The organism is Algibacter luteus (genome assembly GCF_030344935.1).
Lineage (GTDB): Bacteria > Bacteroidota > Bacteroidia > Flavobacteriales > Flavobacteriaceae > Arenitalea > Arenitalea lutea.
This window is the reverse complement of record NZ_CP128313.1, coordinates 1,936,029-2,051,371: the sequence shown is the minus strand read 5'-3', so window position 1 is coordinate 2,051,371 and position 115,343 is coordinate 1,936,029. Positions and strand designations below refer to the sequence as shown.

At 32.9% G+C, this 115,343-nt stretch carries 101 protein-coding genes and 1 tRNA gene (2 of these 102 cut by a window edge); 41 read left to right on the top strand and 61 right to left on the bottom strand.

All coding sequences use genetic code 11. The features are described 5' to 3' along the window. Positions 1 to 386, bottom strand: partial view of an MlaE family ABC transporter permease gene (locus O5O44_RS08615; RefSeq protein ID WP_289193958.1) — the 5' portion only. It extends 385 nt beyond the left edge of the window; the window shows 386 of its 771 coding nt (coding positions 1-386); it begins with the start codon at positions 384 to 386; the stop codon falls past the left edge of the window. Between the two features lie 317 nt (positions 387 to 703). Between O5O44_RS08615 and O5O44_RS08610 the strand changes: the two genes are divergently transcribed. Further along, positions 704 to 1,303 (top strand): hypothetical protein, encoded by a 600-nt coding sequence (locus tag O5O44_RS08610; protein ID WP_143148109.1) that lies wholly within the window; start codon positions 704 to 706, stop codon positions 1,301 to 1,303. A 69-nt stretch (positions 1,304 to 1,372) separates the two neighbouring features. Here the strand turns inward: O5O44_RS08610 and O5O44_RS08605 are convergent, their stop codons facing one another. Both O5O44_RS08605 and O5O44_RS08600 read right to left on the bottom strand, forming a co-directional pair. Continuing rightward, positions 1,373 to 3,076, bottom strand: coding sequence for an ABC1 kinase family protein (locus tag O5O44_RS08605; RefSeq protein WP_019386443.1), 1,704 nt, complete (start codon positions 3,074 to 3,076; stop codon positions 1,373 to 1,375). A gap of 1 nt (position 3,077) precedes the next feature. After that, positions 3,078 to 3,449, bottom strand: coding sequence for a hypothetical protein (locus O5O44_RS08600; RefSeq protein ID WP_019386444.1), 372 nt, complete (start codon positions 3,447 to 3,449; stop codon positions 3,078 to 3,080). A gap of 128 nt (positions 3,450 to 3,577) precedes the next feature. Between O5O44_RS08600 and O5O44_RS08595 the strand changes: the two genes are divergently transcribed. From O5O44_RS08595 to dgoD, 6 genes are all read left to right on the top strand, one after another. Continuing rightward, a complete protein-coding gene (locus O5O44_RS08595; protein WP_162129525.1) occupies positions 3,578 to 3,985 on the top strand; it encodes a CBS domain-containing protein in 408 nt (135 codons plus the stop codon). Between the two features lie 104 nt (positions 3,986 to 4,089). After that, entirely contained in the window at positions 4,090 to 5,028 is a 939-nt protein-coding gene (locus tag O5O44_RS08590) for a L,D-transpeptidase (RefSeq protein WP_289193955.1), read from the top strand. A gap of 283 nt (positions 5,029 to 5,311) precedes the next feature. Further along, positions 5,312 to 5,998: a FadR/GntR family transcriptional regulator gene (locus O5O44_RS08585; protein WP_289193954.1), complete on the top strand. Its 687-nt coding sequence runs from the start codon at positions 5,312 to 5,314 to the stop codon at positions 5,996 to 5,998. Further along, positions 5,995 to 7,002 carry a sugar kinase gene (locus tag O5O44_RS08580; RefSeq protein WP_289193953.1) on the top strand — a complete coding sequence of 336 codons (1,008 nt, stop codon included), beginning with the start codon at positions 5,995 to 5,997 and terminating at the stop codon, positions 7,000 to 7,002. Before O5O44_RS08585 ends, O5O44_RS08580 begins: the two co-directional genes overlap by 4 nt. After that, the gene (locus O5O44_RS08575; RefSeq protein WP_289193952.1) at positions 6,999 to 7,649 is read left to right on the top strand and encodes a bifunctional 4-hydroxy-2-oxoglutarate aldolase/2-dehydro-3-deoxy-phosphogluconate aldolase; all 651 of its coding nucleotides are present in this window, start codon (positions 6,999 to 7,001) and stop codon (positions 7,647 to 7,649) included. Before O5O44_RS08580 ends, O5O44_RS08575 begins: the two co-directional genes overlap by 4 nt. After that, positions 7,637 to 8,794 carry a galactonate dehydratase gene (gene dgoD / locus O5O44_RS08570; RefSeq protein ID WP_019386450.1) on the top strand — a complete coding sequence of 386 codons (1,158 nt, stop codon included), beginning with the start codon at positions 7,637 to 7,639 and terminating at the stop codon, positions 8,792 to 8,794. The genes O5O44_RS08575 and dgoD overlap by 13 nt, the downstream gene beginning before the upstream one ends. 210 nt (positions 8,795 to 9,004) lie before the next feature. Here the strand turns inward: dgoD and O5O44_RS08565 are convergent. Both O5O44_RS08565 and O5O44_RS08560 read right to left on the bottom strand, forming a co-directional pair. Beyond that, positions 9,005 to 9,078, bottom strand: a tRNA-Arg gene (locus O5O44_RS08565). A gap of 79 nt (positions 9,079 to 9,157) precedes the next feature. Further along, the gene (locus tag O5O44_RS08560; protein ID WP_289193951.1) at positions 9,158 to 10,807 is read right to left on the bottom strand and encodes a solute:sodium symporter family transporter; all 1,650 of its coding nucleotides are present in this window, start codon (positions 10,805 to 10,807) and stop codon (positions 9,158 to 9,160) included. Between the two features lie 273 nt (positions 10,808 to 11,080). Between O5O44_RS08560 and O5O44_RS08555 the strand changes: the two genes are divergently transcribed. The 5 genes from O5O44_RS08555 to O5O44_RS08535 all read left to right on the top strand — a co-directional run bounded on the left by O5O44_RS08555 (position 11,081) and on the right by O5O44_RS08535 (position 15,360). Then, positions 11,081 to 11,965: an aldose 1-epimerase gene (locus O5O44_RS08555; RefSeq protein WP_289193949.1), complete on the top strand. Its 885-nt coding sequence runs from the start codon at positions 11,081 to 11,083 to the stop codon at positions 11,963 to 11,965. A 40-nt stretch (positions 11,966 to 12,005) separates the two neighbouring features. Further along, complete coding sequence (locus O5O44_RS08550; RefSeq protein WP_289193948.1) at positions 12,006 to 12,395, top strand: acyl-CoA thioesterase; 390 nt, start codon at positions 12,006 to 12,008, stop codon at positions 12,393 to 12,395. A gap of 66 nt (positions 12,396 to 12,461) precedes the next feature. Next, positions 12,462 to 14,027, top strand: coding sequence for a hypothetical protein (locus tag O5O44_RS08545; RefSeq protein ID WP_289193947.1), 1,566 nt, complete (start codon positions 12,462 to 12,464; stop codon positions 14,025 to 14,027). Between the two features lie 72 nt (positions 14,028 to 14,099). Further along, the gene (locus tag O5O44_RS08540; protein ID WP_289193946.1) at positions 14,100 to 14,552 is read left to right on the top strand and encodes a nuclear transport factor 2 family protein; all 453 of its coding nucleotides are present in this window, start codon (positions 14,100 to 14,102) and stop codon (positions 14,550 to 14,552) included. A gap of 37 nt (positions 14,553 to 14,589) precedes the next feature. Next, a complete protein-coding gene (locus O5O44_RS08535) occupies positions 14,590 to 15,360 on the top strand; it encodes an SOS response-associated peptidase (protein WP_289193945.1) in 771 nt (256 codons plus the stop codon). Positions 15,361 to 15,435: 75 nt separating this feature from the next. On the opposite strand, the gene glyA is transcribed toward O5O44_RS08535, so the two are convergent. Further along, positions 15,436 to 16,707, bottom strand: coding sequence for a serine hydroxymethyltransferase (gene glyA, locus O5O44_RS08530; protein WP_019386457.1), 1,272 nt, complete (start codon positions 16,705 to 16,707; stop codon positions 15,436 to 15,438). A gap of 203 nt (positions 16,708 to 16,910) precedes the next feature. Between glyA and fahA the strand changes: the two genes are divergently transcribed. Both fahA and O5O44_RS08520 read left to right on the top strand, forming a co-directional pair. Then, entirely contained in the window at positions 16,911 to 18,194 is a 1,284-nt protein-coding gene (gene fahA, locus O5O44_RS08525; protein ID WP_019386458.1) for a fumarylacetoacetase, read from the top strand. 125 nt (positions 18,195 to 18,319) lie between these two features. Then, on the top strand, positions 18,320 to 19,501 hold the full coding sequence (locus O5O44_RS08520; RefSeq protein ID WP_289193942.1) for a hypothetical protein: 1,182 nt from the start codon (positions 18,320 to 18,322) through the stop codon (positions 19,499 to 19,501). A 45-nt stretch (positions 19,502 to 19,546) separates the two neighbouring features. Here O5O44_RS08520 and O5O44_RS08515 read toward each other — a convergent pair whose 3' ends face one another. The 3 genes from O5O44_RS08515 to O5O44_RS08505 form a co-directional block, all read right to left on the bottom strand. Then, entirely contained in the window at positions 19,547 to 19,900 is a 354-nt protein-coding gene (locus O5O44_RS08515; protein WP_019386460.1) for a gamma-glutamylcyclotransferase family protein, read from the bottom strand. Positions 19,901 to 19,971: 71 nt separating this feature from the next. After that, complete coding sequence (ytxJ, locus tag O5O44_RS08510) at positions 19,972 to 20,361, bottom strand: bacillithiol system redox-active protein YtxJ (RefSeq protein ID WP_289193941.1); 390 nt, start codon at positions 20,359 to 20,361, stop codon at positions 19,972 to 19,974. 38 nt (positions 20,362 to 20,399) lie between these two features. After that, the gene (locus O5O44_RS08505) at positions 20,400 to 22,007 is read right to left on the bottom strand and encodes a glycoside hydrolase family 16 protein (protein ID WP_289193940.1); all 1,608 of its coding nucleotides are present in this window, start codon (positions 22,005 to 22,007) and stop codon (positions 20,400 to 20,402) included. Positions 22,008 to 22,224: 217 nt separating this feature from the next. Between O5O44_RS08505 and clpB the strand changes: the two genes are divergently transcribed. The 4 genes from clpB to deoD all read left to right on the top strand — a co-directional run bounded on the left by clpB (position 22,225) and on the right by deoD (position 27,607). Beyond that, entirely contained in the window at positions 22,225 to 24,831 is a 2,607-nt protein-coding gene (gene clpB / locus O5O44_RS08500; RefSeq protein ID WP_289193939.1) for an ATP-dependent chaperone ClpB, read from the top strand. A 405-nt stretch (positions 24,832 to 25,236) separates the two neighbouring features. Beyond that, positions 25,237 to 25,974, top strand: a complete 738-nt coding sequence (gene deoC, locus O5O44_RS08495) for a deoxyribose-phosphate aldolase (RefSeq protein ID WP_289193938.1) — start codon at positions 25,237 to 25,239, stop codon at positions 25,972 to 25,974. 254 nt (positions 25,975 to 26,228) lie between these two features. Continuing rightward, positions 26,229 to 26,894, top strand: coding sequence for a deoxyribose-phosphate aldolase (deoC, locus tag O5O44_RS08490; RefSeq protein WP_289193937.1), 666 nt, complete (start codon positions 26,229 to 26,231; stop codon positions 26,892 to 26,894). An 11-nt stretch (positions 26,895 to 26,905) separates the two neighbouring features. Continuing rightward, on the top strand, positions 26,906 to 27,607 hold the full coding sequence (deoD, locus tag O5O44_RS08485; protein WP_289193936.1) for a purine-nucleoside phosphorylase: 702 nt from the start codon (positions 26,906 to 26,908) through the stop codon (positions 27,605 to 27,607). Here the strand turns inward: deoD and O5O44_RS08480 are convergent. From O5O44_RS08480 to O5O44_RS08400, 17 genes are all read right to left on the bottom strand, one after another. Further along, positions 27,590 to 28,444 carry a 5-oxoprolinase subunit C family protein gene (locus O5O44_RS08480; protein ID WP_289193935.1) on the bottom strand — a complete coding sequence of 285 codons (855 nt, stop codon included), beginning with the start codon at positions 28,442 to 28,444 and terminating at the stop codon, positions 27,590 to 27,592. The genes deoD and O5O44_RS08480 overlap by 18 nt on opposite strands. After that, positions 28,437 to 29,171, bottom strand: coding sequence for a 5-oxoprolinase subunit PxpB (gene pxpB, locus O5O44_RS08475; protein WP_289193934.1), 735 nt, complete (start codon positions 29,169 to 29,171; stop codon positions 28,437 to 28,439). Before pxpB ends, O5O44_RS08480 begins: the two co-directional genes overlap by 8 nt. Positions 29,172 to 29,174: 3 nt before the next feature. Next, entirely contained in the window at positions 29,175 to 29,915 is a 741-nt protein-coding gene (gene pxpA, locus O5O44_RS08470) for a 5-oxoprolinase subunit PxpA (protein WP_289193933.1), read from the bottom strand. A 4-nt stretch (positions 29,916 to 29,919) separates the two neighbouring features. Further along, on the bottom strand, positions 29,920 to 31,041 hold the full coding sequence (locus tag O5O44_RS08465; protein ID WP_289193931.1) for a DUF2891 domain-containing protein: 1,122 nt from the start codon (positions 31,039 to 31,041) through the stop codon (positions 29,920 to 29,922). Positions 31,042 to 31,052: 11 nt separating this feature from the next. Then, positions 31,053 to 32,588, bottom strand: a complete 1,536-nt coding sequence (locus O5O44_RS08460; RefSeq protein WP_289193930.1) for a YifB family Mg chelatase-like AAA ATPase — start codon at positions 32,586 to 32,588, stop codon at positions 31,053 to 31,055. 197 nt (positions 32,589 to 32,785) lie between these two features. After that, positions 32,786 to 34,054, bottom strand: a complete 1,269-nt coding sequence (locus O5O44_RS08455) for an alginate export family protein (RefSeq protein WP_289193929.1) — start codon at positions 34,052 to 34,054, stop codon at positions 32,786 to 32,788. 130 nt (positions 34,055 to 34,184) lie between these two features. After that, complete coding sequence (locus tag O5O44_RS08450) at positions 34,185 to 35,015, bottom strand: ABC transporter ATP-binding protein (RefSeq protein ID WP_019386473.1); 831 nt, start codon at positions 35,013 to 35,015, stop codon at positions 34,185 to 34,187. A gap of 9 nt (positions 35,016 to 35,024) precedes the next feature. Continuing rightward, the gene (locus O5O44_RS08445; RefSeq protein ID WP_019386474.1) at positions 35,025 to 35,873 is read right to left on the bottom strand and encodes an ABC transporter ATP-binding protein; all 849 of its coding nucleotides are present in this window, start codon (positions 35,871 to 35,873) and stop codon (positions 35,025 to 35,027) included. 116 nt (positions 35,874 to 35,989) lie between these two features. Further along, complete coding sequence (locus tag O5O44_RS08440) at positions 35,990 to 37,096, bottom strand: ABC transporter permease (RefSeq protein WP_289193928.1); 1,107 nt, start codon at positions 37,094 to 37,096, stop codon at positions 35,990 to 35,992. A 23-nt stretch (positions 37,097 to 37,119) separates the two neighbouring features. Further along, a complete protein-coding gene (locus O5O44_RS08435) occupies positions 37,120 to 38,511 on the bottom strand; it encodes a CmpA/NrtA family ABC transporter substrate-binding protein (RefSeq protein ID WP_019386476.1) in 1,392 nt (463 codons plus the stop codon). Between the two features lie 257 nt (positions 38,512 to 38,768). After that, a complete protein-coding gene (locus O5O44_RS08430; RefSeq protein WP_050981752.1) occupies positions 38,769 to 39,518 on the bottom strand; it encodes a Crp/Fnr family transcriptional regulator in 750 nt (249 codons plus the stop codon). Positions 39,519 to 39,667: 149 nt separating this feature from the next. Continuing rightward, on the bottom strand, positions 39,668 to 40,885 hold the full coding sequence (gene dsrP, locus O5O44_RS08425; protein WP_289193927.1) for a sulfate reduction electron transfer complex DsrMKJOP subunit DsrP: 1,218 nt from the start codon (positions 40,883 to 40,885) through the stop codon (positions 39,668 to 39,670). 13 nt (positions 40,886 to 40,898) lie between these two features. After that, complete coding sequence (locus O5O44_RS08420) at positions 40,899 to 42,026, bottom strand: 4Fe-4S dicluster domain-containing protein (RefSeq protein WP_289193925.1); 1,128 nt, start codon at positions 42,024 to 42,026, stop codon at positions 40,899 to 40,901. A gap of 36 nt (positions 42,027 to 42,062) precedes the next feature. Further along, complete coding sequence (locus tag O5O44_RS08415; protein WP_289193924.1) at positions 42,063 to 42,635, bottom strand: cytochrome c3 family protein; 573 nt, start codon at positions 42,633 to 42,635, stop codon at positions 42,063 to 42,065. A gap of 40 nt (positions 42,636 to 42,675) precedes the next feature. Continuing rightward, a complete protein-coding gene (locus O5O44_RS08410; protein WP_289193923.1) occupies positions 42,676 to 43,374 on the bottom strand; it encodes a multiheme c-type cytochrome in 699 nt (232 codons plus the stop codon). Between the two features lie 3 nt (positions 43,375 to 43,377). Further along, complete coding sequence (locus tag O5O44_RS08405) at positions 43,378 to 45,705, bottom strand: molybdopterin-dependent oxidoreductase (RefSeq protein WP_289193922.1); 2,328 nt, start codon at positions 45,703 to 45,705, stop codon at positions 43,378 to 43,380. Between the two features lie 7 nt (positions 45,706 to 45,712). Further along, a complete protein-coding gene (locus O5O44_RS08400) occupies positions 45,713 to 45,949 on the bottom strand; it encodes a hypothetical protein (protein ID WP_289193921.1) in 237 nt (78 codons plus the stop codon). Between the two features lie 125 nt (positions 45,950 to 46,074). On the opposite strand from O5O44_RS08400, the gene O5O44_RS08395 reads away from it, so the two are divergent. From O5O44_RS08395 to O5O44_RS08345, 11 genes are all read left to right on the top strand, one after another. Next, on the top strand, positions 46,075 to 47,253 hold the full coding sequence (locus O5O44_RS08395) for a molybdopterin molybdotransferase MoeA (RefSeq protein ID WP_289193920.1): 1,179 nt from the start codon (positions 46,075 to 46,077) through the stop codon (positions 47,251 to 47,253). Positions 47,254 to 47,255: 2 nt separating this feature from the next. Then, entirely contained in the window at positions 47,256 to 47,594 is a 339-nt protein-coding gene (locus O5O44_RS08390) for a winged helix-turn-helix domain-containing protein (protein ID WP_019386485.1), read from the top strand. Continuing rightward, the gene (locus O5O44_RS08385; RefSeq protein ID WP_289193919.1) at positions 47,581 to 48,336 is read left to right on the top strand and encodes a sulfite exporter TauE/SafE family protein; all 756 of its coding nucleotides are present in this window, start codon (positions 47,581 to 47,583) and stop codon (positions 48,334 to 48,336) included. The genes O5O44_RS08390 and O5O44_RS08385 overlap by 14 nt, the downstream gene beginning before the upstream one ends. A 1-nt stretch (position 48,337) precedes the next feature. Next, entirely contained in the window at positions 48,338 to 48,922 is a 585-nt protein-coding gene (gene mobA, locus O5O44_RS08380; RefSeq protein ID WP_289193918.1) for a molybdenum cofactor guanylyltransferase, read from the top strand. After that, a complete protein-coding gene (locus tag O5O44_RS08375) occupies positions 48,906 to 49,139 on the top strand; it encodes a MoaD/ThiS family protein (RefSeq protein WP_289193917.1) in 234 nt (77 codons plus the stop codon). The genes mobA and O5O44_RS08375 overlap by 17 nt, the downstream gene beginning before the upstream one ends. 1 nt (position 49,140) lies before the next feature. Next, positions 49,141 to 50,220, top strand: a complete 1,080-nt coding sequence (gene moeB, locus O5O44_RS08370; protein WP_289193916.1) for a HesA/MoeB/ThiF family protein — start codon at positions 49,141 to 49,143, stop codon at positions 50,218 to 50,220. Positions 50,221 to 50,227: 7 nt separating this feature from the next. Beyond that, positions 50,228 to 50,674, top strand: a complete 447-nt coding sequence (locus O5O44_RS08365; protein ID WP_019386490.1) for a molybdenum cofactor biosynthesis protein MoaE — start codon at positions 50,228 to 50,230, stop codon at positions 50,672 to 50,674. A gap of 73 nt (positions 50,675 to 50,747) precedes the next feature. After that, positions 50,748 to 51,659: a bifunctional molybdenum cofactor biosynthesis protein MoaC/MoaB gene (moaCB, locus tag O5O44_RS08360; RefSeq protein ID WP_289193915.1), complete on the top strand. Its 912-nt coding sequence runs from the start codon at positions 50,748 to 50,750 to the stop codon at positions 51,657 to 51,659. Further along, positions 51,659 to 52,666 carry a GTP 3',8-cyclase MoaA gene (moaA, locus tag O5O44_RS08355; protein ID WP_289193914.1) on the top strand — a complete coding sequence of 336 codons (1,008 nt, stop codon included), beginning with the start codon at positions 51,659 to 51,661 and terminating at the stop codon, positions 52,664 to 52,666. Before moaCB ends, moaA begins: the two co-directional genes overlap by 1 nt. A gap of 98 nt (positions 52,667 to 52,764) precedes the next feature. Then, on the top strand, positions 52,765 to 55,671 hold the full coding sequence (locus O5O44_RS08350) for a PEP/pyruvate-binding domain-containing protein (protein ID WP_289193913.1): 2,907 nt from the start codon (positions 52,765 to 52,767) through the stop codon (positions 55,669 to 55,671). A 5-nt stretch (positions 55,672 to 55,676) separates the two neighbouring features. Further along, the gene (locus O5O44_RS08345) at positions 55,677 to 56,936 is read left to right on the top strand and encodes a serine hydrolase (protein WP_289193912.1); all 1,260 of its coding nucleotides are present in this window, start codon (positions 55,677 to 55,679) and stop codon (positions 56,934 to 56,936) included. Here the strand turns inward: O5O44_RS08345 and O5O44_RS08340 are convergent. From O5O44_RS08340 to O5O44_RS08315, 6 genes are all read right to left on the bottom strand, one after another. Then, on the bottom strand, positions 56,926 to 59,754 hold the full coding sequence (locus O5O44_RS08340; RefSeq protein ID WP_289193910.1) for an Npt1/Npt2 family nucleotide transporter: 2,829 nt from the start codon (positions 59,752 to 59,754) through the stop codon (positions 56,926 to 56,928). The two genes, O5O44_RS08345 and O5O44_RS08340, sit on opposite strands and share 11 nt — an antisense overlap. Before the next feature lie 149 nt (positions 59,755 to 59,903). Continuing rightward, a complete protein-coding gene (locus tag O5O44_RS08335; RefSeq protein ID WP_289193909.1) occupies positions 59,904 to 60,836 on the bottom strand; it encodes a serine hydrolase in 933 nt (310 codons plus the stop codon). 187 nt (positions 60,837 to 61,023) lie between these two features. Continuing rightward, the gene (locus tag O5O44_RS08330; RefSeq protein WP_289193908.1) at positions 61,024 to 61,710 is read right to left on the bottom strand and encodes a hypothetical protein; all 687 of its coding nucleotides are present in this window, start codon (positions 61,708 to 61,710) and stop codon (positions 61,024 to 61,026) included. Positions 61,711 to 61,874: 164 nt separating this feature from the next. Then, complete coding sequence (locus tag O5O44_RS08325; RefSeq protein ID WP_289193907.1) at positions 61,875 to 62,843, bottom strand: type I phosphomannose isomerase catalytic subunit; 969 nt, start codon at positions 62,841 to 62,843, stop codon at positions 61,875 to 61,877. Positions 62,844 to 62,858: 15 nt separating this feature from the next. Next, on the bottom strand, positions 62,859 to 63,347 hold the full coding sequence (locus tag O5O44_RS08320) for a glycosyltransferase (protein ID WP_289193906.1): 489 nt from the start codon (positions 63,345 to 63,347) through the stop codon (positions 62,859 to 62,861). Positions 63,348 to 63,375: 28 nt separating this feature from the next. Beyond that, positions 63,376 to 64,560 (bottom strand): response regulator, encoded by a 1,185-nt coding sequence (locus O5O44_RS08315; RefSeq protein ID WP_289193905.1) that lies wholly within the window; start codon positions 64,558 to 64,560, stop codon positions 63,376 to 63,378. A 192-nt stretch (positions 64,561 to 64,752) separates the two neighbouring features. Here O5O44_RS08315 and O5O44_RS08310 point away from each other — a divergent pair, with 192 nt between their 5' ends. From O5O44_RS08310 to O5O44_RS08300, 3 genes are read left to right on the top strand one after another with little or no spacing between them, the layout of a single operon-like run. Continuing rightward, complete coding sequence (locus O5O44_RS08310) at positions 64,753 to 67,842, top strand: hypothetical protein (protein WP_289193904.1); 3,090 nt, start codon at positions 64,753 to 64,755, stop codon at positions 67,840 to 67,842. Then, positions 67,842 to 69,059 carry a hypothetical protein gene (locus O5O44_RS08305; protein ID WP_289193903.1) on the top strand — a complete coding sequence of 406 codons (1,218 nt, stop codon included), beginning with the start codon at positions 67,842 to 67,844 and terminating at the stop codon, positions 69,057 to 69,059. The genes O5O44_RS08310 and O5O44_RS08305 overlap by 1 nt, the downstream gene beginning before the upstream one ends. Beyond that, positions 69,053 to 70,570: a glycoside hydrolase family 2 TIM barrel-domain containing protein gene (locus tag O5O44_RS08300; protein ID WP_289193902.1), complete on the top strand. Its 1,518-nt coding sequence runs from the start codon at positions 69,053 to 69,055 to the stop codon at positions 70,568 to 70,570. Before O5O44_RS08305 ends, O5O44_RS08300 begins: the two co-directional genes overlap by 7 nt. Here O5O44_RS08300 and O5O44_RS08295 read toward each other — a convergent pair. The 3 genes from O5O44_RS08295 to O5O44_RS08285 form a co-directional block, all read right to left on the bottom strand. Then, the gene (locus tag O5O44_RS08295) at positions 70,560 to 71,780 is read right to left on the bottom strand and encodes a glycosyltransferase (protein WP_289193901.1); all 1,221 of its coding nucleotides are present in this window, start codon (positions 71,778 to 71,780) and stop codon (positions 70,560 to 70,562) included. The genes O5O44_RS08300 and O5O44_RS08295 overlap by 11 nt on opposite strands. A gap of 107 nt (positions 71,781 to 71,887) precedes the next feature. Further along, positions 71,888 to 73,135 (bottom strand): oligosaccharide flippase family protein, encoded by a 1,248-nt coding sequence (locus O5O44_RS08290; RefSeq protein ID WP_019386505.1) that lies wholly within the window; start codon positions 73,133 to 73,135, stop codon positions 71,888 to 71,890. Positions 73,136 to 73,165: 30 nt separating this feature from the next. Next, positions 73,166 to 73,444, bottom strand: a complete 279-nt coding sequence (locus tag O5O44_RS08285; RefSeq protein ID WP_289193900.1) for an STAS domain-containing protein — start codon at positions 73,442 to 73,444, stop codon at positions 73,166 to 73,168. A 156-nt stretch (positions 73,445 to 73,600) separates the two neighbouring features. On the opposite strand from O5O44_RS08285, the gene O5O44_RS08280 reads away from it, so the two are divergent. Then, on the top strand, positions 73,601 to 75,658 hold the full coding sequence (locus tag O5O44_RS08280; RefSeq protein WP_289193899.1) for a tetratricopeptide repeat protein: 2,058 nt from the start codon (positions 73,601 to 73,603) through the stop codon (positions 75,656 to 75,658). A gap of 74 nt (positions 75,659 to 75,732) precedes the next feature. Here O5O44_RS08280 and O5O44_RS08275 read toward each other — a convergent pair whose 3' ends face one another. The 21 genes from O5O44_RS08275 to O5O44_RS08175 form a co-directional block, all read right to left on the bottom strand. Further along, complete coding sequence (locus O5O44_RS08275) at positions 75,733 to 76,176, bottom strand: hypothetical protein (protein WP_289193898.1); 444 nt, start codon at positions 76,174 to 76,176, stop codon at positions 75,733 to 75,735. 186 nt (positions 76,177 to 76,362) lie between these two features. Next, positions 76,363 to 78,951, bottom strand: coding sequence for a DUF6923 family protein (locus O5O44_RS08270; RefSeq protein ID WP_289193896.1), 2,589 nt, complete (start codon positions 78,949 to 78,951; stop codon positions 76,363 to 76,365). Positions 78,952 to 79,166: 215 nt separating this feature from the next. Then, positions 79,167 to 79,892 (bottom strand): LytR/AlgR family response regulator transcription factor, encoded by a 726-nt coding sequence (locus O5O44_RS08265; RefSeq protein ID WP_289193895.1) that lies wholly within the window; start codon positions 79,890 to 79,892, stop codon positions 79,167 to 79,169. A gap of 14 nt (positions 79,893 to 79,906) precedes the next feature. After that, complete coding sequence (locus O5O44_RS08260; protein ID WP_289193894.1) at positions 79,907 to 80,224, bottom strand: Hpt domain-containing protein; 318 nt, start codon at positions 80,222 to 80,224, stop codon at positions 79,907 to 79,909. 2 nt (positions 80,225 to 80,226) lie between these two features. Further along, entirely contained in the window at positions 80,227 to 81,276 is a 1,050-nt protein-coding gene (locus tag O5O44_RS08255) for a sensor histidine kinase (RefSeq protein WP_289193893.1), read from the bottom strand. Continuing rightward, complete coding sequence (locus O5O44_RS08250) at positions 81,276 to 82,409, bottom strand: FIST signal transduction protein (protein WP_289193892.1); 1,134 nt, start codon at positions 82,407 to 82,409, stop codon at positions 81,276 to 81,278. Before O5O44_RS08250 ends, O5O44_RS08255 begins: the two co-directional genes overlap by 1 nt. Before the next feature lie 4 nt (positions 82,410 to 82,413). After that, entirely contained in the window at positions 82,414 to 84,003 is a 1,590-nt protein-coding gene (locus O5O44_RS08245; RefSeq protein WP_289193891.1) for a PAS domain-containing sensor histidine kinase, read from the bottom strand. Continuing rightward, on the bottom strand, positions 84,003 to 84,542 hold the full coding sequence (locus O5O44_RS08240; RefSeq protein WP_289193889.1) for a heme NO-binding domain-containing protein: 540 nt from the start codon (positions 84,540 to 84,542) through the stop codon (positions 84,003 to 84,005). Before O5O44_RS08240 ends, O5O44_RS08245 begins: the two co-directional genes overlap by 1 nt. Next, positions 84,542 to 84,952 carry a response regulator gene (locus O5O44_RS08235; RefSeq protein ID WP_289193888.1) on the bottom strand — a complete coding sequence of 137 codons (411 nt, stop codon included), beginning with the start codon at positions 84,950 to 84,952 and terminating at the stop codon, positions 84,542 to 84,544. Before O5O44_RS08235 ends, O5O44_RS08240 begins: the two co-directional genes overlap by 1 nt. A gap of 144 nt (positions 84,953 to 85,096) precedes the next feature. Beyond that, a complete protein-coding gene (locus O5O44_RS08230) occupies positions 85,097 to 85,417 on the bottom strand; it encodes a hypothetical protein (protein WP_289193887.1) in 321 nt (106 codons plus the stop codon). Between the two features lie 122 nt (positions 85,418 to 85,539). Further along, positions 85,540 to 86,982, bottom strand: coding sequence for a rubredoxin (locus O5O44_RS08225; protein WP_289196442.1), 1,443 nt, complete (start codon positions 86,980 to 86,982; stop codon positions 85,540 to 85,542). Then, positions 86,982 to 90,503, bottom strand: coding sequence for a nitrate reductase (locus O5O44_RS08220; RefSeq protein WP_289193886.1), 3,522 nt, complete (start codon positions 90,501 to 90,503; stop codon positions 86,982 to 86,984). The genes O5O44_RS08225 and O5O44_RS08220 overlap by 1 nt, the downstream gene beginning before the upstream one ends. Before the next feature lie 125 nt (positions 90,504 to 90,628). Continuing rightward, positions 90,629 to 92,065: an MFS transporter gene (locus tag O5O44_RS08215; protein ID WP_026009932.1), complete on the bottom strand. Its 1,437-nt coding sequence runs from the start codon at positions 92,063 to 92,065 to the stop codon at positions 90,629 to 90,631. A gap of 312 nt (positions 92,066 to 92,377) precedes the next feature. Continuing rightward, on the bottom strand, positions 92,378 to 92,776 hold the full coding sequence (locus tag O5O44_RS08210) for a hypothetical protein (protein WP_289193885.1): 399 nt from the start codon (positions 92,774 to 92,776) through the stop codon (positions 92,378 to 92,380). Positions 92,777 to 92,865: 89 nt separating this feature from the next. Then, positions 92,866 to 93,534 (bottom strand): response regulator transcription factor, encoded by a 669-nt coding sequence (locus O5O44_RS08205; protein ID WP_289193883.1) that lies wholly within the window; start codon positions 93,532 to 93,534, stop codon positions 92,866 to 92,868. A 53-nt stretch (positions 93,535 to 93,587) separates the two neighbouring features. Further along, a complete protein-coding gene (locus tag O5O44_RS08200; protein WP_019386521.1) occupies positions 93,588 to 93,968 on the bottom strand; it encodes a RidA family protein in 381 nt (126 codons plus the stop codon). A gap of 7 nt (positions 93,969 to 93,975) precedes the next feature. Continuing rightward, on the bottom strand, positions 93,976 to 95,790 hold the full coding sequence (locus tag O5O44_RS08195) for a sensor histidine kinase (RefSeq protein ID WP_289193882.1): 1,815 nt from the start codon (positions 95,788 to 95,790) through the stop codon (positions 93,976 to 93,978). Between the two features lie 10 nt (positions 95,791 to 95,800). Beyond that, a complete protein-coding gene (locus tag O5O44_RS08190) occupies positions 95,801 to 96,385 on the bottom strand; it encodes a DUF4202 domain-containing protein (protein WP_019386523.1) in 585 nt (194 codons plus the stop codon). A gap of 23 nt (positions 96,386 to 96,408) precedes the next feature. Beyond that, positions 96,409 to 96,786 carry a nitrite reductase small subunit NirD gene (gene nirD / locus O5O44_RS08185; RefSeq protein WP_289193881.1) on the bottom strand — a complete coding sequence of 126 codons (378 nt, stop codon included), beginning with the start codon at positions 96,784 to 96,786 and terminating at the stop codon, positions 96,409 to 96,411. A gap of 128 nt (positions 96,787 to 96,914) precedes the next feature. Then, entirely contained in the window at positions 96,915 to 99,428 is a 2,514-nt protein-coding gene (gene nirB / locus O5O44_RS08180) for a nitrite reductase large subunit NirB (protein ID WP_289193880.1), read from the bottom strand. Positions 99,429 to 99,673: 245 nt separating this feature from the next. Next, positions 99,674 to 101,968 carry an FdhF/YdeP family oxidoreductase gene (locus O5O44_RS08175; protein ID WP_289193879.1) on the bottom strand — a complete coding sequence of 765 codons (2,295 nt, stop codon included), beginning with the start codon at positions 101,966 to 101,968 and terminating at the stop codon, positions 99,674 to 99,676. A 146-nt stretch (positions 101,969 to 102,114) separates the two neighbouring features. On the opposite strand from O5O44_RS08175, the gene O5O44_RS08170 reads away from it, so the two are divergent. Further along, positions 102,115 to 103,590, top strand: a complete 1,476-nt coding sequence (locus O5O44_RS08170) for an SLC13 family permease (protein WP_289193878.1) — start codon at positions 102,115 to 102,117, stop codon at positions 103,588 to 103,590. Between the two features lies 1 nt (position 103,591). Here O5O44_RS08170 and O5O44_RS08165 read toward each other — a convergent pair whose 3' ends face one another. The 3 genes from O5O44_RS08165 to tilS are packed head-to-tail and all read right to left on the bottom strand — an operon-like array spanning position 103,592 to position 107,522. Continuing rightward, positions 103,592 to 104,554, bottom strand: coding sequence for a YheT family hydrolase (locus tag O5O44_RS08165; protein WP_289193877.1), 963 nt, complete (start codon positions 104,552 to 104,554; stop codon positions 103,592 to 103,594). A 13-nt stretch (positions 104,555 to 104,567) separates the two neighbouring features. Continuing rightward, positions 104,568 to 106,202, bottom strand: a complete 1,635-nt coding sequence (ade, locus tag O5O44_RS08160) for an adenine deaminase (RefSeq protein WP_289193875.1) — start codon at positions 106,200 to 106,202, stop codon at positions 104,568 to 104,570. Positions 106,203 to 106,211: 9 nt separating this feature from the next. Further along, the gene (gene tilS / locus O5O44_RS08155; RefSeq protein ID WP_289193874.1) at positions 106,212 to 107,522 is read right to left on the bottom strand and encodes a tRNA lysidine(34) synthetase TilS; all 1,311 of its coding nucleotides are present in this window, start codon (positions 107,520 to 107,522) and stop codon (positions 106,212 to 106,214) included. 122 nt (positions 107,523 to 107,644) lie between these two features. Between tilS and O5O44_RS08150 the strand changes: the two genes are divergently transcribed. Continuing rightward, positions 107,645 to 108,337 carry a hypothetical protein gene (locus O5O44_RS08150; protein ID WP_289193873.1) on the top strand — a complete coding sequence of 231 codons (693 nt, stop codon included), beginning with the start codon at positions 107,645 to 107,647 and terminating at the stop codon, positions 108,335 to 108,337. Here the strand turns inward: O5O44_RS08150 and pabB are convergent. Continuing rightward, complete coding sequence (pabB, locus tag O5O44_RS08145; protein WP_289193872.1) at positions 108,334 to 109,638, bottom strand: aminodeoxychorismate synthase component I; 1,305 nt, start codon at positions 109,636 to 109,638, stop codon at positions 108,334 to 108,336. The genes O5O44_RS08150 and pabB overlap by 4 nt on opposite strands. Before the next feature lie 80 nt (positions 109,639 to 109,718). Between pabB and O5O44_RS08140 the strand changes: the two genes are divergently transcribed. Continuing rightward, positions 109,719 to 110,609 (top strand): aldose 1-epimerase family protein, encoded by an 891-nt coding sequence (locus O5O44_RS08140; protein ID WP_289193871.1) that lies wholly within the window; start codon positions 109,719 to 109,721, stop codon positions 110,607 to 110,609. A gap of 41 nt (positions 110,610 to 110,650) precedes the next feature. After that, positions 110,651 to 112,009, top strand: coding sequence for a DEAD/DEAH box helicase (locus O5O44_RS08135; protein ID WP_289193870.1), 1,359 nt, complete (start codon positions 110,651 to 110,653; stop codon positions 112,007 to 112,009). A gap of 124 nt (positions 112,010 to 112,133) precedes the next feature. Here O5O44_RS08135 and O5O44_RS08130 read toward each other — a convergent pair whose 3' ends face one another. Beyond that, the gene (locus O5O44_RS08130; RefSeq protein ID WP_289193869.1) at positions 112,134 to 112,526 is read right to left on the bottom strand and encodes a MotA/TolQ/ExbB proton channel family protein; all 393 of its coding nucleotides are present in this window, start codon (positions 112,524 to 112,526) and stop codon (positions 112,134 to 112,136) included. Between the two features lie 191 nt (positions 112,527 to 112,717). On the opposite strand from O5O44_RS08130, the gene O5O44_RS08125 reads away from it, so the two are divergent. From O5O44_RS08125 to O5O44_RS08110, 4 genes are all read left to right on the top strand, one after another. Continuing rightward, positions 112,718 to 113,770, top strand: a complete 1,053-nt coding sequence (locus tag O5O44_RS08125; RefSeq protein ID WP_289193868.1) for a sensor histidine kinase — start codon at positions 112,718 to 112,720, stop codon at positions 113,768 to 113,770. A 3-nt stretch (positions 113,771 to 113,773) separates the two neighbouring features. Next, a complete protein-coding gene (locus tag O5O44_RS08120; protein WP_289193867.1) occupies positions 113,774 to 114,490 on the top strand; it encodes a LytR/AlgR family response regulator transcription factor in 717 nt (238 codons plus the stop codon). Positions 114,491 to 114,671: 181 nt separating this feature from the next. After that, the gene (locus tag O5O44_RS08115) at positions 114,672 to 115,034 is read left to right on the top strand and encodes a coiled-coil domain-containing protein (protein WP_019386538.1); all 363 of its coding nucleotides are present in this window, start codon (positions 114,672 to 114,674) and stop codon (positions 115,032 to 115,034) included. Positions 115,035 to 115,048: 14 nt separating this feature from the next. Continuing rightward, positions 115,049 to 115,343, top strand: partial view of a cell envelope biogenesis protein OmpA gene (locus O5O44_RS08110; protein ID WP_289193865.1) — the beginning only. 524 nt of this gene lie beyond the right edge of the window; the window shows 295 of its 819 coding nt (coding positions 1-295); its start codon is at positions 115,049 to 115,051; its stop codon lies off the right edge, out of view.

Here is a 115,343-nt window from a genome sequence, read left to right as displayed (position 1 = left end):
GAAACCTCCATGGCATCAATTTGTTCGGTAACACGCATAGAACCTAATTCGGCTCCAATTCCCGAGGCGATACGTCCAGCAAATGTTAAAGCAATAATTACAGGTCCTATTTCTCTGATAATAGAAATACTTACCATAGACGGCATCCATGATTCTGCACCGAATTCTTCTAATGTTGGTCGCGTTTGTAAGGTTATAACCAAGCCAATAATAAAACCAGTAACACCAACTAATAAAAAAGATTTATTACCTATACTGTAGCAGAGTTTCAACAACTCATTAAACTCAAAAGGTTTTTTGAAAAGTTCTTTAAAAAACCTTCTAGCGAAGTATGTAAGTTCACCAATTTCTATGAAGAATGATTCTATTTGGATTGATTTCAGCATAAAAAAGGTTTTCAAATATTTAAAGTTATAATAACATTACTTCATATTAAATGACCAAAATCATGTAGTTACTGACGCATATCATTGTAAAAATCGATTGATTAGGTTATGCTAATATTTCGTATTGATTTTATAAGCACAGGAAACAAATTTTTACTTAAAAGTGAAACTATAAAACTCAAACCATCAATTCCACCCAATTAAACATAGTGTTTTATGCACTTTTTAAATCCTATAAAAGGTATCAAAACTGATTATTATCATTGCTTAAAATGAATTTAATTTAGATATTTAAAAACAACATAAATCTTATGGCCATGAAAAACAAGGAGATACATTTTGTAGATAAAGTTATTGATGCCCTTAGAAAATCGGCTACTGAGCTTGAGGAATTTCAAGTAAAAGCAGCTTTAGGAAAAGCTGAAGCGCAAGATAAATATGAAGATGTTAAAAAACAATTTAATCAATTTATTCATGACAGCGAATTCCAGGTTAAAGGGATTAAGGAAAAAATAGAAGAACTTCACACTAAATTTGATGAACTTAGAGTGCAACTAGCTTTGGGTAAAGCTGAAACGATTGACGTATTTAAAAAGCAAAAAAAGAAATTACTTGCTACGTTACATGATATTGAAGTTAAAATTAAAACGAATGAGACTTTAAATAGAATGTATGCACTTACGTTAATTGAAATTGAACAATTCAAAATTCAGTTAGAAATTTTAGAACAAAAATTCAAAAAAGAGAAGCCTGAAGCCAAAGCATCGTTTGAAAAAGGAAAAAAGGAGTTTAATTCCTTTATAGATAAGTTTCGAGGCAAGTATCAAAAGAAAAAAGAAGAGACCAAACTAGAACATTTTCAAAACGAAATTTCAGAAGCTTTTGATCATTTTAAAAAAGCGTTTTCTAAACCTTAAATTATTAATTTTATTAAAAAGGATGCACAATTAGAATTGTGCATTTTTTTTATTTTATAAGCACTTCATTTAATAATCATAATCCCCTTTTCTGATATTTGATAGCATACCAAACCCTAGAATTATTGCTAATGTAAAACTTGAAATGCCCAATAACGAAATACCTTTCCAAAGCGGCTGAATTTCAAATATGATGAATAATGATGCACCGACAATAAGAGCAACCATTATAAATGCCGTAATTAATTGTTTTGTTATGCGTTGAAGTGTATGTACCATGGGGTCGATGCCTTTATGTGTTAAGTCTACTTTTATTTGACCCGAGTTAATTTTACGAATGGCATTTTTTAAATCCTGAGGAAGCTCTTCCATATAATCGGTAAATTCAACTAATGAATTTGCTATTTTTTTACCCATTAATAATGGGTTGTATTTTCTTGTAGCACTTTTTTTAAGGTAAGGTTTAACAATCTCAAATTGTTCTAATTTAGGGTCTAATTTTTCGATAACGCCTTCAATAGTAACTAAGGATCGTGCGAAAAGGAAAAAATGAGTGGGAACCTTTAGGCCATGAGCGATGATGATATCTTTAAGTTCTAATAAAATTGTACTCATTTCATTTTCATGAACATCTCTAACATAATATTTTTCTACAAATTCATTGATATCAAACTCTAATTCTCGTCTATTTGTAATAGGTGCATTATTGGAAAGTTCTTGTAACGCTTTAATTATTTTTTTTACGTCTTTATTGGTAATAGCGATAAATAATTTTCCAAAAATTGAAATGTCTCTAGGAAGCATACTTCCCATCATACCAAAATCGAGATAACAAATATGATTATTTGGAAGTACCAATAAATTTCCAGGGTGCGGGTCTGCATGAAAGAACCCGTATTCAAAAATTTGTTTAAAGTAGCTTATTGACAACCTTCTTGCGATAACTGTAGTATCAATAGCTTTAGATTTAAGTTCTTCAATTTTATCTATTTTAATGCCCGAAACAAACTCTAAAGCCAATACTTTTGTTGTTGTAAATTCCGGGTATACTTTTGGTGCTTTTGCAAATTGATCTAAAGAATCATCATTCTTTAAATTATTGTAAAACCTTTGAACGTTAATAGATTCGTGAATAAAATCGAGTTCTTTTAAAATGGAAGCTTCAAAATTGCTAACCAACCCTACTGGATCAAAACTTTTTAAAGAGGGAATTCTTTTTTCCAAAACATTCGCAACGCGATACATCACTTTGATGTCCTCTATAATTACATCATAAATGCCTGCACGTTGTATTTTTAAAGCCACACGCTTTCCGGAATGCAATGTTACTTTATGCACTTGTGCCATGGATGCTGAAGCAAATGGTGTTGGTTCAAACCAAGCAAATAAGTTTTCTACCTTGTCTTTTAATTCCGTTTCAACCACGTTTCTAGCAATACTTTCAGACATTGGTGGTACATTGTCTTGCAATTTTTCTAGCTCAAAAGTCAATTCTAATGGTACTAAATCTGGTCTATTACTTAAGATTTGACCAAATTTTACAAAGGTTGGTCCCAACTCTTCGCAGACTAATCTCATTTTTGCCCATTTACCGTATTTAGATACACGCTTTTTAGTAGAGTTTGGGATAAATTTTTGAATAAAAGTGTAGTTTTTATTTTCTTCTAAATAATGTACCAAATCATCAAAACCATACTTCATCAGTACTCTAATAATTTGATTATATCTAGAGATAGATTTAAACCGTTTTATAATATCAGTTAAAACACCCATTTTATTTAGCTTCCAATTTGTTGAGTCTAGCTTCTAATAATGCAACTGTTGTGTCTAACTTCTCAATTTTTTCATTTAGCGCTTTAATTTCATCTAAATGAGCTACATTTATTTTTTTATAGAATTTAGCAACCAACTCCTCTATTTTTTCATACAATTCCTCTTTTAGCTCATGGGTTTTAAATATTATTTTATCCATAAACTCCATTTCGTTTCCATTTTCATCTAACTGCGCTTCGGCCATAGATTTATTAATATTTTCTTTACTTTTTTCTGAAAACTCGCTTATTTTATCTAAAAAATGAGTGTCTCTTGCTAAAACGTAAATGCTAGAACTTAGTGTAAGTAATTCCAATATGGTTTTAGTTTTCATAACCTTAGATTTAAGTTATACTAGTATTAAATATATTAACATTCAGCATGATTTTATATGATTTAAATCATGTTAAATAAGGCTTTAATATGATAACTTTAAGTTGTTTAAATTTAAATCCATTAAAAATGAAATCTGATTCAATAGTACATGTAATGACGAAGGATGTGATTTCTGTTACTCCAGAACAAAACCTTTTAGATGTTAAGCATATTTACGAGAAAAAGAAATGGCATCAACACATTCCTGTTTTAAAAAATGAGAAATTAGTTGGTATGGTTAGTTTAGTTGATTTCATGTATAATATTGCCGGAGCAGGAATTAATGACGACCACAAAGTTTATAAAGATTTAAAAGTTAAAGACATCATGACGCAAAAGCCTTTTTATTTAACTACAAAAGCTAACGTTGAGGATGTGGCCAAAGTGTTATCTACGCAACACTATCATGCTGTTCCAATTCTTGAGAATGATAAATTGGTTGGCATTGTTTCTACCGCTGATATTATAAATTATTACCTAAAAAAGGCTGTATAATATTACAAAAGTTACATACGTATTCTGATTGAAAAAAATAATTCAATTTTAGGCTATTGCAATTGTATTTCAATCCACTTTGTAAAATACATCAAAACAATAAAATGAATACAATTAAACTCATATTAAAACTAGCTTTAGTTTTAGCAATACCTATTTTTTTTGTAATAAACATATGTTATCCAAAAAACGATGATTGTTTCGTCATTTCATTTGCCAATAAACGTTTAACCACTAATTCACTTCCTTTAAAAATTCAAATTAAAAAGAATATTATAGTTGACAATTACTTTCCATTTATAGATTCTATCGTAACTAAATACGATTCAATAACCCCTTATAAATTAACAGAACATCTTTTAGTTAGAAATAATTACTGGATCATTGACACACTTCAAAACACCGACTATTACAGAAAGAAAGCAAAAGACTCTTTTGTATATAATCAACGAAAAATGATTGCCATACCTTCGGGCTCATTTATTACTATACCAGACTCTTTTAAGGCTACAAAACTTTTAAATGCATTTAAAAATACCACTATAGACATAAATATTCCAGAATTTAAACTTCGCATTTATGAAGATTCGTTAAAGCTTTATGAGTTTCCTATTCGCGTAGGAAGACACGAAAAAAAGTTCTTAGAAATGTCTGGTAGAATGGAAGATTTAAGAACAAAAACAGGAAAAGGAACCATTGTAAAACATATTAAAAATCCGAAATATGTGAATCCAGTAAATAACCATGAATACCTTGTTACGAAAAGGGATGATAATAAAGTAACCAAACTGCCTCTAATTCCCTTTTTGGAAACTGAATTAAATGGATTGAGATACGGACAATTAATACACCCAACAACAAACCCCATTACCTTAGGAAAAGCATATTCTAATGGATGTATAGGCACAAATGAAGCTGATGCTTGGGTGATTTACTATTATGCTCCCATAAATACCAAAATACAAATTAGATATGACTTGCAAGTAATTGATGAAAATAATGAATCCCAAGTTTTAAAAGATATTTACGGATATAGTAAATAATCGATTTTTAAAACGTTCCAATTGACCTTTTATTCCTAAAACTTTAAAAACAAAAAGCTTCACTGCATTATCTTCCGCTTGGAAATGGGAATTAGCTCTTAAGAAGTAGCGAATTAGGATATGACATTTATATAATAATTTGATAGAATCCCTCCTTTTATATATTCAGCATTAATTAGGTTGACAGATAACATTTATTATATTTGTATGATGTCTGATGTATAATAAATCTATTAAAATTATGTTTACTTCTTTAGGTCAAAACAAATCACTTACCCAGCAGGTGGAGTATGAATTAACCGAAGCTATACGGACCGGAAAATATCTTCCCGGAAGTAAAATACCTTCAGAAAACGAACTCTGCGAAGTATTCAATGTAAGTAGAACTTCCATTCGTGAAGCTGTAAAAAAAATGAGTGCACGTGGTATTGTTGATGTAAAAAGAGGCAGCGGTGTTTACGTCGCAGAAATAAGTTTAAAAAATGCTTCAGAAAATCTCAATCTGTTTTTTGAGCTATCTTCAGACAAAAATATCATCCTTCAAACTATTAATACTAGACTTATATTAGAACCTACTCTAGCATCACAAGCAGCAATTTACAGAAAAGACAGCCACTTAGAACTATTGAAGAATAACATGATTCAAATGAGAAAATGTGCTTTAAAGGATAAGAAAAAAGAGGCTGAATTAGATAACGATTTTCATAGTATAATTCTATCTATTGTTAATAATGACGTATTAGAATTACTATTAAGTCCAATCTTTAATTTAATACCAAAATTTAAGACTGCTGTTTATGTAAAGCCAATGGAGGGTCATCTTCTGAAGGAAAAAAAGCTGATGCTAAATCATCATGAAAATATTCTTCAGGGCATTATTGAAAGTGATGGCACTGCGGCTCGTGAAGCTATGCGAAACCACATCCTTGAAACACAAAATAACTACACTAAATCACTACTAAAAAAATGAGTTTCACAACTTTTGGAGAAATCATGATGAGATTAACTCCTAGTAACTACAGTAACAAAATAAATTCTTCCAGTTCCTTTAATGTTGATTATGCTGGTTCAGAATCCAACGTCGCAAGTTCTTTAGGCCTGCTAGGAAACAAGGTAAGTTATATTACTAAACTTCCTGAAAACCAGCTTGGGGACGCGACCATTCGTTCTTTAAGGGCATATGGAATCGATACTGGTAATATCATCCGAGGAGGACATAGAATTGGCACCTATATTATTGAATTAGGTGCTTCAATTCGACCTTCTAGTGTAATTTATGACCGCAAGTATTCTTCTTTCAGTGAAATTGAGAAAGATGAATTTAACTGGGAGGATATCCTTAATGATAAAAAATGGTTATTTCTGTCTGGCATCACACCTGTGCTCTCAAAACAATGTGCTGAAGAAACGATAAAAGTATCTCAAATCGCTAAACAATTGGGAGTTAAAGTAGCGTTTGATATGAATTACCGAAGATCGCTTTGGAAAGACCCCGCAGACGCCCGTAAAATATTTGATAAAATTTTAGAAAACACCGATTTATTATTTGGTAATGCAGACGTATTAAAAGATGTATACAATCTAAATCCGTCAGGTACAAGTCGTTTAGAAAACACCAAAGAAGCGGCTCAAATGGCATCTGATAAATTTGGAATTAAACATATTGCATTTACAATAAGAGAACATTGCTCTGCAAGTGTAAACAAGGTGTCGGGTGTTTTTCTAACTGATTCTAAATATTACAGTTCCAAAACAATTGAGGTGGCTATTACAGACCGATTTGGCACAGGCGATGCTTTTGCTGCAGCTTTTTTACATGGTATTGAACAACAATGGGATGATAAAAAAGTAATCGATTTTGCGACAGCAGCTTTTGCATTAAAACATACCATTCAGGGCGATCAACATACAAGTAGTGAAAGAGAAATTCTTTCCATTATGGAAGGTCATATTAGCGGACACGTATTAAGATGAAAAGAGAAAATATAGTAGCCATTATTAAAAAAGAGCGGGTAATCGCAATTGTTAGAACCAAAACACAATTACACATATCAAAACTCATTCAAGATTTGGTAGAAGGCGGTATTAAGGTTATAGAAATCACATCAAATACGCCAGGGTATTTAGAAGAAATAGCCAAAGCTCGAAAAAAATATCCTGATTCTGATATTATTATTGGAGCTGGTACAGTTACCAATGTGAAGATAGCCGATGCAGCAATACAAGCGGGGGCTCAATTTCTTGTAACTCCAAATACCAATACCGAGGTGATAGCATTAGCACATCGCAACAACATCCCTGTAGCCATGGGCGCCCTTACACCAACCGAAATCTGTGTGGCAGCAGAACATGGAGCGGATATTATTAAGTTATTTCCGGCGGGAGACTTGGGTATAAGCTATTTCAAATCAGTAAAAGCTCCGTTAGATACCATCACTTATTTTGTTGTAGGCGGTATAAACCTATCTAATATTGAAGAATGGATTGCAGCAGGAATATCTGGCGTCGGATTAGGAAGTGCCCTCACAAAGGAAGAAAAAACTGCATCTGGCGGTGTCCACAATAAAAATACAATTCAAAAATTTGTTAAAATTATAAAAGAATCGCAATGGAAGAATTAGAAATTACCAAAGTAGAACTGTTTAAAGTTCCACCTAGGTGGTTGTTTGTAAAAATAACAACTAAAGGCGGATTATTTGGATGGGGAGAACCTGTTGTTGAAGGTAAAGCCGACTCGGTTGCAGCCTGTGTTAAAGAACTTGAACAGTATTTAATTGGGAGAACCGCTAATAATATTGAAGACATTTGGCAGGTACTATATCGCGGCGGATTTTATAGAGGCGGTACCATTTTAATGAGTGCCATTTCTGGAATTGATCAAGCGTTATGGGATATAAAAGGTAAACATTTAGGTGTTCCCGTTTTTGAACTTTTAGGAGGTGCGGTACGACAAAGAATGAAAATGTACTGTTGGATTGGTGGAGACGACCCTAAGGTGGTGATAGAACAAGCACGAGAAAAAATGAATCAAGGCTATCGTGCCGTTAAAATGAATGCTACTGGCCCAATGCGATGGGTGTCTTCTATCAAAGATATTAAAAAGGTAGCTGATAATATGAGGCTACTTAGAGAAGAATTTGGATATGAGTTAGATGTTGGCTTAGATTTTCATGGCAGGGTACATAAACCAATGGTTAAAAGACTTATTGATGAACTTGCACCTTACGACCCTATGTTTATTGAAGAACCTGTTTTAAGTGAAAATAATGATGCATTAAAGCATATTTATTCTTATACCAGTATACCGATTGCAACTGGAGAACGTATGTTATCTAGGTGGGACTTTAAAGACGTTTTACAACAAGGCGTAGTCGATATTATTCAACCAGATTTAAGTCATGCAGGTGGAATCTCTGAAGTGAAACGCATCGCTACTATGGCCGAAGCCTATGATGTTGCACTTGCGCCTCATTGTCCTTTAGGTCCCATTTCTCTTGCTTCTGCACTGCATATAGATTTCTCTTGTGCCAATGCTACAATTCAAGAAAGTAGTTTGGGAATTCATTACAATAAAGGATTTGACCTATTGGATTATGTTAAAAACCCAGAAATATTTGATGTCAAAGATGGTTTTATGGACTTATTTACTCAACCTGGTCTAGGTGTTGAAATAGATGAGGAAATTCTAAAAGAAGGCCAAAAAATTGGTCATAATTGGGCGAATCCAATTTGGAGAAATGATGATGGTACTTTTGCGGAATGGTAAAGGAAGAAAAACGAAAAAGCCTCACTTTTTACAGTGAAGCTTTTTGTGAGCCCTGAAGGATTCGAATGCCGAAATAAAATCGGAACAGGCTATTCGACCGTCCCGACTTCAAGTCGGGATGCTCTATCCAGCTGAGCTATAAAATATTTTCATTAGATTGTTTAGTAATAGAAAACAAAAAAGCCTCACTTTTTACAGTGAAGCTTTTTGTGAGCCCTGAAGGATTCGAACCTTCGACCGCCTCCTTAGAAGGGAGGTGCTCTATCCAGCTGAGCTAAGAGCCCTCGACGAAAACCATTTTTGATTTCCGGTGTGCAAATATAAAATTAACTATATTTCTAACCAAAAGAAATGTTTATAATTTTAAGCAAAATAAATATAAATTGAAGCTACAGTTAAAACTATAATGGCACCAGCAATTTTAGTATGTTTCCAAGGTTCAATATCAACTTGTTTTGTGTATTCTAATTCGTATGCTGTTTCTCTTGGTTTTATTTTACCTATAATTAGCATGATAATAATATTTAGAATAAATAAAATAGCCATAACATGCAAAAAATGCGGGTAAGCATCAGACTCAATTAATTTTAAAGCTGCCTCATCGGTTACACCAGATAGTTTTGCTTCTTCAAGTGCATTTTTTACAAACTGAGGTTTTAAAATAAACTGACTTAAAATATATAGTAATGATCCAGAAACAACTCCAATTTTAGCGGCTATAGCAGGCACTCTTTTAGTTGTATACCCAACTACTATTATAGTAAAAATTGGAATACTATAGATGCCATTGATTTCTTGTAAATAATTGAATAAACTTCCGGCATTTGCAATTAATGGCGCTATAAACATTGCAGAAATCGCTAATATAATACCGAAAATTTTACCATACTTAACCACGGTTTTTTCATCTGCATCCTTATTGATATGCTGTTTGTATATGTCTATCCCAAACAAAGTTACAGAGCTATTTAACACGCTATTAAACGAGCTTAAAATGGCACCGAATAAAACAGCAGCAAAAAAGCCAACTAAATATTTAGGTAATACTGCACGAACTAACTCAGGATACGCTAAATCACTTGACGATAAACCTCCTTCGAAATAATGATATGCTATAATTCCAGGTAACACTAAAATTAGTGGCCCTAATATTTTTAAAAACGAAGCTAATAATAAACCTTTTTGTCCTTCAGCTAAATTTTTTGCACCTAAAGCCCTTTGAATAATTTGTTGATTTGTTCCCCAGTAAAATAGTTGAACCAACATCATACCTGTAAAAATGGTGCTAAATGGAACTTCTTGACCAGGCTTACCCATAGATTGAAACTTATCAGGGTTTGCACTCATAAGTGTGTCTAAACCTGCCCCTAAACTGCCGTCACCAATCGCCATAAGTCCGAAAACAGGAATTAAAAGTCCTCCAATAATAAGACCAATAGCATTAATACTATCTGAAACTGCAACAGCTTTTAAACCTCCAAAAACAGCATAAATAGAGCCTATGATGCCTATACCCCAAATACATAACCACAAAGCTTTGGAGTTCGAAATATTAAGCATTTCAGGAATATTAAACATGCCACTAATGGCTACAGAGCCAGAATATAAAATAACTGGAAGTAGAACAACAACATAACCTGTTAAAAATAATCCAGATGTTATTGTTTTTGTAGTGACATCAAAACGTTTAGATAAAAACTGTGGTACCGTGGTTAATCCGCCTTTCAAATATCTTGGCAATAACCAAATAGCTGTTATTACCATAGCGATAGCAGCTAGTGTTTCCCATGCCATAACTGATAGCCCATCGGTATAAGCACTACCATTTAATCCTACTATTTGTTCTGTTGATAAATTGGTAAGAAGTAAAGATCCTGCAATTACGCCAGCGGTTAGACTTCTACCACCAAGAAAATAGCCATCAGACGAATTCTCATCCGTTGTTCTAGTTGCATAGTAAGATATGATGGCAACCATTAACGTGAAGCCAAAGAAAGAAATGATTCCTATCATATTTGTAATTAGTTTAGTTAGTTAGTAAATATAAAGATTTAATTCTTGTAAAAAATTGGTTTATAAATAGTCATTCATAGTTTCAAAAGTTTTACTTTTATCCTATAATTTCGAGCTTTTAATAATTAATTAAAACGCCAATTTGTTCAATAAAAATTACAAGGTTGTTATTAATTCGTGTTTAGATTTTATCGCAATAAATTTAACAACAAACACTTGAGTTAATTTAACATAAAATATTGTATATCAATAATTTAAAATTAATCATGAACTGTGTATAAAATAAACCACAATCAAGACTTAAATATTTTAGAAGTTGAAGATGCCAAGAGCAAACTTTATGCGAAACTTAGCATTAATGATGGAGGTTCGTTGCAAGAACTAATTCTAAACGGAAAGGTAATTATTGAAAATTTAGCACCTTTAACTTATGATGTAACTTACGCTTCTTCTATTTTATTTCCTTTTGCAAATAGAATCAAAGATGGCACTTATAAATATAAAGGTAAACAACATCAATTTGAAATTAATCAAAAAGAAGAAAACAATGCATTACACGGATTGGTTTTTAATAAATCATTTCTAGTAAAAGAAACCAATACAAGTGATGATTCTGCTACTATAGTTTTAGAGTATGATGAAACAGAACTTTCAAAAGGATTTCCATTTACCTTCAACATAAAATTAAAATATGTATTTACTCAAAACACTGTGACTTTACTAGTTTCTGTAATAAATACATCAAGTAAAACATTCCCTTTTACACTCGGGTGGCATCCTTATTTTTTAAGTGACAATTTATTTGAAAGTGATATTAAGTTCGACGCTACTAAAAAATTGGTGTTTGATAATCGAAATATAACCAACGGATTTGAAGATTACGAATCTGATGGAATTTTTCAAATCAAAAATCAAAGACTTGATGACTGCTGGATTTTAAATACTAACGAAGTCAAGTTTAATACACCTAAGTATCAATTAACTATAACGTCTTCTTCTGATAATAATTTTTTACAAGTTTATACCCCTCCAAAAGTAAACAATATTGCTATTGAACCAACAACTGGTGTTTCAGATAGCTTTAATAATAAAATTGGTATGCAAACATTAAAACCAAATGAGACTTATGATGTCACATGGAAAGTGATGATTGATTAATAACAAAACACAAATTAATACAATTGTAAATAATCTTGGAATGACCATATACGAAAGCACTTTAGTTGTAAACAAAGATTACATAGATGATTTAAATCATGTTAACAACGTACATTATGTGCAATGGGTACAAGATGTAGCCAAAGCCCATTGGCAATCTAAAGCTTCGATTGATTTGCAAACAAAATATAGTTGGTTTTTACTATCGCATTTTATCGAGTACAAAAGCGCTGCTTTTTTAAATGATACCATCAATTTAAAAACCTATATCGCTCAGGCCGAAGGTGTGAAATATACACGTATAGTTGAAATTTATAATGCCAATACCAACAAACTCCTTGCTAAATCGGAAACAAAATGGTGTTTGATAAATGCGAAAACCGGTCGTCCAACAAGAATTCCAGTAGAAATTGTTGATTTATTCGATTAAATCATACATACATACTAAATCATAAATTCAAAAGTTATATTTTTAACCCTCAAACTTATGATTTTAATGAAACGCTATTTATACTTCACATTTACACTGGGATTTTTAATTTTTTGGAGCTCTTGTCGTAAAGATTTTGAATTCTCTGCAAGTACTGGTAGTCTTAAATTTTCTAAAGACACGGTATATTTAGATACAGTTTTTACAAACATAGGTTCTAGCACTTATAACTTAAAAGTGTACAATAGAAGTGATAATGATATTTCCATTCCTTCGGTAGCATTGGCTTCAGGCGATATCTCAAATTACAGATTAAGCGTTGATGGTATTGCTGGTAAAAATTTTACAAATGTTGAAATTTTAGCAAAAGACAGTTTATTTATTTTTGTCGAAACGACTATTGACATTAATAATTTCCCTAATCCCGATGGAAATTATTTATATACTGATCAAATTGAATTTGACTCAGGCTCAAACCTTCAAAAAGTTGAATTAGTTACACTTGTTAAAGATGCTGTTTTTATTTACCCAGATAGAGATAATACAACCAAAGTTATCGAAACCTTAACGCTAGACTTAGGCGGAGAAATGGTTGAAACTGAATTACAAGGTCGAGAATTATTACCTACAGAACTCAACTTTACTAATGAGAAACCCTATGTTATTTATGGTTTCGCCACAGTGCCCACAAACGAAACGTTAACCATCGAATCCGGAGCTCGTTTACATTTTCATGAAAATTCAGGTATTATTGTATCCAATGGCGCGAGTATCAATGTTAATGGAGCGTATAGTAACGACCGCGATTTATTAGAAAACGAAGTCATTTTTGAGGGCGACCGGTTAGAACCAAATTTTGCCGAAATTCAAGGGCAATGGGGAACCATATGGCTTTTAGACGGTAGCATCAATAACACTATAAATTACGCCACCATTAAAAATGCTACAATTGGAATCCTTTCTGATGGAAACCCTGATGAGGCAAACGATAAACTTACTGTTACAAACACACAAATTTACAATTCTAGTAGTTTTGGTATTTTGGGTAGAAACACTTCCATAAATGCTGAAAATTTGGTTATTAATAACTCAGGCTTGTCTTCTTTTGCTGGAACCTTAGGAGGAAAATATAACGTTACCCATTCTACCATTGCGAATTATTGGGACGACGGATTTAGACAATTTCCTGCATTGTTACTCAATAATTTTGTTTTAGATGAAGACAATAATGCTACGATTGCTAATTTAACAGAAGCTAATTTTAATAACTGTATAATTTACGGCAATGATAATCCTGAAATTCTTTTGGATGAAATTGAAGATGAATCAGTCGTTTATAACTTTAAATTTACCAATTGTTTAATTCGTTTTAACGATAACAATAATAATTTCACTGGGGCTAATTATGATTTTAATGATACTTCTAAATATGAGGGTAACATTTTCAATGCAGACCCGAATTTTAAAGATGCAGATTCAAATGAAATGATAATTGGCGATGATTCTGCGGCAAATGGTCAAGGATTAGCGACATTTTCAACACAAGTACCTTTCGATATTTTAAATGTTGATAGGACGACATCACCAGATTTAGGTGCATATCAGCACATTACTTTTCCAGAGGAAGATTAACGCTCTATTAACATTATTATCAAACAATTACAGTTATTTTTAGTTTTCAAATCAATCAAAAATTTAAAAACTATGAAATGTCTAACAGTTTTAGTAACTTTCCTTTTAACGTTTTCAACTGCAATCTCCCAAAATAATACTGATAAAGAAGGGGTTGAAAATGCCTGCCTTAACTACATTGAAGGTTTTTATCAAGGCGATGAGAATAAACTAATAGAAAGTCTTCAGCCTGCATTAAATAAATTTGGTTTTTGGAAAGACAAAACATCCAACCAATATAAACAGGTTGACCATATGTCGTTTGAAAAGGCCTTAGAATTCGCGAGAAATGTTTTAGAGAAAAAAAAATTTCCTGATCCTGATGCACCAAAGAAAATTGAAGTTTTAGATATTGGAAATGTAATTGCATCAGCAAAAGTAACGGCGTGGTGGGGCATTGATTATATTCTACTTTCAAAGCGAGATGATATTTGGATGATAGAACAAGTTTTATGGGAAGGTCCATTGCAAAAATCTGAAGATTAGATAAAGCGATAAATCATTCAAACTATAAACAAATACAATGTGCTACGACATTAAAGCGAGTTATGAAGCGCAACTAAAACGTGCAAAGCGTCGAGGTGATTTGGCTGCGGTTGAAGAAATTATGGAAAAATTAATTCCGTTAACCGATTTACCTATTCATCATGCTTCAGGTTTTAGTCATCCCGAATTACTTATTTACACCAACGAATCGCCAGAATTCCCTACTGTTGCTACTTGGGGGCTCGTTCCATTTTGGGTGGAAGACGAAAATCAACTCAAAAAATTCTGGAATAATACACTTAACGCGCGTGGAGAAACCATTTTTGATAAACCCGCGTTTAGAGATTCGGCTAGAAACAAACGTTGTATTGTTTACATAGACGGGTTTTACGAACATCATCACTTAAATAAAAAAACCTATCCGTTTTTTATTCAACAAAAAGATAATGAACCTATTGCACTTGCAGGGTTATGGAGCGAATGGATAAATCCTGATAATGGCGGCAGAATGCATACCTTCTCTATAGTGACCACTAAAGGCAATCCTATGATGGCTAAAATTCATAACAATCCTAAAATTCAAGGACCAAGAATGCCTTTGATGTTATCAGAAAACGAAGAAGATCAATGGTTAGCATCCATTGAAAATGACACAGACCAACAAAAAATACAAAACCTTGTAAAACAACATTCCGAAATAGATTTAAAAGCGCATACTGTGGGTAAACTTCGGGGAAAAGAGTATTTAGGTAATGTTGAAGAAATAACTGAAGAAGTTAAATACCGAGAATTAGAGTTTCAACTTTAATTAATAAATCATAAAATAAAAAAATCCCACTTTAAAGCGGGATTTTTTATAATTAACACTAAAGTGATTCAAGGCTTAAACAAATAAAGGTTTATCTTTCATCATAGCATTTACTTTTGTTTTTACAGCTTCTAAAACGGCTTCATCTTCAAAATTGGTGATCACTTCATCAATTAAATCAACAATTGTAACCATATCATCTTCTTTTAAACCACGTGTTGTAATAGCGGCAGTACCTAAACGTATTCCTGAGGTTACAAACGGCGATTTATCATCAAAAGGTACCATGTTTTTATTTACAGTAATATCTGCTTTCACTAGGGCTTGTTCAGCTTCCTTACCGGATACATTTTTATTTCGCAAGTCTATGAGCATGCAGTGGTTGTCTGTACCATTAGAAATGATTTTATAATCTTTTGCAACTAACGCATCTGCCATAGTTGTAGCGTTTTGCTTAACTTGTAATTGGTAGTGTAAAAAATCATCGGTTAAAGCTTCACCAAATGCAATGGCTTTTGCTGCAATAATATGCTCTAATGGTCCTCCTTGATTTCCAGGGAATACTGCTGAATCTAATAAAGACGACATTTTACGTAAGTTGCCATTCTTAAGTTTGATACCAAATGGGTTATCAAAATCTTTACCCATCATAATCATCCCTCCTCTTGGGCCTCTTAACGTTTTATGCGTTGTAGTAGTTACGACATGACAGTGAGGTAAAGGATCATTTAAAATACCTTTTGCAATTAATCCTGCCGGATGCGATATATCTGCCATTAAAATAGCACCAACACTATCAGCTATAACTCTAAATCTTTTAAAATCGATATCTCTAGAATATGCTGAAGCACCTGCAATTATTAATTTTGGTTGCTCTTTGGTAGCAATTTCTTGAATTTTATCATAATTTAATACACCTGTCTCCTGCTCTACGCCATAAAATACTGGATTGTATAATTTACCAGAAAAATTTACAGGCGACCCATGTGTTAAATGTCCACCGTGAGATAAATCGAATCCTAAAATTTTGTCTCCAGGATTTAAACACGCATGATATACTGCTGTATTTGCTTGACTACCTGAATGCGGTTGAACATTTACATATTCAGCACCAAATAAAGCTTTTGCTCTATCAATAGCAATTTGCTCTACTTCATCTACAACTTCGCAACCACCATAATAGCGTTTTCCAGGGTAACCCTCGGCATATTTATTGGTTAACACAGAGCCAGCAGCTTCCATAACTTGTTGGCTTACAAAATTCTCTGAAGCAATAAGTTCAATACCATGAAGCTGGCGTTCTTTTTCTGCTTGGATTAGTTCAAAAATTTGTTCGTCGCGTTGCATAAAAATAGAGTTCTAGTTTAATAATGTGCAAAAATAGGAAATAGATTAGTTATTAATATCAAAAAATGCAGATTTACTTCTAAGTTTTCAACGGTTTATTAACCATTTAAATTAATCTATATTTTTTATGTTTTTTTACATTAAAATAAAAAAAATGTGTAGGTTTGATAAGAATACAATAATTTTAAAACTAAAAACAAGTTATGCCATTATCCGCCAACAATCCTGATAGAATATCGTGGTTACACGTTGATAAAAATTCAGACTTTCCCATTCAAAACATTCCTTTTGGTGTGTTTTTGACACGAGATGATATTATTACCATTGGAACACGTATTGGAGATACGGCAATAGACCTTGGTGCTTTGCACCAGCTTGGGTATTTTGATGGTATTCCTTTAACGGATGATATTTTTCTTCAAGACACATTAAATGATTTTATTGCTGACGGTAGAAAAACATGGCGTGCGGTAAGAAATAGAATTGCTCAAATTTTTGATGCCAGTAACGATATTTTAAAAAATAACACAAAACATAAGGAAACTATACTGTTTCGTTTAGATGAAATTGAAATGCAACTTCCTGTGCAAATTGGCGATTATACTGATTTTTACTCGAGTAAAGAACATGCAACTAATGTTGGTACTATGTTTAGAGATCCGGAAAATGCTTTACTACCAAATTGGTTGCATATTCCAGTTGGCTATCATGGAAGAAGTTCTTCTATTATTCCGTCAGGGATTCCAGTGCATAGACCTCAAGGTCAAACCCTCCCTAATGGGGCTTCTGAGCCTGTTTTTGGACCAAGTAAATTAGTAGATTTTGAGCTTGAAATGGCTTTTATTACAACCGATGCTAACGATTTAGGAGAACCTATTCCAATTAAAGAGGCAGAAGAATATATTTTTGGACTTGTTTTACTTAACGATTGGAGCGCGAGAGATATCCAAAAATGGGAATATGTGCCATTAGGCCCGTTCTTAGCGAAAAATTTTGCCTCGTCAATTTCACCTTGGATTGTAACTTTAGATGCTCTTGAGCCTTATAGAGTCGAAGGACCGAAACCCATAAAAAAACAACTTGATTATCTTCAATACAAAGGAAAAAAGAGTTACGATATCAAATTGGAAGTAGCGATAAAACCTCAAGGTGCAAAAGAAACAGTCGTTAGTAATTCCAATTTTAAATACATGTACTGGAATATGGTGCAACAATTAGCACATCATACTGTTAATGGCTGCCCTGTAAATTCTGGAGACATGATGGGAAGTGGTACTATTTCGGGGCCAACCCCAGATTCTTTTGGTTCTATGCTTGAATTAACTTGGAAAGGTGAAAACCCAATTAAAATGAAAGATGGTACCGAGCGAAAGTTTATCAATGATAATGATACCGTGATTTTGCGCGGACATTGTGAAAATGATGGTACACGAATCGGTTTTGGTGAAGTTTCTACAACATTACTACCAGTTTACGTTAAAAAATAAGTTATATCCTACAATAAATAAGATTTAAATACATTTAATCGGATATATTAGTATTTTATCTGATGTTTTAGTACTTTGGCACCCTAATTGGAATAACAATCCAATAACCCAAAAACTCTAACATCATGAAAAGAATATTACTTTCAGCAATTATCATACTGGTTATACTTTCTTGCAGTACAAGTAAACAAATTGAAAAAGCGGTAAGTGTTGGTAATTACGATCAGGCCATAACTTATGCTATTGGTAAATTACGAACCAATAAGGACAAAAAAAGTAAAGCGGATTTTATTATCATGCTACAAGAAGCTTTCAATAAAGCTACTGCTCGCGATTTAGAAAACATCAATTTTCTAAAAAACGATAACAACCCAGAAAATTATATTCGTATTTATGATGCCTATGTCGGGTTGGATAACCGTCAAGAACGTATAAAACCTTTACTGCCTCTTTATGCGGACGGAAGGGAAATTAAATTTGATTTGTCTAATTATACTAATCAGATTATAAATTATAAAAATGATGCCTCCGCGCAACTTTATGATAATGCGGTAGCACTTCTAAAATCTGATAATAAATTAGATATAAGAGCTGCCTATAATACCCTTAAAGATATTGAAGATATAAATCCTAATTATCAAGATGTTCGTCAGTTGATGCAATCTGCACATCAAAAAGGAACAGACTTTGTTCTGGTTGATATGATTAATGATACGCGAAAAATTATTCCAATACGATTAGAAAAAGATTTATTAAATTTTAGTAGCTACGGACTAAACAATTTTTGGGCAGAATACCATAGTGCACCAGAAGACAAAATTAATTACGATTATAACATGCGTGTTAATTTAAGAGAGATTAACGTATCTCCAGAGCAAGTTAAAGAACGTCAGGTTATAAAAGAAAAACAAATAGCCGATGGTAAGAAGAATTTACTAGACGACCGAGGGCAAATTGTTAAAGATAGTCTTGGAAATGCTATTCAAGTTGATAATTTAAAAACCGTTCGTTGTGAATATTATGAGTTTACGCAATTCAAAGCAACTCAAGTTACAGGAAATGTAGAATATGTAAATATACAATCAAATCAACTCATGGATGCATTCCCTATTTCTAGCGAGTTTGTTTTTCAGCATATCTATGCAACATCGCGTGGAGATCGAAGAGCTTTAGATACTAATTTAATCCCGTTTTTAGAACAACGTGCTGTTCCGTTTCCAACTGAAGAACAAATGATTTATGACACTGGTGAAGATTTAAAACTTCAATTAAAAGACATTATAAATTCTTATACGATTAGACAATAAAATAAAAAACCTCTTAAAATTATTTTAAGAGGTTTTTTTCTGATTCTATTTTTTCTTAATTTCTTTTAAATAATCACCAGAACTAATTTCTTTTAACTTATTTATAGGCTGGTTATATAAATAGATCCAAGCTTTTAATTTTGAGCCATCTTGTAAAGTTGCGGTTATTATTTCTCTTTTAAACAAACTAAATTCAGGGTTGTTAGCATCGAAATCTTCATAACCATCTAAAACATCTAAAACGGATTCGGAATGATTCATTTTAAAGATTGTTCCATAAACGAAATCTGTTTTATTGTTGCTTAAGACAGCCCCTGGAAACCATGTAACATTATACAATTTCCCCTGAAAACTGGCTCTACCAACAATATCCGAGTTCTTATTTAAATATATAGACATTTCGTTATTTGCCTCCTTCTGAAGTGTTCCGTAAACAAAAAGATATTGACAACTCAAGACTTAAAATGCTTCTAAATAAATCTAGTTAAATCTATATCATTAATCGCGCCGTGCGATGCATGCGCCACCACTACTCCATTTCTTATGACTATAAGCTGAGGCGATTCGTGTAAAACTTGGAATTTATACCCTGTTTCATTCGAAACTTCTCGGTAATTCAATAAATCCAAATAATATAAATCGAGGTCGTTTTCGGTTAAAAGATATGCTTCAACGAATTGATTCATGACCATTCTACTTATACCGCATCGTGTAGAATGTTTAAATATAACCTGCGTTTTTGTGTTAGATTTTTCGTTTATCGAGTCTAGTTGCGCCACTTCAGTTAAGGGTAACCAAGGCAATACTTTTTCTACTTTTGGCTCAGTCGAACCTCCAAATAATTTATTAATTAATCCCATAGACTAAATGTCGCACTTTTAATAAAAACTTACAAATATTATTGCTTTATAAATTTCATTACGCTTTTGGAGCCGTCATCATATATAATATTCATAAAATAGAAACCAGTATTTAAAGCACGAGTATCATAGGTAAGCTTCGAACCATTATTTATATATTCTGATTGATTAATGATTCGTCCATTAAAATCAATAATTTCAACCAAAACCTTATTGTTATTAATTTGAGCAAACTCTATATTGAATTTATTTTCAACTGGGTTTGGATAAAACTTAAAGGTGTTATTTTTTGCTTTTGAAGTAGATAAACTACTTTCTTGATAAACTCTTACATAATCAATTTCCATAATATCACTGGTAAAACTACCAGCAATCGGTCCGCCTAAACTGCCACCCATAGCAACATTAAGCAACACGAAAAATTCTTCGTTAAATGGATTTACTGTTGGCATTTGATTTACTAATGTATTGTCGATATAAATTTTCATAGTATCGGGACTCCATTCTAATACATAATCATGAAAATTTTGTGAGGCATCTGTATTCGCCAATGGTACGCTGTTTGAATTGTATTGATATCCCGAGCCATTATCCCAATGCCATGTAGCTAATGTTTGTGTTTTAGCAACATTAGGCTCCATAATATCAATTTCACCGCAAAATGGCCAGCTATCTGTATCAAAACCTTCATTATCCCAATAAGTACCATCTTCATTAATGTTTTTTCCTAGTAACCAAATTGCAGGCCATGTGCCAGCAACTGATGGTAATTTTGCACGAACCTCTACTCTACCATATTTAAAAGCAAATTTTGAATTTAATCTTGCCGAGGTGTATTCTTTTTGATGCCCTTGATCTGTATAAGTTTCCTTTATCGCTTTTATTTTTAATGTACCATTACTCACGTATGAATTTGCTTCTCGGTTTGTATAATGTTGTACTTCTCCATTAGCCCAACTATTGCCTGCAATAAGCTGTGTTTGATGATACCAATTTGCTCCATTTATGGCCCCTGTACCATCAAATTCATCTGACCAAACCAAATTATCATATATGGGAGTGCTAGATTCTGTGTTAAAATAAAGAAGATCATCAATATAGGCTAAAACATAATCAGTATTATTCTCTCCGTTAACTTGAATCACTACTCTGTTAAAATCTGTTCTTTCAACAGGAGCTGGAGAATTACCATCTAAATTAATGTAAGTATCATTCTCAAAATCGAAAACAACTTCTTGCCATTGATCTAATTGAATTGGTTTTATAATTTCACTTTGTGTAGACCAAGGTTGTGCTAGATTTTTATCCTGTAGTTTAAGTGAAATTTGATTGGTTTGATTCCCTGTTAAACCACTTGATGGTACATAAATTTTTAGACTAAATGAATTCTTTGTAGATAAATCATAATTACTATTAATATCAAATTGCACATTAGCATATGGCCCGCCTACATCATGATACTCCAACACGGTACTGGATGTATTAATGCCCTCAGAATAAGGATTCGTGTAATTAATATTCATGTTACAATTATCTCCGTACCATGAAGTAATGGTTCCACTGCCTTCAAAGTCGTCTTGAACAGATTGAGCCTCTAAAAGCATTGATAACGATAGTAAAACTAACAAAGTAAAAAATGAGCGCATATATAAGTTTTTAGAATTCCAAATGTAATTTATCACTTACTTTGATGCTAATAAGTTACCCATACATAATCCATACATTACAAAGTAATTATGTAAAACGAAGTAAAAACCGACAAAAAGTCATTTAAAAAGTAGTCATTACAGTCATTTTGTCCAGTTATATGTATTGGTAAGATTCTTGACTTATACGAGTTGAAAAGAAAAAGAAATTAATACTATGAACTTAAACAATTATACAATTAAATCGCAAGAAGCCATACAGCAAGCGCAACAAATTGCTCAGGGTTTCGGGCATCAACAAATTGAAAATGAACACATTTTTAAAGGTATTTTCGAGGTTGATGAAAACGTATTACCGTTTCTTTTAAAAAAATTAAATGTAAACGTTAATATTTTAGAACAAGCGTTAGATAAACAACTTGAAAGCTTTTCAAAAGTTTCAGGAGGGGAACTTATGCTATCTCGTGAAGCTGGAAAAAGCTTAAACGAAGCATCTATTATTGCTAAAAAAATGAAAGATGATTTTGTGTCAATCGAGCATTTATTACTAGCAGTTTTTAAATCGAATAGCAAAATAGCTCAAATGTTAAAAGACCAAGGTGTTACAGAAAAAGGTCTTAAAGCTGCTATTGAAGAGCTTCGTAAAGGTGAAAATGTAACTTCACAAAGTCAAGAAGAAACCTATAATGCTTTAAATAAATATGCTAAAAACCTAAACCAATTAGCGAAAGATGGTAAACTAGATCCTGTTATTGGTCGTGATGAAGAAATTAGAAGAATCCTTCAAATTTTATCTCGTCGAACAAAAAACAACCCTATTTTAGTGGGTGAACCAGGAACAGGTAAAACCGCCATTGCTGAAGGTTTAGCGCACCGAATTATTGATGGCGATATTCCAGAAAATTTAAAAGAAAAGCAAATTTTCGCACTAGATATGGGCGCACTTATTGCTGGTGCTAAATATAAAGGTGAGTTTGAAGAGCGTTTAAAAGCAGTTATTAAAGAAGTAACTACCAGCGATGGAGATATCGTGTTATTTATTGACGAAATCCATACACTTGTGGGAGCTGGTGGCGGTCAAGGCGCCATGGATGCAGCAAATATCTTAAAACCTGCATTAGCACGTGGAGAATTACGCGCTATCGGTGCCACAACTTTAGACGAATACCAAAAATACTTTGAGAAAGACAAAGCCTTAGAGCGTCGTTTCCAAAAGGTAATGGTGGATGAACCTGATACCGAAAGTGCAGTTTCCATACTTAGAGGTATTAAAGAGAAATATGAAACGCATCATAAAGTTCGTATAAAGGACGAAGCGATTATTGGTGCGGTAGAGTTATCTCAACGTTATATCACCAATCGTTTTTTACCCGATAAGGCTATCGACTTAATGGATGAAGCGGCATCTAAATTGCGAATGGAAATCAATTCTAAACCAGAAGAACTGGATGTTTTGGATAGAAAAATTATGCAATTAGAGATTGAAATAGAAGCCATTAAACGCGAAAAAGATGAAACAAAATTAAAGTCTTTACGTGCCGATTTAGCAAATCTAAAAGAATCTAGAAATGAAATAAATGCCAAGTGGAAAAGTGAAAAAGAAGTTGTTGATAACATTCAAAACACAAAACAGGCTATTGAAAACTTTAAGTTAGAAGCAGAAAAAGCCGAACGTGAAGGCGATTACGGTAAAGTAGCCGAACTACGTTACGGAAAAATTAAAGAAGCTCAAGAAGAACTTGAAGCCTTACAACTGAAACTTCAAGAACATGCTGAAACCTCATTAATTAAAGAGGAAGTTACCTATGATGATATTGCGGAAGTTGTTGCAAAATGGACAGGAATTCCTGTTACTAAAATGCTACAAAGTGAACGTGAGAAGCTATTAAAACTTGAAGATCAATTACATAAGCGTGTTGTGGGTCAAGAAGAAGCTATTGAAGCTGTAAGTGATGCCGTAAGACGCAGTCGTGCTGGGTTACAAAACCCTAAAAAACCTATTGGTACCTTCTTGTTCCTGGGAACTACAGGTGTTGGTAAAACTGAATTGGCTAAAGCTTTAGCAGAATATCTTTTTGATGACGAAAATGCCATGACTAGAATAGATATGAGTGAATATCAAGAGCGTCATGCGGTAAGCAGATTAGTGGGCGCACCTCCAGGATATGTAGGTTATGATGAAGGTGGACAGTTAACCGAAGCAGTTCGCAGAAAACCTTATTCTGTGGTATTATTAGATGAAATTGAAAAAGCGCATCCAGATACGTTTAATATCCTTTTACAAGTTTTAGATGAAGGGCATTTAACAGATAATAAAGGTCGTGTTGCAGATTTTAAAAACACCATCATTATTATGACTTCTAATATGGGAAGCCAGATTATCCAAGAACGTTTTGATGCCACGAAAGATATTGATTCGGCTATAGAAGCAGCAAAAGTAGATGTTTTAGCCCTTCTTAAGCAATCGGTAAGACCAGAGTTTTTAAACCGAATTGATGATACCATCATGTTCACACCATTAAGCAAAGAAAACATTGTTGACATTGTTGGGTTACAAATAAAAGGTATTACCAAAATGATAGCTCAACAAGGTATTACGTTTGATGCAACCCCAGAAGCAGTGGCTTATTTAGCAGAAAAAGGATACAATCCTGAATATGGAGCGCGCCCTGTAAAACGTGTCATTCAGAAAGAAGTTTTAAATGCTTTAAGTAAAGAAATTCTTGCCGGTAGAGTTACTACCGATAGCATCATTTTATTAGATGCATTTGATGATAAATTAGTATTTAGAAATCAAGGAGACTTGGTTACGGAAGAATTTTAAAATATAATAGCTCTTATATGTAACATTTAGTTGCACTTGGAGTCTATTAGTTGGTTGGTTAGTTGAAAAGCAACATGAATCTTTGTTTAAAGATGATTGTTGCTTTTTTTATTTTTTACTGTTATACGCGCAGTAAAAAGGAGCTTTTTATAACCTTATCTCAGAAATTCAATTAATTTTAACATAAAAATAATAAACTGAACATACTTTTCTACCGTATATCTAGTTTATAGAAATAATGATGTGCATTTAATCTAAAATTGTTGTTTTTATATCAATGATTTCATTTAAATTAATAATTTAGCTTCTATGTATGTCCCAAATTTATACATAAAAACAATTTTAAATCGAGTATACATTCCCTTTAATATTTGATTTTTAAACACATAAAACCTACTAAACCCTATGGATATTTCTAGTTATATCGACTTTACTTTATTGAAACCTACAACCACCGAACGTGAAATTATTGATTTGTGTAATGCAGCACATAAAAACAGCTATTACAGTGTTTGCGTAAGTAGTTCATTCGTGCCCTTAGCAAAACAATTGTTGTTGGATTCTGATGCTAAAGTGTGTACAGCTATTGGGTTTCCTCTAGGAAGTATGTCTACGCAATCTAAAATATATGAAGCTGAAAAGGCCATAGAAGATGGAGCTGATGAAATTGAAATGGTTCTAAATTTAGGGTACATGAAAAGCCGAAACTATGTTTCAGTTTTAAAAGATATTAGTGATGTTAAACGTGCCATTGGTAAAACCCCTTTAAAGGTTATTGTTGAGATTTCAGAATTGAATAAAAACGAAATTATTAAAGCATGTGAAATATGCTTAGATGCCAAAGCAGATATAATTAAAACGTCAACAGGTTTTTCAAAAAGTGGCGCTACATTAACAGCAGTAAAAATTATAAAGAAAACCTTACGAGACCGAGCTAAAATTGAAGCCTCGGGAGGCATTGACGATTTAGACATTGCTCTAAAATATATTGATGCTGGTGCCGATAGAATAGATACTTCCAGTATTATTAAATCTGGATACAGTAGCCGACAAATTAGAAACACCAAGGTATACAAGGATTATATTGAAACTGTTTTAAACTCTAACAATAATCAGTCTATAAGCACCAACAAACAAGTGTAATATTATATTATTTGGTTAATTACAATAAAAAAGCCATTTGAAATCGACTGATTTCAAAATGGCTTTTTTTAATTAGCAGGTTATTATTAGTTTTTTAATTCAACTTGGCTTATTCTAAAGGTTTCCCTAACTTGTTATTTGTATTTTTTCAAAACATTTTAACTGATTAAAATCATAGTATATAAGCAATAATATTATGAATATTAGCCAAACATTTATACCTTAAAAAACTATCTTGATATAAACTAAAACAAATGGAACCCTTAAATACTTATATAGATCACACGCTATTAAAACCAACTGCCACCAAAAAAGATATCATTAATTTATGTGAAGAGGCAAAGCAATACAAGTTCTTTTCGGTATGTGTTAACAGTTGCTATGTGGGTTTAGCTAAAAAAGCTCTAAAAGATAGCGATGTAAAAGTATGTACCGTTGTTGGCTTTCCATTAGGTGCTATGAGCACAGAAGCTAAAGTTGCTGAAACCACCAAAGCTATTAAAGATGGTGCTGATGAAATTGATATGGTAATAAATATAGGTCTTTTAAAAAGCAAGGACTTTGATGCCGTTTGGAAAGATATTGAAGCAGTAAAACTAGAATTACCGAATAATACGCTTAAAGTTATTCTCGAAACCTGCTATCTTAGTGAGGTTGAAATTATTAAAGCTAGTGAATTAGCCATACATAGTGGCGCAGATTTTATTAAAACATCTACTGGATTTGGTACTGGAGGCGCTACCTTAAATGATATTAATATCATGCAAAGTGTTTGCAAAGGTTGTGTGAAAATAAAAGCTTCGGGAGGTATTCGAGACCAAAAAACGGCGTTAGAGTTTATTAATTTAGGTGTAAACAGATTAGGAACATCCTCTGGAATAGCCATAATTAACGGTGAAGAATCAATTTCAAATTACTAATTTTTATAATTATGAGTATTCATATTGAAGCTAAAAAAGGAGAAATAGCAGAAACCATTTTACTTCCTGGCGATCCCTTAAGAGCCCAATGGATAGCGGAAACATTTTTTGATAATCCTACTTGTTTCAATAAAGTTCGAGGTATGTTAGGCTTTACTGGCACTTATAATGGAAAACCTATTTCTGTTATGGGTACAGGTATGGGCGTGCCCTCTATTTCTATTTATGCCCACGAGTTAATAACCGAATATGGTGTGAAAAACCTAATTAGAGTCGGTAGTTCGGGATCTTATCAAAAACACGTTAAAATAAGGGATATTGTTTTAGCTATGGCGGCATCATCAAATTCAGGCCTTAACGAACAACGCTTTGGTGGTGCAGATTATGCGCCAACAGCAGATTTTGAGTTATTTCAAAAAGCCGTTGAAACTGCCAAAATGAAAAATATTCCATTGAAAGCAGGTAATGTTTTTACTTCTGATGAATTTTATGCCGACGATTTCGAATCTTATAAAAAATGGTCTAAATTTGGTGTGCTTTGTGTTGAAATGGAAACGGCTGGATTATATACTATTGCTGCTAAACATAACGTACGGGCTTTATCGGTTTTAACCATTTCTGATTCTTTGGTTACGGGTGAAAGAACATCGGCGAGCGATCGAGAAACCACTTTTAAAGATATGATAGAAATAGCTTTAGAACTCGCTGATTAGCTTGAAATTTATACTTCGTCCTACTACTTTTTGTGCTAAACTATTCATTGAAGACTCTGCCAATTGCAAGACTCTAGGATAACCACCTGTTATTTGACAATCGCGCATTAAAATAATTAAATTGCCAGCTGGTGTTAATTGAACGGTTCCAGGTAAAACAGCCGAAGTAATTATACCATTCAAATTATTTTCTAAAGGCTCTACTAATTGATAAGCCATTCTATTATTATTTTTAGAAATGGTAAAATTTGAGTTTAAAAGTTGTTCTTGCTGATGGTTTGATAGCTTTTCAAACTCAGGCCCTTTGAAGACATTTAAAGTCGATTCATTAATGTAAGTAGCATCTATTCTAAGGTTGGAATACGGCATGTTATAATTTGAAGTTAAAGAATTTATTGGCAAAACATCTCCGTTTTTAATTCTTGACTCTTTTGTGATATTTGGGTACATACTTCTACTATTTAATATCTTTTCAGTTTTAAATCCGCCTAAAACTGCCAAATAACTGCGATAGCCACTTTCTAATTTCCCAAACGATAAAACATGACTTTTTGAAACTTTAAAAACTTTATTATTTCGAATGGTAACATCATTTAGCATAGGATTCATATTTGCTCCTAAAATACAGATTAAAGTATCGCATTCAAACTTCAATGTTGCCCCTGTAATACTCATTTCTAAAACAGCGTTGTTGACGTCATTACCTAACAGCGAATTAGCATATACGGCTGCTTGCCTATCCATAACACCTGAATAAGGCACACCATACTCCTGTGAGCCTAGTCGACCTAAATCTTGAATTGTGGAATAAAGTCCTGTCTGTAATACTTTAATCATTTACTAATTCGCTTTCTAGACTATACGTTTGGTTTGTTATTTCTAGTGTTATTTGCTGATAGCGATTCACATCAACTTCGTAAAATTTCAATTGGTCTCCTGCTTTTGCAAAACATGGTGGTGTTTTTTCGGCGTTAAAAAATTCAATAGGCGAGTTCCCAATAACATGCCAACCTCCAGGACTTTCTTGAGGATAAATACCGGTTTGGTTCCCTCCTATGGCTACTGCTCCTTTTTCTACTTTTAAACGAGGAACTGCCTTTCTGGGTGTATTTAAAATTTCATTTAATCCACTTAAATAAAGAAATCCGGGTAAAAACCCAATAAAACAAACAGTATAGATGGGTTCTGTATGTAGTTTGATTATTTCGCTTGCTGGAATACGTATTGAACGCGCTAAATTTTCAATATCAATAGCGAATTCAGAACTATAACACACCGGGATTTTCCATAAACGCGATTGTTTCTTTTTTTGCGAAGAATTTAAAGTTTGATATATCGATTTTAATAATTCAACTTCAGTATCAAAATCGTTAACCTTTCCCTCGTAAACTATTAAAAGCGATTGATATGCAGATCGTGACTCTTTTACTCTTTCTGATAGTCCAGATTCAATTTTTGTTTTAAACTCAAGCACATCATAAAGCATATGATCTTGAATTTTATTGGGCCATTCAATTAATATAGCTTGTTCACCATAAGGTTTATATGAAAGTTTAAAAGCCATAAATTATCTAACTTTTATGCCTTTTTCTGCTAATCGTACACTTAAATTTTTAATCAACTTTGGCGCATTAGGATGGTCTCCATGAACACAAAATGTTTCTGCTTTTATTGTTTTATAATTACCTGTTACTGTTTTTACTTTTTTAGTTGAAAACATTTCGAATACATGATTAAACATTTTATCGGAATCTTCAATTAAAGCATTTGGTTCATCTCTAGAAACTAAGGTTAAATCATCGTTATAGTTTCTATCTGCAAACGCTTCGTACATTATAGGAATATCTTGCTCAATGGCTAATTTAGCAATTACCGAATTATATGGCACATAAAGTTTAGCAGGAAGCATTAAACTTTTCATAACTTCTATCACCGTGTTAGCCGTTTTATTGTCAATCGCAGCTTGATTATATAAAGCACCATGCAGCTTTACATGATGCAGTGGTAAATGGGCTTCATTTAATATAGCCAATAAGCTTTTTATTTGAGTTTTTATGGAAGCATATAAAGTTACACATGGCATATTCATTATTTTTCTGCCAAAATTAACCTTATCAGGAAATGAAGGATGTGCACCAATTTTCACTTGATGCTTTTTTGCTAATAGAACGACTTCTTTCATCGTGGCTTCATCGCCTGCATGTCCACCACAAGCAATATTACAAGACGAGATATAAGGCATAATTAAATGTTCATTTCCTATACCTTCACCTATATCAGCATTAATATCTAAAACAAGATTTTTCACCTTTCTAATTTAACGAATTTGATGAAGAGTTCAATGCGTAAATAGCAAAACTTCCTAACCAATGTCCTCCCATATAATCATCGTCAAATATACTTGGCAATGAATAATTAATATGTTGGTTTGCTAAATTTTGTAAGTGTTTATATTCTGGTAATCCTTCCGCTATTTTATTTAAATTCCATGCGCGAGAGAAATTAACCCCATCTAAGTGTACTAAATGTCCGTCTGTCCTATCGGATACTATACCAACTTCTAAAGTAAATTTTTTGTCCTTTAATTGCGGCAGAAAATCATTCAGCCAATCTTTATAGTCATCAACAGATAATAAGCGTTTCATTAAAGCAGCTTCTTCCAAACAAGGTGATAAAAAATCGGTTCCACTAGGTTCCCATGATATGGGGCAATTTTTATCATTCATATAGAAATAAGAAGCACGATTCTTAATGGCATTCTTGAGTACTTCATGATTTACAGTTTCAGCGTAATCGTAAGCAAAAGAGAGTCCAAATGCTGTATTATTATGTGTGCCAACTCGCAATGGATAGTTTAATTTTGGTAAAAAATCGATATACTTTTGAACAATTAAATTGGTTAACGGTTGAAGATTCAGTTCTAATTGTCTCGCCATTTCGTCATCCCATGTGTGTAATTCTTCAGCTAATTTTAATAACCAAGCCCAACCATAAGTACGCTCATAAGTTTTATTGTGTTTCCCTTCAAAATAAGCGACTTCAGCATCAATTTTTTCTTTAGATAAATTTTGAAGAAGTTGATTTTTAATAGTATCGGCTTTATCAAGATTAGGATATGTTTTTAATAGACTTACCAAACTCCAATGACCATGAACAGCAGAATGCCAATCGAAACAACCATAAAACGCCGGATGTAATTCTGTTGGTGGTTTTAAATCTTCATCACTTCCTAAAGTTTGCGATAAACGATTAGGATATTCTATATTAATGCAGTTTAGGGGCAATTCTGCTAACTTATTGGCTTGCTCAAAATTTAGAATAGGAGATTTTATTATTTCTTTTACATCTTTAAAATCATTGGTATGCCTTTCAGTTTTCACCTTATTACAACCAAAAACTAGAACTAAAATTATCAAAAATAAAATCCTATTCATCATGTTCCATTTTATCCCAACCACCCTTCTCTATCTAAACTTCGATATTGAATAGCCTCACTAATATGTGAACCATTTACTGCTTCTGCACCTTCTAAATCGGCTATAGTTCTGGAAACTTTCAAAATTCTATCATAAGCTCGTGCTGATAAATTCAAGCGTTCCATGGCGGTTTTTAAAAGTGCTTTCGAGCCTTCATCTAAAACACAGTGTTTTCTTATTTGTTTGGTATTCATTTGGGCATTATAGTGCACGGTTTCAGATTCTTCGAATCGTTTGGTCTGAATTTCTCTTGCTTTAGTAACACGTTTTCTTATTTCTACAGATGTTTCACCCTTTCTATCGTCACTCAATTTATCAAAAGGTACAGGTGTCACTTCAATATGAATATCTATTCTATCCAGCAACGGACCAGAAATTTTACTTAAATAACGTTGCATTTCAGCAGGACTAGAAGTTACTGGAGCATCAGGATCGTTAAAATAACCTCCTGGACTAGGATTCATACTCGCCACTAACATAAATGACGACGGGTAAGTTACTGTGAATTTTGCCCGCGAAATGGTGACTTCTCGATCTTCGAGCGGTTGACGCATAACTTCTAAAACTTCTCGCTTAAATTCTGGCAATTCATCTAAAAATAAAACACCATTATGCGATAAAGATATCTCACCTGGCTGTGGATAACTTCCGCCACCAACAAGTGCCACATTTGAAATGGTATGATGCGGACTTCTAAAAGGACGTTGTGCCATAAGTCCGGTGTCTTTAACTCGCCCAACAACCGAATGTATTTTTGTAGTCTCAAGAGCTTCATGCAGCGTCATAGGCGGCAGAATACTAGGCAATCGTTTTGCTAACATGGTTTTTCCTGCTCCTGGAGGTCCGATTAAAATAATGTTATGCCCTCCTGCTGCTGCTATTTCCATGCATCGTTTAATGCCTTCTTGCCCTTTTACATCACTAAAATCAAACTCAGGATAATTTAAATTTTTCTCGAATTCTTTACGGGTATCTATAATGGTTTGTTCTAGCACTTCTCCTTTATCAAAATAATCAATGACCTGTTTAATATTATCGACTCCATAAACTTCTAAATCATTTACAATAGCCGCTTCTTTTGCATTCTGACTAGGTAATATAAACCCTTTATATCCTTCTTCCCTAGCTTTAACTGCAATTGGTAACGCGCCTTTTATGGGCTGCAAACTTCCATCTAAAGAAAGTTCGCCCATAATTAAATATTTTTCTAAATCTTCCGCTTTAATTTGATCTGAAGAAGCTAAAATTCCTATAGCTAAAGTTAAATCGTATGCAGACCCTTCTTTTCGTAAATCCGCTGGCGACATATTTATAATTATCTTTTTACCTGGAATTCGGTAGCCATTATTCTGAAGTGCGGCTGCAATTCTAAAATTACTCTCTTTTATCGCGTTATCTGGTAATCCAACTAAATGATATCCTACACCTTTATCTGTGTTCACTTCAACGGTAACCGTAGTGGCTTCAACACCAAAAACGGCACTTCCAAAAACTTTTTTAAGCATAATTTTTGTTTACTGCTTAAATGTAAGAAATGTATTTGAAATTGAATAATCAAATTGAAATAGCTTCATTGTATTAACTTAATAAATAAAAGAATCCCACCATAGGCGGGATTCGTTTAGAATTGGACATTTAACTAACTCATATTATAACATAAATATGACATCCAATTCACTGATGAAAAACACTAATATTTAATTTAGTTTATAAATTTTGGTTTTATAACTAACATCGCCCATGCCCAATTTTGGCCGCTAGCAGCGTCGTTTTCAGCAATACCTTTTAACTCGTACATGCCATCGCTCGCAAACATTTGAGAATATCCAGCAACTAAAGCATATCCTTTAAATTGTTTCTTGAACACAAGATCGATTTCAGTTCCTAATGATTTTTCACCGCTAGTAAGTTCTTGCTCTCCGCTAAAGTTTAGTGCTTTTACCACTAAGCTAGACGTTTCGCTTAATTTAAAATTAGCGCTAACATGAATATCTACTAAACCAATAGAGTTGGCATGATTACCTACATAGAAATAATCCATAAATCCGTTAAACTTATGGTTGGTACCATATAATGGGAAGAATGCACCAGTTTCACCAGCTCCACCATCGTTACCACTAATTATTTCAACTCCAGCGCCTAATCCAACTTTAGGAGATGCTTTATACGTTAATTCAAGACCTAATAAATGTGCTCCTTTTACATCTACTTCACCTTGTCGTTTTCCTGTTTGGATAAATGCATTAAGTGCCGCACCAAAACTTCCTTTTTTATAATTTAAATGGGTTCCTAAAGTTTGTAAATTACTTACACCATCAGGGTCGCTGTTTGTATCAAACTCTTGAAAACCATTGTTCATAAGTAATAAGCTTCCTGAAAAATTTTCCCAAGACTGCTTTAAATAAGCATATTGCATGGTTTTATATGAAAAGAAACCAGTTGTATTATATCCAGTTCCAGCTGAAACAAATCCTGTTGGGTTAGAGTAATCTTGATTAAAAGCTAATGCTAAATCAAAAATGAATTTATCCTTTTGATATTTAATTAAAGCAGCATCATGATTACGCCCTTGTTGTGCCCAATCTAAACCACCTAAAATACGTTGATCATCATAAGAAAGGATTTGACGTCCTAATTTAGTAGACCAACCAGAACCAAAATTAATTTCTGCCCATGCTTGAAAAATAGCAAAAGAGTTGTTTTGGTCGTAAGGTAAAATTTGTCTGTTTTCACCCCATACCATTACATCTTGCATGCTTAAGAAAAATTTGTAAGCTTCTGTTTTGTAGCCAGCATTTAAGCGTGCTCTGGTAGAAATACCAAATCCAGCATCGGCATCGTCCGCAATTAAACTTCCAAATCCGTTTCTGTATTCTGTTCGTGGTCTAAATTCACCATCTAATGTAAACTGTGCTTGTGCAAATTGAACTATCAATGCCATCAAGCCTATTAATACATATTGTTTTTTCATTTTTACTTGTTTTTAAATTTGAGTTATTTTTGATTTTTTTATTTATTAAAATTTTAGTTTGGCAAATATAGTATGGTTAAACTCTATTGATTATGATATATCTCATAGTACTTAAACTACATACTCCAAATTAATGCTCTAAGAAGTCAATTAAATGTTTTCTGTATTTGTAATAATCATCGTGCTCAAGAACTGATTTACGGGTTCGTGGTCTTTCAAAATCAATATCTAAAACATCACCAATTTTGGCTTTTGGTCCGCTTGTCATCATCACCACGCGATCGGCTAAAAAAATAGCCTCGTCAACATCGTGTGTAATCATTACAGCTGTAATTTTTTCTTTATTCCAGATTTCAATTAATATATCTTGAAGTTCCCCGCGAGTCAAAGAATCTAACATACCGAAGGGCTCATCTAACAATAAAACTTTGGGTTTAATTGCAAAAGCTCTAGCAATACCAACACGTTGTTGCATCCCTTGCGATAAATCTGAAGCACGTTTATTAAAAGAATCTTCTAAACCTACTTTCTGCAAATAATATTTTGCAATATCGTTTCGTTGTTTTTTGGTAGCGTCAGGAAACACTTGATTAACGCCTAAAAGCACATTTTGTAATGCTGTCATCCAAGGCATTAAACTAGGCGCTTGAAAAATAACACCTCTATCGGGTCCAGGACCTTTAATATGTTTGCCTAAAACCGATATATTTCCTCCAGAAATTGGATTTAATCCAGCAATCATCGAAAGCATTGTAGTTTTACCACAACCTGAATGCCCAATTATAGTTACAAATTCTTCTTTTTTAATTTGAAGATTTAAATCCTCAAGAACCACGTAATCCCCTTTTGGTGTTGGATAAACTTTTTTTAAGTTTTTTAAATCTAGCATCACTTCAGACGATGGAAACAATCCATTTTCAGTAAGTGTTACATTTGTTTTATCTTTTATAATAGTTGCCATTTGTTTCGATTATTTAAATTGATTAACAAAATCTTTCGGACTCAAATCTGGAAGTATAAACTCTTCAGAAGATTCCGATTTTCGCTCATTTCCTATATCCATTAAATATTCAATAATGGCATTTCTAGTTTGCTTAAAATTCGCATTATCGTTCATTTCGGTTTTATCACGAGGCCTTTCAATATCAATCTTAAACTCAGGTCCTAAAGTTGCATTTGGACCGGGTCTTAATGGAATAATACGATCTGCCATATAAATCCCTTCATCAACATCATTGGTAATCAATAAGGCAGTTCGTTTTTCTTTACCCCAAATATTGAGTATCTCATCTTGTAAATTCCCTCTCGTTAAGGCATCTAAAGCACCAAGAGGTTCGTCCATTATTATCATTTCGGGTTTCATTGCTAACGCTCTTGCTACGGCAACACGCTGGCGCATCCCTCCCGAAAGTTCTTTAGGACGCTTGTTAATCGCAGGTGTTAAACTTACCATTTCAACATATTCTGCAACAATAGCGTTTAACTCCTTTTTACTTTTCTTAGGAAAGGCTTCCTTAACGGCCATAAATACGTTTTGTCCAACAGTTAACCACGGTAGTAACGAGTAATTTTGAAAAATAACACCACGTTCATGGCTTGTGCCCTGTACTGGTTCGCCTTTAAACAAAACCTCGCCACTTGTAGGCTCTAATAAACCGTTAATTAAATTTACCAAAGTTGTTTTTCCGCTTCCGGTAAATCCAACAATCGCTACAAATTCACCTTCTTCAATCGATAAATTAATATTCGAAAGTACTTCAGTTGCATGCTCGTCTTGTCCGTAAGTTTTATAAATATTATTTAATTCTAAGTATGCCATTTTTCTAATTTTTATTTGAGCGTTACCACAAGGGTCGGGCTTTCACTACTCGCTTCCTCCTACGTCGGCGAGCTCAAACAAACCGTTCAATCCCTAACGCGTATTTGTAACTCTATTTAAATTGCATCAGTTTTATCAAAACTCACCCAGTTTTGTATGGTTAACATCAATCGGTCTAATAAAAATCCAATGATTCCAATAACAAACATGGCAACAATAATTTTCGCATTAGAGTCATTTGCACCATTTTGGAATTCCTCCCAAACAAAGAGTCCTAATCCAGGACTTTGTGCCAATAATTCAATAGCAATTAAAACCATCCACGCTACAGATAACGTGATTTTTAAACCAGTAAAAATTAATGGTAAAGACGACGGTAATACTACTTTAAATATCTTCTGAAAACTCCCGAGTTTCAATACTTTGGCAACGTTTATATAATCTTTATCTACAGATGATACTCCCATAGCAGTGTTCACTAATGTGGCCCACATAGAACATAAACCAACACTAATAAACGAAATGGTAAACGAGCTATCTTCGTTTGAGTCTATCAATAACGTTTTTACTATCATAAAAACTAACAGATACCAAACTACAGGTGAAACTGGTTTAAAAATTTGAATAAACCAGTTAAACGAACTTTTTAAAGTTGGACTTAATCCAATAAATATGCCTAATGGTACAGCAATAACTAATGCTAATAAAAATCCGGCAAATACAGTTTTTAGACTTCTAAATATTTGATCAACAAACGATGGTCTTCCTGTATAAGTAATTGCATCTTTACCTTCAGCGATGCGCTTTTCATTTAAAGCTGCTGTTTTTTCTATAAATGCAGCTTTATCCGCACTAATTATGTTGTGGTCTCTTAATAAAGATTTATAAGAATCCCAAACTTGCGTTGGAGATGGCAACGTATTAGGTTTACAACTTACATCTCCCGAAGCAATGCATTCACGCATAGCTTCGGCAGCTGAAGGACCTTGATCGTTTAATGCTTTTTCAATTTTAAACTCTGCCTCTATGTTATATAAAGATTGAGATCCCATATGCCAGAGTCCAATAAATAAAAGCACGGAAGCAAGTGGTACGACTACTTTACGTAAGAAGTTTACATAATCTTCTTTTTCTAGCTTCCCAGTGAATAAGTCTTTTAAAGAACTTAAAAAACCTAATCCCATAAATTTGGTTATTTTTCCTAATGTTATGCTTTGCTTCATGATTTTAATTTTTGTTAAGCGAATTATTGAATTGCTTTGTCTTTATTACCAATTTTAAAACTATTGATGTAAGCAATAGGATCTTTAGCATCATACGATGTACCATCAATAAAATCAGTAGTTACTGGCTTGTAGCCATCTGTTTGTGGAATATCTTCAGCAGGAATATTTCCTTCTTCTACCAATAATTTTGCGGCTTTAGTCCAGATATCTGGTCTGTATATATCTTTAATTGTATTTGCATACCAATCCGCTGGTTTAGCTTCAGGAATTTGTCCCCATCTTCTCATTTGAGTTAAGAACCAAATACCATCAGAGTAGAACGGATAAGTCGCATTATACTTATAGAATACGTTAAAGTCTGGCATCTCTCGTTTATCACCTTTCTCAAATTCAAAAGTTCCAGTCATTGAGTTTGCTAAAACCGCTTCATCTGCACCAACGTATTGAGACATCGATAAAATCTTAACAGCCTCAGGTCTATTTTCTGGTTCATCTAGCCATTTTCCAGCTCTAATAAGCGCTTTTGTTACGGCAACCGCAGTATTTGGGTAGTCTTCAACAAACTTTTTTGTCATTACAAATACTTTTTCCGGATTGTTTTTCCAAATGTCATAATTGGTAGTTACAGGTACACCAATACCTTTAAAAACAGCTTGTTGATTCCAAGGCTCACCTACACAATAGCCATAAATAGTCCCTGCTTCTAGTGTTGCTGGCATTTGTGGTGGAGGTGTAACAGACAATAAAACTTCAGCATCAATTTGTCCTTGAACATTATCTGCAGTATACATTCCAGGATGAATTCCTGCCGCTGCTAGCCAATATCTAATTTCGTAGTTGTGTGTTGAAACTGGGAAAACCATACCCATTTTAAAAGCCTTACCAGAGTTTTTATACTCAGTGATAACTGGTTTTAGCGCTTCAGCTTTTATTGGATGAATGGGCTTACCATCTGCTCCTTTAGGAACATTAGGTTTCATTTTACTCCAAACATCATTAGAAACTGTAATACCGTTACCGTTCAAATCCATTGAAAAAGGTGTAACTAATTCTGCTTGTCTACCAAAACCTGCTCCTGCTGCAATTGGCTGACCCGCTAACATATGCGATCCATCCAATTGTCCATCTATTACACGATCTAATACATTTTTCCAGTTTGATTGAGCTTCAACTGAAACAAATAATCCCTCATCTTCAAAAAATCCTTTTTCTTTGGCTATAGCTAAAGGTGCCATATCTGTTAACTTTATAAATCCAAAAGTTAATTGTGGTTTTTCTATTTCTAAGGTTTTTGTTTTTGTAGTTGCGATTGCAACATCTTCAGTAGATTTCTTTTTTTCTTTTCCTCCACATGCAAAAAGCATCATGGCCAATGAAAATAATAATGAAGCTTTTGTAAATAATGATTTCATATTTTCTAATTTTAAATTAACACTAAGTATAAATACTTATTTTTTGACAAATATATAAGTAGTATTAATTCTGTTGTATGACATTAACCATATAAAAACCTCTTTTTAAAACATAAAAAAACCTGTCAAAAAACAGGTTTAAACTGTAACTAATTGAATTAGTGTAAAATGAAAATTGTATTTAACTAAAAAATAAATACGTAAGCCTACGTATATAATTCTAATTTTTTTTGAATTTTATTTGAATTATTATGAAATTAACTATCTAAGAAATAGTTATGCTCGTTAATTTCTTTTTTGAGAAGATCAAGGTTTGTAATACCAATTTTTCGACCTTGAGAAGTAATCAGTTTTTCTTTTTTTAATGCCGAAAAAATTCGAATGACTTGTTCCTCTGTAGTACCAGCGTAATCAGCATAATCTTTTCGACTAAGTGGTAAATTTAAGAATCCTCTTAAGTCACCGAACTTTCTGTGAATGTATAATAAGGTATCAATAACGCGTTCTCTAACGGTCATTTGAGAAATAGATTTTACCTTATTCTCACTTCTGTTGAGCTCATTAGCATAAAACAGCATCATATCATAAGTAAACTTCGGGTTGTCCATTAAAGCCTCCTGCAAGTTATCCTTCGAAAAGTAGCACAATATCGAATCTTCCAAAGCAATGGCTCCAATTGAATAATACTCCTCTGTGCCAAAACCTCGATGTCCAATAATTTCTCCTTCCTTAGCGAATCTTACAATTTGTTCACGCCCATTAATGCCCGTTCGAATGACTTTTACTGTGCCTTTTAAAATGAAAAACAACCCATTAACTGGAGCGCCTTCCATAATAAACTGTTGCCCCTTCTTACACCTAAGCGTGTTTTTATTTTCTGTAAGATTAAATGTAGAAAGCGTTTTTAAGTTTTTTCCGATTAAACAATTTGTGTTAAGACAATTATGGCAAGAAACATCAAATGATGAACTACGTATAGATTTTTTATGTAATGAAACTGAAGTCATAAAATCTTTTGTTCGAAACAAAAATACGTAATAATACTTAGTTTTTTTGTAGTTGAGTCTATTTTTGAGAGCTTGATAAAAAAAAGCAACTGAAATTAATCAATTGCTATTTTAACCAACGAATATTCGTAATCTATTATTACTGAATACTATTTTTTATATCTCAGTTTCCCCAATTCAATACCAATTGCTGTTTTTGCGAGTATGGTAAACACAAATGCGCCCATTGCCCAAATTCCAAGCGTTACACCTATTTCAATACCTGTAGGCGAATATTCGGCTATTTTACCATAAGGTCCTGGAATAAAACCTGGAACAATCAATCCAAATCCTTTTTCAATCCAAATAGCTACAAATAAAATAAAGCATGAGAAAAACAACACCCTAAAATTATTCCGAAGTTTATGGAAAGTCAGTAGTACAGTCGCCAAAACATTCAATGGAATTGCCGTCCATATCCATGGTAATAATGCCGTTTTTCCGTGAAGTCCAAAGAATAAATAATACGCACTTTCACTATGGTGCGTTGGTGCATAAAACTCTTTAAAAAGTTCGGAAATGAGCATAATCAAATTTATTTGGGCAGCCACCGTTACCACCATCGCAATTTTTTTAATTGTCTTATCATCAATTTTAAAAGCAGTATACGTTCTAATAATAGCTAAAACTAATATAATTAAGGCTGGTCCTGCTGCGAAAGCTGAAGCTAAAAACCGAGGTCCTAATAACGCATTGTTCCAAAAAGGACGCGCTTGTAGCCCTTGATATAAAAATGCTGTTACTAAATGAATTCCAACCGCCCAAAATACTGATAAGATAGCACCGGGCACATAAACACTTGCCTTCGATTCTTTACCTTGATAATGCCTAAAAAGTATATAAAACGGAATGGTGATATTTAAAAACAGATATCCATTAAGAACCAAAACATCCCATGTTAGCATAGAATTTGGAAAATTAAATACGCCAATTCCAGGTATCATATGCCACAACACTGAAGGGCCACCCATATCTGCAATAACAAAGGCTAAACACATAATAAGTGCTGCCACTGCAAGTCCTTCACCAATTAAAACGGCCTGCTTAAAATCAATATCTTTCAATACATATGTTGGCATTACTAACATGACAGCCGCAGCCGCCACTCCTACCAAAAATGTAAAATTAGAAATATATAAACCCCAACTCACTCTATCTGTCATTCCTGTTGCACTTAACCCTTGATCTAATTGAATAGAATAACAATACATTCCCATTAACATCATAAAGGTTAAAAATGCCATCCAAATGTGGTATTTTTTAGATCCTTGTGTTATTGCGTCCACACTATCAATAACTAAACTCTTAAATACTTTTAATCGTCTCATTTAATCACTATTATTAATCCATAAAATACCAGAACTTAGGTTCCGTACCTAAATCTTCTTTTAATCGAAATACCTTTTTGTTTTCTAAAACCCATCTTATGGTGCTATTTGGATCTAATAAATTACCGAAAATTCTAGCTCCAGTAGGACAAGCTTCAACACAAGCCGGATTTTTACCTGCTCTTGAACGTTGTACACAAAATGTGCATTTTTCCACAACACCTTTTTTACGCATGCGGTTTCCTAAATAATGCTGATTTTTATTGATTTCTGTTTCTGGTACTTCTGGTTTGCTCCAATTAAAACGTCTACCATCATACGGACACGCTGCCATACAATAGCGACACCCTACACACCAATCATAATCAACTACAACCAATCCATCATCTTCTCGCCATGTGGCTTGTACTGGACACACTTCAACACATGGTGGGTTATCGCAGTGAAAACACTGCGTTCCCATATAAAAATGTCCTTCGGCAGGCACTTCATGGTAATAATTATCATCAGCCTCATTAAAATTAAAACCTTTACCATCTTTCATTTCATGAATTCTGATGTATTGCATTTGCGAATTCCGATCTTGATTGTTTTCTTCAACACAAGCATTCACACAATCCATATATCCTTGACATTTTGAAATATTGAAAGCATAACCAAACAACACATCATCTTCAGCATTTTTAGAGGACATACTAATATTTTTTCCAGTTCTAAGCTCGTATGAACGCATCAATCTTTCTACTGTCCCCTTTTTCTCATCATCATCCATCAATTTATAATTACCCTTAAATTGCTCTTCCCAATCTATTTGTGCTTTTTCTTTACTTTCATCACCGCTAATCACACTGCAAGACGTACTTACAGCCCCGGCTCCAATTAACAAACTAGCGGTTAGTTTTTTAAACGCCGAACGTCTGTCCATTTTCACATCAAACACTTGATCAAATCCATCTTTGGTGCGTTCTTCACCAATAGAAGCATTTATAGCAGCTTCTGCAAACTCTTCATCTGTCATTTGAGGATGTTCAGAATGAGACCCGCAACCTCCAGAAGTCTTTCCGCAACCACAAGTACCTGAAGACTCTTTTTTCTTCCTATTTAAATTTAAAGAAAACCATTTTTTGTTATCGCTACTCATACCTTACATATTAGTTGAACCTGTTACAGGTTTTAATTATTCTCTTTCTTTTACAGTTTCTGTATTAAATCGTTCTGGCCATTTCGACTCAAAATGAGGCTTATGAGGATTATGACAATTCACACAGGTCATTGATGCCCTAGGAGGTGCCCAACCTGCAAGACGTTTACCATGTGCACCACCTTTCCAATCTTTAAATTGTTTGGTATGGCATTGATTACACAAATTATAACTATTATTGAAATCGATGTTATTACCCGTTAAACTTGTTAAATTATCCATGTTATTTGGGTTATGGCACGTAATACAATTCATTGTATTTTTATTGGCATGGACTAATTTAATATCCCAATGCGCATTTTTTGCATCTTTACCTTGCATTTGAGTTAGTGGTTTTGAATGACACTCGGTACAAGCATATGAAGTAATTTGACTTTTACGTTCTGGAATTAAAAAAGTATGTTCACCCTCTGTAATTTCAATAGTTTTAATTCCTTCTAAATATTTTTCAGAAGATATAGAAGTACCGTGGTAATTTTTACTTTCAGCTTCAATTCTATCCGTGACACCGTGATATTCACCTTCACCATGTCTACATGAAAAAAGCACAAAGAGACATGTACAACATAGAATGTATATATAGTTCTTTCTATTCATCATTATTACTATTCGTTCTTGTAAAAGGCTTGATTTCTGAAACTACTCGGTCTGTAGGCACATGACATTGTCTGCAGTTAATACGTTCTGGATGCGATACCCTAATTTCTTTAGGAGCTGCAGGTCCTGCATGACAAGACAAACAATTTTCTCTCATTTGTATTTGATGAGGAATCATTGGTGGTGTTCCAATTAAAGCATTGTTTACACCCACTTTAGGAGCTTGTACTTTAATTAAATTAGCAGACTTAAACAGGGTTCTACTGTTTTGAGCGACATGACATTGCCGGCAATTAACCATTTCGGGATGTGGGGTTACAGGCGCATATGCATTAAATTTTGAAACAAAACCACCATTTTGATGACATTGTAAACAGGTATTACCGCCAAAACTTTTTTCATCTTTAATAGTATGAGGAATGCTTGGTGGCGCGCCATGATAGGCTCTATTATTATAATATGAGTCTAATGTTCTTTCATGGTTTTTATCTATGGGCATATTTGCATATTCTAATGCAAATTCTGATCGTTGAAAAACACCACTCTCAGAAGGGATATATGAATTAGCTTGCGTTTTTTCTATAGGGATATAAGCTTCTTCTAAACCTGTTTGATAACTAAAATTCCAGACCACAATAAAAGCTATAAATAACAATACAAAAAGTGATATGATTCCGAGTCTCTTTTTCATAAATTATGCTTTTTCTACTTTAACAGCGCATTTTTTATAATCTGGTTCTTTTGATATGGGACAAAAAGCATCTAATGTCACATCGTTAATCATCATGTTTTCATCAAAGAAAGGAACAAAAACCTGACCTTTAGTTGGCAATCCTCTTTCATTTATAGATGCTGGTAATACACATGAACCACGTCTGGATGTTACTTTAATATTTTCGCCATTTCTTATCCCTAATGCTTTAGCATCCTCAGGATGAAATTCTGCATAAGCATGTGGCATCGCTTTATGCAATACAGGAATTCTTCGTGTCATAGACCCTGTATGCCAATGCTCTATGACTCTACCCGTATTCAACCAAAAAGGGTAATCGTTATCTGGCACTTCTGGAGCTGGTTCGTATGGACGTTGCCATATCACTGCTCTTCCATCTGGTTTTCCATAAAAATCAAAATCTTCACCGTTAGAACAAGCTGGGTCATACTTTGCATTGAAACGCCATTGTGTAGATTTTCCATTTACATATGGCCAAATAGCTCCTGATTCTTTCTTTAAAACTTCTAAAGGAGCCATACCGTGTTTTGCACCTTCATGAAATTGTCTATACTCATTGTATATTTCTTCTACGTGATTTTCTTTTGAATAAGGAAATAAATCACCATAACCCATACGTCTGGCAACCTCAATAAACATCCACGCATCTGGTGTGGTATCACCCGGACCTTCTATCATTTTATCCCAATGTTGAGTTCTACGTTCAGAATTTCCATATAGCCCGCTCTTTTCAATATGCCATGATGCTGGTAAAATCACATCGGCAACATCTGAAGTTGGCGTAGGAAACACATCTGAAACCACCACAAAACATGATTTTTTCTCCATTGCTGGACGATATCGGCTCGTTTTAGGAAGTGATACTAATGGATTAGTTGCTTGGGTCCAAATAAATTTAATATCGCCGCGATCAACAGCCCTAAACATTTCTGTAGCATGATATGTAGGTTTAGCAGGAATACGCTCGTAAGGCACTTTCCATATTTTGGCAGCCATTCTTCTATCTTTCTCATTCATAACAACTCCGTGTGGTAACTTATGAGTAAATGTACCAACCTCACGCGCTGTACCACAAGCCGAAGGTTGACCCGTTAAAGAAAATGGTCCGTTCCCTGGTTGTGAAATTTTTCCTGTTAGTAAATGAATGTTATACATCAAGTTATTCATCCATGTCCCTCTAGTATGTTGGTTCATTCCCATACACCAATAGGAAACTACTTTTTTATTAGGATCACCGTATATAGAAGCCAAATACTTTATATCTTTCGCCGATACTTTGGAGTATTTTTCAACTTTTTCAGGTGTGTAATCTTTTAAGAATTCTTTATAAGAAGCAAAATCTATTTTTTCTGGCTTGTCTGTAAACTTAAATTTGTCTTCAACACCATATCCAATATTGGTTAGACCTTTACTGAAACTACAATGCTTTTCAACAAAAGATTTATTTACCCAACCATTATTAATAATCTCATAACAAATAGCATTAGCAACAGCTAAGTCGGTTTGGGGTTCGAATAATATAGAGCGATCTGATGCTGTACTAGAACGTGTTGTGCGTGTGGCAAAATCAATAATTTTAGCACCTCGTCTAGTTTTTTGCTCTAACATTCTAGAAAATAAAACAGGATGCATTTCCGCCATATTATTCCCCCATGTGATGAAATAATCAGCATGGTCTATATCTTCATAACAGCCCATCGGTTCATCAGCACCAAACGTGGTTAAAAAACCTGTTACCGCACTTGCCATACATAAACGCGCATTACAATCTAAATTGTTTGTACCAATAGCGCCCTTCATTAATTTTGAAGCTACATAACCTTCAGGAATTGTTGATTGTCCAGAGGTGTACATCGCCACAGAATCTTTTCCATGTGCCGAAATAGTATCTTTCATTTTATTGGCGACTATATCTAGAGCTTCACTTATCGGTGTTTTAACATATTTGCCGTTTTTCTTCACCAAGGCATGTGTTAATCTATCTTTGGATTGAATACACATAGTTTGATGGTAGCCTTTTACACAAAGAAGCCCTTTATTTACAGAGCTATTTGGGTCTCCTTTTACAGCAACAGCTTTACCATTTTCTGTTCCTACCAAGATTCCACAACCCACACCACAAAATCTACATGGTCCTTTTTTCCAATCTAAGTTTGCACTATTGGGTATCCCTTCTTCCTGTTCACTTGCGAATAATATCCCTGGAAACATGGTTGCCGCAGCTGTTATTGCTGATAACTTCGCCATTCTTTTTAAAAAACTTCTTCTGGTTGATAATGAATTGGTCATGTGCATACTAATTTTGTGGACTATTAAAACCTGAAACCATTGCTAATAGTTTTAAGCTATCAATTTTTTCTATTTTCTCTTTAAGGATTTCTTCAGAAACGTCATCCAAAGTATCTGTTATTACTACCAAAACATCTTCATTTGTGGCAGGTAAAACCTCGCATTCTTTTATTGCAGAGAACGCATCAATAAGATGTTGTTTTCTGCCCTCATGCGGATGTGCTAAATAGCTTTTTATTGGCATAAAATTTTCATTATTTTATATAAACCGTAAATCTCAATCAATTTAGCAAAAAATAAACTGACGAATGTCATGTTAAAATAAAAAATCAATTCGTTATATTTGCTAGGATATAACGAAAAAATAATATGATTTCTATTTCAGAAGCTATTTCTATTGTTAAAAACAACAGTAAACCACTATTGAAACAAACTAAAAAGTCTGTTGAAAAAGCCGGAGGTTACCATTTGTATGAAGACATATATTCACCTATTAATATGCCGCCATTCAGACAATCTGCAATGGACGGATATGCGCTACATTTACATGAAGATTTAACATATACTTTAATTGGTGAAGTTCAGGCTGGTAATGCATCTAGATTGCAATTAAAAAAAGGAGAAGCCGTTAGAATCTTTACCGGTGCTCCTGTTCCAGATACTGCGAATGCTGTTATGATGCAAGAGAAGGTGAAAGTAGATGGAAATACAATAAGCATAACACATAAAATAAATCAGGAACTCAATATTCGTCCTTTAGGAGAGCAAGTAAAACAAGGCGACTTAGCACTTAAACAAGGTACAAAATTAACGCCAGCTGCTATTGGGTATTTGTCTTCTCTTGGAATTACTGAAGTTTCAGTTTACAAAAAACCAAATATTGCATTGGTTACCACAGGGAATGAATTGATTGAAGGCGGACAAGAATTAACCTATGGAAAAATATACGAAAGTAATTCCAAAATGCTTTTAAGTGCGCTTTATAGTTTGAAATTTTATGATGTTACCATTCACAAGGTTGAAGACGATTATCATCAAACCCTTTCCAAATTAAAAGAGGTTATTAATGCGAACGATTTAGTCATTATTACAGGTGGTATTTCGGTTGGCGATTACGATTTTGTTGGTAAAGCTCTGAAGGAATTACAAGTAGAAGAACTGTTTTATAAAGTAAAACAGAAACCGGGAAAGCCTTTATTTTTTGGAAAAAAACATCACTCTTCCATTTTCGCTTTACCTGGAAATCCTGCAGCGGCATTAACTTGTTTTTATGTTTATGTATACATCGCACTGCAAAACATGATGAATAAGAAGGTAAATGAATTACCTCGATTAAAGGCTAAATCTGTTTCTAATTTTACTAAAAAAGGAGATAGACCACAAATTTTAAAGGCTATATATATTAACGAGGAAGTTGAAATTCTTGAAGGGCAAAATTCGTCTATGCAACAAACTTTTGCCATTTCAAATGCTTTAGTTTATGCTCCCGAAGATGTAAATGAGATAAAAATAAACGATATGGTTGAAACCATTCTGTTACCTGTTTAGATATGAGTTATAAAATAAAAAGTAGAATCTGGATTGAGTCTGATAAGCATGTGCTTTTAGGTGAAGGCAGAGTACAATTATTAAAAGCGATAGATAAAACAGGATCATTATCAAAAGCAGCTAAAGCATTAAACATATCATATAAAAAAGCTTGGAATTTGCTAGACTCGGTGAATAAATCAGCAAAAAAACCAGTAACCATAAATAGTATTGGTGGCAAAGGTGGTGGTGGCGCAGAACTGACAGATTATGGTAAATCGTTAATACTAGCTTTTGATGAAATTAATAAAAACTGCTGGGAGTTTTTAGATAAGCAATTAGAAAAAATTGAAAACTTATAAAATGCTTCAAACGGAAAACATATACATTTTTTTAATCATCCTTCCGGTAGTCTCGTTTCTATATTCAAGTGTGGGTCACGGTGGTGCAAGTGGATATTTAGCACTTATGGCATTGTTTTCGTTTGCTCCAGAAACCATGAAACCCACTGCCCTATTACTTAACTTGTTTGTAGCGGGGATTTCATTTTACTACTATTATAAGGGAGGTTTTTTTAATAAAAAGCTGTTTTTATCCTTTGCATTAACCTCTATCCCCTTTTCTTTATTGGGTGGTCGATTTGATATAGATGCTTCACTATATAAAAAAATACTAGCTTTTCTATTGGTATTTGCCATTTTTAAAATGTTGAATGTTTTCGGAAGAGAAAGTGACTCAATAAAGCAGGTGAAAATTTGGCAAGGGCTGGTCATTGGTGGAATTATTGGCTTTTTTTCTGGGCTAATTGGTATTGGAGGAGGTATTATCTTAACACCTCTTATTTTATTATTTCATTGGGGAAACATGAAAGAGGCCGCTGCAGTTTCAGCATTATTTATCTGGGTGAATTCAGCCTCAGCATTAATCGGACAATTTAGTGTTGGTGTTACCCTCGAAAAAGAATCTTTTTTACTAGTTGCTATTGCCTTGGTTGGTGGTGTTTTAGGGGGATACTATGGCAGCAAAAAAATAAACAATCAAAGTTTAAGATATATTCTAGCTTTCGTTTTAGTAATTGCTTGTTTTAAATTAATATTCACTTAAAATGCTTGACAAAAAGAACATAACAGGTATTATTTTAGCAGGCGGCAAAAGCTCTCGCATGGGAACCGATAAAGGCTTTTTAGAATTGAACAAAAAACCTTTTGTCCAATATAGTATCGATGCTTTGCTACCTATTGTGTCTAAAATATTAATTGTTTCAAACAATCCTGAATATGATGTTTTTGGGATTGATAGAATCGAAGATGTTATTAAAAATTCTGGACCAGTTGCAGGCATCTATTCAGGCTTAGAAGCCTCTTCAACAAAATATAATTTGATTTTAAGTTGTGATATTCCTTTGATTACTTCAGAAATACTTCAAAAATTAATTGTTTCTGCAGATGATACTCACGATATCATTCAATTGGAAAGTGATGGAAAATCAATGCCCTTAATTGCCCTTTATAAAAAACAAGTTGCAAAAACGTTTTACAACTTATTACAACAAGACGAACGACGTTTACGAATTGCTGTAAATAAGTGTAAGGTCAAAAATATTGTTTTAGACAAGCATCAAATAAAACATACGATGAATGTCAATACACAAACTGAATATAAAACTGTTGAAAATGAATATAACAATTAAATACTTCGGACAATTAACAGACATAACGCATTTAGAAGAAGAAACTCTAGAATTTGGAGGCACTTACGTTTACGAACTTTTAGAAACGCTTTATAGAAAATATAATACGCTAAAAACCAAGGATTTTCAAGTGGCACAAAATCAGGAATTGGTTGACAAAAAAACTAAAATAACAGGGCACGAAATAGCCTTATTGCCACCATTTGCAGGCGGATAACATGAGTAGATATAATAGACATATTGTGCTTTCAGAAATTGGCCATATTGGTCAAGATAAACTGTCAAACGCTAAAGTATTAGTGGTTGGGGCTGGTGGTTTAGGTTGTCCTGTATTGCAATATCTAACGGCTGCAGGTGTTGGAACAATTGGTGTTATAGATTTTGATGTGGTTGAACTTTCTAATTTACAACGTCAAGTTATATTTGGAACTTCCTCTTTAGGAAAAAACAAAGCCATAGCTGCCAAGGAACGATTGGAAGATTTAAATGATAGTATACAAATTAACGCTTATGCGGAACGATTAACGCATCAAAATGCTATTAATTTATTTGAAAACTATGATATCATCGTTGATGGTTCCGATAATTTTGAAACACGCTATTTAGTAAATGACGCTTGTCTAATAACTCAAAAACCTTTGGTATTTGGAGCCATTTATAAGTTTGAAGGACAGGTTTCTGTATTCAATTATAATAACGGACCAAGTTACCGTTGCCTATTTCCAAATCCTCCTAAAAAAGGAAGCGTTCCAAATTGTTCAGACATTGGCGTATTAGGTGTTCTCCCTGGAATTATTGGGAGTATGCAAGCCAACGAAGTTCTAAAAATAATTTTAGGTATTGGTAATGTGCTTTCAGGAAAAGTATGGTGCTACAACGCATTAACACTGCAAAATTCTATTTTAAAATTTAATAAATCTGAAGAAACCATTCATTCTGTTTTAAAAAACAATGACGACTTCGATAAAACCAACATTGATTTTAATTGTATACGCGAAATAAAGACAGCATCCATTGAAGACCTATTGCCTGAAAAAAGCGTTCAATTTATTGATGTGAGAGATTCGATTGAACAACCAAAAATAGAAGGCTTGGAAGTTATCAATATACCATTAAGTCAATTAGAGAATAATCTACATCAATTAGATTCAGAAAAAACGAAAGCCCTTTTTTGTCAATCAGGAATACGAAGTAAACAAGCTGCAGAATTGTTGCATGAATACAAGGTTCAAAACTGTTATAGTATTGTAGAAGGCGCTTCAGAAATAAATAATAAAATAAAAGAACATTTAAAATGATGTCAAAATGAAAGATAAAAAACCAATGAAAAGTGTTTTCAAAGAAGGCGCTATTACATCAGAATTTATAGGGAATTCAATTTATAAACATCAAACCAAAACAAGTATTGGTGCTCATAATATTTTTTTAGGCCAAGTAAGAGCAGATGATATTGATGGTAAAATCGTTTCTGCTATTGAATATACGGCTTACGAAGATATGGCAAACCAAAAATTTCATGAGATTAGAGAATCCGCTTTTGAGAAATTCGATTTAACATGCATGCACATTTATCACAGTTTAGGTACTGTAAAAGCAGGCGAAATTTGTTTATTCGTTTTTGTGTCTTCACCAAGACGAAAAGTCGTTTTTGAAGCATTAGAATATATTGTTGAAGCGATTAAAGCAGATGTTCCTGTGTTTGGAAAGGAGATTTTTGAAGATGAAAGCCATCAATGGAAAGTGAATAGTTAAAATGTATCTTGTTTAGCTGATTGACTTTAAGTCGAAAACATCTGAACAACAAACACCTAAACAAATAACAATAATGGTCGATATAACTCACAAAGTAACAACACTTCGAACCGCAGTTGCACAAGCAGTTGTAAAAGTTAGCAAACCTGAAACGATAACGGCGATTCAAAACGACAACGTACCTAAAGGCAATGTATTTGCTATGAGTAAAGCAGCAGGTTTATTGGGTGTGAAACGAACTCCTGATATTTTACCAGATTGTCACCCCTTACCTATTGAATTTACTGGTGTGGAATATGAAATTAATGGACTAGAAATTACGGTTGTATTTACTGTAAAAACCATTTATAAAACTGGAGTTGAAGTTGAAGCAATGCATGGTGCTAGCGTGGTTGCTCTTAATATGTATGATATGCTTAAACCTATTGATAAAGGCATTGAGATTCATGCCATAAAATTGCTATCAAAAAAAGGCGGAAAATCTGATTTTAGAGATAAATTCAGAAAAGATTTAACGGCAGCAGTTGTGGTTTGTAGCGATTCTATTTCAGCAGGACATAAAGAAGATAAAGCCGGAAAAGCCATTATAGAAAAATTAAAAACTTGTGAGGTTGTAGTTTCTGAATATGTGATTATTCCTGATGAAAAAGAGGTTATTCAAGAAAAAGCTAATTCTTATCAAAACCAAGGTATTGATTTAATAATTTATACCGGTGGTACAGGACTTTCGGGTCGCGATGTAACACCAGAAGCCTTAATACCAATTCTAGATAGACGAATCCCAGGAATTGAAGAAGCGATTAGAAGTTACGGACAAGACCGGATGCCTTATGCTATGTTATCTAGGAGTGTAGCTGGAACTATTAACAACACCTTGGTTTTAGCTTTGCCAGGATCAACTAACGGAGCAAAAGAATCTATGGATGCTATATTCCCTTCGGTATTACACATTTTTGGAATTTTAAAAGGTGCCAGACACGACTAATGACAAACGAAAAAAACATATTACAAGATTCACATGGTAGAGACCATGGCTATTTACGTATTTCGTTAATTGAGCGCTGTAATTTACGTTGTACTTACTGCATGCCAGAAGAAGGTGTGAAATTATCGCCTAAAAGTCATTTAATGACTTACGAGGAAATCTATGAAATAGCCAAAACTTTTGTAAACCATGGTGTTACCAAAATACGACTTACTGGTGGCGAACCATTGATTCGGAAAGATATTCCTGTTATTTTAGAAAAACTAGCAACTCTTCCTGTAGAGTTATCTATTACTTCTAATGCAGTAATTATCGATAAGTTCATTGATATATTAAAAGCAAACGGGGTTAAAAAAATTAATGTTAGTCTCGATTCTTTGGATGCCGCCAAATTTAAACATATCACCAGAAGACACGAATTCGAGAAAGTTTATAACAACATTTTATTATTGGTGAAAGAAGGCTTCATTGTAAAAGTAAATGCCGTTTTAATGAAAGGATTTAACGACAATGAAATCATTGATTTTATTCATTTCACAAAAGATTTACCTATTTCAGTTCGATTTATTGAGTTTATGCCTTTTGATGGTAATAAATGGGATATGAGTAAGATGGTAACATATGCTGAAGTAATGAATTATGTAAATACTTCGTTCTCAAAAGACCAAATTGTTAGGTTACAGGATGCGCCCAACGATACTTCAAAAAATTATAAAATAGAGGGCTACAAAGGCTGTTTTGCCATTATCAGTTCGGTTACCAATCCGTTTTGCGATTCTTGTAATAGACTCCGTTTAACGGCCAATGGCCAGCTAAAAAACTGTTTGTTTTCTTCTACAGAATCAGATTTATTAACAACCCTTCGTGCAGGAAATACTATTGAACCTGTAATTCAAAAAGCAGTACAGGCTAAATTTAAAATTCGTGGTGGCATGGATACTTTAGATAAACTGCAACAACCTAAATTGCACAATAATAACCGCAGTATGATTACCATTGGTGGGTAATGTATATGTTATTAAACCCTTGTAAATAAAATATTTAAAAACTTATTATTTTTAATTTTTTGGTTATACATTTGATATAAAATCGTATATTATATTAAATGAAAAAGACAGTTTTATTAAGTGTGATTTTAATAAGTTTTATTGCCAAAGGCTTTTCTCAAAAAGTTAGTAATGAAGCTATTGCTCAACAAGTAATTCAATATAAAAACGACGTTCGTGGTCCTTATAAGGATATACGTTGGTTTTGTACCGATGGTAGCATTAGGCAACCCAAAGACCCATGTCCAAATAACATTGGTCCAGGAGTGCAGCATGCGCGTTATAAAGATGCCGTGGTGTCGCTTGGAAAGTCAAATCATATTTATTTAGGTCAAATTTTAGCCTATACCGACAAGGTTGAATTTTGGGATGCAGAAAATAACCAATCGAGATTAAAGCAATATCAAATCGATAAGTATTTGCGAGCTATAGATAATGGATGGATTAATGAAAAAGGGCAATTTTATAGAGGAGCCATTCAATCTGAAGATGAAGAAGCTTGGGGCATTGATTTCTATAAATGGTTGTTAGCAAAAGACGAAAACCTAGAAATGCATTATTTTTTAATTCGTCAGTCATTAAAAGATATTCCACACAACGGTGATGATAATTTGTCTCAACTTATGCGAAGTCAGTCAAAAGTCATTTCAGATGAGTTTATACAGTTTATGGATTTACGTGTTAAAATTCATGGTCAACCTGAAGCATCAGATATTACAAAAGTCATTGCTTTTAAAAATAAATATGCTAACCAACTCTCTGTTAATCATAAAAACAAGATTGATGAACTAGTTAGTACTATGCAAAAGTTTTACAAGCCTATTGATATAAAATCACTAGTTAACAAATCCTCATTATTTAAAAACACACCAATTGGCGAAAAAATATCAAATTTTATCGCATCCCATTCATCTGAAACCAAAGCGTCATTATTAATTCCTGATACAGCTGAACTTCTAATGGCAATTAGAGAATCTATTTTAGATGAAAAGCGTCCAATGGCCAGATTACAGCTTTTAGATTTATCCCTAAAACTTGAAGAAATAGTTTTTAAAACATCACCAGAATGGGAGCCTGAAAACCTGCAGCAAATGCTTACTAAAATTTGTTATTTAGGTATGGCTACCGCTGGTTCTGGCTATATTGAATTATCAGAATGGGATCAAATTAATTTAAAAACACCCGGCGAAAAAGAGGAAAGTTTAACCTTAGAAACATTGACTTCAGTTTTAGAAAATGCGCGCAGCTTGGTGGAATGGAGTTCATCTATGGTAAAAGCCAATTACCAACACACAGTTGATGTATACACTGGTTTCGAACCTAAAGCTTACGGTTTTATCGATGATAAAATTAGAGGATCCATTGCTTTATACCTTGGCGAGAATGTTGGTGAATTAGGTGATTTTATTGCTAAAGAATCTTCGTTAACCAATAAAGTTATGGATATTCCTAACCAAAGTTCATTTAGAGGATTAAATCCGGGGTACGCTTTTGGGGAGCTTGTAGTTGTTGATGGTTCTCCAGATGACATTGAAGTACATTCTGATAAAATATATATTTTTCAACGTCCTCCAGCCGATTTAAAACCAATAGCAGGTATTGCTACCGTTTCTGAAGGTAACATGGTATCGCATGTGCAATTATTAGCTAGAAATTTAGGCATTCCAAACGCTGCATTATCTGATGATAATTTAAAGAGTCTGAAAAAATATAGTGGACAAAAAGTATTTTATGCCGTTTCAAATAAAGGTAATATTATTTTAAAACCTGAGGCTAAAATGAATGAAACCGAACGAGCATTATTTGTAAAAAAAGAACGCAATGAAGAAAAAATTGAAGTACCAATTGAGAACATTCGACTTACAGAAACTAATATTTTAAACTTGCGAGATGTTGATGCTAGTGATTCAGGAAAATTGTGCGGCCCTAAAGCTGCAAATTTAGGTCAACTCAAAAAAATGTTCCCAGATAAGGTTGTTGAAGGTTTAGTGATTCCATTCGGGATATTTAAAGAACATATGAATCAAATCATGCCTAATAATGATGTGTCGTATTGGACATTTTTAAATGTCATGTTTGCAAAAGCTGAAAGATTGAGAAATGAAGGTGTTGACGAAACCGAAATTGAAAACTATCAATTACAAGAATTAGAAACTTTAAGAACAGCCATTAAAGAAATAACACTGAAACCAGAATTTGTCGCGCAATTAGAAACAGATTTTAAGCGTATTTTAGGTAAAGATTTGGGCAAAATTCCAGTGTTCCTTAGAAGTGACACTAACATGGAAGATCTTAAAGATTTCACTGGAGCTGGATTAAACTTGACCCTATTTAATGTTTCAGACAGAGACAAAATATTAGATGGTATTAAGGCTGTTTGGGCTTCGCCATACACAGAACGTAGCTTTAAATGGCGTCAAAAATACCTCTTGAATCCTGAAAATGTTTTTCCTTCTATTTTAGTAATTCCTAGTGTGGATGTTGATTATTCGGGCGTTTTAATTACCAAAGGCATTAGTAATGGTAATGAAGAGGATTTAACCGTGGCCATGAGCCGCGGCGCTGGTGGTGCTGTTGATGGGCAATTGGCAGAAACCTATTTGGTAAAAATTAACGGTGGCACACAATTTTTAGCCCCTGCACGAGAACAAACCTATAACAGTTTACCAGAAACAGGTGGTTTCCTTAAAAAACAAGCAACTTTTGAAACTCCAATTTTAAATCAGCAAAACATAAACGAGATTCGCGTTTTAGCAAAAACCATCCGAAAAACGCTACCGAAAGAAACCCAATCTGATTACGACGGCGCTTATGATGTAGAACTTGGTTTTAAAGACAATAAACTATGGTTGTTTCAAATTCGACCATTTGTAGAAAATAAAAAGGCATTAAGTTCAGGATATTTAGAATCTATAACGCCTATAATTGATAAAAACAAAAAGATTTCACTTTCATCAAAACTATAAAACAAATGAAAAAAATTGCATTCATTCTAAGCACCCTGTTTTTTTGTACAGCGTTCACAACCTTACACTACTACCCTATTGATGGTTATGAACACACCGGAATAAAACGTTTAAAGCGCTTGGAACTTATAAAAAGTGGTGAAATTAATGACGGCACTAAACTGCTTCCGGGTGCGCTCAAATCTTATATGGATATTGAGTTAAAACTACTTCCAAAAAAGAACGACAGTGTGCATTGCTATTTGAAGGTAGATGAAGATTTTCAAAAAGACATCAATAATTTATTTAAAGGTTTAGATAGAAGCTATTCACTTTCGGTTTTAGATATTTCAGATATTAATCATGTACGCTATGCGCACCGTAATCAAACAGCTGGATATCAACCAGGAAGTGTCGGGAAAATTGCCGTTTTAGTTGGGTTATTCAATCAATTGGCTAAAATATGTCCCAATGATTTTGAAAAACGCCTAGACTTGCTTCGAAATAAATCTGTAAAAGCAGGCGTTTGGGGCTTAACCGATGAACATACCGTACCTATTTTCAATATTGATACCAAAAAATTGGTAAAACGTCAAGTTATAGCTAGTGATGTGTTTACGCTTTTTGAATGGGCAGACCATATGATGTCGGTCAGTAATAATGGTGCCGCAAGTATTCTTTGGCGCGAAGTACTTTTGATGCAAGCTTTTGGTGAAAAATATCCAGATCTTACAGAGGAAGAAGCCCTCGTTTATTTTAAAACGACACCTAAGAAAGAACTAACAGATATTGGCAATGATGTTGTGAATTTGCCATTGCGAGAACTTGGGATAACCCATGATGAATGGCGATTAGGTAGTTTTTTTACTAGAGGCGCCAACACCTATGTGGGTGATAAAGGCGGAAGCATTGGAACCACGCAAGGCTTAATGAAATTTTTAATACAATTGGAACAAGGTAATGTTGTTGATACTGCATCTAGCTTAGAAATGAAACGTTTAATGTATATGACAGATAGACGTATTCGCTACGCACAATCTCCTGTTTTGAAAGAAGCAGCTGTATATTTTAAATCTGGCAGTTTGTATAAATGTGATAGAAGTAAAGGAGAAGCCTGCGGCAAATACATGGGTAATGTTTCAAACTTCATGAATTCGGTTGCGATTGTGGAGCATCCTGATAATTGCAATTATATTGTTGTTTTAATGACCAATGTGTTAAGGAAAAACTCTGCAACAGATCATATGATGTTGGCGGCAAGTATTGATAAAGTCATTAGGAAATAGCCATAATTTCTTTTGCGCGTTGTATTATCTTTTCGTTGGAATCGCTTTGAATAACCATTTCTAAAAGCGGGTTAAACTGAGGATTTTTAGATTGCTCAATAAGATACAAAACCGCGAGTTTAAGTTTGGAATCTTTACGTTTCAATAATTCGTTATAACATTCTGTTTCACTCATTATTTTTACATTAAGCTTTTTAATTTTTTCTTCAGTATTCGTTTCGTACAAAACAGATTCGGCAACCGGTATTAGTTCTTTTTTAAGTTGTTTGTCTAAAATATTATCTAAAAATTCAATGGCATGTAAGCGCTGTTCTTCTTTACCATTTAGTATGATATTAAATATAGGATCAACATCTTGTGGCGGATATTTAATCCCTAAAAACTGAAAAATTCGTTGTAATTGACGATCTAAACGCTGCTCCAACAAATTAATTAAAGCTTTACGAGCCTGATTTTCTTGTGTTTCTGAATTCAGACTTTTCTTTTTGTATTGAATTACTATTTGAGTGTGAATAACTGATAATGTATTTTGATATAAGTGGCATTCATCTAATATTTTGTCAACTATAAAACGATCTTTAATGATAAGATCAGGATGTTTCCATTTTAGGCGTTTTAAAGCTTCTATAGCCTCAATTTTTATATTGTGCTCAGTTTTTTCTGTTAACTTAATTAATTTACTTACCGCTTTTTGAGAAGCAAATTTCTCTATTACGGCAAGAGCTATAGTTGCATCTTCTTGATCTATAGTTTCATTTTTAATTAAATCGTAAATAGCATCAATAATAGGTTCGCCGTAAAAATAAAGCGCTTCAATGGATTGTTTTCTAGTTTCTTTTCCTGATAAATGAGAAACAATAGGTTTAATAAACTGACTATCTAAAGTTTTTGAAGCCGAATAAATGGCCTTATTTAAAATCTCTAGATTCTTTGAATTTAACTCAGCTTTTAAAACATTATAATAGCGCTCAAGTCGAGCATGACCAATAGCCTGGAGTATGGCTTCCATACTATGTTTCTTTTCGTTTTCGTCAGAAGTCTTATTATATTCGATTAAAGCATTTTCAATATGTTGTTCTAAGCTAAATTTGTTTTGAAGGATTATATTATTTCTTAACTCCTGCGAAAGGCCAATTAATGCAGCATTTTTTATGGTTCTATCTGAACTATCTAAATATTTTTTAAACAAATCAACCGTATTATTCTTGTTGTGTTTAAGTAAGTAACGGAATGCGGACGTAGTAACCTCTTGGTTATCCTCATAGACCATTTTACCAATCGTATCACATAAATTCTCGGTTCTTAAAAAGTATAAGTTTTCAATTGCCAAAAACTTAACTTTTGACGATTGGTGATTTAAAAGATTCTTAATGGGAAGGAAGAAACGTTCATCCTTAACTTCTAAAGTTTTTTGAAGCATATGAACAATTTGATTCTCATTGCCTGTATTTAATACCCGTTTTACGGTATCAACAATTGAGGTTACTTTTATTTCTTCCTTAACGTTTTTTTCTTTTTTTACTTGAGATTTTTCATCTAAAAAGCCCTTAAATGCCACAATATATTCTAATCTTAAGTGATAGATAAAATAAAGCCAAATAGAGATTAAAACTATAATTATAAGGCTTATATAAGTTGCAGAAATATCTAATCCGTTAATAAAAAATATTAAAATCAAACCAGCTAAACCTGTAGCAATACTGTCAATTACAACATCGGTGAACGTTTTTGTTTTCTTTTTTATTTCAATAGGAATCGGGATTGACAATAATTCAGTAGCTGCTTTATTAACAGACTGTTTTAAACTGCCATCTACAATTTTGATGAATACAACAACCCATAATTGAGGAATTATAAGCAATAAAACAGAGCCTATTAATATGCCAGAAGGTAACCATAATAACGACTTACCTACTCCAAAAGTTCCTACAATGCGCTTTGTTAAAAACAATTGAATTAATAAGGAAATTACGCTAAGTGTTGAAAACCAAAATCCAAAAAATGAAGTTAATTCTTCTTGATCTGAAATAAGTTTTGATGCATAATCACTGTATTGATAATCTACCAATTTGGCTATTAAAACGCTTATCCCAATAACAACTGCAATAAAGCTTAATAGTTTTGATTGCTTAATAAGCTTTATTGGGGATTCACCTTTAGGATTTGTTCTTAATGATACTTGGTAAGGATTTAATTTAATAACCTCATGTTTCCAGATGTATCGTGTAATTGGAATGCAACCTGCTAAAAGTAATGCGGCGACAAACAATAAATCTTCTGTTTCTAAAAAATTAGTTAGCAAAGAGGTTAAATAACCGCCAAAAATACCACCTGCTATAGCACCCGCTCCAATAAAACCGAAAACGCGCTTAGCCTCCCTAACGTTATAAACAAGGTTTGCTAAAATCCAAAATTGCGATGCTGTTAATAAACCAAAAATGGCCACCCATACATAAGGAATATAGAGCAGAAAACCATTGGCGAGATTAAAATTAAAGGCCGCAGCAAATAAAATAAGTGAAAGAACAGACCCAATAATGGTTCGATCTATGATAATGTTTAATGCGTATTTCTCTAAGGCCTTGTCATAAAAATGATAACCAATAATAGCCAATATAGCAGTTAGTACATATCCTAATGGTAATGCATCTGAAGTAAGTTCTGAGAGAAACAACGAATTAACCGTTGGCTTTATAATTAAAAGCGTTGTGATAATTATAAAAATATTTAATTGAAGTAAAAGCGTTTTAGTTAGCTCTTCTTCTTTTAAATCAAAAATTTTAAGGATGTAACTTTTAATCGTGTCAACAATTGGCATGTGGTGCTTTATTCAATTACATTAATAAAATTTTGTGTCATCATTATAGAGTGTATCATGATGACACAAAATTAACACATTGCTTTTATAAAATATGCTTATTCTTATATTTATTACAAGTCAATTGCTTAAACTAAAAACCTCTGTTTTTAGCGTCCTTTAGTGTTTGTTTTGCTAGGAACTGCTTTTGCTTTTAATGCCTTCTCTATAGGTTTAACTAAACTTCTAATAATTTGTTCGCCATTAGAATCATCTATTAATGCAACCAGTATATATCTTCTACTTGGATCATTTCCCCAAACTAAAATAGAATCTGAATGATAGGTTTTCCAAGAGCCCGATTTTCTAAATAAAGTTGCGTTTGGAGCAATTTTCTCAATAGTACTTACAAATTTATGGTGTAAGTCTGGATCTGCCATGATTTCTAGCATTTGCTTAGAGCGTTTTTCATTAACCAATTTACCATGAGCTAATAAATAGTAGTATCGACAAACCTGGTTGACACTTGCGGCATGACTTAAATTTTTAAGAGGCTCTCTGTTAGTGTTTCCTCCGCCGCCATAACGTTTTCCTACCCAAAGACCACCACCGCGATCTTCGTCATAAAACATATATTTTGGGTCGGTCATAACTTGTTCAATCTTGTCATACCCCACTCTATCAATCATTCTTGTAGAGGCCGCATTATTAGATTTACTAATCATTATGCGCATATCATTTTTAACCGTTTGGGTTTCCTTTAATTCACCTTTCTCTATAGCATCCATGGCTGCTAATAGAATTGCAATTTTAGGTAAACTAGCAGCGTACATCATATGATTTCCATTTACGCTGGCATATTTAACCATATTAGGATTGCTTAAATCTACAACCCCAACAGCCATTTTTTTATTAGCAATTAAACGTTTCCATTCTGGGTTTCCATTCAGTTCTTTTTCTAAATTAACTTGCAAGTTTTTATTAGTAAAAGACATTAATGGCTTTATTTTAGAATCATTAACTTTTATTGGTAAGCCTTTTTGACTAAACAATGAAAAGTTAAAAGACAAAAAAATGAATAAGAAAAAAAATCTGTTTTTCATTCAATAATTTCGAATTAAAATAAGTTATACAAATGTATTTAAATAGTTGTTTGTTAATGTGTTAAAGTTTTGAGTAATTCTCATTTAACGCATCGACTATTTACGTACAAAAGTCTAACAATAGACGTTTTAAAATGTTAAATATTTAATTTGAATAATTAAAAAAGATTCTAGATTGAAATAACATTTACTCGAAATCAGAAAAGGTTACCGCCTCAAAATCTTCAACATATTTTATGTCTTTAAACCAATATGCTGAAGATATCACTGAAAACATTATGGTATTATTATTGATCGGTTCTTTTTCTAATTGCCAAATAATATCCTTAGCCTCTTGAAATGCACCTTCTTCCAATTGTTCATCATATAATCGATTAATTAAGGTGTTTTTTGGCATACCTTTAGCCAACAACCTTATTAAAGGAACTTCGGTTTGGGAATTAAAAACTAATAAATCTTCTTTGTTTTTTGCAGTTACTTTAACTTTAAATTGAACTGCTTCTGGATGTGGAAATTTACCGTTGTAGGTTTCATATAACAATTGAGTTGCATTGAAGAATAATTCATGAAATGCTACATCTGCATATTCCTCCCACATCTTCTCATCTTGCATTTCGTTTGACAGGTTACTAATCTGTCCCGAACTTAAACGCTCTTGAAAAACATATTTTAGAATAATTTGAGCAGCTTCTTCTGGTTCATTTTCAGAAAGTAATATTAAGCAGGTTTCTTTTAATTCATTAGGTGAAATATCTGAAACATCGCCATAGTCCATAATTTCAAGTAATACTTTGTAATCAGTATCATTCCAAGCATTTGGTAACTCTGTGATTGTAGAAAACTTTACAAGTTCTACTTTAAATGGAAATTGCATACAGTATTTTTATTAAAGATACTAAATAAACATACTAAGTATAAAAAAATATTGAGCCTTAAATACTCATAATATTAGTTAGTATTTAATATTCTCACTACTTCTAGAAGACCATTTGATAATCATGATTTTATGAGTGAAACAAATCGTTTTAAACTGTTTTATTAGCTCACATAAACCTCAAGTAACTTAGCGTTATTCGTATTAAAAACAACCTTTTCTGCTTTTGCAGGTAAAAGAATAGTTTCTCCTGTGTTAACGATTTCAGTATGTCCATCAACAGAAATACTTGCTGATCCTTCTACACACATAAAAATAATAAATGAATCTAAATGACAATAGCATTTTTCTTGGACACTATTAATATCTAAAATATTGGTTGTAAAGTATTCACAACTCGCCAAATTAGCTGTATTATCTTGATTTATGGTATAATTAGACTTACCATTTGAATCAAATTGTTTTGTCGCTTTTTCTGCCAATTTGGTATGTAATTCGCGTTTTTTACCATGAGTATCTTCCCTATCCCAATCGTAAACACGATAAGTGATATCTGAAGTTTGTTGAATTTCAGCTGCCAACACACCGGCACCAATAGCATGAATTTTTCCAGCAGGAATAAAATAGCTGTCACCTTTTTTAACTTGTTCTCTATTAAAAATAGATTCAACATTTTCGGCGGTGATATGGTTTAACATTTTAGGATTTGTGTTTTTATCTTTCAATCCTAAAACAATATTAGCATCAGCATCACTATCCATGATATACCACATTTCTGTTTTACCAAAAGAGTCATGGTATTTTTTCGCCATTTTATCGTCCGGATGCACTTGCACAGAAAGATCTGTTTTTGCATCTAAAAACTTAATAAGTAATGGGAAATTCGTTCCGAAGTTTTCAAAATTATTTTTTCCAACAAAATTATGCTTATGCTCGGTTAATAATTCTTTTAAATTTTGTCCTTTATAAAAACCATTATTTACAACAGATACATTTCCGTTTACATCTGAAATCTCCCAGCTTTCGCCAACATTATCACCTACTGATGGTTTCCCTAAAACTTTATTTAATTTATTACCTCCCCATATTTTTTCCTTTAAAATAGGGCTAAATTTTATTGGATAAACTTTCATAATCTTAATTTTTAATTAACTCAAACTATAATTTAATAGTTGGTTGTCCTTTTTTAATTTTTCTAGGTATTCAACAATAGAGAATACACTTTGAAACAAAGTTTGTTTCATTTCTTTTTTATCTAAAACTTCAATATTATACTTTACAATGATATCTTGGTTTTGACTTATAACTTCAATCAAGTTACTAATGCTTAGAAACTTGCTATTTAATTTATTAGCATCAACATATCCAACATGATTGAGGTTGTGTTGATTAAACATAAATCTAGCTCCAGATCTTATAGCTGCATGGTCTGATTTAAATTTTTTTACATCGACTACAGATACTTTTTTCTCGCACATTTCTTTAATCTCATCAAGCAATTTATATGTTTTATCAGTACTTGCGTTATTTACTAAACATAACTCAAGGTATTTTGCCCGGTTTAAATGTTCGATAAAAAAGCTTGTATCAATATCATTTTCATTGTTATGAAATACTATTATAACGCCTATTTTCATTAGTGAGAGAGAGTAATGTTATAGATTCTTATGCTACTTTTAATTTCGTTTGATCTGCAGATTTTTTGTTACTTTTTTTACTTCTATAAACCCATGCGATTTGACCAAGTTGCATAACAATTTTTATTGAATCTTTCATTGATAATTTAGATCCATCAGCATGTATCCATCTTTTTAATGGCTGCTCACATAATAATTCTTTGGCTCTTTTTAATCCGAAGTGAATGCTCATTCTTTTAAAGATTTCAACATCAAATATCCATTGAGTTACAAACTTTTCACCAAAAGCAATTTTTATAACATCTTTACTGAAAATTTTAGCGCCACATTGCGTGTCTTTAAAATCCATTTTCAATATTTTTCTGATGATAAAATTAATGGTTATACTAATAATTTTACGAGCAGATTCTTTAGTAATATTGGCTCCCATTCTAGAAATTCTAGACCCACTAACTATTTTAAAATCAGAAGTTTGTATTGTTTTAACTAAATCATCAAAATCAGCTAAATCAGTAGATAAATCGGCATCAAGGAAACCTATATAATCTAAATCTTCTTTTTGAGCCATGTGTAACATGCCTAGACGAACTGCTTCGGCCTTACCTCCATTTTTTTCACAATCGTAAACTGTAATAAAATCTTCTCTTCCTTTTTGTAAATTATTTAAAACTTCAAGAGTTTTATCTTTACTTCCATCATTAACAAAACACAAATGGTAACCAGAATTCTCATCTATATAATCAATAAATTCTTTGCTTAAAAGTCTTTCTTCTTCATTATAACAAGGAATTACCACTCCAACACAACGTTCTTGTATCATTACATTAGTGTTTTCTACGGTGTTGTTTCCTGCAGGTATACCAATTAATCGCTTTACACGAGCGCTAATTTCGTTTAAACTCAAAGGTTTTTTCATGTAATCGTTAATTCCTAATTCAAAACCTTCAGTAATAACATCATCTTGAGTGTTACCAGATAATACCATAACTGCCGTATCGGCATTTTTAGAGTTTCTTATATACTTTACAATTTCTAAACCTGAAACACCTGGCATATTAATATCTACTATTACAAGGTCTGGGTTAAAAGAATTATATGTAGAAATTCCTTCGTTGGCATCTGTTTCAATTCTTACGGTATAGCCTAAATCGCTTAGTCTTTTCTGTAATGGTAATAAAACTAATTGTTGATCGTCAATTGCTAATATTTTCATGATAATTGATTTTTATTATTATATTTAATAATTACAAGACAAAAGTACATTTGAAGGTTGTTTTAAAATTTTTATTTAGTTTAACCTATAAGTAACTGTAGACGGATGGTAGATTTGTGTAGATAAATAAAAAAATGAGAAGTAATTAAATTATTTATCTTTACCCTGTAGCTTTTACCGTTCAAGTAATTAATGAAAGAAACCTCGAATAAATACTTAATTTCTGCACTATTATTAGGACTATTGTTTCATGGTAGTTCTATATTTTTCACACTAGAAACTACCTATGATGCTTTAATTCACTTATTTTTTGCCGATCATTATGCCAATAGTTGGTTTGAACCGTGGAATTATGAATGGTACACAGGCTTTACTGTACAAAGTTACCCACCTTTAGTGCACCAAAGCATTGGATTACTATCTTATATAGGTGGTTTAAAATTTGGAATGTTTAGTGTCGCGATCATTGCCATTGTTTTATTTATTACAGGCGTATATCGGTTTTCTTTGATGATGACCTCGAGTAAAACCGTTGCAGGTTATGCTGCGATTTTGGCAGTATTTTCATCTTCATTTGTTGAAACGCTTCATATTTTTGGGCAACTACCTAGTATTGTAGGTGTATCCGTTTTAATGCATGCCTTACCAGAAATTTATTTATGGTTAAAAACAGGTAAAAAATGGTACTTGGCTACCGCTTTATCTTTAATTTCAGTTACCGTTACCTCGCACCATGTTACACCCATTTTCGGAATGATATTTTTTATCTTTCCTCTAATTGGAATGGTTTTAATGGATGTTTCAAGAGAGCAAGTTAATTCCATGAAAGAGGTTACTTTTAAAGTATTTCTAGGTAGCTTTTTTAAATTGTTTAAACGTATTGTTAGTTTTGGGCTTTTATCTTTAGTATTAATTATTGGATGTATTTTTCCGTATTGGTTAAATTCTAAAGCAAACCCAATAACACAGGTACCAATACCACATGGTTCTCGCGATAACTTTTTAGAAATAACATCATCAGGTTTAGTATTCTTTTTAATTCCATGGGGCATTTTATTGGTGCTATTGCCGTACATTTTTTATCGCTATTACAGTAAGCGTTATTTATTTTTTGGTCTATCCATAACCATTTGTACTATTTTAGGAACTGGCGGAACTACTCCCGTGCCTCTTAAAATGTTAGGAGAAACAGCTTTTAATATTCTAACCTTAGATAGATTTACGCTATGGGCTTCTATTTTATCACTTCCATTATTAGGTGAATTTGCCTATCGCTTTGTTGAAGGTGATTTAAAAGAACTTATTCAAAACAAATTCGGAGCCATTTATCATCGCATTATCGGAGGCATTCTAGCAGGTTTGTTTGTGTTTATGGTGATTTTCACTATGAGTTTGGGATATTTTAGACCATCGCAACCTCAAAAAATAAAAATGTTACCTATTGTAAATTTCTTGAATCAAGATGATCATGATAAATGGCGATTTTTAACACTTGGTTTTGGCGACCAAATGGCATGGTTAAGTGCACAAACTAGTGCCATGACTGTTGATGGTAATTACCATTCGGCAAGAAGACTACCTGAATTAACAACGAGACCTATAGAACGTTTAGAGAATTCTAAATTTCAAGGTGTTGCTGGAATTGGTTCATTACAACAGTTTTTAACCACTCCTGAAAAATACAATTTGAAGTATATATTTTCTAACGACAAGTTTTACGATCCGATACTTTATTTTAGTGGTTGGCAACGCTTAAGGCAATTGGAAAACGGTATTATGGTTTGGGAACGCCTGAACATCCCACCACTATCTTCTATATTACCCAAAGAAGATGTCGCAAAATGGTTAAAAATTCACTGGGGCATAATGCCTTTTTTAACCGTTTTAATTGCATTTATTTTAAACATACAAATGCTTTGGGTTAATATGTTAAAAACACGAATAAAGCCTATACCAGACTTTTTAAAATTCCCAACCACTTATAATAAGTTTAATAGAAATGTTTTAAGAATCACACATGTTTGGTCATTATTTCTTGCGGTTGTAGTTTTTTATGGCATTTATTTATTCTATCTAAAAAATGATACACAGCGCAGTCCAGAAAACGCAGTAGTAGCTTATTATGACGCTCTTGATTTTAAAGAATTTGAAAAAGCCCATAGTTTGATTGACCCAACTAGTAATATTCCTATTGCACAGTATATGTTAGAGATATCTGTAACAGACGGTTTACTAAGTAGTTATGCTAAAATGGATTCTATTGGTTCTGAAATCACAAAATACAACGATAGTACCGTATCTGCTAAAGTTACTACACATTGGATTACGCCACTAGAAAAAATTGAAAAAGTTGATTACAAATCACTTTCTAAAATTAACGGTAAATGGTATTTACAGGCAGACGATTTAAATAACGATTTGCCACCAGATCAGCTTTATTCAAATAACGTTACTAAATATTTTAACCAAGGGCGACGACGCATTACTACCGAACAAACCCATCATGAAGATATACTAAAGCAACCCGTTTTAGTGGTTGTTTCAGCAAAATTGGTAAAATTCGATGGTAGTTATGCCATTATTGGTGAAGTACAAAACATAGATAATGTTCCTGCAGATGTTATATTGAAAGGTACATTGTACAACGATGATAACAAGCAACTGGCAACTTTTAACGCCAAATATCATGTAAAGCACAAATTAATGCCAAAAGAATCTAGTAGTTTCAGAATTAATTTTGAAGGTATTGCTTGGTCTAAAACTCAAGATTCTATTCCTGATACGTTTAATCCAGATGAATTTACACCAATCGAATTTGAAGAACAACCTACAAAATTCAATTTACAAGTAGCTGGAAATGTTTCAGGTTCCGATTTATATAAAAATGTTGTATTAAGCGATGTTAATATTCAAGGTGATATTTTAAATGGTAAGCTTTTTAATAGTGGTATACAAGAAATAACCATCCCTCAACTTTTAGTTACGTATTATGATGTGAATAAAAACATGGTTTGGGTAGATCATTTATTTGTAAAAGAAGGTGTACGGCAGCAGCGTAAACAAGATTTTACATACCAAATTTTAAATAAAGGTCAAGTAGATATCATAAATGAAAGCATGAAAAATATTTTCGTTAATGGTTTACCAAACGAAAACATTTCAAATAAAATAGTCCCAAATAGAATAATTAATCATACTAATTCGGAATTGCAAGCAATTGAGCACCCCTATTTTAGTTATATGAAAATTGAAATTAACACCTATATAGGAAGCCCATTTTAATGAAGTTTAAACAAAACTACATATTCATAATAAGTTTAATATTGTTATCATCTTTCACAATAGTACAAAACGGTGAAAAAGATGCAGACATTAAACTGATAACCACTCAAACCAATTTTGAAGTTGGGAGTCGAATTGTATTAAAATTTTCGAGTCAAGGCGAAATCAAACCTCTACTCTATTGCTCTAATAGCTATGGCTCTACATTAATTTCACCACATAATGAAAGTGGAACTCTTGAATACCAAATTCCAGAAAACATCTCTATAAAAATCGGGGTTTTAAATTGGAATTTACTTAATGATGAACTTTCAATTACCGGAAAAATAAACATAACTCCTAAAGCAGAAGTTGCTACTATGGAAACTTATATCGGTCCGCCCAGTATAGAATCAGGAGGTGCAGATTATACAATGCTTGTAGTTGTACCTACCGATTCATTAGATAATCCAGTACCAACAAATACTTTAGTAACTGCGAAAAATCAGTTTTTAGATAATGAAGAAACGCACGACCTATTTACCAAAAACTTAATCGCCTATAGAAATATTAATTCGAAAAAAGAGACTGGAAGAATGCTAGTTTCATCTGAAAGTTTGGGCACCAATTCAAAAGAATTCACCATAAATGTATCGGCAGCAATCCCAACTAATTTTTCAATTTCAGCCACGAGATCACATGGTTATGCTGATGGCAATCAAATTACAACATTCACCACGTCGGTTATAAAAGATCAACATAAAAATATAGTTAGTGATGGCACCTTCGTGACATTTTTCATTACAAATTCAAAAGGAAATATACTCAAAACAACAGGTTTAACATTGGCTGGGGTTGCAACCTCAAAAATGATTCATCCTGATTATGCTGACAGTTGGAAAATAAAAGCTTATGTAGACGGCATGTCTGAAAGTAATATTATTTCACTGGACTATGTTCAAGTTGTTGAAGATTTTGAAGTTACTTTTTCTGAAAATAATCGCGAAATAACTATTGGCCCTTTACAAAGTTTTATGCAACAAATGATTCCTGATGGCTTGCATGTAAAACTTAATATTTTTAAAGGGGATAATTTTGTCACTACACTCACAAAAACGTCTTTTAATGGATATGTTCACTTCAAACTAAAACCAGCCATATTTGATAATGGTATCTATAGTTTTAGCATAGAAACTGCCGGTTTAACAAAAGAATTTAAAAGCATAAAACTATGGTAGGGCTAAATAAAAATATCATGCGTGCCATATTAATAGCCTCTTATGTTGTGCTAATAGGATTAATTGTTTCAGCGCTTAGTGGCATTTTTAGTTATTTAAATACTGGAGCCGATAGAAGTAAAATGCTACATACTGAAATACAAAAAATAGAACAGTATTTACCAAAAATTGTTTGGGAGCCTCGAGATAATGAAGGCAGAATCATGGATGCGCAAAACCTAAGTGCACTACAAAACGATTACTTGGATGCTTGGTATGTAAAACAGATTGCCTATAAAACCAATAAAATTGCAGGAATTAAAGATTACTATACAGACAGCTCAAGAGAAAATTTATACAGTTTTATTGCTTTAAATAAGACTGAAAAAACAACAATTGAAGCAACAACTTTAAGTCACAACCCAACTCTAGAATTTTATAGTGAAGACGGACAACTTGCTGTAGTTACCGATAGAAATGTGGTAGAATATAAACGCGTTTTTAAAGCGGATTCTTTAGTTTTAGAAACAACTGAAACATCAACCTACAAAATAATATTTTTACTGGAAGATGGTTTTTGGCGCATTAGGCATATGGTAAAAGAAGATAATGCCATTTATAATTCAGAACATAAAATAATAGCTACTGATCGTTTAAATATAAAAGGTATTAATTACTATCCGCAAGCTACACCATGGAATACTTTTGGAGATTCATTTTCAACTGATACGATTTCTAAAGACTTTAAAATTATTAAAGATGCTGGACTAAATTCTATTCGAATTTTTGTTCAATACGAAGATTTTGGTAAAGCCAGAGTGAAACCAGAAATGATAACTAAACTAAGGCAAACTTTGGATGTTGCTGATAAACATAACTTAAAGGTAGTTATAACTCTATTTGATTTTTATGGAGACTATTCCTTAATGAATTGGACTTTAGACCATCGACATGCTGAAGCCATTGTAAATGCATTAAAAGACCATAACGCTTTGTTGGCTTGGGATATTAAAAATGAACCCAATTTAGATTTTGAATCTCGTGGGCAAGACATCGTTATCGCTTGGTTGGATAATATGATTGATTTAGTGAAATCTGTAGATGATAAACATCCTGTTACCATAGGTTGGTCTAACACACAAAGTGCGTCCATACTTAAAGATAAAGTTGATTTTGTGTCGTTTCATTATTATGAAGACCTTGATAAATTAGACGAAGCAATCAAAACTATGAAAACAGAAATAAAAGATAAACCTCTTGTGCTTCAAGAATATGGAATGTCTTCTTATCGCGGACTATGGAATCCTTTAGGCCATACCGAAGAAGATCAAGCCGAGTACCACAAAAAAATCCAGAACATACTTGCAGTAAATAAGATGCAATTTATGTCCTGGACTTTATATGATTTTAAGGATATCCCAACCGAAGTTGTTGGAAGACTACCTTGGAGAAAACGAGCTCAACAACATTTTGGATTTATTAACCAAAATGGAGAACCAAAGCCCGCATTTCAATATATTTCTAAAGAATAGCTTCCTTCCTAATGTTTCCGCTAAGCTTTGATTTTTTTACGATAATGTCATAAAACGTATTTAAGTACATTTCTGCAATTTTTTCCATTGGGTAAGCTGTTGCAGCTTCGTAATTTGTTTTTCCTAATTCCACTCGGTAAGCATCATTAGTTACAATCGCTTCAATGGCATCGGCTAAACTATCTACAGATGTAGGCTCAAAAAACTCACCTCTATAACCTTCATCTTTAACCAATAAAGCTAAATCTCCTAAGTCTGGCATCACTACGGCTTTACCATAACTTCCGGCTTGGTGTAAAACTCCAGAACTTCCTGTTGTTGATGTATAAGGAAATACGACTACAGCACTTTCTTTAAATAAAATTGGCACTTCGTATTCTTCAACATAACCCGTAAACCTTACTTGAGGAACATGTTTGTAATCTTCTTGAACTTGAGCTAAATATCCTGGAACATTTGGGTTATCGGTTCCAGCAATAACAACTTCTAAATCTAAACCTGTTTTAGCTCTAACTTTTTCAACCGCCTCAATCATCCCTTCTACTTTCTTATACGTTCCAAATTTTCCAAAAGTCATTACTTGTAATGGTCCTTTAGGTAAATCGTATTCTGGTAATACATCTGTTACTTCAAAAGTTCCATGAGGAATTAATTTTACGTTTTTAGCTTTGTATTTCTTCTCTAAAATATCAACGTACTTTTGCATTGTTACGGCAACCGTATCTGCTTGTAAAATCAATCTTGTTAATGTAGATCCAATAAATCCGTAAATTTTCTGCATTAACTTATTACTAGTAAAACCAGCACTTCCTAAATCTACTTCTTCTAGAATATTATGTAATAAAACAATATTGGGAATACGCTTTAGTTTACAAATCAAAGGCAACATTAGGCCTAATGCAGCGGCAATTTTTTTATCGCCAAACTTCATAAATTGTAAATTAAATAGAACTGAATCTGGTTTTGTATCGTTAATTGCTTTTGTAACACTTAATATGTTTTTATAGCTATTAAAAGACCAGCATTCTTTAACCGTTATTTTACAACCTGCTTCTGTAAATTCTAAATCTTTGGTACCTTCGGTTTTATCGGTTAATAAGATTAATTCTGTTACAGCTTCTTTTTGTCTAAACTGCTTTACTAAATGGTATGCATATTCGTTTAATGTTACCTTACTTGGTGGATATGCTGTTACTATTGCTAATTTCATGATTTGTGGGTTTTAATATGGTACAAATTTGGGGATTATTGTTTTAAAATTCTGACTACCTTAGTTAGATTACTTTTTAGTGTAGATGAATGGTAATTTTCTTTAGATTAAGTTATTTTCTCAGATTGATTTAATTTAAAAAATACAAGTTGAATAATTAATAATAATACCATCGCTATAATTTGCATATGCACAACTTGTTCTAAACTCTCATGATAAAATATGACTAGTCCCATTTGAAGCATTCCAAATACACCAGAAATAATTACTGGCACATATTTATCTAAAGACAAATAATAGTATGCGAAAATGTTAGAAATGGCGAACATTGAAGTTGCTATAGCATATTGCCACAATAACGGCGCCATTGCTAAATAACTATCACCAAACAATAAAGTTATAATTGTTTCAGGAAAACTTAAACAAACCACTACAATAGTTGTTGAAATGGCAGCAATGTATCCAACATATTTAAATAACGTTGATGCCGTTTCTTTTCCTTCTTTTTTTAATTGAACTACAGTAGGTAACAATAGCATAACAAACATCCAAGCTATGAAATAAACTATTCTACCAATTAATGCTAAGGATGCGTATAAACCTGCCTCATAAGACTCAAAATAATGTTTAACTAAAAGGATATCACTATTGTTTATTATGATTTGGGTTAATTCGTAAAACGCCGTAATAAGAAAGAAACTTTTTATAGCTTTTGAATGTGTTTCACTTAATTGTAAAGCTTTCTTCGGAATTAACGTTGGAAATTTAAACGGAATTAATCCGAATAAAAAAGACGTTAATATACCAACCGCAATGACAAACGAAGATTGAATATTAAACAGTAAAATAAGACCTAATGTAATTACTAAACGGCTTAACATTTCACCTTGATAGGTTATCGATAAAGACTTAAAGGCTTTCTTGCCTTGAAAAACACCGCGATTAACACTCATTAAAAAATAAAGTGGCACACCACATCCAAATATTACAAACATATTTGAAGACGATGTATTGAATAAAGTTTGTAATTGTCCTGCAAAAACAACTATTAGCGTTCCCATAACAAGACCTACTACAAGAGCGTTTTTATATATTTTAGATATGAAACTTTTAAAAATGTCATTTTCAAAAAGCACTGAAAACTTTGCAGTTACTAATTGAAATGTCATGGCTGCAAAACTAAGAACCAATAAAAAAGTAATAAGTACAGCGGCATCTGCAAACTGAGCAGGACCCAACAAACGACCAAGAATTAAATTATATAAATAATTCCCGCCATTTACTGCTAAAACACTAAGCATAAATAATTGCTCCGGTGAAATTTTTCTCGATTTTAATGTGGCTAAAATTTGCATAAGTATTAGGTAGATTTGGGGCTTAAACAATTAGGCTGAATGGCTTTCTAAAATATCTTCGTAAATGGCTTTACAACCATATCCAACAATATCGAATGATTTTTTATGGGTTAATGCCATACTATTTAAAGTTTTTATAGCATTCATTCCCATTCGGTCAATGGCACTAACGCCATCAATATCAATAGTTAAGTTCTTTTTGTAAAGTAATAAGAATTCTAAATGATTTTTAAATTGCGCTATGGTTTTAGTATTTATAGAACCTTGTACCAAAAATATTCCGTTGTTTTCTTTAATAGTAAGTGACATGTTATAAATGATTTGGGTTAATCTTATTTTTAATTCTGATACAAATATCTCTTATGAATCAATGGAATTCGTCTGAATTTCGACGAGTGGCGGTTTACTGTAGGTGAATGATTCAATTGTTATGCTTAACTTGCAATGCAATTAAAAACCTACAATATGCCTTTTAAAAAATACCTTATATATCTAATGTTATTTGTGTCTTTTACTATAGCAGCTCAAGACATGAAAGAAGGCTTCACCTACCTAGAAACTGGAAATTATACTAAAGCTGAAGTTTTTTTTAAAAATATACTAGAAGCATATCCAGATAATAAAACAGCACGATTATGTTATGGACGTGCAGTAGGTTTAAATGGAAACCCAAAAAAAGGAGCTTTGCTATTTACCGATTTACTTGAAGATTTTCCAAACGATTTTGAAGTTAAATTAAATTACGGTGAATCTTTACTTTGGAATAATGATTTTAACAAAGCCAAAATTTATTTTAAAGGATTAATTGAAGAAGATGCGAAAAGTTTTCCGGCCTTATTAAGTTATGCCAATACCCTTTCAAATTTAAAAGAATACGAAGACGCTTTGACTTATGTAAACAAAGCATTAAAAGTTTCACCTGGAAATCCTAATGCATTAACTTCAAAAAAATATATCTATTTAGGTTATGCTTATCAGAAACAACAGGCCCAACAATATGAAGAAGCCGAAGAGTACCTAAAGGAAAATTTAAAGCTTTTTGGAGATGATAAAGATACACTGCTAAATTTAGCGAATCTATATTTAATTGCTGGTCAATTTGATAAAGCGGAATCAACCTATTATACAATTTCAAAAAATCCAGAGAACAGACTTACCGCATTAAATGGATTAGCATTAGTTGCTCACTTAAAAGGTAAAGAAAAGGATGCACTTCAACTAAGCGAACAAGCTTTTGAAAGTTTAAATTCTGATACTGATGCCATTTTAGTACAACAAACTACTGAACGATATATTCAAGCTTTAATCTGGAATAAAAAGTTTAAAACTGCGAATTCGTTAATTAATGGTTTAATTAAAAGTAGACCAAACGAAAACTGGTTATTATCGCTGCGTGCCACTTTAAATATTTATAAAAGTGAATTTAAGAAGAGTGTTAACGACTACAACCGAATTTTAGTTAACGATAGCAGTTCATTTGATGGTAATCTAGGAAAAGCGAATGCTTTAAAAGCTATTGGTTTATATGATGATGCTTATCAATCGGCACAAAACACCTTAACATTCTACGAAAAACAAAAAGATGCTTCAAACTTTATTAAAACTTTAAATACAACATTTACACCATTTATAGAAACGAAAGCTTCATACTCTTTTGATAATGGCGACAATAAAGCTTTTGGAGTTCAAACCAAAATGGAGTTTCCTACATCAACAAAATTTAAGTGGTTGGCTAATTATGGTTACAGAACAACGAGTAACAAAGTCACAGATAACGAAGCGACATCAAATGATTTTTCTTTAGGTTTAGCCTATCAATTGCTGCCAAATATCACATTTAATGGAACTGCAGGTGTTACTTCAGCAAAAGCAAATACCAGTGATTATACACAACTTGTTAGCAACCTTTCTTTAAATATTAAACCATTTAAATTACAAGTTTTAGATATTGGATATAAAAGTGAAATACAAAGCTTTAATGCCGAATTATTAGATCGAGAAATTGTGATGAACAACTTGTATGCAAATTATAGCCTAAGTACCAATTTTAATTTAGGATGGTTTACTCAATATTTCCATACATGGCAAAACGATGACAATGCCCGTAATTTGCTATTCACCTCGTTATATTATAATATTTTACCAAAACCTTCGCTAAAAGCAGGATTAAATTATCAATATATTACGTTTAAAAATCAAGTACCGACAGTTTATTTTAGTCCAGAAAAATTTAATGCTGGCGAAGTGTTTATAAATATTATAAAAGATGAGAACATTGCTAAAACAAAAGAATGGTTTTATGAGTTAACTGCTGCAACTGGATTACAGTATATTGAAGACGATAGCAGCCAAAGTACTTACCGTATTCAAGCTAAATTAGGATTTAAGTTTTCAGATCGTGCCTTATTGAACCTTTTTGGAACTCGAAGTAATATAGCATCAGCAACTGCAGCAGGTTTTACTTACACCGAACTAGGTTTAAGGTTTAAATGGTATTTGTTTAATAGGCCTGTTTTTAGATAATATTAAAATTAAGGACCTTTTTAGTTTAATTTAATATGGCAATCGGTTCGATATCATTGTTATATAATTCCTTATTAATCTTCATCTAAATTCAAGTAATACAATTTGGCGGCTTCCTGAATTTCATCATCCAAACTATCATCTAAGGCGTAAGAATACAATACCCATTTGTCATTTGGCTTATAAAATTTAAAAATAAACCTTAAGGGTTGTCGATCATACTTTACTAGATACGAATATAATATAAAGCTTTCCGCAAACTTTTTAAAAGTGATTAGTTCGTAGCCATAATATTTTCCCATGTAGCTCTCTGTAAATCCGTTCACTGTTCCAATAATTTTATCAATATCATCTTTTATGCGTTCAGTCCAAATATTAGTACTGTACAAATCTTTAACTGCTTTACCTGCATCCTTTTCATAGGTTTCAAAAAAATCATTAATTAAAGATTGCGGACTCGATTGAGCAAATAAGATTCCTGTGGCAGAAAACATCAGGATAAAAAATACTATTTTCATTTTTATTATAAGTTTTATGTTAAATAACTACTTCTATTGTTATCATTCTCAATAAATTGTATTTATTTAGTCAATACTACGAGCGAGAATAAAGCAAATTAATTTAGCGAAATATACTACAATTTAAACAAAAAAAGGCAAAAGACTTGCGCCTTTTGCCAAACTCAAAAGAATAATTGCTATTAATTAATCTAGGAGTAATTTTGTGGTTTTATAATTGGTTTGATTGCTTATTATATTACAGAAATAGATCCCTGAACTTAATTTTTCTCGTTTTAAAATGACCTCGTTTAGGCCTTTTAGTGAATTCACCTCTAGCTCTTTTACTAAACGTCCTACTTGATTATATACTAAAAGCTTAACGGTTTCTGAATTCGGCGATTTAAATTGAATCGTTGTTTGTGTTGTCATAGGGTTTGGTATGGCTACAACATCAATAGTGTTTTCTTCTAAACCTGGAGTTACAGATAATAAACTATTATTATAGAAATAAAGCTGCTCTAAAGTCATGCTTTTAGTTTCAACTTCTCCATTTTCTGCTAGCATAGTAAAAACTATGGAGGTAACATCTGAAACTTCAATTGGACTTCCATCAAGCGTTTTAAAATCTGAAAATGGGATACTGAAATTTTTAAACTCAGGAGTTAATTCTATACTTGTTTTATACTGTTTTTCCCAATTTGTTACACTTTCTTTTACTAATCTGAGTATTAATGTACCTGTCCCTTTTGCCGTAAAATTAAAGCTATTATAAGCTGTTAAATTTATAGCATTAAATTTTGGAGTTAAGGCTCTGTACGCAGCAATATACTCACTGGTTGTAGCTTCTAGATTGATGTTACGCTCTATTGAGTAAACATTTTCATCAAAACTAGAACTATTAGATTCTACGGTGTACGAAGTAACATTGGTAGTTATCGCAGCATCATCATAACCCCATGGACCGTCCGACATAAATAAATCGTCAGGAGTGTTTATACCATCACCAATTCTAAATCCTATATCAAATAAATTACCTGCATCTACCTCTAAATTTGAAATGTAATTACCGTTTAAGTCGATACTAGATGAAACCGTTTCCACAATATCGGTCTCAGTTGAACGAACACCACCATCAAAAGCTACAGATGCTGTTCTGTTGGTATTTACTATTTGTAAATCTAATTTACCATTGTGGTATTTTCCTTTTCTAACAAATACAGTGGGTGGTGAAGAATTGTTATAATTTGTTATTGGTTTTTGTACTTCTAATAGATGTAATACCTCTTCACCTAATAACAATAAATCATCTAAAGAATTGGACCATATCTGGAAATTATAATATCCATTCTTACTGGTGTATTTATCTAAATTCCAATGGCTTTCAATACCAAACTCAGAATCATTATTTATGGCTTTCGCAGATAAGCTTAATACAAATTCTAACGAACCATCAATATTCCTAATTAAAGCTTTAATAAAATTTTGCCCTTTAATTTCTATGTTTGAAACAGAAATTAATTGTGCACCTAGTAATCTATCGCAGATATATTTGGTGTGTTCATAAACACCTCGATCTGTTTTAAGTAATAATATAGATGCTACGGCTTCTTCATTTTTAACATAATCCACTGAATAAACCTCGGTAGCATTTGTAATACCTATCAAATCAGTTGGAGATGATTCAACCACCTGTTCTTCATTAATAACTTCTAAAGGAATAAAATCAGATAATTGAGTCTGACCACCTCTTTGAGCATTTTGTTTACCGTAGTTCAGAGTTTTAGTTAATTTTTTTGCGGCTCTTTGGTCAAATATATAGCCGGTTTTGGCACGACCAAAGTTACGCTTACTAACTTGTTGAGATAACCTATTATTACTCTCTAAACCTCCTAGATTTGCACTAGAAGTGGATGTGATTTCAATAACAGGACAGCTTGAATATCCAGAACATGAAGGGTCTTCACAATCAATTAATCCATCACCATCATCATCAATTCCGTTATCACAATTTTCTTGTGGTACTGGTGCAGTAGGACAACGTGCGCCATCATTCTGTGAACTAGCTGGTCCGAAAGCAAATAAATTCGATTCGATAGCATTTTGGCCATTTAAATCTTGAACGGCTTGAATAACATAGATAGTTCCTGTTTGGTTTGCCGAGGCATAAAAACGCCCTGACGCGTCAAAATAAACGGCTCCGTAAGTATAATTTAAACCTGATAAAATTGGAACAACACCTAAATCCTGTACTTGGCTAGTTGCTGGGTTAATTCTATAAAGAATATTTGAGTTTTTTTCTAAAGCATAAAGATTACCATCAACCGCGTTAAATGCCCAGTCATGAATGCTAATATTTTCAGATAACGTTTCAGACGAAATAAACTGACCATAATGGGCAGATTCGGGATTAAGATTTACTTTATAATAGGTTTTACCTCCTCCTTTTAAGTAATAGATACCTTCTGTACTAACATCACCTACATAACGATTATTTGACGGTAATTCATCTATATAAAACGTAGTGGTTTCAAAGTTTTGCCCAATACGAACTATTGTTTTTGATGGTGAACTTAATGACCCCCAAATATAACCATCGGCAGGATTGTATGCTGTAGCATTAATATTACCCGGGGTAACATCGGCATGAGCCAAATATGAATTTCCTGAAGCTAAATCAACGGCATAAACATCGTTATACTGAAATAAATAGGCATTATAATCGCAATTAAATGGCGTGTCTTGTGCATTTACTATAAAACCTATTAAAATTAAAAGTTGTGCTAATGTTTTCATAACATAAAATATTTGTTACAAAATTAGCTTTAAACACAGCTGTTAAATTAATATTTCGATGGAGTCTAAAAAAGTGTAGACGAATGGTTATAATAATGTGTTTAACAATATTAAACACTAATTGAAGATTTTTATTTAAATAGTACTAAACTGAACATCCCATAAAAATTGGTTAATACCAAAGTAAAAAAATACAGTTATCGAAAAAGTAATGACTAAAGTAAATTTAAACGTTTCATTAATTCCGGTCGGTTTGCGCGACTTACAGGAATTACATCTTTTTTTATTAGTACGCTATTATCCTCAATATCAATAATTTTTTTAGTGTTAATAATAAATGATCGATGTACTTTCAAGAATAAATCGTTGGGTAATTTATCTTCAATTTTTTTTAAAGTAGAATGAACGGTGTAATTCTTTTCTTCGGTTTTTACATTGATGTAATCGCCTTTAGCTTCAACTAAATAAATACTAGGAATATCTATTTTAATAAGTCGACGATCTATATTCACGTACAAATCGTTACCAGAAGTAGTTTCAACATTTTCTGAGGACGATGAAACAGTTTCAATTCTTTCTAAGGGATTTGTCGTTATAGATTCAGCTTTATGAATTGCTTTTTCAAAACGTACTAACTCTATAGGCTTTACCAAATAATCAACAATACATTCATATTCAAAAGCTTGAATAGCGAATTGAGGATCAGAGGTTGTTAATATAATTTTCGGAGGATTTTTTAAAGTATCAATAAAATCAAACCCTGTAAAATCAGGCATATGAATATCGAGTAGTATTAAATCAACTTCGTTCTGATTTAAATATTTAATGGCTTGAATAGCATTTGGAAATTCTTCTAAAACATCTAGACACTCAAAATTTGAGCATAACTGGCTAATAATAGCCCTAGCTGTAGCTTCATCATCAATTATAATACATTTCATATATAAAATACCTATTACAAAGTTGCTAGAAAGTTGGTTATATTATTTAATATGTTTTCGAAGTCCTCTTGTCCTTTGGTGTTACCTTCTAACAGGTTTTCTTCAAAACTTACAGCAACATCATAACTTTTCTCAAGTCCTAAAATACTAATTTTATGTTTAAGTTTGTGAACATTTTCTGCAGAAAGTTTAAAATTCTCACTTTTTATATTTTCTTCATAAACTGCTTTCTCATCTGGGAATTCATCTTTTATAATAGAAATGAGTTTATTCTTAAAGGCTTCATCGCCTCCTGAAAGTTTATCAATGTACGTTAAGTTTGGAACTTCCATAATTACTTTTTAATGGTAAAATAAAATGTAGAACCTTTTCCTAGAATTGAATCGACCCATATTTTGCCTTCATAAGCCGTTACAATCTTTTTAGCAATTGACAGACCAATACCAGTAGCACTAGGGTTATTTTCTAATTTTTGAAATGGTTTAAAAATTTTATCAAAATAATTTTTTTCAATGCCAATACCATTATCTTTTACATAAAATTGCCAATGGTTAGGTTCTTCAGAAAAACCTATTTCTAGAAGCCCTTTAGCTTTATCGTTGTATTTTATTGCATTATCTATAAGACTTTGAAATAACTGTTTTATCCTATATTTATCGGCAACTATTGTTGGGAATTTAGGTGGTAAATTAATCTCAATATGCTCTGGTATTTCTGAAGACATTAATATTTCTGAAATAATTACATTCAAATCAATATCACATATTTGAGTTTGATTTTTATTAATAGTGGAATAATTTAAGATACCGTTAATTAGGCTATCCATTTTTTCTACATTATCCCGAATAAGTTTTAAATGCTCTGTCTTGTCACCTTTTTCTAATCCTTCTTCTTCTGGATTTAACCAAGCAGTTAAAGTGTCTATGCTCCTTAGAGGCGATTTTAAATCGTGCGATACCAAATAGGCATAATCACTAAGTTCTTGGTTTTGAGCTTCCAATTCACCCAAAAGTTTTTCCCGTTGAGCATTCATACTCATAATTTCTTGAGTTTGCTTTTCTATAAATTCCGCCAGTTTTACACCATCTAAATTTAAAGTTTCAGATTTTTTATAACCTGGTATTTCATGAAATCTTAATGTTTCTAAAATGCCATTAAGTTTATCAATAAGATTTCTTTGCACTAGTGTTTCTTGTTTTAATTTTTCATTGGCTTCAGAAAGTTCTTCTGAACTTATTTTCATAGCACGTTGTTGCATCAAGAATTGTTCATCAAAATTGTCGTAGGATCTATTTACGGCATCAATAAATGCCATTAAATCCTTATTCGAGACATTTTTATTGCTCAAATATTTACTTAATTGATGTTTTAACAATGAGTTCATTATTCGCTTATTAATGTTACAGCTAGGGTTTGGTTATGAAGCTGACACATGTTTTCTTCATGAAATGGTGCAATTTCTCCGTAAGAATAAAATCCGCACATTGTTGTTTCATTATCTAATACATTTCTTGCTTCTTCGATCTCTTCTATAACGCGTTGATCAAATACTAATTTTCTTCCTATACAACTAACCAAAAATGCTAATTGAGGTTTATCAATTTTCATTTCTAACGCTTCTTCAGTAGCATTTTTTGATGCTCTTGCCAAATTATCAATATTAGTCATCATGAGCTGTACTTTTGAGTTTAGTGGCACATCACCAGCAAAAATCATTGCATTAAACTCTTCATTAATATTCAAAATGGTTCGTACATAAGATTTCTCTTCATTTTCTGGTTTGACTTTTAATGGATAGTATAAGGCAGAGGCGGGCAACTCTGATGATTTCTCTCCCAAATATTTTTTATATAAATCTAAAGCGGGCATATTATCTAACTCATACAATATATTACCTTTAGCTTTAGTTACTAAACGTTCTGGACCAAAAGCGGTCCATCCGCTACCTACTGATGATGTGGCTTCAAAAGTATCACCATAAAAGCCTATAGCAACTATTTCACCATCTTTTGGGTTTTCATTATAAGAAACAATTGTTCTTTCAAATCTTCCATCATCTCCACATAACCCACCAGTAATTAATACATTATAGTCTACAGCAAAATTCATACCTCTGGTTAATTCACTTCCGTTTACAAAACTTCCATCAGAGATTACCAAAATATATTTTAATTTATCTTGTTTTAAATTATTCACCAATTCGATTCCAGCTTGATAACTATTTAAATTTGTTTCAGACAAATTTATTGTATCGATCTTAAATGTGCTTTTTTCTAATTCTATTGCCGTAATTGTTATGCATTCATCGTCTATAGACTTGGAAGTAATATCGCCACTTGTTGAAGCAAATACAATATGAGATTTTGGAAATATTTTTTTTACGTTTTTATAAATAGTTCTGTTTTCTAATTCATATCTATTACCAAAAACAAGAACTAACGGATTTTTTAACTTAATATTTGGTGTTAAAAATTCCCAATCTTTACCTTTAAATTTTCTTAATTGAACAGTCTTCATTAACTTATTTTTTTAATGTAAAAAAGAAAGTAGTCCCTACTCTTGGTGTACTTTTTAGCCATATTTCACCTTGATGCGAATTAACTATCTTTTTAACGATAGACAATCCAATACCAGAGGAGTCCTTACTTTTGTTTAAAGATTGAAATACTTTAAATATTTTATCATGATGTTTTGTTTCTATGCCTATACCATTATCTTCAATTGAAAACTCATAATGCGTATTGTATTCTTTTACATCAATTTTAATTACACCTTCTTCTTTGTCAATAAACTTTATGGCATTACTTATAAGGTTCTGAAACAACTGTTTTAACTTTGTTTGGTCTCCTTTTACTATAGGTAATGTATTTATTATTTCAATTTTTATATGTTCTGGCTTAAACATTATTAAAATCAATTCATTAATGATTTTATCTAAATTTACCTGTGTGTTTTCGTTACTACTTGCTCCAATACTTGAATATTCCAATACATCTGTAATGAGTTGATCCATTTTTTCTACTGTATGCTCAATTAGCTTAATATTTTGTAAACTCGTATCATTTAGATTATCCAGATTATCTTGTTTTAACCAACTCACTAATGCATTTATACTTCTCAAAGGTGATTTTAAATCATGAGAAACGATATGCGCATACTCATGTAATTCGTCATTACTTCTTTCAAGTTCATATAATAGTTTTTCCTTCTGAGCTTCTAATTGCTTAATATCTGTAATATCAAAATTAATTCCAATGGCACCAGTAACATTGCCATTTAAATCAAAATTAGGTGCGCCACTAATAAGCCAATGTCTTATTTCTCCATCTTTCTTTTTTATTCTTAACTCATAAGAATCGGTCTTCCCTTCTTTTCTTTCAGCTACTTGTCTAGCTATAATTGCGTGATCCTCTTTTACCGGTAAAAAATCCTTACCTAGAACTCCAATGAGCTCTTCTTTAGTATATCCTGTCATCCGCTCAAAAGACTCATTCACCATCAAGATTCTGTCTTCTGGATCAACTTCTACAAGTCCTAAGTTCATGTTGGATATGATACTTGCATACTTTAATTTCTCAGCTTCTAGACTTTTATTATAATTTCTCTCTTCGGTGATATCTCTTACTATACCCTGAGCTGCAACAGCTACACCTTGATCGTATATAATACTCGCGTTAATATGTACTAATATATGCTTCTTTTTTCTTGTAATAATTTTAACGTGAAAGTCGGTTATGTGTCCGGTAGTTAAAAGCGTACTAAACGATTCTTGAACTCGTGACGCTTCGCTAGGATCTACCATTTCAATAAGGTTAAAATCCTCCTTAGAATTTTCAAACCCAAGAAGTGATACCGCAGAATCATTCATCTTGAGAATATTACCAAACAAATCCATTATCACGTAGGCATCAACAATGTTTTCAAAGACACCTTGTAGTTGCGAATCTGTTTTAGTTAGTAATATTTCTAAATCTTGATTCGCTTTTAATAATTTCTGGTTGGCTTCATAAAGTTCTGCAGCCTTTTGTTCTAGAATCTTTTCAGCTGCTTTTCGAGCTCCTTTTTCTCGAGCTAATGCACGTTTTAATATTTCGATTTGGTCTTGGCCCATTAATTCTTATTGATAATGAATTTTACCTCAGTACCATCCTCTTTAATCTTTTCTAAAACAATTGTTGCTGTTGAATTAAAATGTTCAAATGTTTTATTCATTAAACCTAATCCAAAATGATGCATTGCGCGACTCGACTTATATATCATGACCAAAGAGTTCTTAGTTTTTTCTATAACCTGAAAAGTGGGTAATTCGGCATCTGGATAAATTTTCCTTACTTCAATATGTATATGATTCTCAATAGAAGCGAGCATTTCTATAGGGTCATTATAGGTAGCAAGCAACCCTGGGTAACTATCCTCTAAAACACTAAAAAAGTGTTCGGCATAGACTAATAATAAATCGTCAATTGATATTCCTGTATTATCACTTAAATGTTGTAAAAGTTGTAACATTTCTGAGAACTTATATGTACCTACAGAGGTGTACATACCTTGTGATTCTAAGTTGGATTCTGAGATAATTTTATCCACCATTTCTAAACCAAACTTATCTTCTACTAATTCTAAAAATTCTGTGAAGACAATACCTTTCATTAAATTTGTTTTAATTCGTTAATACTCCAATACGCCAATAATTTTTCAATTTTTGCCACATAGTCTTCATATTTTAAAGGCTTTAAAACATAACCCGCTATTCCTATTTCATAACATTCCAACAAATCTCTTTGATTGCTAGAAGTTGTTAAGATAATGGTTGGTATATATTTTAAAATATCATCATTTTTTAAAATATTTAAAAACTCGATACCATTGATTTTTGGCATATTCAAATCTAACAAAATTATGTCAGGTAATTCGTCTTTTTTATTCAAAATTTTAAGAGCCTCTTCACCATTGTTCGCTTCAACAATTTTATGCTCTAATTCTAGCGATGAAATTGTTCTGTTCAATTTCATGACTTCAATCATGTCGTCTTCAATCAATAATATATTTAAGTTTTTCATCAGGGTTATAATTTCATCTATTATTTGAATGGATAAAATTATCCTTATTCCTTGATGTAAAAGCTTAAATTAGTTTATTGAACGATTAATATAGATTAACGGTAAATAAGTGTCGACGAACTGTTTAATCGAAATCTTCTAAGTTCAGGCTGCGTGTGAGTTTAAAGCCATACTTCGTGTAGTCTTAATAGTATTTATTTTACATATTAGTTTAGAAGATTTTAACTCGTCATAGAATTCTTGATTAAATCCTTGAATATGATTCGCTGTAATTTGCTTTTCAAGTTGATTTATATATTCTATATGTTTTAAATTTCTATTTATTATGTATTGTTGAACTTCAACAACATTTTGGTTAGCTGAAGTATCTTTAAACTCAGAATTAGCTTCTTGCTTAATATTTGCAACAGTTTTAAATAAAATATCAGCAAAATTTCCAAGGGATTTTAATAAAATACTTTTCATTATAACAGATTTAAATTAATTATTTACTGTTACAAATGTACTAGTGAATTGTTCCTTATTTTTAATAATTCTTTTAATGTAACGGGTTTAGCGGTAATTGGAATTTAAGTGTCGACGAATAGCTATAACCGCATTTTAGTTTTTAACATTTTCTTTTCGAAACTGCTTAAAGGCGCATCACAGACCGAACATTGGTACGTGTTAGGCAGACTTTTAAACGGTGTGTTTGGTAGAATATCTTGAGTAATATCGCCGTAAATCTCATTATAAACAGTCATACATTCCGAGCATTGATATACTTCTTCTTCTGTGATTTCTTTTATTATGGTTTTAACCGTTTCTTGCTCAGGCTCGTTTCCTAATTGTTCAAAATAAAGCTGACTCAATTCCATCAACAACCCTGGAAGTTCCACTTTATCAACATCTTGAACATGCATGATATATTCTTGCGTATTCGGGTCGAAATTCTTAGCATACAGTAAGTTATAGGTATCTCTTATTTTAAAATCGCCAATTTGTTCAGGCTTTTTATTTTTTTCAACTACTATTGAAGTAAAATTATATGTATCGCTATCATAACTTGTAATTCCGAAGGTTAAACCATAAGTACTGATATCATTTTGGTCGAAATTGGTCACTAAATATTTTTTGAGATTTAATGCGTCTTTATCATTTACTGGTAAATGCCAGTTCATCTCTAGCATAGAATGACGAACATTAATACCAAATTTTCCTAAGAGTTTTTCCCATTTTAATTTCGATTCTAACGGAATTCCTTTTACAATAAATGATTTCCATGGTGTGATAGATATTTTTCCAATTTTATTCTCGGAACACAACTCGCACATAGCTTTTAAAAACTTTAAATCGTATCGGTTATTTCGCCAATACAAACCTAACCAATACCTATCTGAAGCAATTCTATTCATGCCTTCGTAATACGGAAATGGATAAAAAGGCACCTCTAAAGGTTTATCGACGGTTCTATTATTGGTATCAATAGCGTCGCTAACTAAATCAAAAACCATTTCAATAGATTCTGGTTCTTCAATTAGAATGTTTTCAATAGCGAGTTCTATCTTATCCATGTCCCAGCTATAAATTAAAGCTGGATACATTTTAGTTTTTTCCCAACCTGGTAATCTTAAATATAAATACCAATAATCTTCATGCTCTGAGGCAATAAAATTCACATTACCTGTAAATAACGGTACTAATCGTTGTTTGGGATCAATAACGTTAATACGAAGCTTCGGATTGTGTTTAAACTGCTCTATAACATACAGATAACGATCACTAGTTAACCATGATGTACTTGGTAAAATTTCAGCTGAAACATAAGATGAAGAAATATTTTCTACACCATCTCTTTTAGGTTTTACAAACTGGATTTTATTAAACTGGCTAAACTTACTTTCATCAATTTCTTCTGGGAAAATAATATCTTGACGGGAACCAAAAGATATGGCATCTAAACCTAAAGCTTCGGCGGCTTCACAAATGTAATGTAACTCACCTGGTGATAACACACCTCCATTTATTCGTAATCTATATGGCTCCTTCATCATACTAGAATTTTTGAATTTTGAAGTATGTCTCTAACTTCTGTTTTGCAACTACCACAACCTAATCCTGCTCCAGTTTTATTACATAGCTCCGTAAAATCAGTGCAACCTTTGGCAATGGTTTCCTCTATATTTCCTGCGCCCACTTGACTACATGAACAGACTAATTTACCGAGAACTGGAACATCATTAGACGAACCTCGAAGTAGCTTATCACGCTTTTCGGCCATTTCAATCTTACTTTCAATCATGGTTTTAAATTCGGCAAATTCATTTTTATCCCCCATTAAAACCGCACCAATTAATAAATCGTCTTTTACAATACACTTTTTATAATAGCGCTTTTTAATATCGGTAAATATTATTTCCTCAAAACTATCATCATTTTCAGGAACATTTATTTCACCTATACTGCAAAGGTTAAGATCATTAAACTTCAAAATATTCATTAAAACCGAACCGTTATAAGCGCAACTTATATCGCCAGCAATATAATTTGCCAGAATATTGGCTTGCTCTTCAGCTGCCGATGTAATTCCAAATAATTGATTGTTGTATTCTGCAATTTCACCAATAGCAAAAATATCTGGATGTGAAGATTGTAAATGCTGATTAACAATGACTCCTCTTCTACAAGAAATGCCGTTTTCTCGGGCTATTTCTACGTTAGGAATAGTCCCAATGGCATAAACAATAGCATTGGCAGTTATAAATTTTCCACTCTTTAAGGTGATATTTAATTCGCCGGTATCCTCATCATCAAATACGGTACTTACTTCATTATCAAAATAAATTTGAATACCTCGTTCTTGAACATCTAACGCAAGTAGTTTACTTGATACCAAATCTAATTGACGTTCCATTAAACGTGAACCTCGCTGCACAATTGTGATTTTAGCGTTTTTATGCTTCATAGCAGCTGCTAATTCTAATCCTAAAAGCCCGCCACCTACAATTACCACATGTTGTTCTTCAGGTGGTAAATTAGTAGCCTCTAAATAAGCTTTAAAGCTGTCCGCATCACTTTTGTTTCGCATGGTAAATCGACCCGGTAAATCTATTTGAACATCCTTAGGTACAAAAGCACGACTTCCAGTCGCTAAAATGAGTTTGTCAAATTGATGTGTATCACCTGTATTATCTGTAACCGTTTTATGAGTTTTATCAACCTTTGTTAAATAGGTTTCAGGATGTAATTGAATGTTAAGTTTTTTTAGCTCTTTCGCTTTGATTTTTAAGAGTTCATCCCAAGACAATTCTTCTGTAACATACTCAGGTAGTAATACTCTGTTATAAAATAAATTAGGCTCTTTTGAAAACACATGTATTTCGTCGGTTTCATTTTGTTCTCTGTAGTTTTGAACAAACCTAAAAGCCGCAGCTCCTGCGCCGGCGATTATAATTTTTTCTACTTTCTTTTTGTGTTTTGAAACCGAAACTCGTGTAAATTTGAAATCGGGTTCTTTTGATACTGGATCTACATGAGTATTGGTTAAATTATTTGCTCTGTTTAAATTACTTTGCAACTGCTTACCCCAATGCATTGGTAGAAAAACCACGCCTTTCTTGATGTTTTCTGTAACACTGGCTCGAACTCTTACTACGCCATTTTCACTAGTAATTTCGGTAATATCGCCATTTTTAATTTTGTACAAATACGCATCTACCGGATGAATTTCTAAAACTGGTGTTGGGTAATGAGTTTTTAAACGTGATACCTTTCCTGTCTTAGTCATAGTATGCCATTGATCTCTAACTCTACCCGTTGTAAGAATTAATGGGAAGTCTTCATTTGGCAATAAAGAATTATTCTCTATAGTACTTGGTAAATTAAATTTCGCATTCCCTGAAGCCGTATAAAACTTTTTATTCTGAAAAAGTCTTGGCGTTCCTTCATGTCTGTGCTCTGGCACTGGCCATTGGAACGTACCTTCATTTTTTAATCTGTCGTAATTTAAGTAAGACACATCAATATTTGTGCCTTTGGTCATGGCAGCGTATTCATCGTAAATCTCGCTTGAACTATTAAAATTAAACCCTCTAAAGCCCATGCGTTTTGCGAAATCACAAAATATTTCAACATCAGGTCTTGCTTCTCCTGGAGCATCAATTTCTTTAGGTAGATATGAAATTCTTCTTTCAGAATTTGTCATAGTTCCTTCTTTCTCCAACCATCCAGCTGCTGGCAACACTAAATCTGCAAAAGCAACCGTATCCGATTTATGCGATATATCTTGAACCACAATAAACTTTGCGTTTTCCATCGCTTTTTCAATCCTATTAAGGTTTGGTAAGCTAACTAGCGGATTAGTACAGGCAATCCACACCGCTTTAAGTTTTCCGCTTTCTAAAGCATCAAACATTTCAGTAGCTGTTAACCCAGGTTTTGGGTTGATTTTATCAACGCCCCAAAACTGAGCCACTTCTCTACGGTGCTCTTCATTCATTAGGTCTTTGTGTACTGCCAGTAAATTGGCCATGCCACCAACTTCGCGACCACCCATAGCATTAGGCTGTCCTGTTAAAGAAAATGGTCCGCAACCCGGTTTTCCAACTTGTCCTGTTATTAATGATAAATTTAAAAGCGATACATTTTTATCTGTACCAACCACACTTTGGTTAAGCCCCATAGCCCACATGCTAATAAATCCTTTGGAAACCCCTATGGTATCGGCTGCTTTTTGAATATCCTTTTCTGAAACACCACATATTTTTGAAGCTTGCTTTAAAGAAGTCTTGAAAATTAAATCTTTATATTCTTGAAAACCATCTGTATGATTTTTAATAAAATCTTCATCGATTAATCCTCGTTTATACAAGCATCTAGCAATGGCATTATACAAAACAACATCGGTTCCAGGTAGCAATTGTAAATGAATATCTGCGAAGTTTGCAGTATCCGTTTTTCTAGGGTCTACAACTATAATTTTAACATTCGGATTTTCCTCTTTGTGCTTTTCTAATCTTCTGAACAAAATGGGATGGCACCAAGCAGGATTTGCTCCAGTGATTAAAAATGTATCTGCAAGTTCTATATCTGCATATGAAATTGGCACACTATCTTCACCAAAAGTTTTCTTATATCCCACTACAGCAGAGCTCATGCATAAGCGAGAATTTGTATCTATATTATTTGTTCCAATAAAACCTTTGGTAAGTTTATTTGCAATGTAATATTCTTCAGTTAAACTTTGTCCAGATACATAAAACCCAACACTATCGGGTCCGTGTTTTTTTATGATGGATTTAAAAACACTAGCAGCACGATCTAAAGCATCGTCCCAACTCACACGCTCTCTAGGATGTGAACGACTCCAACGCATCTCTGGATACAGAATTCTGTCTGACACGTCATTTGCTACATAATGCAAATTCATACCTTTAGAGCATAACATGCCTTTGTTTACAGGGTGGTCCTTATCTCCCTCGACAAAAACTTTGTTGTTGGCATCTTTTTTAACAATAATGCCGCAACCTACACCACAATATGAACACGTTGTTTTGACTTCGTTTTTAATCATTTAGACCAACATTTATTACTAAATAAGACAATATATTTATACCAAACAAACACCGCTTTTATTATTCTGAATACCTTAAAAAATAGACTTTAAATTTTTAAATCGTTAATAATGACATTAAAAATTTAGCTATTTAATTTTATAGTTTGCAAACCTTCCATGAGTTCGTTGTCCATATCTTCACTAGGAATATCTTGCTTTTCGTCTGCTGGCGAAAACTTAATGGCTAAGGCAAGAAACCCAATAATAACCACAATAAAACCTATTAACATATATCCTTCTGAAACGGCTAATGAAGAAGCTGAAGATTGTGCTGCTTGTAACAATTCTTCACTCATACCCTTATTTTCCAGAATCGCAGTTTTTTCAGCTAATGCGGATTTTGACTTCAATAAAAATGCTGCTAAAAAAGCCCCTACATTACCTCCTGCTCCAACAATACCAGAAACAGAACCAATCGCCTTTTTATTAATAAACGGAACAACAGAGAACGTCGCGCCTTCGGCCATTTGAACACTTAAGCTAAACAATATTAAAAAGATGAATCCTATAACTATACTCGTAGTTAAAGAAAATGTAACTAGCATGATACCTTGAACTGTTAAAATAAAAGACAGGAACAAAACACGACCTCTTAAACCTTTTAACTTACCAAATTTATCTCCAAAAAAGCCTCCTAAAGTTCTAGCAAAAATATTCATTAAAGCAAAAGACAACACAATATTTCCGGCCGTAATTCTTTCTAATTGAAACGTATTTTGAAGATAATCATCCATTGTACCATAAACAGTTAATTCGATACCAAAACTTGCTGCATATACTAGAAATAATATCCAGATTCTATAATCATTCAATACTGCTAAAAAGCCTACTTTATCTTTCTTTTTATCAATAGCAATACCCGATTCTTTTAAATCTTTAAAATTTCCTTCTGGAGTATCTTGAGTAAAAAAGAAATATACTAGACCCATTAAAAAGCAAACAATTCCGGCAATTACCATCGCGTATCTCCATGCTTCGGTATCAGCAACACCAAAAGCAACAACTGCCGATGCTATTAAAGGCATTCCCAAACGGTTGGCTCCTCCTCCTAAATTGCCCCATCCCGCTGATGTGGCGTTTGCTGTTCCAACAATATTAGGTGCAAACATTAATGAAGTGTGTACTTGAGTAATAACAAAAGAGGCACCAATAAATCCAATAAACAATCTACAAATTAAAAATTGTGTAGGTGTTTGTACCAAACCACACAGAATTACCGGAATAGCTCCTAATATAAGTAGCCAAGTATAGCAAAGTCTTGGTCCGTATTTATCACATAATTTTCCGATAAGTAATCTAGCAAATACGGTACCTGTAACCGCCAAAATAATGGAATTCCATTTTTGATCGGGTGTTAAACCCAAATCGCGAACAACATCTGGCATAAAAGGCACAATCCCGAACCATGCGAAGAAACACATGAAAAAGGATATGGCAGTAATCCAAAATGTACGTATTGAAACGTTTCTAAGATTTAATAAATTTAATGTCGTGGACTTAGTTGGTATTGTATTATTCATAATTAAGTACTTTTATACGTACAAAACTAAGTATTAATACTTAATTAAATTTAAAATTGCGTACGTATTTGTAAATAAATATGAGTTTGACAAAATAGAAATGCGGATTTTATGGAATTAATAAAATCTAAGGGTAAATAGTTGTGATTTTTGTAATTGTGACAACATAAATATGTGTGCAACGACTTTGCATATGCAAAGATTCGCGTTTTTAACACCTCATTTAACAAATAAATCACAGATTGAAAGACCACGAGGACTTACATATGTAGGCTTTTACCAATAATGAATTGATTATGTTGTAGACTTTCGTTATCTCACCTTTGATTGCGAAATCTTATTGAAAAAGTTTTGCAAACAATTACTTTGGTCATCTAAAAACTCTTCAATTTCTTCAATAAATGATTCTTTTTGTTGTTGACGATTTATTGTTAGATGAATGACTACAGCGTCAGGATCTGGAAGAATTCCAGTTGTAATTGTCCACGCTAATGCATTTGGGCATTCTACTAAAGCAAAACGCAGCCCTCCTTTAATAAGTGTTCTAGTTAAAGTGAATTCACCCCAAATACCTCCAATATCAGCTTCAGTATTATTTTGATCACCAATAACAAAAATCTCATTGCTAAAATATTCTAGATTTTCAATAGTTAGTTCCTCTTGAATAATTTTGTCTTGTGTCTTTAAATTTATAATTCTAAAAAACTCCATATTGTGTATTTATGATCTTAGTAACCAGTCAATCAAGTATATAAAATTCAATCTTAATGAAGGTTAACTATTATAGGTAGTATTATAAATTACGACACCAAACCAAATTCTTTGGCCTTATTACTTAATTCCATTAAGTTCTTTACTTCCAACTTTTTCATTAAATTAAACCGGTGTACTTCGGCAGTTCGCTTGCTTATTTGAAGTTCGTCTGCAATATCTTTATTATTCTTCAACTGAAGAACCAAACTAAGTATTTGCTTTTCACGCTTGGTAAGTTTAAAAGGATCTTCTTTAGGTGTATTAACTGGATTAACCGCTGTGTTTGTATTCCCATTCACAAAATTATTCATGATAATGGCCGATACATCACCTGTGAAGTATTTTCCTCCAGAAGCCACTTTAGTTAAAGCCTTCAAAAACTCTTCTTTACTCGCCCCTTTCAGCAAATAACCATCAGCACCCGCTTGAATTGCTTGCACCACATATTCCTCGGAATCATGCATTGAGAGTACCAAAGTCTTCACATCACTATTAGAATTATTGATTTCGCGAACTACTTCAATACCATTCATTTCCGGCATTCTTATATCAACAATTAATACATGAGGTTGATTCTTTTTTATAACTTCTAGTGCCTCTTTTCCATTTGAGGCCTCATCTATCACTACAATTCCAGATTGGTCTTCTAATAACGCCTTAATGCCATCTCTTACCAGTACATGGTCGTCTGCAAGTACTACATTGATAATATTCATAAATACTAATTATAAGTACAAAAGTAGTAATTTTAAGTAATACTACGTATTTTTCAACTTTTTAAAGCGGTGACCTGAATTTCTATTTTCATTTTGTTGTCTGCTAATTTCGCCGAAAACATAGTTGCTGCAGGTTTAATATCGCCAAGGTATTTTCTTAAAATTGGCCAACACATTTCAAAATCGCTTGCTTCTGGTAAAATATAAGTAACCCTAACAATATCAGATAAACTTGCATTGGCTTTTTCTAATGTATTTTTTATATTAAGTAAGCATTGTTCAGTTTGTTCAGCTATGTCTTCGCTAATGGTCATATTGTCGTAATTATAGCCTGTTGTACCTGATACAAATACCCAATCGCCTTGCACTACTGCTCTCGAATACCCGATTTTTTCTTCAAAGGTAGAGCCTGTACTTATGAGTTTTCTTTTCATAAATCACTTATTTTAGCGGAATATTTAATGTAATACGTGTTCCCTTACCTTCTTCAGAATTTAAAAAGAGTCTACCATCAATATATTTTATACGTTCCTGCATAAAGGTGAGCCCCATGCCACCATCACCTGCTTTAATGTGTTTCACTTTACTTGGGTCAAAACCCTTACCATTATCATCTATTACAATACTTAATATGTTTTTACTATGCGATAATGATACCAAAATATGAGTGGAATCGGCATATTTTATAGCATTGTTTATGGCCTCTTGAGTAATGCGATAAATATTAATTTCTTCTAAAGAATCTAAACGCTGATTGAAATCTGTTTTATTAAAAAACACAATATCCTTTCCAGTTAATTTTGAAAGTTCTTGTACCAATTTGTTAATCGCAGGAACAATACCATGATCGGTTAATTCTGGTGGTGTCAAATTAAAAGTAGCTGTTCTAACTCCTTTTATAATATTGGAAGTCAATTCTTTAAGATGCTCTATTTTAACTTTTGCTTTATTAAAATCACTAGTATCAATACTTTCTAAATTATATTTTAAACCAGTAAGCATCTGCCCAATTCCATCGTGTACATCTTTAGCAATTCTGTTCTGTTCCTTTTCCTGGTTTTCGATAATTTTACTCGAGATAACCTTTTGCTGATTCATCTTTTCCTCAAAGCTTTTTGTTGTCAATCTGTCGATTTCTAACTGTGCTTGTTTTCGCATTGTAATATCAGAAGCTATAATCAGAATTTCCGATTTGTCTTCCGTAGGATTATAAGGAATAATAGCCATCTCTAACCATATGTCAATCTTATCTTTGGTTGTTGCCTTGACTTCACCCTGCCATCCCGTTTTAATGTTTTTGGTTATAACATCTTCTATGGCGAGTTGTTCGGTTTCAATATGAGATAAAACGTCCCAAATCATGGTCGCATCATTAAATTTTGAAAATTTAAATAAACGCGAAAATTTATTTCCCATGTGTACAATGGTCCCGTTAGGAAGAATTCTAGCAAATAATAAGGTGTCGTCCATAGCACGACTTAATGCCCTTAGTTCTTTAATCGACTTCTCTTTTGAAATACTTAGTATATCAGCATCATAAGCCATTTTTTTAGCATGCTTTTCCGCCGTTAATAAATCAGACAAAATAGACTTTACCGATTTCGCGGCAGGCCAAAATATAAACAAGAATTCCCCTAATAAAATGAGTAAAGTTAAAATGGTAAGCCATAACTCTAATTGGCGCAACCAAGCTACTTTATGGTCTGCCTCTAGGTCGTATTGATTCACAATATCGTCCATGAGTTTTAAAAACTCCCCTTCGTTTGCTTTTATTTTTTCAATTTCAGGGCTGTACTTTTCCAAGAATGAATTCTCACTATCAACAGGAGAATTAATAATGCTTGTTGTAGCCGATTGTATCGTATCAAAAACCGGATTTAGAAGCTTGAATTTCTCACTAACCGCAAGACTATTGTCTCCAGGTAGTCCTAAACTATCATTACCTTTTTGAAGTGCATCGTGCGATAATTCCCAGAGCTTTAAAGTCGCTCTAATCTGATCTTTTAATTGACTTATTTTTGTGGTATTCGTTTCAGCAGAAAGTGAAACAATATCCTTGGTAAGTTTCTGGCTTAACATACGCTGCCTTCCAGCAACGTTTATAACTGAAGAATCGCTCTCTTGTCTACTTAAATGCGAACGAATAAGTAACTGACTTACAATAATAGAAACGGCGATTGTACTTAAAGCAATAATGTATAAACGACGTAATTTATCAAACGTTCTTTGGTCTAATGAATTACCCAGTTTTGTCATGTGCTAATTTTTAAGATATAGCTTGCTTAACTAAAGCTAAACTCTTTTCAGAGAATGGGAGTTGTAATGCGGCTTCATGCCCTTTATCAGACATTTTTACCCAAGTTTTTTTAAGTATATCAATAATTTTTTCTTCTTCATGTTTCGCTGCAAACTCCTCAAAGTAATAATCCAAAAACACCAAACAAATCGTGTCTTCTAGCGTTTGACTTTCCTCGTTTTTCTTAATGAGTTTTTTGTTAATTAAAAATGAAACTCTATCCACAAACTGTTGGTCGTAACCCACCTGATTTAGAATTTCGGCAGTTAATTCAGCATGCATTTTCTTTAAGGTTTCGCGCCATTTTAAATAACCTACACGATCCATTGGGTATTCGTCTCTAGGAATTTTCCATCTACAAATATGTTGAGCGCGTGCCGCAATTTGTAATGCCTTAGAAGCATTAGGGTTAAACTGCAATAACTTTCTCGTCATTCGTTGCGAATACAGCAACTCCTTTGGGTATTCAATACCAAATACTTGGTACGTATTTTTATCTTCAGCGTTTTTTTTATCTATTAAAGCAAGGGCAGTTTCAAATCTTGTTGGTTTCATCAGGAATGGTTTTAATCAAATCTTTAATCTGAGAAGCCAATATACACATTTCCGTCTTTAATTTTAACAGGATAGGTCGCAATTTTTAAATCTTCACCTGCAAGATTCGATCCGTCTTCTAAAGAAAAATTCTTTTTATGCATTGGGCAAGCCACTTTAGGAATCCCTTCCTTATCGCCTATCATCCCTAACGAAAGTACCATTTCCATTTTATGCGGACATAAATTTTGGCAAGCATACCATTTTCCAGTTCTTGCAAAATTATAAACCGCAATTTGCTTGGTTTTATACTTTATACAGGCGCCACTATTCTCAGGAAAATCTGAGGTCAAACCAACTTTAAACCACTCTTTTACTGCGTTTTCAGTAACTGTTTCATATTGACTTAATATATCTTGCATAATCTTATGTTTTAAATATTTTTAATATTGGCGTTACCACAAGGGTCGGGCTTTCCGTTACAAGTCCTCGCTGTCGCTGCGGGCTTTCTTCTGCAATCCCTAACGCGGTGTCTGTTTGCATTCTTTAGTTAAACCCAAGCTTTTGGCATTTTCTGTCCTCTCATCGGAACAAAAACTAAATTATCATCTGTATCATCAGAATTTACAAAATGCTTAAAACGTTTCATCATTTCTGGGTTTTCAATAGCTTCCTTCCACTCACATTCATATTTATTTACTAAACCTTGCATTTCTTGCTCTAAATCTTCTGCAATCCCTAAAGAATCCTCAATAACTACTTTTTTCAAATATTCAATACCGCCTTCAAGCTTATCTAACCAAGGGGCTGTTCTAACCAACGGGCCAGCAGTTCGTATGTAATACATTAAAAATCTATCTAAGTATTTCACAGCCGTTTCGTCATCCAATTGTTCAGCGAGTAAAATAGCATGTTTTGGTGTAGCTCCACCGTTTCCGCAGACATATAAATTCCATCCGCCGTCCACAGCAATCAGCCCAAAATCTTTACCTCTTGCCTCAGCACATTCTCTAATACAACCTGAAACTCCTCCTTTTAACTTATGTGGTGAACGTAAGCCTCTGTATCGGTTTTCAATCTCTATGGCAAACGTTACACTCTCGTGCATACCGTATCTACACCAAGTAGAACCTACGCAGCTTTTTACCGTTCTTAACGATTTGCCGTATGCATGTCCACTCTCAAAACCTGCATCTATTAATTCTTTCCAAATCAAAGGTAATTCATGTATTTGAGCTCCAAATAAATCAATACGCTGTCCACCTGTAATTTTAGTGTATAAATCGTATTTCTTTGCAACTTCACCAATAACAATAAGTTGATCTGGAGTTATCTCTCCACCTGCAACTCTAGGCACGACAGAGTAAGTACCATTTCGTTGAATATTTGCTAAAAACCTATCGTTGGTATCTTGTATAGTTGGTTGCCTATTGGCCGTTTCCATGGTTATTGTTGCAAATATTGATGCTAATAACGGTTTACAAACCTCGCAACCATGTCCTTCTCCAAATAAATTCAATGCTTCATCATAATCAGCAACTCTATTTATTTTAATTAAATCGTACAGTTCTTGACGACTAAAATTGAAGTGCTCACAAATGGTTTCTTTAACTTCTTTACCTAACGATTTTAATGTTTCGTTCACCAAATCAACAACCATTGGTTTACAACCACCACAACCAGAGGTTGCTTTTGTTTTAGCCACAATATCTGATAAGTTATTGCTTTCACCACCGGTAATAGAACAGCAAATATCACCTTTAGAAACACTCTCGCAAGAACAAACCTGTGCCGTATCTGGTAAATCTAAAACGCTACCAAATGAAGCCCCACCTTCGCTTGCAGGTAATATAAGTTGCGATGCATCTTCAGGAATTGCCATGCCGTTTAAATAAATTTGATGCAACATGTTATAGTCTGTAGCATCACCAACAAGAATTCCTCCTAGTAATGATTTCCCATCAAGACTAACATTAATTCTTTTGTATAAATACTGTGTTTTATTTTCAAATATTATGGAATGTCCTTTTGCTGCTGGCATAAAAGGTTCTCCAAAACTCGCCACGTCTACGCCAATCAACTTTAATTTAGTAGACATATCAATATCATCAGGCATTAATGAATCGCTATCACCTAAGATTTGATCTACGGCAACACCAGCCATATCGTAACCTGGGGCTACTAAACCATAAATCATTTGATTGTATAAAGCGATCTCTCCAATGGCATAAATATTTTCATCGGAAGTTTGCATTTTGTTATCAACTACAATACCACCGCGAACGCCCATTTCCAAACCACAAGTTTTACCTAATTCATCCCTCGGTCTAATTCCAGCTGAAATAACCAACATATCAACATCCAGAACATCATCTTCACCAAACTCTAAACTTGTAATGGCTTTGTCTCCAAGTATCTGATTGGTTGCCTTACTTAAGTGAATATTTAAACCAATAGATTCTAACTTTAATTGTAATACCTGACTACTTCTTAAATCTAATTGCCTTGGCATTAGTTTTGAAGCAAATTCTACGATATGAGGTTCTAAGCCCATATCCATAACTGCTTTACCAGCTTCTAAACCTAACAATCCACCACCAAGAACCGCTGCTTTAGCATTAGGATTGTTCGCTTTAATCTTGGCTGCATAAGCTAACATACCTTCTAAATCTTCAATGGTACGGTAAACGAATACACCTTCCTTTTCAACACCTTTAATTGGCGGAACAAATGCCGAAGACCCTGTCGCTAAAACCAAATAATCGTATGAAAACTCACGATCAGTTACAGTAGTAATTGTTTTTTTTGATCTGTGGATATCAGAAACACGTTCACCAACAATTAAATCGATTCCATGTTCTGTATACCACTCTAATGGTGCCATTTCTAACGCTTTGGCATCTTGGTTTTCAAAAAATTCACTTAAATGAACTCTATCGTAAGCAGGTCTCGGTTCTTCTCCAAAAACTGTGATCTTAAAATCTTTAGAAGCTGCTTTTTCTACAAATTTCTCGCAAAACTTGTAGCCAACCATCCCATTTCCAACAACAATAATATGTTTCATTCGTTTCGTTTTAATTGTTAAACGGTTGTATGCTATTCGTTTAAAGAAGATAGTTATACTATCAAAATGCTGTAACAAACGAATACATAACTACGTATTTTAAAACAAAACTAAGTATTTATACTTATTTTATTATGTGTTTATCGAAGAAATTTACGTAGAAAGCCAATTATTATCAATTTCGCAAATTGATATGCCAATAATTGCTTTTAAAGAAAATAATGGGATTTGTTTTTATTGAAATGCTAAACTTTTTCAATAGTAATTTTAACACTCTTAGATGCTGGCGTCTTAGCGGTGTGTGCAAAACAATCTAAAGGCACGAGTACATTGGTTTCAGGAAAGTAAGTGGCACAACAGTTTTTAGGAATTTCGTAACCAACAACTTTGAAATTCGGGGCTTTTCGTTTAGTGCCTTGATATTCAGAACATAAATTAACAACTTCATGTTCTTTTAAACCTCTTACTTTCATGTCTTCACGATTCATAAAAATAATACGCCTTTCATTGAAAACCCCACGATATCGGTCGTCTAATCCGTAAATTGTTGTATTGAACTGGTCGTGACTACGTATTGTCATCATAATCAATTCATTATCTTTTAAAGACCATTTTGGAAGCTTATTTATTGAAAAATTTGCTTTTCCTGTTTTGGTATTAAATTCTCTAACTCGAGCTCCATTTGGCAGATAAAAACCAGATGGATTTTTTAATCGGTTGTTATAATGGCTGAATCCAGAAACAACGTCTTCAATATCATTTCTAACAAGGTTATAATCATCTTTGTATTGTAACCAATTGATCTTTGATTTTTCTTTTAAAGTGGCATGGGCAATACCGCAAACCACTGCAACTTCACTGATAATATTATCCGAACAGGGGTCCAAAACCCCTTTGGTTGCCGACACCACACCCATGGAGTTTTCTACACTTTGAACTTGCAAGCCTGTCTTTTGATAATCTTTTTCTGTGCGTCCTAAACAAGGTAGTATCAACGCTTCTTTTCCCGTAACTAAATGCGATCGATTGAGTTTGGTACTGACGTGAACCGTTAAATTGCAGTTGGCTAAAGCGGTTGCAGAATACAACGTATCCGGAACGGCAGATATAAAGTTTCCGCCCAATCCAAAAAACACTTTAGCATCTTTATTATACATAGCTTTTATTGCATCTATAACAGAATAACCATGCTTATGCGAAGGTTTAAAACCGTATTTTTTTTCAATTTTATCTAAAAAAGCTTGTGGTGCCGATTCCCAAATTCCAACTGTTCTATCACCTTGAACATTGGAATGTCCACGCACAGGACAAGTCCCAGCTCCTTCTTTTCCGATACTTCCTTTAAGTAATAATAAGTTTACTATTTCTCGAATATTATCAACGGCATTTTCATGTTGTGTTAAGCCCATAGCCCAACAAACGATGATCTTATCATGGTTTAATACCAATTCAAAAACATCGTTAAAAACCGTCTCTGAAACTCCTGAAGCCTTTAAACACGCCTCAAAAGTAAAAGTCTTTAAATCGGAAATAAAAGCGTCGTAACCACTAGTGTAAGATTCAATAAAAGCCTTATCGAATACGTCGCCATGTGCTTCTTCTTTCTCTAATAATTTTAAAAGAATAGCCTTAAAAAAAGCAACATCTCCGTTTATAGTTATGGGTACAAATACATCGGCTATTTGTGTACCTCCAGTTAATAACTTAATTGGATTTTGCGGATTCGTAAATTTCATTAATCCCGCTTCTGGCAAAGGATTTATAGCAATAACTTTTCCACCGTTTTTTTTGCACTTTTCTAGTGCACTTAACATTCTAGGATGATTTGTTCCTGGGTTTTGCCCAACAACTATTACCACTTCTGCCTTATATAAATCATCTAAAACCACCGAGCCTTTTCCAATACCTAATGTTTCGGAAAGCGCACTTCCGCTAGCTTCATGACACATATTGGAACAATCTGGAAGGTTTGATGTTCCAAACTCTCTAACAAACAATTGATATAAGAACGCAGCTTCATTGGTAGTTCTGCCTGAAGTGTAAAACACCGCTTCATCAGGATGATTGAGTTCATTTAAATGATCAACAACTTTATTAAAAGCATCATTCCAAGATATTGGTGTGTAATGAGTTGCGCCTTCTGCTAAAAACATAGGTTCTGCCAAACGACCTGATTTTCCTATTTCAAAATCAGACCAACTGGATAATTCGTCAACACTATGCTGTTCAAAAAATAGAGAGCCAATCGTTTTGTTTTGTGCTTCCTCAGCAATGGCTTTTATGCCATTTTCGCAAAACTCTCCTAAAGAAGAGCGCTCATCGTCTGGATCTGGCCATGCACAACCAGGACAGTCAAATCCTCCTTTTTGGTTTATTTTTGAAGCCAACCTCAAGGCATCAGCAGGCTTCATATATTTTGCTACCTGATCGATGACTTTTAATATTGAGGTAAATCCAACACTGTTTTTAGGTGGATTACTCGTTTTTAAATTCAAAAAGGTTTCTGAAGTTTTCGCTTTATCTTCTGCTGATTTAGGCATTTTTCTATTTTATCATGAAGATATTAAAATTTGCATGAAATTTAATCGATTATATTTAAGTATTGCATTTATTAAATAAAATCTCAAATGTTGCTGCTATCAAAATAAAAACTATTTTTAAGAATTAAACTACTCTAAAACGATTCATGACTAACGCTAAACGTTTTGGACTCATATTGGGTCCGTTTCTATTTGTTTTAATTCGCTTATTTTTCTACCCTGAAGGTTTATCGGAAGAAGCTAACGGTATTCTGGCTTCGACTTTATGGATTGCTGTTTGGTGGATTTTTGAAGCCATACCCATTGCAGCGACGGCTTTACTTCCCATAGTATTATTTACATTAACGGGGAGTTTAGATATTGCTACCACTACTGAGTCTTACGGACATAAATTCGTGTTTTTATACTTAGGCGGATTTGTGATTGCAATTGCTATTGAGAAATGGAATTTACATAAACGCATCGCGCTTAATACTATAAATCTCATTGGATTGAATGTTAAAAAAATCATCTTAGGTTTTATGGTTGCGACTGCATTTTTATCCATGTGGATATCTAATACAGCAACTTCAGTAATGATGCTCCCTATTGGTATTGCTATCATTAAACAATTGAAGGATAATCCCAATACCGATAAAGATGAAAATTTAATTTTTGGAAAAGCCTTGATGTTGGCTATTGCTTATAGCGCTTCTATTGGTGGTATAGCAACCTTAATAGGAACGCCTCCAAACTTAGTTTTAGCAGGCGTTGTAGCAGAAACTTATGGTTACGAAATTACATTTTCGCAATGGTTCATTTTCGGGTTTCCTATTTCCATTATTCTGTTATTAATTTGCTGGAAGTATTTAACTTCGTTTGCCTTTTCTTTTCATCAGAAAGAATTCCCTGGTGGTAAACAGGAAATTAAACGATTGTTAAATGCATTGGGGAAAATGACTTACGAAGAGAAGATAGTTGCGGTAGTATTTGCCACTACAGCATTTTGTTGGATAACACGATCTTTTTTACTTAAAAATATACTACCAGAAATTGACGATACCATTATTGCTATTTTATTTGCCATTGTACTTTTTATCATACCTTCAAAAACGAAACACAAAAAATTAATTTCATGGCAAGACACCAAAGATTTACCTTGGGGCATTATATTATTATTTGGAGGTGGAATGGCATTAGCTAAAGGTTTTGAATCTAGCGGGTTAGCTTTATGGATTGGAAACCAAATGACAACATTAGTAGGTGTAAGCACATTGGTATTAATTCTATTGCTCATAGCTGCGGTGAATTTTTTAACTGAAATTACATCGAACTTAGCAACAACCGCAATGCTTTTACCCGTTTTAGCTCCTATGGCTTTAACTATAGATATGCATCCGTTTATATTAATGGTAGGCGCTGCCGTAGCTGCGTCTTGCGCTTTTATGTTGCCTGTAGCAACTCCTCCGAATGCGGTAGTTTTTGGGTCTGGTTATTTGCGAATTCCAGATATGGTGAGTAAAGGCATCGTCATGAATATAATTTCTATAGTCATCTTAACCTTTTTTGTGTATTTCGTGCTACCAGAACTTTGGGATATTGTTATTGAAGGCTTCCCCGATAACCTTAAATCTACTCCTTAAATTATTTACCGTTACTTTTTACAAACTCTAATGCACGCTTTTCATTATAATACTTATTTTTTCGATCAATAAATCCGGCATGTCCGCCATAATTAGGCATTTCTAGAAACAAATTCGGGTTTTGTTTTGCTTCTTTTACTGGATAACATTCGGGAGACAAAAACGAATCATTTAGTGCATTAATAATTAAAGTTGGAGTTTTTATTTTGGGAAGCAATTGTAAACTACTGCATCTAGTATAATAATCTAACGCATCTTCAAAACCATGAGCTCTAGCTGTGTATACATTATCAAAATCCAATAACGTTTTTATTGAATTTAATAGTTCTTCACTTAGTTTATCAGGAAACTGTTCTTGTTTTAATTTGAGTCTGTGCTTTAGATGTTTTAAAAACCGGTCATGATATAATTTGTTTTTAAAATGATGTAATTCTTTGGCGGCTCCTGCTAAATAACAAGGCACTGAGACTGCAATGGCAGATTTCACTTCTAGTGGAACTTCGTTTCGTTCACCCAAATATTTCAAAATAATATTAGCACCTAAACTCACTCCTTTTAAGTAAATTTTTGAATACCTTTTGTTAGATACAACATGTTGAATAACTGCATCTAAATCGTCAGTAGCGCCCGAATGATAACTATAAAATTTTAAATTAGGTTCTCCACTACAACCTCTAAAATTCACTGATACAGCATCAATATTGTTTGAATTGAATAATTTCGCAGCACCAGTAATATATGGACGTTGTCCATTACCTTCTAGACCATGCAACAAGATAACGAGTTCTTCACTTTTTTTGTTTGAATAACTCCAATCTAAATCTAAAAAATCATCGTCTTTTAAAATAATTCGCTCTCGTTCTTGTTTCAGAGAAATGCGTCTTATTAATCCTGAATAAACAGTTGAAATAAACCCGTTTTTAAAGTAAAATCTAGGTTTGTAAGTTGATTCAATTACTGGCATTATTAATTAAGAATTATTTTGATTTATGATTTAATGTTAAAGGTGTAAACTTAAAATCTTTTCCATTAAAAAGCCCTTTATCGCTTAATTTTAATGAAGGAATTACTAAAAGCGCCATGAAAGACAACGTCATATAAGGCGCGTACAATTTACTCCCTAATGTCTTAGCCATTTTGTCTATACTGGCGTAAGCTTTAGCGATAGTTTCACCATCTTTATCGCTCATAATACCTGCAACTGGAAGCGGAACGATTTTCTCTTCAGAATGAGATACTGCGCAGATACCACCTTTATGTTCAATAATTAAATTCACGGCTTGACATATGGCTTCATCTGAAACACCTACGGCAATTATATTATGTGAATCATGACCAACCGACGACGCTATAGCACCTTCCTTTAATCCAAAATTCTTAATAAAGGCTAAAGCTGGTTTACTATCGTCGTATCTATTAACAACGGTCATTTTTAAAATATCATCTTTTATATTCGAAACTAAATTTCCGTTTTCAATAAGTGTTTCTTCGATTAATTCATTCGTCACCAATTGACCCTCTAACGCTTCAATAACTCTGATTTTTTTAGCTGAAGAAGTTATTTCAAAATCTTCAATTCGCTTGCTTTTACAATCGAAATTATTTGGATTTTTAAATGCAACGGATTTAATTAAAGATTCACTTCCATCAAAAACCAATTCACCATTGATAAAGGTTTGAAGTGTTTTAAATTGCTTAAGGTCTTCAACAACTATAAAATCGGCATGGTCTCCTTTTTTTAATAACCCAACATCTAAATTATAATGCTTTACAGGATTAACACAAGCAGCTTGCAACACTCTATAAACGTCTACTCCAATGGCTACAGCTCTTGCACATAATTGATTGATATGACCTAGAATTAAATCATCAGGATGTTTATCATCACTACAAAACATCATATTTTCATAATGCTCTGGTAATAAATCAATTAAAGCTTCGAAATTCTTAGCAGCACTCCCCTCTCTGATTAAGATTTTCATCCCCTTTTGAAGTTTCTCTAGAGCTTCTTCCAAAGTAAAACATTCATGATCGGTAGAAATACCTGCATTTATGTATTTTCTAACTTCACTCCCTCTAAGTCCGGGTGCATGACCATCAATTGGTTTTTTAAAATACTTCGCCCAACTTATTTTTTTCATGACTTCATCATCATCGAAAAGAACACCGGGATAATTCATCATTTCAGCTAAATATTTAATATCCGGATTTTCAAGTAGTTTTTTTATATCATCTGAATCTATCAGAGCACCTGCCGATTCAAAACTGGTAGCTGGAACGCAAGATGGCGCTCCAAAATTGAATTTAAAAGGAACTTGTTTACCGTTTTCAATCATGAATTCCACACCTGGAACACCTAAAACATTGGCAATTTCATGAGGGTCTGAAACTGTTGACACTGTACCATGTTTTACAGCAATTTTTGCGAATTCTGAAGGCACTAACATAGAACTTTCAATATGAATATGTGCATCAATAAAACCAGGAATGATATAATGATTTACTTCATGTTCTTTTTCTGAAATAGCAATAATTTTACCATTTTCAACAGTTATTTCGCCTTTAAAAATGCGTTTATTTAAAATATCGACTATGTTACCTTTTATCTTCAATGGCGTGAATTATTTTAACTCTATTTTCAAAATCTGGTTTGTATTTTCAGTAACCTTAAAACGATTATCCGCTCTTTTGCCAATAACCCAAACAACCTCTTCTCTTGAACACAATAACCAAGTGTTTTCTTTGTCTAAAAGAGAAAATTTTTCATCTTTAAAATATTTGCTTAATTTCTTCTTACCCGTCATTCCTAGTGGATAGAAAAAATCACCTTCCTGTTTCTTTCTAACTTTCAACGGGAATTGCAACTTCTCCTTATCAATAAATATGGCATTCGAACATTGATCTAGAACAGCTTCAGCTTCATCAAAAAACAAAATACCCAAAGGTGTTTCAATTTTTGTATCGGACTCTAAAATTTCGATCTCATTAAAATCTTCAGATTCTATTTTACTTAGCAATAAATGATCTCTATTTTTAATTAACCTGTAGGTGGTCGAAAACACTTGCTTGCCTGTTTCAGCATCTAATAAATTTAAAATATCATCCCATTGCGTGAAGCCAAATTCTTTAAACGATTCGTACAAATATGGTCTTGGGTGCTCCAGATTTTTGAACGCTGAAATCTTAAATTTAACTACATTGTCATCAATATTCTCAATAGCTTCGTTTAAAAACTTATCGATACTTTCTTGAACAATTAAAGCAGTTTCATTGAGGTTATTTAATGTGCTTTGAAAACTATTTAATAAACTGGGATTAATTTCTTTTAAGATAGGAATGACTTCATGTCTAAGCTTATTTCGAAGATATTTAGTTGAGGCATTACTGCTATCGTCTCGCCATTTAATGTTGTTTTCTTTAGCATAAGCATTAATATCGGCACTTGAAAAAGATAATAAGGGTCGAACAAATTTTCCGTTAACCTCTGGAATTCCTGTTAAACCTTCCAGTCCGGTTCCTCTTGTAAAATTGATTAGAAAGGTCTCCAAATTATCATCGGCATGATGCGCGGTTAATATGTAATCAAACTTGAGTTGAGCTGCGAGTTCTTCAAACCAATTGTATCGTAATTCTCTGGCAGCCATTTGGATAGAACGCTTGTTATCTTTAGCATAGGCTTCGGTGTCAAAACGTTGTACAAAAACTTCTAAATCTAAATCTTCGGCTAACTCTAATACAAAATCTTCATCTGTATCACTTTCATTTCCTCGTAAATTAAAATTACAATGTGCTAATGAGATATTGAGCTTTAATTGCTTACATAAAAAAGTTAAAACCACGCTATCAATTCCTCCAGAAATGGCAATAAGAATTTTGCTATGATTTAAAAAATCTAGTCGGGTTTCTATGTGTTCCTTTAAGTCCTTTAGCATGCCTTCAAATATACAACTTTGACTATTATATAATTCACTTTCCTGATAATTCAAATGACAAAAATCATAATAAACTATCTCGAATTTTGTAACTTTAAGAAAGTAATTAAAATTATAAGATTATGTGCACTTCAGAGAAACTAAACGATAAGAGAACGACAGATGAATTCAATAAGAAGGTTGTATCTGCAACACAGCATTTACAAGCGTATGTAAAACATAGATTGTATATAGCTGAATCTACGCGCATTATTCCTAAAAACATGTTTAACTCTCATGACATTATTGATGAAGGCATTGCGAAATTTTATGAAGCTGGCTACAACATTGATGCGGATGCAGCAAGTATAAAAATCAGCCTTTTTAAAATTGTAGATAACGATTTAGATGCGCTTTTTAAAAATGAGAAATTCCATCAACAAACCATGAGTACGCATACCATTTTGCAAGATGAATTGGATGGTTTAGATGAAAAATTTACAGTTGATGAAGATTTCGATTTGATTATGAACGAAGAATTAAGTGACATCTCATATAAACAAGATGGTGAATCCAAACAAGTATTTCTCTATGATGACAATAATTCTACTATTAAAAATGCCTTAGAAATCACAGATTTATCTTCAAAACGCAACAAACATTTATTAGGTAAATTCTACACTTGGTTACCTTTAAAAGTTTCAGATATTGTTGATTTATTTGTATTTGGTAAATTATCTTTTGAAGAAATAGCGAAGGTGAAATCTATTGAGGCTAAACGCGTTGAACGTGTTTTAAAACTAGCTATTGAAGATTTTAAAGAACATTTAGATTAGTTTTCAAGAACCTCGCGCATAGCTTTGGCTTTAACCAAACACTCTTCGTATTCTTTTAACGGATCGCTTTTAGAAGTTATTGCGCCTCCAACAGAATAAGAAACATATCTCGTTGAGGCGTTATACAAAATGCTTCGTATAACGACATTAAAATCGAAATCGCCTTTAGGTGTAAAATAGCCTATGGCTCCTGAATAGATTCCGCGCTTTGTTTTTTCCAATTGCTCAATAATTTTCATTGCTGAAATTTTCGGAGCTCCTGTCATGCTTCCCATTGGAAACGTGCTTTTTAGAATATCTATGGGATTCGTTTGTTCATTTACTGAAGAAACCACAGTAGAAATCATATGATGCACTTGGTTGAAACTATAAATGCCACAAAGCTCTTCTACTTTAACACTTCCTTTTGTGGCTGTTTTTGATAAATCATTTCGAACCAAATCTACAATCATTACATTTTCACTGCGCTCTTTAGAATCTTTAGATAAATTGGTTTTTAAAACAACATCTTCCAAAGGGTTAAGAGCCCGTTTTGCTGTACCTTTTATAGGTTGTGAAATAACTGTAGTATCGTTTTTCTTTAAATACCGCTCTGGTGAAGCGCTTAACACGAACTTATCTTCCAATTTTAGGAACGTTGCAAATGGCGATTTTGATATGTTATTTAATTTCTGATAGGTTTCAAGCGGATTGATTTGTGTGTTTTCGGCATAAAATTCCTGACAAAAATTAGCCTCATAAATATCGCCCCTATGAATATGCTCTAACATGGTTGTTACCTTATCAAAATATTCATCTTTATGGGTACGAAGTTTTATTTTAATATCTGAAAAAACGGTGCCTCTTGCAGCTTCAGACTTATTTTTTATATCAAATAAATCGTCTTCAATTTCATCCGAAACAACATTTAAATACTGTATTTCAACTTGATTACCTTTTATTAAAAACAACTTTTTAGGTTGAAAAAAGCATAAATCTGGAAACCCCAATCCATCAAAATTTTGAGATATAAGATTTTCTACATCATTTTTTAAATCGTATGACAAATAGCCAAAAATCCAGTCTTTAGAGTAGTTTTGATATTCTTTTAACTTTTCAAAACCATCGGTAAAATCGGTTTTTATACTCGTAAAAGCATCAACAGCCAAAACAGCATCATAATTATAATGCTTTTGGTGTTCTTTATTATTTTCAGGATTAGATTCTAACCAAACAACCTCTTCAAATTGTTGAGCCCAGTCTAGTAACTGTTTTTTGAATTTTCTAATACGCTCGAAAGTATAAACTTGTGTTGTTCTCAATTAAAATAAATATTGAACAAAGTTAATTAGAATACTTAAAATATGAAGATTTTTGTACATTAGTTTAAACAACAAAAAGTATGCACACATTAGAAAACGATAAACTAAAAATTAGTATTAATACCTTTGGTGCCGAATTAAGTAAAATAACATCTGTAAAAAACAAAACTGAATTCATGTGGCATGCAGACCCAAATGTTTGGGGCAGTTCCGCCCCTAATTTGTTTCCTATAATTGGCGCATTAAAGAACGATACCTATGTTTTTGAAAATAAGGCATATAATCTTCCAAAGCATGGTTTTGTTAGGCATAATCAAAACATAATTTTACACGAAGAAACCAAAAATAGCTTAACTTTTAAGCTTGTTTCAGATGAGGGTTTATTAACAAAATATCCTTTCCATTTTGAGTTTTTTATTACTTACACCCTATCGGACAACAATTTAGAAATCAAACACACCGTTAAAAACACTGATGATAAAACCATGTATTTTTCGGTTGGTGGACATCCTGCTTTTAAATGCCCTGCTTTTAAAAATGAAAATTATGACGATTATTATCTAGAATTTGATCAGGTTGAAAATTCTAAAAGACACCTTATCAATATGGATAACGGACTCATTTCTGATAAAATTGAACTCGTTTTTAATAATTCTAATAAGCTCCCGTTAACACATGATTTGTTTCTTAAAGATGCTTTGGTTTTTAAAGACACAAAATCCAGAAAAATAAGTTTGATGAGTGAAAAAAGCGGACCTATTCTTTCAGTGAATTTTGAAGGCTTTCCATATTTAGGTATTTGGGCAAAACCCAATGGTGATTTTATCTGCATTGAGCCTTGGCTGGGAATTGCCGATAACGAAAACACAAACCAAAACCTTGTTGATAAAGAAGGAATTTTGAGTTTAGAGGCTAATAAAACATTTCAAGCGTCGTATAATATCGAAATAGACAACACGCATTTAGCCTAAAGCCAAGAATAAGTGTAACTTTGCCCCAAAATATCAAGATTTTGACTTTTTCAGATTTAAATTTAAACACACCGCTTCTTAACGCCATAAACGATTTAGGTTACACAATACCTACTCCAATACAAGAACAAGCTTTTAACGTGGTGGCTTCGGGTAAAGATGTGGTTGGAATTGCGCAAACTGGTACAGGGAAAACCTTTGCCTACATGTTGCCTATTTTAAAAAACTTAAAGTATTCTGAACAAGAAAATCCAAGAGTTTTGGTTTTAGTACCAACTCGAGAATTAGTGGTACAAGTGGTTGATGAAATTGAAAAGCTATCTAAATACATTAACAATCGTGTTTTAGGTGTTTATGGAGGCACCAACATTAACACACAAAAAAAAGCTATTGCCGAAGGTTTAGATATACTAGTTGCTACACCTGGTCGTTTATACGATTTGGCTTTAACCCGTGTTTTACAATTAAAATCAATACAGAAATTAGTGATTGATGAAGTTGATGTGATGCTCGATTTAGGTTTTAGACATCAACTTATCAATATATTTGATATTCTTCCGCAACGAAGACAAAATATTATGTTTTCGGCAACCATGACGCAAGACGTTGATTTACTAATTAATGATTTCTTTAAAAGTCCAGAGCGCGTTTCTATTGCTGTTTCAGGTACACCACTTGAAAACATTGCACAAAAACGTTACAATGTTCCTAATTTTTATACCAAAATTAATTTGTTGGTAGAAATGCTTCAAGATGAAGAACATTTTAATAAAGTATTAATTTTTGTGGCGTTTAAACGAATGGCAGACAAATTGTTCGATAAGCTAGATGAACATTTTAAAGAGGAATTGTGTGTTATTCATTCTAACAAAACACAAAATTATAGGCTACGAAGTATCGAGCAATTTAGAAATGGTGATAACCGCATTTTAATAGCTACCGATGTTATGGCACGTGGTTTAGATATCGATAATGTGAGTCATGTTATTAATTTTGATACACCTGATTACCCAGAAAACTACATGCACCGTATTGGTAGAACTGGTCGTGCCGAACGTGAAGGTGAAGCACTAGTGTTTACTACTGAAAAAGATCAGGAAGCTATAGAAAATATAGAAGCTTTAATGAAAATGACTATTCCGGTTGAAGAGCTTCCCGAAACTGTTGAAATTTCTACCGAGCTTATTGAAGAAGAGCGTCCACAGATAAAAGAACGCAACAATCCAAACAAACGTAGCGACGAAGATGCTCCAGGGCCTGCATTTCATGAGAAATCAGCTAAAAATCAGAAAGAAAATTTAGGAGGTTCCTATAAATTTAAAATTGCGGCAAAGTATAAAAAGCCAAAAACTAAAGGTGACAAGAATTATAACCGACGTAATAAGAATTTTAAGAAGTAAAAGTATTTAGTTATTCCTTCACCTTGCCGCAGTGATATAGAAAATTCTCAAACAAAAAATTCCCTTCTTCAATTAAATGAAAAAGAGATTTTTATGGTTAACTGAAATTGTCCCATGAAAACTTTTAGCTTTTCTGTAATCCTTTCAATATTATAATACCTATTCTTGGAAGAATAAATGTAATAGCTCCAAAAACTGTAGTTAAGAACGATACTTTTAGTCCACCTGCCATCATGCTTGCACTAATATCGCCCATAGATTCAATGGCATCAAAAGCGGTTATCATTCCGATAATCGATCCTAAAAACCCAAATACTAAGCCTAAGATACTTGCATCGGAAGCTAAACCCGTCATTTTTTTAGATTTCGCCACATTTTTTTTAAGATTAACAAAACCCAAAACAATAAAAAACAAGGCCAAAAGCAAACAGATTAAAATAAAAGACATAAATAACGGACCGCCTTCCATAAATCTATCCACAAAAACATTTAACGAAATAACTGATAATACATTCATAATTCAAAATTTTAATTAAACATGCCACAAACATAAACACTTAAGGCTTCTTTTAATTTAAAATGCGACAGATGACTAATTTAGTCATTAATATAACATGATGCTAAAACCAGAGCTAATCCTGTTATTCGTCTATAAAAACTTTAATAGCTTCAAATTTATAGTATTATTGTAATATGGTTTAATAGGTTATGTTTACAATTCCAAAGGTTTTACATAAAATAGGTCAAGTTTTACTCCATATTTTATTTTGGTGTGGGGTGTTGTTATTTTATACTTATTTTTTCGGCGTAGATAGCAGCGATTTTAGTTATGTGTTGTCGTTCTCATTATTTTTAATGCCCATAACTATTGCCACAACGTATACTTTTATTTATAAATTAATTCCAGAATATTTAATAACCAAACGCTACTTTTTATTCGTACTGTACAGCATTTATGCCTTAATTATTTCGGCATATTTAATTGTAATTTCGGTATTCTATGGGCTCGTTTATCTTTCGAATTTTAAGTATGCAAACATGGCTCCTATTAGTAAAAGTCTCCTATTAGTTGCTATTGCTGTATATCTTGTTGTTATTATTGTTAGTGCCTTTAAACTTCTAAAATTGAATTTAAAACATACAGAAGACGCAAAAAAACTAGAAACCAAAATTTTAGAAACGCAACTTAAATTAAAGGAACAAGAATTGAATTATTTAAAAATGCAGATTCATCCACACTTTCTGTTTAACACACTAAATACCATGTATGGTTTTGCATTAAAAAAGGCAGATGAAACACCTGAAATGATTCTGAAACTTTCTAATTTATTAGACTATTTGCTCTACCAAGTCGATAAACCCTTTGTACCACTGAATGATGAGCTCCATCATATTAACGATTATGTAGCACTTGAAAAAATGCGTTTTAATAATACATTAAACATTAATTTTGAAACTAAACATATTCCAGAATATGTACAAATTGCTCCAATGCTTTTGCTACCTTTCGTAGAGAACAGTTTTAAACATGGTAGCTTAAAAAATGGCGTTTTATCAATTGATATTAAGCTGTTTCAAAAAAACAAGATTCTTTTTTTCGAAATTGAAAACACTTGTGATTCTAATTCTGAATCTGAAAAAGGTATTGGTTTGGAAAACATAAAAAAACGTTTAGATTTGATTTATAAAGGTGACTATTCACTGGCTGTAGAAAATAAAGACGATGTGTTCAAAGTCAAATTAAGCCTTGTAATTTCTTAGTTTATGCCAGATTCAAAAGATATAAAATGTATTATTGTAGATGATGAATCCATTGCTAGAGAAATTATTGCAACACATCTTACTAAAATACCAAATATAGAAATTGTAGGAAATTGCAGTAACGCCATTGATGCTTTTAAATTATTAAGAGAACAGCAAGTCGATTTGGTGTTTCTGGATATTAATATGCCTGAAATCTCTGGGATTTCGTTCGCTAAATCTATAAACAAAAATGTAAAAGTCATATTCACTACCGCATATCGAGATTACGCAGTTGAAGGTTTTGAATTGAAAGCAGTAGATTATTTGCTCAAGCCTATTTCTTTTGAAAGATTACTCAAAGCAATAAATACGTATTTTGAAATCCATGTTGACTCGAATCAAAGTGTGAAAGAGGATTTAGAAATAAACGATTTCATGTTTGTTCGAGCCGATAGACGCATGCTAAAAATAGATTTTGAAGCTATCATTTACATTGAAAGCTATAGTGATTATATTAAAATTCATTTATCTAATGAAACCATAGTAACTCGTGAAACAATTAGCGCAATCGAAGCCAAACTACCGAAACAACGATTTTTAAGAATTCATCGTTCTTACATCATTTCGTTAAAACATATCAGCTCATTTACAAACGAAGAAATCACCATCAATAATACAGCATTAACCATTAGCAGAAGTTATAAAAAACAGGTTTTAAAAATTCTAGAAAGCTACTAAAACCTTTTATCAAACTAAATAAAGTCTAATATTTGTTTGCTTGATTTAAGGAATTACACCCCCATTTCGTCCATAAAAATCATTAAATCATATATAAAATAGTACAAAATAAACACCTAATTAGCTAATATCGCTTATTTTATTCTACTTTTGTGTATTAGTTTCACTAAACAAGCTGATAATGAAAAAACAAGCAATAGAAGAAAGCGTTAAAAATTTAAACGACAAACCTCAAAACAATAATTCAAAAATTGACGCTATAAAAGAACTTATTTTTGGGGAGAATATTCAAGAATACAATCAAGAATTCGAAACTCTAAAAGCTGATATTTTAAGTAAAAGAGAAGAACTTCAAGATTTAATTAGTACAGTTGAGTCTGAATTGTTACAAAATATTGATTCGTTAAGTACAGACATCAATATTAGAATTACCGATCTTGAAAAGTCAATAAGCGACAAACTTTCTAAAATGGACAATAAAAAGACCGATAGAAAACTATTAAGCGAGCTTTTTATAAAATTGGGAGAAAAAATAGCTGAATAAACTTATTCGCGTTGATGAATCAAGATGAAAAATTAAATATAATTAAAGATATCTTGCTCACCGACGAGCGGGAGTTTGTGTCTGCAATTGAAAAAAAAATCAAAATTCTTGAGAACACGGTCAACAAAAAAGAAAACTTATCTGTTAAAGTAGACCCTATAATTGAAACCAAGTTAAATGAGTTTGTAAAAGAAATACCTGAAACGCTCGGGCCTACTATAACTGAAGCATTAAAAACAGAAATTAAAAATTCCCAAGATGCGGTTGTTGAAGCTCTTTATCCTATTTTAGGTAAAATGATAAAGCGTT

Excerpts from the sequence above, each read along its gene's own strand:
- O5O44_RS08540 (WP_289193946.1), top strand. The coding sequence starts at position 14,100 with ATGAAATGTCTAACAGTTTTAGTAACTTTCCTTTTAACGTTTTCAACT.
- O5O44_RS08295 (WP_289193901.1), bottom strand. The coding sequence starts at position 71,780 with ATGAAATTAGCAATAGTAACAGCATATCCACCAAGTAAGGTAACATTA.
- O5O44_RS08300 (WP_289193902.1), top strand. The coding sequence starts at position 69,053 with ATGGTAGGGCTAAATAAAAATATCATGCGTGCCATATTAATAGCCTCT.
- O5O44_RS08580 (WP_289193953.1), top strand. The coding sequence starts at position 5,995 with ATGAGTTTCACAACTTTTGGAGAAATCATGATGAGATTAACTCCTAGT.
- O5O44_RS08275 (WP_289193898.1), bottom strand. The coding sequence starts at position 76,176 with ATGAAAATAGTATTTTTTATCCTGATGTTTTCTGCCACAGGAATCTTA.
- O5O44_RS08345 (WP_289193912.1), top strand. The coding sequence starts at position 55,677 with ATGAAAAAAATTGCATTCATTCTAAGCACCCTGTTTTTTTGTACAGCG.
- O5O44_RS08460 (WP_289193930.1), bottom strand. The coding sequence starts at position 32,588 with ATGCTTAAAAAAGTTTTTGGAAGTGCCGTTTTTGGTGTTGAAGCCACT.
- O5O44_RS08480 (WP_289193935.1), bottom strand. The coding sequence starts at position 28,444 with ATGATTAAAGTATTACAGACAGGACTTTATTCCACAATTCAAGATTTA.
- O5O44_RS08515 (WP_019386460.1), bottom strand. The coding sequence starts at position 19,900 with ATGTCTATATATTTAAATAAGAACTCGGATATTGTTGGTAGAGCCAGT.
- O5O44_RS08250 (WP_289193892.1), bottom strand. The coding sequence starts at position 82,409 with ATGAAGACTGTTCAATTAAGAAAATTTAAAGGTAAAGATTGGGAATTT.
- O5O44_RS08550 (WP_289193948.1), top strand. The coding sequence starts at position 12,006 with ATGACCATATACGAAAGCACTTTAGTTGTAAACAAAGATTACATAGAT.
- O5O44_RS08450 (WP_019386473.1), bottom strand. The coding sequence starts at position 35,015 with ATGGCAACTATTATAAAAGATAAAACAAATGTAACACTTACTGAAAAT.
- O5O44_RS08115 (WP_019386538.1), top strand. The coding sequence starts at position 114,672 with ATGAAAAAACAAGCAATAGAAGAAAGCGTTAAAAATTTAAACGACAAA.
- O5O44_RS08610 (WP_143148109.1), top strand. The coding sequence starts at position 704 with ATGAAAAACAAGGAGATACATTTTGTAGATAAAGTTATTGATGCCCTT.
- deoC (WP_289193937.1), top strand. The coding sequence starts at position 26,229 with ATGGAACCCTTAAATACTTATATAGATCACACGCTATTAAAACCAACT.
- O5O44_RS08170 (WP_289193878.1), top strand. The coding sequence starts at position 102,115 with ATGACTAACGCTAAACGTTTTGGACTCATATTGGGTCCGTTTCTATTT.
- tilS (WP_289193874.1), bottom strand. The coding sequence starts at position 107,522 with ATGCTAAAGGACTTAAAGGAACACATAGAAACCCGACTAGATTTTTTA.
- O5O44_RS08410 (WP_289193923.1), bottom strand. The coding sequence starts at position 43,374 with ATGAAAAAGAGACTCGGAATCATATCACTTTTTGTATTGTTATTTATA.
- O5O44_RS08520 (WP_289193942.1), top strand. The coding sequence starts at position 18,320 with ATGAAAAGAATATTACTTTCAGCAATTATCATACTGGTTATACTTTCT.
- pxpB (WP_289193934.1), bottom strand. The coding sequence starts at position 29,171 with ATGGCTTTTAAACTTTCATATAAACCTTATGGTGAACAAGCTATATTA.
- O5O44_RS08220 (WP_289193886.1), bottom strand. The coding sequence starts at position 90,503 with ATGATTAAAAACGAAGTCAAAACAACGTGTTCATATTGTGGTGTAGGT.
- O5O44_RS08140 (WP_289193871.1), top strand. The coding sequence starts at position 109,719 with ATGCACACATTAGAAAACGATAAACTAAAAATTAGTATTAATACCTTT.
- O5O44_RS08310 (WP_289193904.1), top strand. The coding sequence starts at position 64,753 with ATGAAAGAAACCTCGAATAAATACTTAATTTCTGCACTATTATTAGGA.
- O5O44_RS08545 (WP_289193947.1), top strand. The coding sequence starts at position 12,462 with ATGAAACGCTATTTATACTTCACATTTACACTGGGATTTTTAATTTTT.
- O5O44_RS08205 (WP_289193883.1), bottom strand. The coding sequence starts at position 93,534 with ATGAATATTATCAATGTAGTACTTGCAGACGACCATGTACTGGTAAGA.
- O5O44_RS08165 (WP_289193877.1), bottom strand. The coding sequence starts at position 104,554 with ATGCCAGTAATTGAATCAACTTACAAACCTAGATTTTACTTTAAAAAC.
- O5O44_RS08560 (WP_289193951.1), bottom strand. The coding sequence starts at position 10,807 with ATGATAGGAATCATTTCTTTCTTTGGCTTCACGTTAATGGTTGCCATC.
- O5O44_RS08505 (WP_289193940.1), bottom strand. The coding sequence starts at position 22,007 with ATGCGCTCATTTTTTACTTTGTTAGTTTTACTATCGTTATCAATGCTT.
- O5O44_RS08365 (WP_019386490.1), top strand. The coding sequence starts at position 50,228 with ATGAAAGATAAAAAACCAATGAAAAGTGTTTTCAAAGAAGGCGCTATT.
- O5O44_RS08120 (WP_289193867.1), top strand. The coding sequence starts at position 113,774 with ATGCCAGATTCAAAAGATATAAAATGTATTATTGTAGATGATGAATCC.
- O5O44_RS08600 (WP_019386444.1), bottom strand. The coding sequence starts at position 3,449 with ATGAAAACTAAAACCATATTGGAATTACTTACACTAAGTTCTAGCATT.
- O5O44_RS08455 (WP_289193929.1), bottom strand. The coding sequence starts at position 34,054 with ATGAAAAAACAATATGTATTAATAGGCTTGATGGCATTGATAGTTCAA.
- fahA (WP_019386458.1), top strand. The coding sequence starts at position 16,911 with ATGCCATTATCCGCCAACAATCCTGATAGAATATCGTGGTTACACGTT.
- ytxJ (WP_289193941.1), bottom strand. The coding sequence starts at position 20,361 with ATGGGATTAATTAATAAATTATTTGGAGGTTCGACTGAGCCAAAAGTA.
- O5O44_RS08325 (WP_289193907.1), bottom strand. The coding sequence starts at position 62,843 with ATGAAAGTTTATCCAATAAAATTTAGCCCTATTTTAAAGGAAAAAATA.
- O5O44_RS08305 (WP_289193903.1), top strand. The coding sequence starts at position 67,842 with ATGAAGTTTAAACAAAACTACATATTCATAATAAGTTTAATATTGTTA.
- O5O44_RS08605 (WP_019386443.1), bottom strand. The coding sequence starts at position 3,076 with ATGGGTGTTTTAACTGATATTATAAAACGGTTTAAATCTATCTCTAGA.
- O5O44_RS08320 (WP_289193906.1), bottom strand. The coding sequence starts at position 63,347 with ATGAAAATAGGCGTTATAATAGTATTTCATAACAATGAAAATGATATT.
- O5O44_RS08260 (WP_289193894.1), bottom strand. The coding sequence starts at position 80,224 with ATGGAAGTTCCAAACTTAACGTACATTGATAAACTTTCAGGAGGCGAT.
- O5O44_RS08240 (WP_289193889.1), bottom strand. The coding sequence starts at position 84,542 with ATGAAAGGTATTGTCTTCACAGAATTTTTAGAATTAGTAGAAGATAAG.
- O5O44_RS08150 (WP_289193873.1), top strand. The coding sequence starts at position 107,645 with ATGTGCACTTCAGAGAAACTAAACGATAAGAGAACGACAGATGAATTC.
- O5O44_RS08225 (WP_289196442.1), bottom strand. The coding sequence starts at position 86,982 with ATGAAGGAGCCATATAGATTACGAATAAATGGAGGTGTGTTATCACCA.
- moaCB (WP_289193915.1), top strand. The coding sequence starts at position 50,748 with ATGGTCGATATAACTCACAAAGTAACAACACTTCGAACCGCAGTTGCA.
- clpB (WP_289193939.1), top strand. The coding sequence starts at position 22,225 with ATGAACTTAAACAATTATACAATTAAATCGCAAGAAGCCATACAGCAA.
- O5O44_RS08215 (WP_026009932.1), bottom strand. The coding sequence starts at position 92,065 with ATGAATAATACAATACCAACTAAGTCCACGACATTAAATTTATTAAAT.
- dsrP (WP_289193927.1), bottom strand. The coding sequence starts at position 40,885 with ATGAGACGATTAAAAGTATTTAAGAGTTTAGTTATTGATAGTGTGGAC.
- O5O44_RS08465 (WP_289193931.1), bottom strand. The coding sequence starts at position 31,041 with ATGAATAGGATTTTATTTTTGATAATTTTAGTTCTAGTTTTTGGTTGT.
- moaA (WP_289193914.1), top strand. The coding sequence starts at position 51,659 with ATGACAAACGAAAAAAACATATTACAAGATTCACATGGTAGAGACCAT.
- O5O44_RS08405 (WP_289193922.1), bottom strand. The coding sequence starts at position 45,705 with ATGACCAATTCATTATCAACCAGAAGAAGTTTTTTAAAAAGAATGGCG.
- O5O44_RS08420 (WP_289193925.1), bottom strand. The coding sequence starts at position 42,026 with ATGAGTAGCGATAACAAAAAATGGTTTTCTTTAAATTTAAATAGGAAG.
- O5O44_RS08130 (WP_289193869.1), bottom strand. The coding sequence starts at position 112,526 with ATGAATGTATTATCAGTTATTTCGTTAAATGTTTTTGTGGATAGATTT.
- glyA (WP_019386457.1), bottom strand. The coding sequence starts at position 16,707 with ATGCAACGCGACGAACAAATTTTTGAACTAATCCAAGCAGAAAAAGAA.
- O5O44_RS08265 (WP_289193895.1), bottom strand. The coding sequence starts at position 79,892 with ATGAAATGTATTATAATTGATGATGAAGCTACAGCTAGGGCTATTATT.
- O5O44_RS08535 (WP_289193945.1), top strand. The coding sequence starts at position 14,590 with ATGTGCTACGACATTAAAGCGAGTTATGAAGCGCAACTAAAACGTGCA.
- O5O44_RS08340 (WP_289193910.1), bottom strand. The coding sequence starts at position 59,754 with ATGCCAATTGTTGACACGATTAAAAGTTACATCCTTAAAATTTTTGAT.
- O5O44_RS08395 (WP_289193920.1), top strand. The coding sequence starts at position 46,075 with ATGATTTCTATTTCAGAAGCTATTTCTATTGTTAAAAACAACAGTAAA.
- O5O44_RS08375 (WP_289193917.1), top strand. The coding sequence starts at position 48,906 with ATGAATATAACAATTAAATACTTCGGACAATTAACAGACATAACGCAT.
- O5O44_RS08590 (WP_289193955.1), top strand. The coding sequence starts at position 4,090 with ATGAATACAATTAAACTCATATTAAAACTAGCTTTAGTTTTAGCAATA.
- O5O44_RS08270 (WP_289193896.1), bottom strand. The coding sequence starts at position 78,951 with ATGAAAACATTAGCACAACTTTTAATTTTAATAGGTTTTATAGTAAAT.
- O5O44_RS08575 (WP_289193952.1), top strand. The coding sequence starts at position 6,999 with ATGAAAAGAGAAAATATAGTAGCCATTATTAAAAAAGAGCGGGTAATC.
- mobA (WP_289193918.1), top strand. The coding sequence starts at position 48,338 with ATGCTTGACAAAAAGAACATAACAGGTATTATTTTAGCAGGCGGCAAA.
- O5O44_RS08400 (WP_289193921.1), bottom strand. The coding sequence starts at position 45,949 with ATGCCAATAAAAAGCTATTTAGCACATCCGCATGAGGGCAGAAAACAA.
- O5O44_RS08435 (WP_019386476.1), bottom strand. The coding sequence starts at position 38,511 with ATGAAATCATTATTTACAAAAGCTTCATTATTATTTTCATTGGCCATG.
- O5O44_RS08445 (WP_019386474.1), bottom strand. The coding sequence starts at position 35,873 with ATGGCATACTTAGAATTAAATAATATTTATAAAACTTACGGACAAGAC.
- nirD (WP_289193881.1), bottom strand. The coding sequence starts at position 96,786 with ATGCAAGATATATTAAGTCAATATGAAACAGTTACTGAAAACGCAGTA.
- nirB (WP_289193880.1), bottom strand. The coding sequence starts at position 99,428 with ATGAAACATATTATTGTTGTTGGAAATGGGATGGTTGGCTACAAGTTT.
- O5O44_RS08350 (WP_289193913.1), top strand. The coding sequence starts at position 52,765 with ATGAAAAAGACAGTTTTATTAAGTGTGATTTTAATAAGTTTTATTGCC.
- O5O44_RS08235 (WP_289193888.1), bottom strand. The coding sequence starts at position 84,952 with ATGAAAAACTTAAATATATTATTGATTGAAGACGACATGATTGAAGTC.
- O5O44_RS08255 (WP_289193893.1), bottom strand. The coding sequence starts at position 81,276 with ATGAACTCATTGTTAAAACATCAATTAAGTAAATATTTGAGCAATAAA.
- O5O44_RS08200 (WP_019386521.1), bottom strand. The coding sequence starts at position 93,968 with ATGAAAAGAAAACTCATAAGTACAGGCTCTACCTTTGAAGAAAAAATC.
- O5O44_RS08280 (WP_289193899.1), top strand. The coding sequence starts at position 73,601 with ATGCCTTTTAAAAAATACCTTATATATCTAATGTTATTTGTGTCTTTT.
- O5O44_RS08125 (WP_289193868.1), top strand. The coding sequence starts at position 112,718 with ATGTTTACAATTCCAAAGGTTTTACATAAAATAGGTCAAGTTTTACTC.
- deoC (WP_289193938.1), top strand. The coding sequence starts at position 25,237 with ATGGATATTTCTAGTTATATCGACTTTACTTTATTGAAACCTACAACC.
- O5O44_RS08210 (WP_289193885.1), bottom strand. The coding sequence starts at position 92,776 with ATGGAGTTTTTTAGAATTATAAATTTAAAGACACAAGACAAAATTATT.
- O5O44_RS08390 (WP_019386485.1), top strand. The coding sequence starts at position 47,256 with ATGAGTTATAAAATAAAAAGTAGAATCTGGATTGAGTCTGATAAGCAT.
- O5O44_RS08315 (WP_289193905.1), bottom strand. The coding sequence starts at position 64,560 with ATGAAAATATTAGCAATTGACGATCAACAATTAGTTTTATTACCATTA.
- O5O44_RS08175 (WP_289193879.1), bottom strand. The coding sequence starts at position 101,968 with ATGCCTAAATCAGCAGAAGATAAAGCGAAAACTTCAGAAACCTTTTTG.
- dgoD (WP_019386450.1), top strand. The coding sequence starts at position 7,637 with ATGGAAGAATTAGAAATTACCAAAGTAGAACTGTTTAAAGTTCCACCT.
- O5O44_RS08430 (WP_050981752.1), bottom strand. The coding sequence starts at position 39,518 with ATGACTTCAGTTTCATTACATAAAAAATCTATACGTAGTTCATCATTT.
- moeB (WP_289193916.1), top strand. The coding sequence starts at position 49,141 with ATGAGTAGATATAATAGACATATTGTGCTTTCAGAAATTGGCCATATT.
- O5O44_RS08195 (WP_289193882.1), bottom strand. The coding sequence starts at position 95,790 with ATGACAAAACTGGGTAATTCATTAGACCAAAGAACGTTTGATAAATTA.
- O5O44_RS08335 (WP_289193909.1), bottom strand. The coding sequence starts at position 60,836 with ATGAAAAACAGATTTTTTTTCTTATTCATTTTTTTGTCTTTTAACTTT.
- deoD (WP_289193936.1), top strand. The coding sequence starts at position 26,906 with ATGAGTATTCATATTGAAGCTAAAAAAGGAGAAATAGCAGAAACCATT.
- O5O44_RS08440 (WP_289193928.1), bottom strand. The coding sequence starts at position 37,096 with ATGAAGCAAAGCATAACATTAGGAAAAATAACCAAATTTATGGGATTA.
- O5O44_RS08285 (WP_289193900.1), bottom strand. The coding sequence starts at position 73,444 with ATGTCACTTACTATTAAAGAAAACAACGGAATATTTTTGGTACAAGGT.
- O5O44_RS08330 (WP_289193908.1), bottom strand. The coding sequence starts at position 61,710 with ATGCAATTTCCATTTAAAGTAGAACTTGTAAAGTTTTCTACAATCACA.
- O5O44_RS08190 (WP_019386523.1), bottom strand. The coding sequence starts at position 96,385 with ATGAAACCAACAAGATTTGAAACTGCCCTTGCTTTAATAGATAAAAAA.
- O5O44_RS08245 (WP_289193891.1), bottom strand. The coding sequence starts at position 84,003 with ATGGGCCAAGACCAAATCGAAATATTAAAACGTGCATTAGCTCGAGAA.
- O5O44_RS08290 (WP_019386505.1), bottom strand. The coding sequence starts at position 73,135 with ATGCAAATTTTAGCCACATTAAAATCGAGAAAAATTTCACCGGAGCAA.
- O5O44_RS08230 (WP_289193887.1), bottom strand. The coding sequence starts at position 85,417 with ATGAAAAGTATTTTATTAAAATCCCTTGGAAATTTTGCTGATATTTTA.
- O5O44_RS08595 (WP_162129525.1), top strand. The coding sequence starts at position 3,578 with ATGAAATCTGATTCAATAGTACATGTAATGACGAAGGATGTGATTTCT.